106 protein-coding genes, 5 tRNA genes, 3 pseudogenes and 1 riboswitch (1 of these 115 only partly in view) are annotated in these 110,243 nt (G+C 70.9%); of the genes and pseudogenes, 59 read left to right on the top strand and 55 right to left on the bottom strand.

Annotated features, from left to right (window positions below; translation table 11 throughout):
* Positions 1-769 carry the 5' portion of a tetratricopeptide repeat protein gene (locus tag MDN94_RS03390; RefSeq protein ID WP_482724495.1) on the bottom strand. It extends 902 nt beyond the left edge of the window, so the window shows 769 of its 1,671 coding nt (coding positions 1-769); it begins with the start codon at positions 767-769; its stop codon lies beyond the left edge, outside the window.
* Between the two features lie 109 nt (positions 770-878).
* On the opposite strand from MDN94_RS03390, the gene MDN94_RS03385 reads away from it, so the two are divergent.
* The gene (locus MDN94_RS03385) at positions 879-2,246 is read left to right on the top strand and encodes an FAD-binding oxidoreductase (RefSeq protein WP_482724494.1); all 1,368 of its coding nucleotides are present in this window, start codon (positions 879-881) and stop codon (positions 2,244-2,246) included.
* A 10-nt stretch (positions 2,247-2,256) separates the two neighbouring features.
* Here the strand turns inward: MDN94_RS03385 and MDN94_RS03380 are convergent, their stop codons facing one another.
* The gene (locus tag MDN94_RS03380) at positions 2,257-2,727 is read right to left on the bottom strand and encodes an SsgA family sporulation/cell division regulator (RefSeq protein ID WP_482724493.1); all 471 of its coding nucleotides are present in this window, start codon (positions 2,725-2,727) and stop codon (positions 2,257-2,259) included.
* Positions 2,728-2,950: 223 nt separating this feature from the next.
* Between MDN94_RS03380 and MDN94_RS03375 the strand changes: the two genes are divergently transcribed.
* On the top strand, positions 2,951-4,489 hold the full coding sequence (locus tag MDN94_RS03375; RefSeq protein WP_482724492.1) for an RDD family protein: 1,539 nt from the start codon (positions 2,951-2,953) through the stop codon (positions 4,487-4,489).
* 85 nt (positions 4,490-4,574) lie between these two features.
* Positions 4,575-5,312, top strand: coding sequence for an RDD family protein (locus tag MDN94_RS03370; protein WP_482724491.1), 738 nt, complete (start codon positions 4,575-4,577; stop codon positions 5,310-5,312).
* Here the strand turns inward: MDN94_RS03370 and MDN94_RS03365 are convergent.
* Positions 5,298-5,603, bottom strand: coding sequence for a hypothetical protein (locus MDN94_RS03365; protein ID WP_482724490.1), 306 nt, complete (start codon positions 5,601-5,603; stop codon positions 5,298-5,300). The genes MDN94_RS03370 and MDN94_RS03365 overlap by 15 nt on opposite strands.
* 380 nt (positions 5,604-5,983) lie before the next feature.
* Here MDN94_RS03365 and MDN94_RS03360 point away from each other — a divergent pair, with 380 nt between their 5' ends.
* A complete protein-coding gene (locus MDN94_RS03360) occupies positions 5,984-8,401 on the top strand; it encodes an immune inhibitor A domain-containing protein (protein ID WP_482724489.1) in 2,418 nt (805 codons plus the stop codon).
* A gap of 122 nt (positions 8,402-8,523) precedes the next feature.
* Positions 8,524-8,838 carry a hypothetical protein gene (locus MDN94_RS03355; protein ID WP_482724488.1) on the top strand — a complete coding sequence of 105 codons (315 nt, stop codon included), beginning with the start codon at positions 8,524-8,526 and terminating at the stop codon, positions 8,836-8,838.
* Positions 8,839-8,894: 56 nt separating this feature from the next.
* Here MDN94_RS03355 and MDN94_RS03350 read toward each other — a convergent pair whose 3' ends face one another.
* Positions 8,895-9,479, bottom strand: coding sequence for an isochorismatase family protein (locus MDN94_RS03350; protein WP_482724487.1), 585 nt, complete (start codon positions 9,477-9,479; stop codon positions 8,895-8,897).
* Between the two features lie 209 nt (positions 9,480-9,688).
* A complete protein-coding gene (locus MDN94_RS03345; RefSeq protein WP_482724486.1) occupies positions 9,689-11,017 on the bottom strand; it encodes a nicotinate phosphoribosyltransferase in 1,329 nt (442 codons plus the stop codon).
* 110 nt (positions 11,018-11,127) lie between these two features.
* On the opposite strand from MDN94_RS03345, the gene clpS reads away from it, so the two are divergent.
* From clpS to MDN94_RS03305, 8 genes are all read left to right on the top strand, one after another.
* Positions 11,128-11,424, top strand: a complete 297-nt coding sequence (clpS, locus tag MDN94_RS03340) for an ATP-dependent Clp protease adapter ClpS (protein ID WP_482726989.1) — start codon at positions 11,128-11,130, stop codon at positions 11,422-11,424.
* The gene (locus MDN94_RS03335; RefSeq protein ID WP_482724485.1) at positions 11,424-12,017 is read left to right on the top strand and encodes a DUF2017 domain-containing protein; all 594 of its coding nucleotides are present in this window, start codon (positions 11,424-11,426) and stop codon (positions 12,015-12,017) included. The genes clpS and MDN94_RS03335 overlap by 1 nt, the downstream gene beginning before the upstream one ends.
* 309 nt (positions 12,018-12,326) lie before the next feature.
* Positions 12,327-13,778 carry an amino acid permease gene (locus MDN94_RS03330; RefSeq protein ID WP_482724484.1) on the top strand — a complete coding sequence of 484 codons (1,452 nt, stop codon included), beginning with the start codon at positions 12,327-12,329 and terminating at the stop codon, positions 13,776-13,778.
* A gap of 80 nt (positions 13,779-13,858) precedes the next feature.
* Positions 13,859-14,281: a M67 family metallopeptidase gene (locus MDN94_RS03325; protein ID WP_482724483.1), complete on the top strand. Its 423-nt coding sequence runs from the start codon at positions 13,859-13,861 to the stop codon at positions 14,279-14,281.
* Between the two features lie 166 nt (positions 14,282-14,447).
* Entirely contained in the window at positions 14,448-14,579 is a 132-nt protein-coding gene (locus MDN94_RS03320) for a putative leader peptide (RefSeq protein WP_482724482.1), read from the top strand.
* An 87-nt stretch (positions 14,580-14,666) separates the two neighbouring features.
* On the top strand, positions 14,667-14,945 hold the full coding sequence (locus MDN94_RS03315) for a MoaD/ThiS family protein (protein WP_441265506.1): 279 nt from the start codon (positions 14,667-14,669) through the stop codon (positions 14,943-14,945).
* 6 nt (positions 14,946-14,951) lie between these two features.
* Positions 14,952-15,902 carry a PLP-dependent cysteine synthase family protein gene (locus MDN94_RS03310; RefSeq protein WP_482724481.1) on the top strand — a complete coding sequence of 317 codons (951 nt, stop codon included), beginning with the start codon at positions 14,952-14,954 and terminating at the stop codon, positions 15,900-15,902.
* A gap of 228 nt (positions 15,903-16,130) precedes the next feature.
* Positions 16,131-16,883, top strand: a complete 753-nt coding sequence (locus tag MDN94_RS03305) for an MBL fold metallo-hydrolase (RefSeq protein ID WP_482724480.1) — start codon at positions 16,131-16,133, stop codon at positions 16,881-16,883.
* A gap of 94 nt (positions 16,884-16,977) precedes the next feature.
* On the opposite strand, the gene MDN94_RS03300 is transcribed toward MDN94_RS03305, so the two are convergent.
* Together MDN94_RS03300 and MDN94_RS03295 are read right to left on the bottom strand one after the other, a co-directional pair.
* Positions 16,978-18,246, bottom strand: a complete 1,269-nt coding sequence (locus MDN94_RS03300; protein ID WP_482724479.1) for a PTS transporter subunit EIIC — start codon at positions 18,244-18,246, stop codon at positions 16,978-16,980.
* Positions 18,247-18,499: 253 nt separating this feature from the next.
* Positions 18,500-19,759: a PTS transporter subunit EIIC gene (locus MDN94_RS03295; RefSeq protein ID WP_482724478.1), complete on the bottom strand. Its 1,260-nt coding sequence runs from the start codon at positions 19,757-19,759 to the stop codon at positions 18,500-18,502.
* Between the two features lie 183 nt (positions 19,760-19,942).
* Here MDN94_RS03295 and MDN94_RS03290 point away from each other — a divergent pair, with 183 nt between their 5' ends.
* The 4 genes from MDN94_RS03290 (at position 19,943) to rdgB (ending at position 22,209) form a co-directional block, all read left to right on the top strand.
* A complete protein-coding gene (locus MDN94_RS03290; protein ID WP_482724477.1) occupies positions 19,943-20,230 on the top strand; it encodes a PTS sugar transporter subunit IIB in 288 nt (95 codons plus the stop codon).
* An 83-nt stretch (positions 20,231-20,313) separates the two neighbouring features.
* Positions 20,314-21,048: a ribonuclease PH gene (gene rph, locus MDN94_RS03285; RefSeq protein WP_482724476.1), complete on the top strand. Its 735-nt coding sequence runs from the start codon at positions 20,314-20,316 to the stop codon at positions 21,046-21,048.
* Positions 21,049-21,203: 155 nt separating this feature from the next.
* On the top strand, positions 21,204-21,590 hold the full coding sequence (locus MDN94_RS03280) for a hypothetical protein (protein ID WP_441265512.1): 387 nt from the start codon (positions 21,204-21,206) through the stop codon (positions 21,588-21,590).
* Positions 21,591-21,606: 16 nt separating this feature from the next.
* A complete protein-coding gene (gene rdgB, locus MDN94_RS03275) occupies positions 21,607-22,209 on the top strand; it encodes an RdgB/HAM1 family non-canonical purine NTP pyrophosphatase (RefSeq protein ID WP_482724475.1) in 603 nt (200 codons plus the stop codon).
* Between the two features lie 59 nt (positions 22,210-22,268).
* Here rdgB and MDN94_RS03270 read toward each other — a convergent pair.
* The 4 genes from MDN94_RS03270 to bcp form a co-directional block, all read right to left on the bottom strand.
* Positions 22,269-22,341 (bottom strand) — tRNA-Leu (locus tag MDN94_RS03270).
* A gap of 55 nt (positions 22,342-22,396) precedes the next feature.
* Positions 22,397-23,059 (bottom strand): HNH endonuclease, encoded by a 663-nt coding sequence (locus tag MDN94_RS03265; RefSeq protein WP_482724474.1) that lies wholly within the window; start codon positions 23,057-23,059, stop codon positions 22,397-22,399.
* Complete coding sequence (locus MDN94_RS03260; RefSeq protein WP_482724473.1) at positions 23,056-23,724, bottom strand: HNH endonuclease signature motif containing protein; 669 nt, start codon at positions 23,722-23,724, stop codon at positions 23,056-23,058. The genes MDN94_RS03265 and MDN94_RS03260 overlap by 4 nt, the downstream gene beginning before the upstream one ends.
* 353 nt (positions 23,725-24,077) lie before the next feature.
* Entirely contained in the window at positions 24,078-24,545 is a 468-nt protein-coding gene (gene bcp, locus MDN94_RS03255; RefSeq protein ID WP_482724472.1) for a thioredoxin-dependent thiol peroxidase, read from the bottom strand.
* A gap of 126 nt (positions 24,546-24,671) precedes the next feature.
* On the opposite strand from bcp, the gene MDN94_RS03250 reads away from it, so the two are divergent.
* From MDN94_RS03250 to MDN94_RS03240, 3 genes are all read left to right on the top strand, one after another.
* The gene (locus MDN94_RS03250; protein WP_441265516.1) at positions 24,672-24,992 is read left to right on the top strand and encodes a DUF3618 domain-containing protein; all 321 of its coding nucleotides are present in this window, start codon (positions 24,672-24,674) and stop codon (positions 24,990-24,992) included.
* 43 nt (positions 24,993-25,035) lie between these two features.
* The gene (locus tag MDN94_RS03245) at positions 25,036-25,392 is read left to right on the top strand and encodes a GroES family chaperonin (protein WP_005317038.1); all 357 of its coding nucleotides are present in this window, start codon (positions 25,036-25,038) and stop codon (positions 25,390-25,392) included.
* Between the two features lie 80 nt (positions 25,393-25,472).
* A riboswitch (guanidine-III (ykkC-III) riboswitch) is annotated at positions 25,473-25,540 on the top strand.
* Positions 25,541-25,581: 41 nt separating this feature from the next.
* Positions 25,582-25,902: a DMT family transporter gene (locus MDN94_RS03240; protein ID WP_159691667.1), complete on the top strand. Its 321-nt coding sequence runs from the start codon at positions 25,582-25,584 to the stop codon at positions 25,900-25,902.
* Between the two features lie 54 nt (positions 25,903-25,956).
* Here MDN94_RS03240 and MDN94_RS03235 read toward each other — a convergent pair whose 3' ends face one another.
* Entirely contained in the window at positions 25,957-28,560 is a 2,604-nt protein-coding gene (locus tag MDN94_RS03235; RefSeq protein WP_482724471.1) for a transglycosylase domain-containing protein, read from the bottom strand.
* Between the two features lie 142 nt (positions 28,561-28,702).
* Here MDN94_RS03235 and MDN94_RS03230 point away from each other — a divergent pair, with 142 nt between their 5' ends.
* Genes MDN94_RS03230 through MDN94_RS03215 form a run of 4 tightly spaced genes read left to right on the top strand, consistent with a single transcriptional unit; the run spans position 28,703 to position 31,996 of the window.
* On the top strand, positions 28,703-29,503 hold the full coding sequence (locus MDN94_RS03230) for an ABC transporter permease (protein ID WP_482726988.1): 801 nt from the start codon (positions 28,703-28,705) through the stop codon (positions 29,501-29,503).
* Complete coding sequence (locus MDN94_RS03225; protein ID WP_482724470.1) at positions 29,496-30,299, top strand: ABC transporter permease; 804 nt, start codon at positions 29,496-29,498, stop codon at positions 30,297-30,299. Before MDN94_RS03230 ends, MDN94_RS03225 begins: the two co-directional genes overlap by 8 nt.
* A gap of 7 nt (positions 30,300-30,306) precedes the next feature.
* Complete coding sequence (locus MDN94_RS03220; RefSeq protein ID WP_482724469.1) at positions 30,307-31,275, top strand: ABC transporter ATP-binding protein; 969 nt, start codon at positions 30,307-30,309, stop codon at positions 31,273-31,275.
* A gap of 13 nt (positions 31,276-31,288) precedes the next feature.
* Positions 31,289-31,996 (top strand): DUF1707 SHOCT-like domain-containing protein, encoded by a 708-nt coding sequence (locus tag MDN94_RS03215; RefSeq protein WP_482724468.1) that lies wholly within the window; start codon positions 31,289-31,291, stop codon positions 31,994-31,996.
* Between the two features lie 175 nt (positions 31,997-32,171).
* On the opposite strand, the gene MDN94_RS03210 is transcribed toward MDN94_RS03215, so the two are convergent.
* Positions 32,172-33,416 (bottom strand): SGNH/GDSL hydrolase family protein, encoded by a 1,245-nt coding sequence (locus MDN94_RS03210; RefSeq protein WP_482724467.1) that lies wholly within the window; start codon positions 33,414-33,416, stop codon positions 32,172-32,174.
* 112 nt (positions 33,417-33,528) lie between these two features.
* On the opposite strand from MDN94_RS03210, the gene MDN94_RS03205 reads away from it, so the two are divergent.
* A complete protein-coding gene (locus MDN94_RS03205; RefSeq protein ID WP_482724466.1) occupies positions 33,529-34,947 on the top strand; it encodes a DUF445 domain-containing protein in 1,419 nt (472 codons plus the stop codon).
* A 190-nt stretch (positions 34,948-35,137) separates the two neighbouring features.
* Here the strand turns inward: MDN94_RS03205 and MDN94_RS03200 are convergent, their stop codons facing one another.
* Positions 35,138-35,440 (bottom strand): hypothetical protein, encoded by a 303-nt coding sequence (locus MDN94_RS03200; protein ID WP_441265523.1) that lies wholly within the window; start codon positions 35,438-35,440, stop codon positions 35,138-35,140.
* Between the two features lie 153 nt (positions 35,441-35,593).
* Entirely contained in the window at positions 35,594-36,532 is a 939-nt protein-coding gene (locus MDN94_RS03195; protein WP_482724465.1) for a CHRD domain-containing protein, read from the bottom strand.
* Between the two features lie 182 nt (positions 36,533-36,714).
* Here MDN94_RS03195 and MDN94_RS03190 point away from each other — a divergent pair, with 182 nt between their 5' ends.
* A complete protein-coding gene (locus MDN94_RS03190; RefSeq protein ID WP_482724464.1) occupies positions 36,715-37,329 on the top strand; it encodes a COG4315 family predicted lipoprotein in 615 nt (204 codons plus the stop codon).
* 44 nt (positions 37,330-37,373) lie between these two features.
* Here the strand turns inward: MDN94_RS03190 and MDN94_RS03185 are convergent, their stop codons facing one another.
* From MDN94_RS03185 to MDN94_RS03170, 4 genes and pseudogenes are all read right to left on the bottom strand, one after another.
* Complete coding sequence (locus tag MDN94_RS03185) at positions 37,374-38,204, bottom strand: type II toxin-antitoxin system PemK/MazF family toxin (protein WP_482724463.1); 831 nt, start codon at positions 38,202-38,204, stop codon at positions 37,374-37,376.
* Between the two features lie 219 nt (positions 38,205-38,423).
* A complete protein-coding gene (locus MDN94_RS03180; protein WP_482726987.1) occupies positions 38,424-39,152 on the bottom strand; it encodes an alpha/beta fold hydrolase in 729 nt (242 codons plus the stop codon).
* A 174-nt stretch (positions 39,153-39,326) separates the two neighbouring features.
* Positions 39,327-39,695: pseudogene (locus tag MDN94_RS03175) on the bottom strand (YunG family protein); the annotation flags it as partial.
* Between the two features lie 73 nt (positions 39,696-39,768).
* A complete protein-coding gene (locus tag MDN94_RS03170) occupies positions 39,769-41,016 on the bottom strand; it encodes a damage-control phosphatase ARMT1 family protein (protein WP_482724462.1) in 1,248 nt (415 codons plus the stop codon).
* A gap of 202 nt (positions 41,017-41,218) precedes the next feature.
* Here MDN94_RS03170 and MDN94_RS03165 point away from each other — a divergent pair, with 202 nt between their 5' ends.
* Positions 41,219-42,064 carry a hypothetical protein gene (locus MDN94_RS03165; protein WP_482724461.1) on the top strand — a complete coding sequence of 282 codons (846 nt, stop codon included), beginning with the start codon at positions 41,219-41,221 and terminating at the stop codon, positions 42,062-42,064.
* A 75-nt stretch (positions 42,065-42,139) separates the two neighbouring features.
* Here the strand turns inward: MDN94_RS03165 and MDN94_RS03160 are convergent, their stop codons facing one another.
* Both MDN94_RS03160 and MDN94_RS03155 read right to left on the bottom strand, forming a co-directional pair.
* Positions 42,140-42,514 (bottom strand): DUF1304 domain-containing protein, encoded by a 375-nt coding sequence (locus MDN94_RS03160; RefSeq protein ID WP_482724460.1) that lies wholly within the window; start codon positions 42,512-42,514, stop codon positions 42,140-42,142.
* A 286-nt stretch (positions 42,515-42,800) separates the two neighbouring features.
* On the bottom strand, positions 42,801-43,247 hold the full coding sequence (locus tag MDN94_RS03155) for a GNAT family N-acetyltransferase (RefSeq protein ID WP_482724459.1): 447 nt from the start codon (positions 43,245-43,247) through the stop codon (positions 42,801-42,803).
* A 76-nt stretch (positions 43,248-43,323) separates the two neighbouring features.
* Between MDN94_RS03155 and MDN94_RS03150 the strand changes: the two are divergent.
* Positions 43,324-43,577, top strand: a pseudogene (locus MDN94_RS03150) (hypothetical protein); the annotation flags it as partial.
* Between the two features lie 86 nt (positions 43,578-43,663).
* On the opposite strand, the gene MDN94_RS03145 reads toward MDN94_RS03150, so the two are convergent.
* Positions 43,664-44,410, bottom strand: a complete 747-nt coding sequence (locus MDN94_RS03145; RefSeq protein ID WP_482724458.1) for an HNH endonuclease — start codon at positions 44,408-44,410, stop codon at positions 43,664-43,666.
* A 171-nt stretch (positions 44,411-44,581) separates the two neighbouring features.
* Between MDN94_RS03145 and MDN94_RS03140 the strand changes: the two genes are divergently transcribed.
* Both MDN94_RS03140 and MDN94_RS03135 read left to right on the top strand, forming a co-directional pair.
* Entirely contained in the window at positions 44,582-44,992 is a 411-nt protein-coding gene (locus MDN94_RS03140) for a very short patch repair endonuclease (protein WP_482726986.1), read from the top strand.
* Positions 44,993-45,305: 313 nt separating this feature from the next.
* Positions 45,306-46,691 (top strand): phosphodiester glycosidase family protein, encoded by a 1,386-nt coding sequence (locus MDN94_RS03135; RefSeq protein WP_482724457.1) that lies wholly within the window; start codon positions 45,306-45,308, stop codon positions 46,689-46,691.
* A gap of 259 nt (positions 46,692-46,950) precedes the next feature.
* Here the strand turns inward: MDN94_RS03135 and MDN94_RS03130 are convergent, their stop codons facing one another.
* On the bottom strand, positions 46,951-47,967 hold the full coding sequence (locus MDN94_RS03130) for an SEC-C domain-containing protein (RefSeq protein WP_482724456.1): 1,017 nt from the start codon (positions 47,965-47,967) through the stop codon (positions 46,951-46,953).
* Positions 47,968-48,218: 251 nt separating this feature from the next.
* Between MDN94_RS03130 and MDN94_RS03125 the strand changes: the two genes are divergently transcribed.
* Positions 48,219-48,932, top strand: coding sequence for a class E sortase (locus tag MDN94_RS03125; protein ID WP_482724455.1), 714 nt, complete (start codon positions 48,219-48,221; stop codon positions 48,930-48,932).
* A gap of 61 nt (positions 48,933-48,993) precedes the next feature.
* Here MDN94_RS03125 and MDN94_RS03120 read toward each other — a convergent pair whose 3' ends face one another.
* Positions 48,994-50,085, bottom strand: a complete 1,092-nt coding sequence (locus MDN94_RS03120; protein WP_482724454.1) for a sugar ABC transporter substrate-binding protein — start codon at positions 50,083-50,085, stop codon at positions 48,994-48,996.
* 302 nt (positions 50,086-50,387) lie between these two features.
* Between MDN94_RS03120 and MDN94_RS03115 the strand changes: the two genes are divergently transcribed.
* Both MDN94_RS03115 and MDN94_RS03110 read left to right on the top strand, forming a co-directional pair.
* The gene (locus MDN94_RS03115; RefSeq protein WP_482724453.1) at positions 50,388-50,705 is read left to right on the top strand and encodes a DUF6412 domain-containing protein; all 318 of its coding nucleotides are present in this window, start codon (positions 50,388-50,390) and stop codon (positions 50,703-50,705) included.
* Positions 50,706-50,797: 92 nt separating this feature from the next.
* Complete coding sequence (locus MDN94_RS03110) at positions 50,798-51,580, top strand: YidC/Oxa1 family membrane protein insertase (protein ID WP_482724452.1); 783 nt, start codon at positions 50,798-50,800, stop codon at positions 51,578-51,580.
* Here MDN94_RS03110 and MDN94_RS03105 read toward each other — a convergent pair.
* Positions 51,555-51,890, bottom strand: a complete 336-nt coding sequence (locus MDN94_RS03105; protein WP_441265542.1) for a YnfA family protein — start codon at positions 51,888-51,890, stop codon at positions 51,555-51,557. The two genes, MDN94_RS03110 and MDN94_RS03105, sit on opposite strands and share 26 nt — an antisense overlap.
* 389 nt (positions 51,891-52,279) lie before the next feature.
* Here MDN94_RS03105 and MDN94_RS03100 point away from each other — a divergent pair, with 389 nt between their 5' ends.
* Positions 52,280-53,137, top strand: coding sequence for a fumarylacetoacetate hydrolase family protein (locus tag MDN94_RS03100; RefSeq protein ID WP_482724451.1), 858 nt, complete (start codon positions 52,280-52,282; stop codon positions 53,135-53,137).
* Positions 53,138-53,222: 85 nt separating this feature from the next.
* On the opposite strand, the gene MDN94_RS03095 is transcribed toward MDN94_RS03100, so the two are convergent.
* Together MDN94_RS03095 and MDN94_RS03090 are read right to left on the bottom strand one after the other, a co-directional pair.
* Positions 53,223-53,711, bottom strand: coding sequence for a heme-degrading domain-containing protein (locus tag MDN94_RS03095; RefSeq protein ID WP_482724450.1), 489 nt, complete (start codon positions 53,709-53,711; stop codon positions 53,223-53,225).
* Positions 53,708-54,799 (bottom strand): Gfo/Idh/MocA family oxidoreductase, encoded by a 1,092-nt coding sequence (locus MDN94_RS03090; protein WP_482724449.1) that lies wholly within the window; start codon positions 54,797-54,799, stop codon positions 53,708-53,710. Before MDN94_RS03090 ends, MDN94_RS03095 begins: the two co-directional genes overlap by 4 nt.
* 56 nt (positions 54,800-54,855) lie before the next feature.
* Here MDN94_RS03090 and MDN94_RS03085 point away from each other — a divergent pair, with 56 nt between their 5' ends.
* The 6 genes from MDN94_RS03085 (at position 54,856) to MDN94_RS03060 (ending at position 60,609) form a co-directional block, all read left to right on the top strand.
* Positions 54,856-56,004, top strand: coding sequence for an ROK family transcriptional regulator (locus tag MDN94_RS03085; RefSeq protein ID WP_482724448.1), 1,149 nt, complete (start codon positions 54,856-54,858; stop codon positions 56,002-56,004).
* Positions 56,005-56,166: 162 nt separating this feature from the next.
* Positions 56,167-57,042: a hypothetical protein gene (locus tag MDN94_RS03080; protein WP_482724447.1), complete on the top strand. Its 876-nt coding sequence runs from the start codon at positions 56,167-56,169 to the stop codon at positions 57,040-57,042.
* Between the two features lie 151 nt (positions 57,043-57,193).
* Positions 57,194-57,973 (top strand): HAD-IIA family hydrolase, encoded by a 780-nt coding sequence (locus MDN94_RS03075; protein ID WP_482724446.1) that lies wholly within the window; start codon positions 57,194-57,196, stop codon positions 57,971-57,973.
* 93 nt (positions 57,974-58,066) lie between these two features.
* A complete protein-coding gene (locus MDN94_RS03070; protein ID WP_482724445.1) occupies positions 58,067-58,726 on the top strand; it encodes a hypothetical protein in 660 nt (219 codons plus the stop codon).
* A 2-nt stretch (positions 58,727-58,728) separates the two neighbouring features.
* Entirely contained in the window at positions 58,729-59,415 is a 687-nt protein-coding gene (locus tag MDN94_RS03065; RefSeq protein ID WP_482724444.1) for a class F sortase, read from the top strand.
* A gap of 174 nt (positions 59,416-59,589) precedes the next feature.
* Positions 59,590-60,609 carry a glycoside hydrolase family 6 protein gene (locus MDN94_RS03060; protein ID WP_482724443.1) on the top strand — a complete coding sequence of 340 codons (1,020 nt, stop codon included), beginning with the start codon at positions 59,590-59,592 and terminating at the stop codon, positions 60,607-60,609.
* Between the two features lie 61 nt (positions 60,610-60,670).
* Here MDN94_RS03060 and glxA read toward each other — a convergent pair whose 3' ends face one another.
* From glxA to MDN94_RS03045, 3 genes are all read right to left on the bottom strand, one after another.
* The gene (gene glxA, locus MDN94_RS03055) at positions 60,671-62,623 is read right to left on the bottom strand and encodes a radical copper oxidase GlxA (RefSeq protein ID WP_482724442.1); all 1,953 of its coding nucleotides are present in this window, start codon (positions 62,621-62,623) and stop codon (positions 60,671-60,673) included.
* Positions 62,620-64,575 (bottom strand): glycosyltransferase family 2 protein, encoded by a 1,956-nt coding sequence (locus tag MDN94_RS03050; RefSeq protein ID WP_482724441.1) that lies wholly within the window; start codon positions 64,573-64,575, stop codon positions 62,620-62,622. The genes glxA and MDN94_RS03050 overlap by 4 nt, the downstream gene beginning before the upstream one ends.
* A 473-nt stretch (positions 64,576-65,048) precedes the next feature.
* A tRNA-Lys gene (locus MDN94_RS03045) sits at positions 65,049-65,122 on the bottom strand.
* 196 nt (positions 65,123-65,318) lie between these two features.
* On the opposite strand from MDN94_RS03045, the gene MDN94_RS03040 reads away from it, so the two are divergent.
* From MDN94_RS03040 to MDN94_RS03025, 4 genes are all read left to right on the top strand, one after another.
* Positions 65,319-66,632, top strand: coding sequence for a peptidoglycan-binding protein (locus MDN94_RS03040; protein WP_482724440.1), 1,314 nt, complete (start codon positions 65,319-65,321; stop codon positions 66,630-66,632).
* An 80-nt stretch (positions 66,633-66,712) separates the two neighbouring features.
* Positions 66,713-68,140 (top strand): SPFH domain-containing protein, encoded by a 1,428-nt coding sequence (locus MDN94_RS03035; protein ID WP_482724439.1) that lies wholly within the window; start codon positions 66,713-66,715, stop codon positions 68,138-68,140.
* 121 nt (positions 68,141-68,261) lie between these two features.
* Entirely contained in the window at positions 68,262-68,849 is a 588-nt protein-coding gene (locus MDN94_RS03030; protein WP_482724438.1) for a lytic polysaccharide monooxygenase auxiliary activity family 9 protein, read from the top strand.
* 162 nt (positions 68,850-69,011) lie between these two features.
* Entirely contained in the window at positions 69,012-69,407 is a 396-nt protein-coding gene (locus MDN94_RS03025; protein ID WP_482724437.1) for a hypothetical protein, read from the top strand.
* Between the two features lie 110 nt (positions 69,408-69,517).
* Here the strand turns inward: MDN94_RS03025 and MDN94_RS03020 are convergent.
* From MDN94_RS03020 to ehuB, 6 genes are all read right to left on the bottom strand, one after another.
* Positions 69,518-69,591 (bottom strand) — tRNA-Lys (locus MDN94_RS03020).
* A gap of 93 nt (positions 69,592-69,684) precedes the next feature.
* Positions 69,685-70,443: an IclR family transcriptional regulator gene (locus MDN94_RS03015; RefSeq protein ID WP_482724436.1), complete on the bottom strand. Its 759-nt coding sequence runs from the start codon at positions 70,441-70,443 to the stop codon at positions 69,685-69,687.
* Positions 70,444-70,609: 166 nt separating this feature from the next.
* Entirely contained in the window at positions 70,610-71,374 is a 765-nt protein-coding gene (locus tag MDN94_RS03010) for an amino acid ABC transporter ATP-binding protein (protein ID WP_482724435.1), read from the bottom strand.
* A complete protein-coding gene (ehuD, locus tag MDN94_RS03005; protein WP_482724434.1) occupies positions 71,364-72,014 on the bottom strand; it encodes an ectoine/hydroxyectoine ABC transporter permease subunit EhuD in 651 nt (216 codons plus the stop codon). Before ehuD ends, MDN94_RS03010 begins: the two co-directional genes overlap by 11 nt.
* Positions 72,011-72,766 carry an ectoine/hydroxyectoine ABC transporter permease subunit EhuC gene (ehuC, locus tag MDN94_RS03000; RefSeq protein ID WP_482724433.1) on the bottom strand — a complete coding sequence of 252 codons (756 nt, stop codon included), beginning with the start codon at positions 72,764-72,766 and terminating at the stop codon, positions 72,011-72,013. Before ehuC ends, ehuD begins: the two co-directional genes overlap by 4 nt.
* Positions 72,763-73,617, bottom strand: coding sequence for an ectoine/hydroxyectoine ABC transporter substrate-binding protein EhuB (gene ehuB / locus MDN94_RS02995; RefSeq protein WP_482724432.1), 855 nt, complete (start codon positions 73,615-73,617; stop codon positions 72,763-72,765). The genes ehuC and ehuB overlap by 4 nt, the downstream gene beginning before the upstream one ends.
* 69 nt (positions 73,618-73,686) lie before the next feature.
* On the opposite strand from ehuB, the gene MDN94_RS02990 reads away from it, so the two are divergent.
* On the top strand, positions 73,687-74,187 hold the full coding sequence (locus MDN94_RS02990; protein ID WP_482724431.1) for a DUF3830 family protein: 501 nt from the start codon (positions 73,687-73,689) through the stop codon (positions 74,185-74,187).
* Between the two features lie 3 nt (positions 74,188-74,190).
* Here the strand turns inward: MDN94_RS02990 and MDN94_RS02985 are convergent, their stop codons facing one another.
* Together MDN94_RS02985 and MDN94_RS02980 are read right to left on the bottom strand one after the other, a co-directional pair.
* Positions 74,191-75,576: an amidase gene (locus tag MDN94_RS02985; RefSeq protein ID WP_482724430.1), complete on the bottom strand. Its 1,386-nt coding sequence runs from the start codon at positions 75,574-75,576 to the stop codon at positions 74,191-74,193.
* Positions 75,557-76,519 carry a D-2-hydroxyacid dehydrogenase gene (locus MDN94_RS02980; RefSeq protein WP_482724429.1) on the bottom strand — a complete coding sequence of 321 codons (963 nt, stop codon included), beginning with the start codon at positions 76,517-76,519 and terminating at the stop codon, positions 75,557-75,559. The genes MDN94_RS02985 and MDN94_RS02980 overlap by 20 nt, the downstream gene beginning before the upstream one ends.
* 95 nt (positions 76,520-76,614) lie before the next feature.
* On the opposite strand from MDN94_RS02980, the gene MDN94_RS02975 reads away from it, so the two are divergent.
* From MDN94_RS02975 to MDN94_RS02960, 4 genes are all read left to right on the top strand, one after another.
* Positions 76,615-77,412: a maleate cis-trans isomerase family protein gene (locus MDN94_RS02975; RefSeq protein ID WP_482724428.1), complete on the top strand. Its 798-nt coding sequence runs from the start codon at positions 76,615-76,617 to the stop codon at positions 77,410-77,412.
* Positions 77,409-78,128: a maleate cis-trans isomerase family protein gene (locus tag MDN94_RS02970; protein ID WP_482724427.1), complete on the top strand. Its 720-nt coding sequence runs from the start codon at positions 77,409-77,411 to the stop codon at positions 78,126-78,128. The genes MDN94_RS02975 and MDN94_RS02970 overlap by 4 nt, the downstream gene beginning before the upstream one ends.
* Before the next feature lie 199 nt (positions 78,129-78,327).
* Complete coding sequence (locus tag MDN94_RS02965; RefSeq protein WP_482724426.1) at positions 78,328-79,437, top strand: LLM class flavin-dependent oxidoreductase; 1,110 nt, start codon at positions 78,328-78,330, stop codon at positions 79,435-79,437.
* A 210-nt stretch (positions 79,438-79,647) separates the two neighbouring features.
* A complete protein-coding gene (locus MDN94_RS02960; protein ID WP_482724425.1) occupies positions 79,648-81,321 on the top strand; it encodes a glycosyl hydrolase family 18 protein in 1,674 nt (557 codons plus the stop codon).
* A gap of 104 nt (positions 81,322-81,425) precedes the next feature.
* On the opposite strand, the gene MDN94_RS02955 is transcribed toward MDN94_RS02960, so the two are convergent.
* Positions 81,426-83,204 (bottom strand): putative bifunctional diguanylate cyclase/phosphodiesterase, encoded by a 1,779-nt coding sequence (locus MDN94_RS02955; protein WP_482726985.1) that lies wholly within the window; start codon positions 83,202-83,204, stop codon positions 81,426-81,428.
* 484 nt (positions 83,205-83,688) lie between these two features.
* Here MDN94_RS02955 and MDN94_RS02950 point away from each other — a divergent pair, with 484 nt between their 5' ends.
* On the top strand, positions 83,689-84,915 hold the full coding sequence (locus tag MDN94_RS02950; RefSeq protein ID WP_482726984.1) for a M6 family metalloprotease domain-containing protein: 1,227 nt from the start codon (positions 83,689-83,691) through the stop codon (positions 84,913-84,915).
* Positions 84,916-84,975: 60 nt separating this feature from the next.
* Here the strand turns inward: MDN94_RS02950 and MDN94_RS02945 are convergent.
* The 7 genes from MDN94_RS02945 to MDN94_RS02915 all read right to left on the bottom strand — a co-directional run bounded on the left by MDN94_RS02945 (position 84,976) and on the right by MDN94_RS02915 (position 91,190).
* A tRNA-Lys gene (locus MDN94_RS02945) sits at positions 84,976-85,049 on the bottom strand.
* Entirely contained in the window at positions 85,040-85,657 is a 618-nt protein-coding gene (locus MDN94_RS02940) for a bifunctional DNA primase/polymerase (protein WP_482724424.1), read from the bottom strand. Before MDN94_RS02940 ends, MDN94_RS02945 begins: the two co-directional genes overlap by 10 nt.
* A 171-nt stretch (positions 85,658-85,828) precedes the next feature.
* Complete coding sequence (locus tag MDN94_RS02935) at positions 85,829-86,170, bottom strand: hypothetical protein (protein WP_482724423.1); 342 nt, start codon at positions 86,168-86,170, stop codon at positions 85,829-85,831.
* Positions 86,171-86,250: 80 nt separating this feature from the next.
* The gene (locus MDN94_RS02930; protein WP_482724422.1) at positions 86,251-87,618 is read right to left on the bottom strand and encodes an AAA domain-containing protein; all 1,368 of its coding nucleotides are present in this window, start codon (positions 87,616-87,618) and stop codon (positions 86,251-86,253) included.
* The gene (locus tag MDN94_RS02925; RefSeq protein WP_482724421.1) at positions 87,615-89,213 is read right to left on the bottom strand and encodes a hypothetical protein; all 1,599 of its coding nucleotides are present in this window, start codon (positions 89,211-89,213) and stop codon (positions 87,615-87,617) included. Before MDN94_RS02925 ends, MDN94_RS02930 begins: the two co-directional genes overlap by 4 nt.
* A complete protein-coding gene (locus tag MDN94_RS02920; protein WP_482724420.1) occupies positions 89,204-90,370 on the bottom strand; it encodes a hypothetical protein in 1,167 nt (388 codons plus the stop codon). Before MDN94_RS02920 ends, MDN94_RS02925 begins: the two co-directional genes overlap by 10 nt.
* Positions 90,300-91,190 carry a phosphatase PAP2 family protein gene (locus tag MDN94_RS02915; RefSeq protein WP_482724419.1) on the bottom strand — a complete coding sequence of 297 codons (891 nt, stop codon included), beginning with the start codon at positions 91,188-91,190 and terminating at the stop codon, positions 90,300-90,302. Before MDN94_RS02915 ends, MDN94_RS02920 begins: the two co-directional genes overlap by 71 nt.
* A 132-nt stretch (positions 91,191-91,322) precedes the next feature.
* On the opposite strand from MDN94_RS02915, the gene MDN94_RS02910 reads away from it, so the two are divergent.
* The gene (locus MDN94_RS02910) at positions 91,323-91,919 is read left to right on the top strand and encodes a histidine phosphatase family protein (RefSeq protein WP_482724418.1); all 597 of its coding nucleotides are present in this window, start codon (positions 91,323-91,325) and stop codon (positions 91,917-91,919) included.
* Positions 91,920-92,155: 236 nt separating this feature from the next.
* Here MDN94_RS02910 and MDN94_RS02905 read toward each other — a convergent pair whose 3' ends face one another.
* Positions 92,156-93,574 carry an NsdA family TPR-like regulatory protein gene (locus MDN94_RS02905; RefSeq protein WP_482724417.1) on the bottom strand — a complete coding sequence of 473 codons (1,419 nt, stop codon included), beginning with the start codon at positions 93,572-93,574 and terminating at the stop codon, positions 92,156-92,158.
* Between the two features lie 239 nt (positions 93,575-93,813).
* On the opposite strand from MDN94_RS02905, the gene MDN94_RS02900 reads away from it, so the two are divergent.
* Together MDN94_RS02900 and MDN94_RS02895 are read left to right on the top strand one after the other, a co-directional pair.
* A complete protein-coding gene (locus tag MDN94_RS02900; RefSeq protein WP_482724416.1) occupies positions 93,814-94,263 on the top strand; it encodes a hypothetical protein in 450 nt (149 codons plus the stop codon).
* Positions 94,264-94,321: 58 nt separating this feature from the next.
* On the top strand, positions 94,322-95,185 hold the full coding sequence (locus tag MDN94_RS02895) for a spermidine synthase (protein WP_482724415.1): 864 nt from the start codon (positions 94,322-94,324) through the stop codon (positions 95,183-95,185).
* Between the two features lie 20 nt (positions 95,186-95,205).
* On the opposite strand, the gene MDN94_RS02890 is transcribed toward MDN94_RS02895, so the two are convergent.
* Positions 95,206-95,739: a hypothetical protein gene (locus tag MDN94_RS02890; protein ID WP_482724414.1), complete on the bottom strand. Its 534-nt coding sequence runs from the start codon at positions 95,737-95,739 to the stop codon at positions 95,206-95,208.
* Positions 95,740-95,807: 68 nt separating this feature from the next.
* Here MDN94_RS02890 and MDN94_RS02885 point away from each other — a divergent pair, with 68 nt between their 5' ends.
* The 3 genes and pseudogenes from MDN94_RS02885 to MDN94_RS02875 all read left to right on the top strand — a co-directional run bounded on the left by MDN94_RS02885 (position 95,808) and on the right by MDN94_RS02875 (position 99,556).
* Positions 95,808-96,506 (top strand): response regulator transcription factor, encoded by a 699-nt coding sequence (locus MDN94_RS02885; RefSeq protein ID WP_482724413.1) that lies wholly within the window; start codon positions 95,808-95,810, stop codon positions 96,504-96,506.
* Positions 96,503-97,900, top strand: a complete 1,398-nt coding sequence (locus MDN94_RS02880) for a sensor histidine kinase (protein WP_482724412.1) — start codon at positions 96,503-96,505, stop codon at positions 97,898-97,900. The genes MDN94_RS02885 and MDN94_RS02880 overlap by 4 nt, the downstream gene beginning before the upstream one ends.
* A gap of 164 nt (positions 97,901-98,064) precedes the next feature.
* Positions 98,065-99,556 (top strand): annotated as a pseudogene (locus MDN94_RS02875) (glycoside hydrolase family 18 protein).
* 542 nt (positions 99,557-100,098) lie between these two features.
* Here the strand turns inward: MDN94_RS02875 and MDN94_RS02870 are convergent.
* The 3 genes from MDN94_RS02870 to MDN94_RS02860 form a co-directional block, all read right to left on the bottom strand.
* Positions 100,099-100,947 carry a carbohydrate ABC transporter permease gene (locus MDN94_RS02870; protein ID WP_482724411.1) on the bottom strand — a complete coding sequence of 283 codons (849 nt, stop codon included), beginning with the start codon at positions 100,945-100,947 and terminating at the stop codon, positions 100,099-100,101.
* Between the two features lie 18 nt (positions 100,948-100,965).
* Positions 100,966-101,925: a carbohydrate ABC transporter permease gene (locus MDN94_RS02865; RefSeq protein ID WP_482724410.1), complete on the bottom strand. Its 960-nt coding sequence runs from the start codon at positions 101,923-101,925 to the stop codon at positions 100,966-100,968.
* A 67-nt stretch (positions 101,926-101,992) separates the two neighbouring features.
* The gene (locus MDN94_RS02860) at positions 101,993-103,303 is read right to left on the bottom strand and encodes an ABC transporter substrate-binding protein (RefSeq protein ID WP_482724409.1); all 1,311 of its coding nucleotides are present in this window, start codon (positions 103,301-103,303) and stop codon (positions 101,993-101,995) included.
* Positions 103,304-103,565: 262 nt separating this feature from the next.
* Here MDN94_RS02860 and MDN94_RS02855 point away from each other — a divergent pair, with 262 nt between their 5' ends.
* A complete protein-coding gene (locus MDN94_RS02855; RefSeq protein WP_482724408.1) occupies positions 103,566-104,612 on the top strand; it encodes a LacI family DNA-binding transcriptional regulator in 1,047 nt (348 codons plus the stop codon).
* Positions 104,613-104,740: 128 nt separating this feature from the next.
* Here MDN94_RS02855 and MDN94_RS02850 read toward each other — a convergent pair whose 3' ends face one another.
* Complete coding sequence (locus MDN94_RS02850; protein WP_482724407.1) at positions 104,741-105,562, bottom strand: TioE family transcriptional regulator; 822 nt, start codon at positions 105,560-105,562, stop codon at positions 104,741-104,743.
* A gap of 58 nt (positions 105,563-105,620) precedes the next feature.
* On the opposite strand from MDN94_RS02850, the gene MDN94_RS02845 reads away from it, so the two are divergent.
* Positions 105,621-106,838, top strand: a complete 1,218-nt coding sequence (locus MDN94_RS02845) for an erythromycin esterase family protein (protein ID WP_482724406.1) — start codon at positions 105,621-105,623, stop codon at positions 106,836-106,838.
* Between the two features lie 60 nt (positions 106,839-106,898).
* Positions 106,899-107,864, top strand: coding sequence for a DUF3626 domain-containing protein (locus MDN94_RS02840; RefSeq protein WP_482724405.1), 966 nt, complete (start codon positions 106,899-106,901; stop codon positions 107,862-107,864).
* Here MDN94_RS02840 and MDN94_RS02835 read toward each other — a convergent pair.
* From MDN94_RS02835 to MDN94_RS02825, 3 genes are all read right to left on the bottom strand, one after another.
* Positions 107,856-107,928, bottom strand: a tRNA-His gene (locus tag MDN94_RS02835). The genes MDN94_RS02840 and MDN94_RS02835 overlap by 9 nt on opposite strands.
* A gap of 119 nt (positions 107,929-108,047) precedes the next feature.
* Positions 108,048-108,650, bottom strand: coding sequence for an oligoribonuclease (orn, locus tag MDN94_RS02830; protein ID WP_482724404.1), 603 nt, complete (start codon positions 108,648-108,650; stop codon positions 108,048-108,050).
* A gap of 172 nt (positions 108,651-108,822) precedes the next feature.
* Entirely contained in the window at positions 108,823-110,031 is a 1,209-nt protein-coding gene (locus tag MDN94_RS02825) for a helix-turn-helix domain-containing protein (protein ID WP_482724403.1), read from the bottom strand.
* Between the last annotated feature and the right edge of the window lie 212 nt (positions 110,032-110,243).

Raw genomic sequence — 110,243 nt, 5'->3', positions numbered from 1 at the left:
GAACGGTCCTCAGTGCGGCGGTGTAGTGCTCCACGGCCTCCTCTGCCTCACCCCGCTCCCAGGCCAGCTCCCCTTCGCGGTGCAGGGCGACGGCCTTCTCCGCGGGGGTCCGGGAGTTCGCGGTCGCCCCGTACGCCAGGGCTGCGGCGTCCTCGCGCCAGCCCTTGTTCCAGTAGACCCGCGCCTCCCGCCCCAGCACCTGCGGGCCGGTCTGCAGCTCCAGCAGCTTGTCCATGGCCTTGCCGGCGGCCGCGTACCTGCCGAGCCCGTTGTACGCGTCGATCAGCGCCGGATACACCGCCCAGCGCTCCGGCTTCTGCTTCCTGGCGCTCTCCGCGTAACCGCGCGCACCGGCGAAGTCGTGCCGGGCGTTCGCCAGCTCGGCCATCCCGACCAGCGCGCCGACGTTGCCTTCGGCGGCCGGTACCGCCTTCAGCGACCGCTTGAGCGCCTGCTCGGCTCTCGGGTAGTACGCCGTGTCCCCGAGCCGCGTGCCCCGCTCCACGTACGCGGAGCCCAGCACCGCCCAGGATTCCTCGTCACCCGGATGGTCGCGGACGAAACGCTCGCGGTCGCGGATCAGCGCCTCCAGGTCGGAGAGCGAGGCCGGCGCGCCCCACGCTGCCGCAGTCATCGCCCTGGCCACCGGCCCGGACGCGGGCGGCGACGCGTCCTTCCCCCAACCGGGCGCGAGCACGATCACCCCGGTGACCAGTGTCGCGCCGACCAGCGTGCTGACAGCGGCGTTCTTCAGGGTTTCGCTCTTCATGGCGCTCACTGTGCGGCAGCAGACAGCCAATACGAAGAACACACTCTGACGCGCGGAGCGGAACGCAGACGGGTTCACACCGATGGCCCCCGGTGCGAGGCTTGGGATCATGGACGATCTCCTCGAGCGGCTGCGCGCCGGTCTTCCCGTGGAAGCCCTCATCACCGATCCGGACGTCACCGCGTCGTACGGCAACGACATGGCGAGCTTCTGCGCGGCGGGCACCCCCGCCGTCGTGGTCCTGCCGCGCTCCGTGGAACAGGTCCAGCACGTCATGCGCACCGCCACGGAACTGCGCGTGCCGGTCGTGCCGCAGGGTGCCCGCACGGGTCTGTCGGGCGCGGCCAACGCGTCCGACGGCTGCATCGTGCTGTCGCTGACGAAGATGGACCGGATCCTGGAGATCAGCCCGGTCGACCGGATCGCCGTCGTCGAACCGGGCGTCGTCAACGCCGTACTGTCGCGCGCCGTGGGCGAACACGGCCTGTACTACCCGCCGGACCCCTCCAGCTGGGAGATGTGCACCATCGGCGGCAACATCGGCACCGCGTCCGGCGGCCTGTGCTGCGTCAAGTACGGGGTGACGGCCGAGTACGTCCTCGGCCTGACGGTGGTCCTCGCCGACGGGCGGCTGCTGAAGACCGGCCGGCGCACCGCCAAGGGCGTCGCCGGATACGACCTCACCCGGCTGTTCGTCGGGTCCGAGGGCAGCCTCGGCATCGTCGTCGAAGCAGTCCTGGCGCTACGGCCCCGGCCGCCCGTGCAGCTCGTACTGGCCGCCGAGTTCCCCTCCGCTGCCACCGCCTGCGACGCCGTCTGCGCGATCATGGAGCGCGGCCACACCCCCTCGCTCCTCGAGATCATGGACCGCACCACCGTCCGGGCGGTCAACAAACTGGCCAACATGGGCCTCCCGGAGACGACGGAGGCCCTGCTCCTCGCCGCCTTCGACACCCCGGACCCCGCGGCCGACCTGGCCGCCGTCGGGGCCTTGTGCGAGGCCGCGGGCGCGACCGAGGTGGTGCCCGCGGACACGGTCGCCGAGTCCGAACTGCTGCTCCAGGCGCGCCGGATGTCGCTGACCGCGCTGGAGACGGTCAAGTCGGCCACCATGATCGACGACGTCTGCGTACCGCGCTCCAAGCTCGGGGCGATGATCGAGGGCACGGCCGCCGTCGCGGAGAAGTACGACCTCACCATCGGCGTATGCGCCCACGCCGGCGACGGCAACACCCACCCGGTCGTCTGCTTCGACCACCTCGACCCCGACGAGTCGCGGCGGGCCCGGGAGTCCTTCGACGAGATCATGGCGCTCGGTCTGGAACTGGGCGGCACCATCACCGGCGAACACGGCGTCGGCGTGCTCAAGAAGGAATGGCTGGCGCGGGAACTCGGCCCGGTAAGCCTCGAGTTGCAGCGCGGCATCAAGCGGACCTTCGACCCGCTCGGCATCCTCAACCCGGGCAAGCTTTTCTGAACCGCGCCGCTCAGGCATCGCCGTCCTGCGGGTCGCCGGAGGAGCCGTGCGCCCGCAGCTCGTCGGTCCTGGTCGGCGCGAGGAGCGCGGCCAGGGCTTCTTCGATGCCGAGCGCCGCAGCCTCGGTCCCGGGCGGCACGATCCGCAGCGTCCGCTCCAGCCACGCCGACACCGCCGGCGAGGACGCCTCCAGCAGCGCGTCGCCGTTGGGTGAACTCAACGCCATGAGGAGGATGCTGCGGCCGCCGGTCTTCGACGGCCGGACCCGCACGTCGCCGATGCCGCACGGCCGGAGCACCCCTTCCACGAGCAGCTCACGGGCGAACGTCCAGCTGACGGGGTGGCTCGAGCCGACGTGGAAGACGATGTGCACGGCATAGGGGTCGTCCGCGCGGTAGGACAGCCGGGCGGGGACGGGGATGCTGCGCTCGGGCGACAGCACCAGGTTCAACTCGAGTTCGTGTTCCACCGTCGTTTGCATGTCTCTTCCTTCCTGTACGTCTTCCGGGGCGGCCCGTTGAGCGGGCCTCACGGGAAGAGAGCGGCTACCCCCGGTGGCATTACGCGACTTCCGTGCATGACTTTCCGTGACTCACCTGTGACCTGAAAGTGGTCGTTACGGCAGGACCGGCCCAGGGGTGCGCAAGGGTCTGATAGATGTGGTCCCTCGCATTGAGGCATCGAAGAGATACGGGACCACGGTGATGAGCGCCCCAACCCCGGCAACCGGCGACGGCAGCCCCACACCCGGCTACTACCCGGACCCGTCCATTCCCGGATATGTCCGGTACTGGAACGGGGCGGCATGGGTGCCCGGCACGAGCAGGCCCGCCCCGAAGTCGGGCGAGGCGATGCCCGGTCCGCCCGCGTCGGCCGCTGTTTCCGGACCCGCAGTTCCCGCCGCCCCCGCGCCCTCCGTGGAAGAGACCGGCCCCGTCTTCCTCGACGAGGAGCCGTCGGACGAGCCGGCCCGCCCCGAGCCCGCCACCGCCTGGCAGGCCGACACCTCACGCCAGGCCGGCTTCGGCGGCGACCTCGACAACCGCGTCTCATGGGGCGGCGACCCCCGGACGTCCGACCGGCCCGCCGCCGGGACGTCGGAGCCGCCCGCCGACCCGACCGGCGGCAAGCTGCCCGGCATGCGCTCCGCGGCGCCCCAGGCGGGCGCCGCTGCCGACGAGATCCCCGGCGGCGTCCGCCCTCTCGGCCCGTCCGCCACGGGCGAGCCGCCGGCCGACGGTACGGTCGCGATCCGCGCGCTGCGCCCCGGCGGCTCGGCGGGCTCCGCCGACCCCGCCCGCCCGGCGGCGGAGGAGACGCCGGTCCGGCGCACGCCGGGTCCCCAGCAGCCCTCGGAGAACACCGTCACCATCCGGGCCCAGCGGCCGGGGCAGGCCGACGGCACGATGACGATGCGTGCGGCCGGCAGGCCCGCGGAGGCGGACCCGACCCGGCAGGACCCGTCCCGCCCGGCGCAGTCCGCCGCTCCCGCCCCGCCGACGCCCGCACAGGCCCGGCCGCAGACACCGGCGCCCCAGGCCCAGGCACCCGCACAGCCCCAGGCGCCGGCGCAGCCTCAGCCGCAGATGCCCGTGCAGTCCCGGACGCCGGTCACCAGCAGCGCCGGCGGCGGCGCGGCCTCCTGGCCGCAGCAGGTGCACCAGCTGGCGCAGACGTCGGCCTCCGCGGAGGGCGAGCCGGTCCTTCCGTGGAAGCCGCCCGTCAACGACCCTTTCCTCGCCGCCGCACAGGCCCAGGCCGCCGCCAGGCCCGCGGGTCTCGGCAAGCGCCTGGCCGCCCGCCTGATCGACACGGTGGTGCTCGGCGCGCTCGTCGGCGCCGTGGCCGTCCCTGTCGCCGCGCAGGCACGCGCCCACATCGACGAGAAGATCGAGGCGGCGAAGCTGTCCGGCAGGACGGTGACCGTCTGGCTGCTCGACGGCACCACGGCGGGCCACCTCGGCATCGTCCTCGGCGCCCTGCTCGTCCTCGGCGTGCTCTACGAGTCGCTGCCGACCGCCAAGTGGGGCCGGACTCTGGGCAAGAAGCTCTGCGGCCTCCAGGTCCTGGACATCGAGACCCATGAGCCGCCGACGTTCGGCGCCGCGCTGCGCCGCTGGCTCCTCTACAGCGTGCTCGGCGTCCTCGTCGTCGGGGTCCTCAATGTGCTGTGGTGCCTGTTCGACCGCCCGTGGCGGCAGTGCTGGCACGACAAGACGGCGCACACGTTCGTGACCGGCTGACCCGTCCGGCCGTACGGCTCCCAGGAGGTCCCCCGAACGCCTGTGAGCCGTTGCGGGCCCCAGGGGCCCGGGGTGCACTGCCCCCATGAGCAACGACCAGCCGCCGCCCGGACAGTCGCCCGACGACGATCCGTTCCGCAAGAAGCCGCAGGAGCCGCAGGGGCCCCAGGAACCGGGCGGACCGACCCCGCCGCCCGGGGGCGCTCCCGGCTCCGGCGGCAGTTCTCCCTATGACTCTCCCCTCGGCGGGGCAGGCGGGACGGGCGGTCCGTACGGCGGTGAGCGGCCGCCTCCGTACGACGCGGGAGCCTACGGCGGCCCGTACGGAGGCGCGGACCCCCTTGCGGGCATGCCGCCGCTGGCGAGTTTCGGCAAACGGGTGCTGGCCCGGCTCATCGACATGATCATTGTCTTCGTGCCGCTGTTCCTCATCTCGCTGGCCTTCGGCGGCATCGAGATGGCCGCGGGCGGCGAGGACTGGGAGGAGGTCACCGACCGGGTGAATTCGGGGGAGCAGTGGCTGTGGTCGCTGATCTCCCTTGTGGCGTACGTCGGTTACGACACGCTCATGACGGCGAAGTACAACGGGCAGACCGTCGGCAAGAAGATCATGAAGCTGCGGGTCGCGATGCTCAACGACGGCCGTGTGCCGGACGTCGGCTCCTCGCTTCTGCGCGCCCTCGTGCTGTGGGTGCCCGCGCTGGTGTGCTGCTACTGCATCTGGTGGTTCGTCATCGTCATCACGGTGCTCGCCGACAAGCCCTACCGGCAGGGTCTGCACGACAAGGCGGGCAAGACGGTCGTGGTGTCAGCGGCGCAGTGAGTGCTGGCCGACCCTGGTCTCCGCCCCGGCGTGCGCGCGGGCCGCGGACGGGCGGGCGGTGAGTGCGTCGGGGGCGGTGGCGGTGGGCGGCGCGGCGACCGCCCGCGGCCGGGCGGCCCGGTGGACCAGAGGAGGCGTGAGCGCGACCAGAAGTCCCAGTGCCAGCGAGGCGATACCGATCGCGGCGACCGCGACGCCGTCGGTGGCGCGGGTCAGCAGCAGGAGGGCGACGGTCGACAAGACGACGGTGGCCGAACCGTAGGCGAGCTGTGCGGCATTCGGACGCGGCATGACGGTATCCGTCCTGTGGACAGGGGCAGGGCCGGAGCCTTGGGGACAGTTCGCACTGACAGCAGACTCTACGACGGTGGATGCCCCTGTGGAACCGGCAGTAAGCGTGACCTAACCCACGGTGCCGGTGCATGGGGGGCGCACAGGGTCATTCGACCGGCCAAGTGGCGGAAAATGTGCGCCTCTTGTCCTGATTTCCCGTCGTCCGGATACCGGGGCTCCGCACCCGCATAGTGTAGTTGGCCTGTCCAAGTCAAGGACTGTCTTTTCTTCCTCAACTCCGGTCGAATGTCGTCACTTGAGACGCGTATACCGCGCACGCGGACGACCCCACAATCCTGTCCGCAGCAGCGACGGAACGCGGGGGAGGACACCATCAAGTGACCAGCAAGCGACGGACGTTCAGAGCGTCCGCGGTGCTCGTGGCCCTTGCCGCGACGACCGCGACCGCATCGGCGTTCACCAGTGCCCAGGCCGACGGCCAGAAGCCGGCGGACCCGGCGGGCATCGAGCGGCACGACCCGGCACCGCACAAGGGCCATGTCGAGCACGACCTCGAGGGTCCCTTCAGCAAGCAGCAGGAGGAGCAGCGACAGGCCGCTCTCGAGCAGGTCATATCCGGCGACGCCACCGTGCAGCAGCGCGGCGGCTCCAAGGTCGTCAAGCTCGACGACAAGAAGTACGTCGAGCTCGCCCGGGAGAAGACCGAGAAGATCTTCACCATCCTCGTGGAGTTCGGCGACAAGGTCGACGACACGACGATGTACGACCCGGACGGGGCCGACGGCCCCAAGCCGCCGGTCAAGAAGTACGGCGGCACACCCGGCCCGCTGCACAACCGGATCGCGGAGCCGGACCGGTCGAAGGACAACTCGACCGCCTGGCAGGCCGATTACAACCAGGAGCACTTCCAGGACCTGTACTTCGGCACCGGCAAGGACGAGAACGGGCAGCCGAAGCAGTCGCTGAAGACCTACTACGAGAAGACCTCGTCCGGCCGTTACTCGGTCGACGGCGCCGTCTCCGACTGGGTCAAGGTCGACTACAACGAGGCCCGCTACGGCTCGAACTACTGCGGCCAGAGCAACTGCGCCAACGTCTGGGACACGGTCAAGGACGGCGTGACCGCCTGGGCCGCCGACCAGAAGGCCAAGGGCAAGACCGACGCGGAGATCAAGGCGCAGCTGGCCGAGTACGACCAGTGGGACCGCTACGACTTCGACACCGACGGCAACTTCAACGAGGCCGACGGCTACATCGACCACTTCCAGATCGTCCACGCGGGCGAGGACGAGTCGGCCGGCGGCGGCGCCGAGGGCACCAACGCCCTGTGGGCGCACCGCTGGTACGCCTACGGCACCAACGCCGGCAAGACCGGCCCGGAGAACAACAAGTCCGGCGGTACCCAGATCGGCAACACCGGCATCTGGGTCGGCGACTACACCATGCAGCCCGAGAACGGCGGCCTCGGTGTCTTCGCCCACGAGTACGGTCACGACCTCGGTCTGCCGGACCACTACGACACCTCCGGCGGCGGCGAGAACTCGACCGGCTACTGGACCCTGATGTCGGCCGGCTCCTGGCTCGGCACCGGCAAGGACTCCATCGGCGACCTCCCCGGCGACATGACCGCCTGGGACAAGCTCCAGCTGGGCTGGCTCAACTACGAGACGGCCAAGGCCGCCACGAAGTCGACCCACACCCTCGGAGTGTCGGCGTACAACACCGACAAGCCGCAGGCGCTCGTCGTCGAGCTGCCGAAGAAGCCCGTCACCACGACTGTCGTGAAGCCCTCCGAGGGCTCCAAGCAGTGGTGGAGCGACATGGGTGACGACCTCAAGAACACCCTGTCCCGCTCGGTGGACCTCACCGGCAAGTCGTCCGCCTCCCTGGAGCTCGACGGCTGGTGGGACATCGAGGCCGACTACGACTACCTCTACGCGGAGGTCTCGACGGACGGCGGCGCCAACTGGACGCCGGTGGACGGCACGGCCGACGGCAAGGCGATCACCCGTGACGCGGGCGACAAGCCGGCGCTGACCGGCCCGTCCGAGGGCCACAAGAAGCTCGTCTACTCGCTGGACGCCTACGCGGGCAAGAAGGTCGACGTCCGCTTCCGCTACCAGACGGACGGCGGCGTGGCGGGCAAGGGCTTCACGGCCGACGCCATCACGATCAAGGCCGACGGCGCGTCCGTCTTCTCGGACAACGCCGAGGGCGAGGTCGCCGGCTGGACCGCGAAGGGCTTCAACCGCATCGGTGAGTCCTTCACGCTCGAGTACGAGCAGTACTACATCGCCGAGAACCGCCAGTACGTGTCGTACGACAAGACCCTCGAGGTCGGCCCGTACAACTTCGGCTTCAAGGCGCCGCGCGACAACTGGGTCGAGCACTACCCCTACCAGAACGGTCTGATGATCTGGCAGTGGGACACCTCCCAGAAGGACAACAACACCAGCGCCCACCACGGCCAGGGTCTGATCCTTCCGGTGGACGCGCACGCCAAGCCGCTGAAGTGGTCCGACGGCACGGTGCTGCGCAACAAGATCCAGACGTTCGACTCGACGTTCAGCCGGTACCGCACGGACAGCTTCTGGCTGCACAACGCGGACAAGCCGCACTGGATCGCGTCCCAGCGGGGCAACCCGGTCTTCGACGACCGTAAGGGCGTCTACTGGTACCCGGAGAACCCGACGGGCAGCGTCAAGGTAACTGACACCAACACCAAGATCTCGATCGTCAAGGAGCCGCTGAGCGGACGGACGATCACCATCAATGTTGGTCCGTCGACCAAGTAATCCGTAACGCCCCAGGTCAAAGCGTGATCGGCCGTCGCCCTCTAGCGGGCGGCGGCCGATCGTGTTTAGGTGCGTCTGACCGAGGTTCTTATTGACAGTGACTCACGGGGGAGTGGTTCCGCATGCCCGGCGGAGGTTTTTGCAAGTTGCCAGGCGGTAGCGTCGTCGTCGCGATCAGCCTGCCGAGCCCGGCCGGGGGCGGTGCCACGGTCCGCTTCCTGGTCCACGCGGCTAACCGTGCGAGGGCGCTGACGCGGCTGCGGAACCTGGGCTTCAGGGCGGTGTACCTGCGGGGGAACACGGCACCGCCGACGCCGGACGAGATCACGGCGGTGCTCCACCACCCTGACGGTCTGCTGTGGCGTTCCGACCAGACAGCGGGCGCGGAACTCTGGCACCCGGCCCGAGCCCTCCTGCGCCCGGCCCGCCCGGCGTAGGGGCAGGCCCGGCGGCGGAGCCGCACATCGGTACAGAGGAAGCAGGCGGGACCGCGTCACACCACCGGCTTGCCCGACAGGTCGACGCCCGCCTCCCGCATCTCCTCCACCGCCCGCGCCGTCGAGTCCGCCGACACCCCCGCCGTCAGCCCGAGCAGCACATTCGTCCGGAAGCCCTCCCGCGCGGCGTCCAGCGCGGTCGCCCGCACACAGTGGTCGGTCGCGATGCCGACGATGTCCACCTCGGTGACGTCGCGGGCGCGCAGCCACTCCGCCAAGGCCGTGCCGTTCTCGTCAGCCCCCTCGAAGCCGCTGTACGCCGCCGCGTACGCGCCCTTGTCGAAGACCGCGGAGACCGCGCCGGAGGCGACGGCCGGCGCGAAGTTCGGGTGGAATCCGACGCCCTCCGTGCCGGCCACGCAGTGCGGCGGCCACGAGCGGACGAAGTCCGGGTGGTCGGAGAAGTGGTCGCCCGGTTCGACGTGGTGGTCGCGCGTGGCGACCACGTGGCGGTAGCCGGGCTGGGCGTTGCCGATCAGCTCGGTGATGGCGGCCGCGACATCGGCACCTCCCGCCACGGCGAGGCTGCCGCCCTCGCAGAAGTCGTTCTGAACGTCGACGACGATCAAGGCGCGGTGCATGGCGGGTGTCCTTCGGTGGGAGAGGGCGGACTGCGGACTGCGGACGGAAGGGGGGCGGACGGGCCGCACACGACCGCCGGCGCACACGACCGGCGGCGAACAGAACTACTGAGCGTAGACACTCGCCACGCCGTGCGGGAGGGGGTTCCGGCCCGCGCGGCGGGTCGTCGTGCTCCCTGCCCCTTCACGGGTGGTTCATTCCGGCCTGCTCACACGTACTCGGTCGGGATGACCGCCTCACCGCGCGACAGCTGGATCGCCGACATCGGCAGGCCCGCCCGTGCAGCGGCGTGCCGGGCGCGGGCCGCGTCCAGCGGCTCGCGGGCGACGACGTCGCCGCCCTTGACCAGCTCCACCAGCAGCTGCTGCTCCGCGAGCTCCGCGGGCACGTCGCCGACGCCGACGACCTCGGCCTCCGCGATCCCGTCGGCGTCGAGACGGCGCGCGGCCCACTTGCGGCCGCCGACCGACATCTTGCCGCCCAGGGACTTCTTGGCGACGGGCTCGAGCGGCGCGGCGATGTTCGCGGACCGGGCGCGGGCGACGAGCTTGTACACCATCGAGCAGGTGGGGTGGCCGCTGCCGGTGACCAGCTGGGTGCCGACGCCGTAGGCGTCGACCGGTGCGGCGGCCAGGGAGGCGATCGCGTATTCGTCGAGGTCCGAGGTGACCACGATCTTGGTGTCGACGGCCCCGAGTTCGTCCAGCTGCTGGCGCACCCGGTGCGCGACGAGCAACAGGTCACCGGAGTCGATGCGGACGGCGCCGAGTTCGGGACCGGCGATGTCGACGGCCGTGCGGACGGCCTCGGTCACGTCGTAGGTGTCGACGAGCAGCGTCGTACCCCGTCCGAGTGAGTCGATCTGCGCCTGGAACGCGCCGCGCTCGCTGTCGTGCAGCAGGGTGAAGGCGTGCGCGCTGGTGCCCACGGTCGGGATGGCGTAACGGAAGCCGGCCGCGAGGTCCGACGTGGAGTCGAAGCCGCCGACGTAAGCCGCGCGTGCCGCGGCGACCGCCGACAGCTCGTGGGTGCGGCGCGCGCCCATCTCGATGAGCCGGCGTCCGCCCGCGGCGGCCGACATCCGGGAGGCGGCGGCCGCGATCGCGGAGTCGTGGTTGAGGATCGAGAGGATCACCGTCTCCAGCAGCACGCATTCGGCGAAGGTGCCCTCCACCCGGACGATCGGCGAACCGGGGAAGTACACCTCGCCCTCGGGGTAGCCCCAGATGTCGCCGCTGAAGCGGTAGCGGGCGAGCCACTCGAGTGTGGGCTCGTCGACGATGTGCTGTTCGCGCAGGAAGCCGAGGACGCCCGCATCGAAGCGGAAGTTCTCCACGGCGTCCAGGACGCGGCCGGTCCCGGCCACCACGCCGTAGCGGCGGCCCTCCGGCAGGCGTCGGGTGAAGACCTCGAAGACGGAACGCCGCTCGGCCGTGCCGGCCTTCAGCGCCGCCTGCAGCATCGTGAACTCGTACTGATCGGTGAAGAGCGCGGTCGACGGCACGTCCACCGGCAGCCCAAGGTCTGCTGTGTTCATGACGGTGATGCTAGCGCACATCTCGTCAATCTGACGAGATGTCCTTCCGGCGGGGCCGGGGGGCGTTTGTGCGATACGGCCTCCCGGGTGGCAGCATGGGTTGAGTGACGATGCCCGCAGAGATCGAACGAACCGAGTCGGCGGAGGAGGCGCACGCCGTCCCCGAGCCCGATGTGCCCTGGGTGACGCTGGTGCACAACGACCCGGTCAATCTGATGAGCTACGTCACCTACGTCTTCCAGGCCTATTTCGGCTACTCGAAGGACAAGGCGCACAAGCTGATGCTCGACGTCCATCACAAGGGGCGCGCCGTCGTCTCCAGCGGTACCCGCGAGGAGATGGAGCGTGACGTGCAGGCGATGCACGGATACGGACTCTGGGCCACGCTCACCCAGGACCGCGGCTGATGAGCTCTCACTTCGAGCCGCTCGACGGCGGCGGGGCCGCGGTGGCCCTGGACGAGGTGGAGATCGCGATCCTGCGCTCCCTCGCGGTTCAGCTCCTCGAACTCATCGGTCCCGGTGACGAGCCCGCCGAGGGGGCGGACCCGCTGGCGGCCCTTTTCACGGAGGGGCCGAGCGAGCCGCCGTCCGATCCCGCGCTCGCGCGCCTGTTCCCGGAGGCGTACGCCGATCCGGAGGCGGGGACGCCCGACGAGGAGCTGAGGGCCGCCTCCTCCGAGTTCCGGCGATTCACCGAGAACGACCTGCGCAACCGCAAGCGGGAGGACGCCCTCGCTGTCGTGCGCAGCCTCGACGCCCTCACCCCGGCGGGTGACGGTGGCGCCGTCCTGAAGCTGGCGGCCGACGACTGCCTGCACTGGCTCGGCGCCCTCAACGACCTGCGGCTGACCATCGGCACCCGTCTGGACGTAGGTGACGAGGACGACAACGAGGACCTCTACCGCCTCCCGGACTCCGACCCGCGCAAGCCGATGGTCATGGCGTACCTGTGGCTCGGAGCGCTGCAGGAGACGCTCGTCGAGACGCTGATGCCCTGAGCGCTCCGTTCGCTCAACGGACTCTCAAATCCGCATAACGATCCCGTCAAACGGGTCGTCACCGTTCCTCATGGGGCGGGTTGTTTGTCCGTATTTCCCTGTGGCGTGCGCCACTCTCCGGCCAGTGGATCACTGTTGCCGTCGTGATAGACCTTCACGACCGCTCGGGGAACGCCACCCCTGTCCCCCGAGTGCGCCCCGTCCGGCCGATCGCCGGAGGCACTCCATCCACATCCGGGGGGATCAGGACCTGATCCGCGGCCGCTCGACGCAGCGGGAGCGGATCGGCATGGAGAAAGGCGCATCACCATGACCTCGGTGCAGGTCGACAATCACGCCGGCGACGAGGCCGGGGGCAACACCTCTCAAGAGGGCTACGAGCGCGGACTCGGCAGCCGTCAGGTCCAGATGATCGCCATCGGCGGTGCCATCGGCGTGGGCCTCTTCATGGGAGCCGGCGCGAACATCGCCAAGGCCGGACCCAGCATCATCCTGATGTACGCCCTCGCGGGCGTCGTCATCTTCTTCATCATGCGAGCACTCGGTGAGCTGCTCCTGTACCGGCCCGTCTCCGGCTCCTTCGCCGAGTACGCGCGCGAGTTCCTCGGCCCGTTCTTCGGCTATGTCACCGGCTGGACGTACTGGCTGATGTGGATAGTCACGGGCATGGCCGAGCTCACCGCGGCGGCCATCTATGTGCACTTCTGGTTCCCCGAGATCCCTCAATGGGTCAGCGCACTGGTCTTCCTGGTGGTGCTCTTCGGCGTCAACCTGATCTCGGTGAAGATCTTCGGCGAGGTCGAGTTCTGGTTCTCGATGGTCAAGGTCACCGCGATCATCGGCATGATCGTGATCGGTCTCGGCGTCCTCACCCTCGGCTTCTCCGACGCCGGTGACACGGCCTCCGTCTCCAACCTCTGGTCCCACGACGGAATCTTCCCCAACGGCATCGGCTCCAGCCTGATGACCCTGCAGGGCGTCATGTTCGCCTACCTCGCCGTCGAGCTCGTCGGCGTGACGGCCGGAGAGTCGGAGGACCCGGAGAAGACCCTCCCGAAGGCGATCAACACGCTGCCCTGGCGCATCATCATCTTCTACGTCGGCGCCCTGGTCGTGATCCTCTCCGTCGTCAAGTGGACCGAGTTCTCCGCGGGCCAGAGCCCCTTCGTGCACGCCTTCGAGAAGATCGGCATCCCGCTCGCCGCGGGCATCGTCAACTTCGTGGTGCTCACCGCGGCCCTGTCGTCCTGCAACTCGGGCATGTACTCCACCGGCCGGATGCTGCGCGACCTCGCCTCCAACGGCGAAGCCCCCCAGGCGCTCGGGAAGCTCAACCGCCGCCGCACCCCGGCGATCGGCATCGCGGTCTCCGTCACCCTCATGGGCATCGGCGTGGTCCTCAACTACATCGTCCCGGAGAAGGCCTTCGGGTACGTGGTGTCCGTCGCCACCGCGGCCGGCATCTGGACCTGGATGATGATCCTCGTCAGCCACATCCGCTACCGCTCGGCCGTGGACGCCGGACGGCTGAGCGCCTCGTCCTTCCCGGCTCCGGGCGGCGCCCTCTTCAGCTGGGTCGCCCTGCTCTTCCTCATCGGCGTGACCGGCATGGTCGCCTTCGACGAGGCGGGCCGGATCTCCCTGTACGTCGCCGCCGTCTGGGCCCTGGGCCTCGCCGTCGGCTGGCAGGTGCTGAAGCGGAACAACCCGCGTGTCGTCGAGCGAGCGGCGCAGCGGGAGTACGCGGCGAAGTCCGACTGACGGCGGCGCCGTCCACCGCCCGTCTCAACTGATGGCCTCCGGATCTCGGATCCGGAGGCCGTCTGCCTATCCTGTGGCCCATGCTGACCATCACCCAGGCCCTCTTCGACCAGATCGTCGCCCACGCCCGTGAGGACCACCCGGACGAGGCCTGCGGCGTCGTCGCCGGACCGGAGGGCTCCGGCCGTCCCGAGCGCTTCATCCCGATGCTGAACGCGGCCCGTTCGCCCACCTTTTACGAGTTCGACTCGGGCGATCTGCTCAAGCTCTACCGCGAGCTGGACGACCGGGACGAGGAGCCCGTGATCATCTACCACTCGCATACCGCGACCGAGGCGTACCCCTCCCGCACCGACGTCAGCTACGCCAACGAACCCGGCGCCCACTACGTCCTGGTCTCCACGGCGGACACCGACGACGCAGGGCCCTTCCAGTTCCGCTCGTTCCGCATCGTGGACGGCGAGATCGCCGAAGAGGACGTGAAGGTCGTGGAGGCCTACTGAGCCTCCGCCGCGGCGCCCGACGAGCCGGTCCCGCCACGCCGCGCATCCCCGGCGCACAGCGGGACGAACCCCTTCCAAGGCGCCCCGGTCCGCATTCCGAGCGCAAAGCGTCCATCATGCGAGATCACACTCCGGGGGGCGGACCGGGAATCGATACGATGAGCGCATGGTTCCCCATGACGTGAGCGACAAGACGCCGAGCACTCTGCTGCTCGTGGCGCGGCTGCACGTCGATCTGTGCCGCCTCGCCAGCGCGATGTGTACGGCAGCGCCCTGTCGTTCCTACGGCACAGCCTGACGGAACAGCGCAGTCCAGCCACACCCCCTCGCGCGGGGGCCACAGCCGCGCGCCCCTACGCCACCTTCCACCACAGGAGCCCACGTCATGGCCATCGAGGTCCGCATTCCCACCATCCTCCGCACCTACACCGGCGGCGCCAAGGCCGTCGAGGGCAACGGGGACACCCTCGCCGAGCTCCTCGCCGACCTTGAGTCCCGTCACAACGGCATCCAGGAGCGCATCGTCGAGGGCGACCAGCTGCGCCGCTTCGTGAACGTCTACCTGAACGACGAGGACGTCCGCTTCCTCGACGGCATCTCCACCAAGCTCGCCGACGGCGACAGCGTCACGATTCTGCCGGCCGTCGCCGGCGGCATGGTCTGATCGCTGATGCGATACGACTCCCCGCTCGCGGCCGTGGGCAACACGCCGCTGGTCCGGCTCCCGCGGCTGTCGCCGTCCGACGACGTCCGGATCTGGGCCAAGCTCGAGGACCGCAACCCCACCGGCTCGATCAAGGACCGCCCTGCGCTCCACATGGTCGAGCAGGCGGAGAAGGACGGCCGCCTCACCCCGGGCTGCACCATCCTCGAACCCACCAGCGGCAACACCGGCATCTCGCTGGCGATGGCGGCCAAGCTCAAGGGCTACAGCATCGTCTGCGTCATGCCGGAGAACACCTCGCAGGAACGGCGTGACCTCCTGAGGATGTGGGGCGCCGAGATCATCCCGTCCCCCGCGGCCGGCGGCTCCAACACCGCTGTACGCGTCGCCAAGGAGCTCGCCGAGCAGAACCCGTCCTGGGTGATGCTCTACCAGTACGGAAACCCGGACAACGCCGGCGCCCACTACGCCACCACCGGCCCGGAGATTCTCGCCGACCTGCCGTCCGTCACCCACTTCGTCGCGGGCCTCGGCACCACCGGCACCCTCATGGGCGTCGGGCGCTACCTGCGCGAGAACAAGCCCGACGTCAAGATCGTGGCCGCGGAACCGCGCTACGACGACCTCGTGTACGGCCTGCGCAACCTCGACGAGGGCTTCGTCCCCGAGCTGTACGACGCGTCCGTGCTGACCACCCGCTTCTCGGTCGGCTCGGCGGACGCGGTCACCCGCACCCGCGAACTCCTCCAGCAGGAGGGCATTTTCGCGGGCGTCTCCACAGGCGCGGCACTGCACGCCGCCATCGGCGTCGGGAAGAAGGCCGTCAAGGCCGGCGAGTCCGCCGACATCGTGTTCGTGGTCGCCGACGGCGGCTGGAAGTACCTCTCGACGGGCGTCTACACCGCGGAGACGACGGAAGCGGCGATCGAGACACTCCAGGGCCAGCTCTGGGCATGACCCGGTCGAGGTCCGCCGAAGACGCGCAGCGCTGAACACCCGAAGACCGTGAGCGGTCACAACTTCATACGAACCAGGCGATGTCACCCCCCGTCCCCGGCCCGGGACGGGGGGTGACGTTACCCACAACACGGGGCGGCTGAGGAGCGACCGGCCGTTTCGCGCCTTACGCTCGACGCACCGCACGACCTTCCCCCAGCCCTCCCCGTCAACGGAGGTTCCAGCTCCATGAAGCTCACCGTCGTCGGCTGCTCCGGGTCGTTCCCGTCCGCGGAATCGGCCTGCTCGAGCTACCTCGTAGAGGCCGACGGCTTCCGGCTGCTCCTCGACATGGGCAACGGCGCCCTCGGAGAGTTGCAGCGCCACTGTGGTCTCTACGATCTCGACGCCATCTTCCTCAGCCACCTTCACGCGGACCACTGCATCGATATGTGCGGGTACTTCGTCGCCCGCTACTACCGCCACGACGGCGGCCGCTGCGCACCCATCCCGGTCCACGGCCCCGAGGGCACAGAACAGCGTCTGACCACGGCCTACGCCGACACGCCTTCCGCCTCCTCCATGAGCGAGGTGTTCGACTTCCAGACCCTGAAGCCGGGTCACTTCGAGATCGGCCCCTTCTCCGTCTTCACGGAGCGACTCGCGCATCCCGTCGAGGCGTACGGCATCCGGCTGGAGCACGGCGGCAGGACGCTGACGTACTCGGGCGACACCGGTGTGTGCGACGCGCTCGACGACCTCGCCGCGGGCGCGGACCTCTTCCTGTGCGAGGCGTCCTTCACGCACGGCAAGGAGGACATCCCGGACCTGCACCTCAACGGCCGGGAGGCCGGGGCCTACGCCCGGCGCGCCGACGCGGGCCGGCTGGTCCTGACCCACATCCCGCCGTGGACGGACCCCGGGCAGACGCTGCGCGACGCCCGGGCCGTGTACGACGGCCCGACGGAGGTCGCCCGTCCCGGCGCGGTCTACGAGATCTGACGCCCGGCCGGCCCACCGGGCGAGGCCGGAGCAAAGGCGAAGGCCCCTGCCCTCCCGACGGAGGACAGGGGCCTTGGCCTTGGTGACGCGAGGACTACTTCGCCTCGGCCTTCTGCAGCTCGGCGAGCTCCTCGTCGGACTCGCGGCCCGGCGTGGGGAGATTGAACTTGGTGATCGCGAAGCGGAACACCACGTAGTAGACCGCCGCGAAGCAGAGGCCGACCAGGGCCAGGCCCCACGGGTTGGACGCGATACCGAGGTTGAGCAGGAAGTCGATCGCGCCGGCGGAGAAGCCGAAGCCGTCCTTCATCCCGAGCGCCCAGGTCAGCGCCATGGAGACACCCGTCAGCACGGCGTGGATCGCGTACAGCACCGGCGCGATGAACATGAAGGTGAACTCGATCGGCTCGGTCACACCGGTGACGAACGAGGTCAGCGCGAGGGAGAACATCATGCCGCCGACGACCTTGCGGCGCTCCGGGCGGGCGCAGTGCACGATCGCGAGGCAGGCCGCCGGGAGGGCGAACATCATGATCGGGAAGAAGCCGGTCATGAACTGTCCGGCCGTCGGGTCGCCGGCGAGGAAGCGGGCGATGTCGCCGCTCTTGCCCTCGTAGGAGCCGGCCTGGAGCCACGGGAACGAGTTCAGCAGGTGGTGCATGCCGACGGGGATCAGGGCCCGGTTGGCGACACCGAAGATGCCCGCGCCGACCGCGCCGGAGCCGACCAGCCACTCACCGAGGTTGTGCAGACCGGCGCCGAGCCAGGGCCAGATGAGGCCGAAGACGATGCCGATGACCAGACCCGCGAAGGCGGAGAGGATCGGGACCAGGCGCCGGCCGCCGAAGAAGCCCGCCCAGTCGGGCAGCTTGGTGCGGTAGAAGCGCTGGTACAGCAGGGCGACGACGATGCCCATGACGACACCGCCGAGGACACCGGCGTTGACCGGCGCCTCGTTCATGACGATCTTGCCGTCGGCGACGGCGGCGACCTTCGGCAGGTTGCTGTCCGTGAACTGGGCCAGCACGCTCTTGAAGACCAGGTAGCCGGTCACGGCCGCGAGCGCGGTCGAACCGTCGGACTTCTTCGCGAAGCCGATGGCGATGCCGACGGCGAACAGCAGCGGCATGTTGTCGAGCAGAGCGCCACCACCGGCCGCCATGTAACCGGCGATCTTGGTGATGAACCCGGGGAACGACTCCTTGCCGAGCATGTCTGCCTGACCGAAGCGCACCAGGAGCGCGGCGGCGGGCAGCACTGCTACGGGCAGCATCAGGCTGCGGCCGATGCGCTGCATGACAGCCATCACGCCTGCGCCCGTCTTCTTCTTGTCCGCCTCTGGGGCGGCGCTGGCCGTGGACATCAACTTCCTCCAGTGGGCAAGGCGCCGCCGGAGGACAGGACTACGGGGAGGGCGGCGTCTCAGAAAGGGGAATGCGGCCTGTGGTCTGGACCGCATGGTCTACACCACTGAGTGGTGTAGACCTGTTGTAGCACGGTGAGGGTTAGATAAGGAACCTGCGAATTTTTCGGACCCGATAACGATCCGGTCAATGCGTTCAAAAGGTCTCCGGGAGCCCGGCTCCCGGAGACCTTCCCTGCCTGGTCGGCGGCCTCTACCTGGTCGCCTCCCGCTCCATCTCCTGCTGGATCTCCTCCGGCTCGCGCCCAGGTGTAGGAATGTTGAACAAAGTGATCGACAGCCGGAAGACCACGTAGTAGACCACCGCGAACCCCGCGCCGATCGGAAGGATCAGCCACGGCTTCGTATCCAGGTGCCAGTTGACGACGTAGTCGATCAGGCCCGCGGAGAAGCTGAAGCCCGCGTGCACCCCCAGCGCCCAGGTGATCGCCATCGACGCCCCGGTCAGCAGGGCATGCAGCCCGTACAGCAGCGGCGCCACGAACATGAACGAGAACTCGATCGGCTCGGTCACGCCCGTCACGAACGACGTCAGGCCGACCGAGAACATCAGGCCGCCCACCCGCTTGCGGTGCTCCGGCCGGGCGCAGTGGGTGATCGCCAGGGCGGCCGCCGGGAGACCGAACATCATGATCGGGAAGAAGCCGGACATGAACAGACCCGCGTCGGGGTCCCTCGCGAAGAAGCGGGTCAGGTCGCCCTGCACCACCGTGCCGTCCTCGCCCTGGTACTCACCCGCCTGGAACCAGAAGAACGTGTTCAGGAACTGGTGCATACCGACCGGGATCAGCAGACGGTTCGCGACGCCGAAGATGCCCGCGCCCCAGGCCCTGAGGTCGATCAGCCGCTTCGAGAAGGCCGTCAGCGCGTCGCCCACCGGGTCCCACAGCAGACCGAACAGCACACCCAGCACACAGCAGACGAACGCCATGATGATCGGGACGAGCCGGCGCCCGTTGAAGAAGCCCAGCCAGTCCACCAGTCGGGTGCGGTGGTACCGCTGCCAGATGACGGCCGTCAGCAGACCGATCACGATGCCGCCGAGCACCCCCGGGTTCTGCGGGGTGCCGTCCGGCATCGCCTCCGTCACCGTGCCGTCGACCGGGAAGGCCCGCAGGACGTTGTAGTACACGAGGAAGCCCGCCACCGCCGCGAGGGCGGTCGAACCGTCGGCCTTCTTCGCGAAGCCGATCGCGACGCCGATGCAGAACAACAGGGGCAGGCCCAGGCTGCCGTCGAGGATGCCGCCCCCACCCTTGATCAGGACCTCCGCGGTCCGATCCCAGAACGGGCCGTCCAACGAGGCGTCGAACAGGTTGCCGAGGCTGACCAGCAGGCCCGCCGCAGGCAGCACGGCGACCGGGAGCTGCAGGCTGCGGCCGACCTTCTGAAGTCCTTGGAAGAGCCCGTTCCACCATTTCCGCCGCGGCGCTGCCGCGCTCTCGGTGCTCATCGGCTTCCTCCCGGAACAGGCCTGGTTTGGCAGCTGTTGCAGACTGGTGTAGACCAGTCGCGGTACGGTCCTGGGGCCCGGTCGCGAGACAGGGCACCGGTGATCGTCATCTTTGGATACAAGACGGTTACTCGCCCGTGAAGATGGGCCAACCGTGCGTTACCGTGACAACCCGGACCTACGGTGGGCCGAGGCGGTGGGCCCGACGCTCAACGCTCCGAACGCAGGGAGAAAGACATGGCCAGCAAGGCTGAGAAGATCGTCGCCGGGCTCGGCGGAATCAACAACATCGAGGAGATCGAAGGCTGCATCACTCGCCTCCGTACCGAGGTCGCGGACCCCAGCCTTGTCGACGAAGCCGCCCTCAAGGCCGCCGGCGCCCACGGCGTCGTCAAGATGGGCACCGCCGTCCAGGTCGTCATCGGCACCGACGCCGACCCGATCGCCGCCGACATCGAAGACATGATGTGACCTGAGCGGACACCGACGCACGAGGGGCCTGATTCCGACCGAGCGGAACAGGCCCCTCACCCATCTGCCGATAGGCTCGGCCCATGTCTCGCATCGACGGCCGCACCCCCGAACAGCTCCGCCCCGTCACCATCGAACGCGGATGGAGCAAGCACGCCGAGGGCTCCGTCCTCATCTCCTTCGGAGACACCAAGGTCTTCTGCACCGCCTCCTTCACCGAAGGCGTCCCCCGCTGGCGCAAGGGCAGCGGCGAAGGCTGGGTCACCTCCGAGTACTCCATGCTCCCCCGCTCCACCAACACACGCGGCGACCGCGAATCCGTACGCGGCAAGATCGGCGGCCGCACCCACGAGATCAGCCGCCTCATCGGCCGCTCCCTGCGCGCCGTCATCGACTACAAAGCACTCGGCGAGAACACCGTCGTCCTCGACTGCGACGTCCTCCAGGCCGACGGCGGCACCCGCACCGCCGCCATCACCGGCGCCTACGTCGCCCTCGCCGACGCCATCGCCTGGGCCCAGACCAAAAAGATCGTCAAGCCCGGCCGCAAGCCCCTCACCGGCACCGTCGCCGCCGTCAGCGTCGGCATCGTCGACGGCACCCCCCTCCTCGACCTCTGCTACGAGGAGGACGTCCGCGCCGAGACCGACATGAACGTGGTCTGCACCGGCGACGGCCGCTTCGTCGAGGTCCAGGGCACCGCCGAGGCCGAGCCCTTCGACCGCAAGGAGCTCAACGCACTCCTCGACCTCGCCACCGGAGGCTGCGCAGACCTCGCCGCCCTCCAGGCCGAGACCCTCGGACAGAGCGCCCAGTAGCCCTGCCGAAAGACGCGATTCCTGCCCGCCAGGACACCCGCGGACAGAAACCGCCAGGTAAAGAAGCAACCAAGAAGCCCATACGGGGCGTCGTAGTCGATACGGGCGCACGGGCCGAACCGTGCGCCCGTCCGTATCCGGGGAGGACCGTCAGAATGTCTGCGCGCCGCCGCATCGCACTCACCATCGCCGCCGCTGCCCTCATCGTGCCCGCAGCCACCGGCTGCAGCGCCCTCGACAAGGCACTCGACTGCGTCGAGACGGCCGACGCCATCGCCACCAGCGTCAACAAGCTCCAAGAAGCCGTCTCCAGCGCGACCGAGGACCCCACCAAGGCCCGCGAGGCACTCGACGACATAGACCGCGAACTCGACAGCCTCGGCGACAAGACCGACAACGCCGACCTCACCAAGGCCGTCGACGACCTCGGCACCGGCGTCGACAACGTCCGCAAGTCCATAGAGAACGGCGACGCCACCCCCGACATCACCCCCGTCACCGACGCGGCCACCGAGATCGGCAAGGTCTGCACCCCCGGGTGACCCCGATAATCGGGGCATGACCCGACTGATCCTCGCCACACGCAACGCCGGAAAGATCACCGAACTCAGGGCCATCCTCGCCGACGCGGGCCTCACCCACGAACTCGTCGGCGCGGACGCCTACCCGGAGATCCCGGACGTCAAGGAGACCGGCGTCACCTTCGCCGAGAACGCCCTCCTCAAGGCGCACGCCCTCGCCAAGGCCACCGGCCTGCCCGCCGTCGCCGACGACTCCGGCCTCTGCGTCGACGTCCTCGGCGGCGCGCCCGGCATCTTCTCCGCGAGGTGGGCCGGCCGCCACGGCGACGATCAGGCGAACCTCGAACTGCTCCTCGCGCAACTCCTCGACATCGACACCCCCCACCGCGGCGCCCACTTCGCCTGCGCGGCCGCCCTCGCGCTCCCCGACGGCACGGAACGCGTCGTGGAAGGCCGCCTCCGGGGCACCCTCCGCCGCTCCCCGCACGGCACGAACGGCTTCGGCTACGACCCGATCCTCCAGCCGGAGGGCGAAAGCCGTACCTGCGCGGAACTGACCCCGGACGAGAAGAACGCGATCAGCCACCGCGGCAAGGCGTTCCGGGCGCTGGTGCCGGTGGTGAAGGAACTGCTGGGCTGAGCCGGCGCACGACGAGGGCCCGGATCGCGACCTGCGCGAAACCGGGCCCTCGCAACCAGTGCGCCCGGTCGGATTCGAACCGACAAACACGACCACCTAAAGATCGCCGCTCAGCCCTTGGCGTACGGGCGCGTGCACCGCGCCACTACTGTACTGGGCGAGGCCCACGTCGTTGAGCTGAACCTGCCTACCGTGTTCGCTTCTGTCCACCTCGGCACCAAGTGCTGGTAATGGCATGGCAGTTGGGGCACAGTAGCCTCAGGTTTTCCCGTCGGTCGTCGGTGTGGTCGCCGTTGATGTGATCGACCTCCAGCGTCATCGGCCGACCGAGCCACACAGGGCCGGTCCCGCACTCGTCGCACAACTCGGGAACGTCGATCTCGTGCAGGGCGCGACGCAGTAAAGCGGTCTTCGTGCGCCCCACGTGCCGCTTGACCAGTAACTCTTCCGCCGTCTTGGCCGCCTTGCTCGGTCTGGCTCTCCGATGTGCCTGCCCGAGGAAGTGCGAGGTGTCGATTTCGTACTCGTCGACCAACCGACGGAACAGGGCACGCAGCCTTGTGTTGTCGGGGCGTTGCAGGACACGCAGCGCACCAGCGACAGAGGTCGACTCGGCGACGGCGGCCTGCATCTCCTCTGCTCCGGGGGCGTGCAGGGCCCCGTGAGGCCCGCGACGCGGTCGTGGGAAGTGCGACACATCGATGCCGTAGTACGCGAAACGCCTGATCAGATGGCGCTGCAGATTCTTGTACGGCCGGGTGCCGAGAAAGGCGATCACCTCGTCGATGTCGGCGCAGGTTCCGGCGGCCTCGGCGAGCACCTCGCGCGTGTACCGACGAGCCCCGCTCATGTTCCCGCCCCGGCTCGGGGGGCGGTCTTCCGCCGGATCTTTGCCCTGCCACGATACGTGTCGGTCGCCGAGTGGCAGTTCGGGCACAAGAGGCGAAGGTTCTCCAGCCTGTTGTTCCGCCAGTCCCCGTTCACATGATCCACTTCCAGCGACAGAATGCGCCCTCGCCACAGAGGCTCGGTGCCGCAGAGCGCGCAGCGTTCACGGACTCCGAGCGCAACCATCGCCCGTCGCAGACGCTCGCCCGGTACACGGCGTGCGTCGACGGGATCCTGGACCGAGAGCAGTGTCTGTGGCGTCCGGCGCGATCGGCTTTCTCCTGCGCGATCGGGTCGGGTGAAGTGTGACGTGTCAATGCCAAGGGCTCTGACACGGCGGCTGATGTGCGTGTGATGGCCGCCCACCACTTCGAGGCCGAGCCGCCTCAGTACTCCGCACATGGTTGTTGACGCGGCGACAGCGGGCTCCAGAACAACCTTGGTCCACCGGACGCCCTCCCGCTCGAAGTGCGATGTGTCTACGTGCATCCGCCGCATGCGCCCGAGGATGTAGCGCCGCGTCGGGCTCTTCGGATCCACTCCCAGCTTCATCAGCGCCTCGCTCAGTGTCAGTGACGATCTCGCCGCCTCGGTCAGGCGCTCCCGGGTGTACGGACTCTCCGGCATCGTCCCCTCCGTCCCGGCCGCGTGTTCGCGGTCCCGTACGGAGTAACGAACCGTTTATCGGACAGTTACTGCCGATAAACGGAACGTCCCGCCCCGATTGCCGGGGCGGGCCGCTCCTTGTGAACCGGTCAGAACTTCGGCTCCGGGGTCGCCGCCGGAACCATGTCGGCGGCCTCCTTCGTGCTCACCGACGGGGGCGAGCCGTACAGGGGCTTCTGGGCCGTCTCCTTCATGCACGCCACCGCGATCACGCTCCGTCGCGCCCGGCGCAAAGCGAAGCCCCACGCGAATGGGACTTCGGTCACATCGGTGCGCTCGGCCGGAAAGGACGCGGAAGGGGACGAGGCCCCGGCTCAGATGCCGAGGTCCTTGATGATCTTGGCGACATGGCCGGTCGCCTTGACGTTGTACAGGGCGCGCTCGACCTTGCCCTCCTCGTCGACGACGACGGTGGAGCGGATCACGCCGGTCACCGTCTTGCCGTAGAGCTTCTTCTCGCCGAATGCGCCGTATGCCTCAAGTACCTCCTTGGAGGGGTCGCCGACGAGCGTGACCTTGAGGGACTCCTTCTCGCGGAACTTGGCCAGCTTCTCGGGCTTGTCCGGCGACACGCCGATGACGTCGTAGCCGGCGCCGGCCAGCACTTCGAGGTTGTCGGTGAAGTCGCAGGCCTGCTTGGTGCAGCCTGGTGTGAGCGCGGCGGGGTAGAAGTACACGATCACCTTGCGGCCCTTGTGGTCCGCGAGCGAGACCTCGTTGCCGTCGGCGTCGGGAAGGGTGAAGGCGGGGGCGGTGTCGCCGGGCTGGAGTCGCTCGCTCATGGTTCTCCTCGGTGTGCTTCGGGGCGTACGGCGTCGAGCGTAATGGGGGTGCCGTCGGGTGCGGTGGCGAGTGAGCTGACAGACTGTCGACGAAGGATTACCGGACACGACCACGGAGGCAGCGCGGTGTCGGATGCCAGGACCCCTGCGCAGATCGAGGCGGACATCGTCCGCAGGCGCGAGCGGCTCGCCGAGACGCTCGACGAGATCGGTGTGCGTGTGCACCCGAAGACGGTCATCGGTGACGCGAAGGCCAAGGTCGCCTCGACGGTGGACCGGACGGCGGGGCGTGCTTTCGTCGCGGTGAACCGGTCCGTCTCGGACGTTAAGGCGCAGTTCGTGTCCGACGACGGGTCGCCGAGGCTGGAGCGGCTGGTGCCTGTCGCGCTGGTGGCGGTCGGTCTGGTGGGTCTGCTCGCCGTGTCGGCGCGCAGGCGCCGTTTGTGACCCTGGGAGCCCTGGGGGTGTCCGTGGCAGGTAGGTTCGTCGCGTGAGCGCCAAGAGTCATGAGCACAGTCCCCAGCACGACAAGCTCCCCATCCGGATGCTGCACGACCGTGTGCTGGTGAGGACCGACATTCCGGAGGGTGAGCGGCGTTCCACCGGCGGCATCGTCATCCCGGCGACCGCCGCGGTGGGACGGCGTCTGTCCTGGGCCGAGGTGGTCGCGGTCGGGCAGAGCGTGCGGACGGTGGAGCCCGGGGACCGGGTGCTGTACGACCCGGAGGACCGGGCGGAGGTCGAGGTGCGCGGGGTTGCGTACGCGTTGATGCGGGAGCGGGATCTGCACGCGGTGGCGGCCGACCGTTTCCAGGGCTCGGAGGATTCGACGGGGCTGTATCTGTAGCGCGGGTACGCGGGCTGTCCCGGGGGCGGCGGCAGTCAGGGCCGGTGGCGGAGGTCACCGGCCCTTTCGTCTGCCCTGGGGGCGTCTTTGCTACGTTGGAGGGACCCCGACGAGACGCGCCGTACCGGGTAGGAAAAGACGACGCACCCCGTTGTTGTTCGCGTTGTTCCGCGTCTCGGAGGTGCCGTCATGGCCTGGGTCCTGCTTGTTGTCGCCGGTCTGCTCGAGGTGGGCTGGTCGATCGGTATGAAGTTCACCGAGGGTTTCACCAGGTTGTGGCCGAGTGTGTTCACCGGTGCGGGGATCGTCGCGAGCATGCTGTTGCTGTCGTATGCGGCGAAGTCACTGCCGATCGGCACGGCCTACGGGGTGTGGGTGGGGATCGGTGCGGCCGGTGCGGCCGTGGTCGGCATGCTGGTGCTGGACGAGCCGGTGACCGCTGCCCGGATCTTCTTCGTGTGTCTGCTGCTGGTCGCGGTGGTCGGTCTCAAGGCGACCTCGGGGCACTGAGCCGCTGAGGGCTGCCGGGTGCCCCGAGGCCGCGGGTTCGCCTTGCCTGCGGCTTCAGTGGGGTCGGGCGGCCGGTCCGGTGGGGCCGGCCGGCGGTGTCGCCGGGCCGGGTGGGCCGGGTGGGGCAGGCGGGGCCGGTGCGGTGGGTGCTGCCGGTGCGGTGGGCGCTACGGGTGCGGTGGGGCTGCCGGCCCCGTTCGGTGTGCGGGGGGTCCGCCCGGAGGGTCCCGCGGGGCCGGTGCCGGGTCCCTCGCCGACTCCGGGCCGGCTGCCCGCGCCGCCGCCTCCGTAGGGGCCGCCGTCGCGGCCGATGCCGGCCTGCTCGCCGGGGTCGCGGGGCCGGTAGGGGTCTTCGGGGTTGCCGGACTCCGGGCTCCGGGGGTCGCGCTGTCCCGGCGGCGGCTCGTTCGAGCCGGGTGCGAGACGCAGGTCGAAGCCCTGGACGGGGGTGCCTTCGAGGGCTGCTGCCGTGTACTGGCCCCAGATCTGGGCGGGGGCGCCGCCGCCGTTGATGCGGGACATGCCCAGTGCTCCGTACAGCGGTGTCTGGGCGCCGGTCTTCGGGTTCTGTCCCATGACGGCGACGACGGTGGCCAGTTCGGGGGTGTAGCCGGCGAACCAGGCGGCCCGGTCCTCCTCCGCGGTGCCGGTCTTGCCGGCGGCGGGGCGGCCGGCCGACTGGGCGGCGGAGCCGGTGCCGCCGTCGACGACGCCGCGCAGGACGGCGGTGGTGGTGTCGGCGGCCTCGCGGCTGACGGCCTGTTCGCTGCGCGGTTCGGGGAGCGGCACCTCGGCGCCGTTCTTGGTGATGCTCTCGACGAGTGTGTAGTGGGTGTGTTTGCCGTGGTTGGCGAGGGTGGCGTAGGCGCCTGCCATGTCGAGGACGCTCGCGGTGGCGGGGCCGAGGGCGATGGAGGGGGAGGGGCTGAGGTCGGGGGTGGTCCTGGGGATGCCGAGGGCGATGGCGGTGTTCATGACGCGGGAGGGGCCGACGTCGACCGCCATCTGCGCGAAGACGGCGTTGACGGATTCGTCGGCGGCCCTGCGGACGGGGATGGGGCCGTAGGAGACGTCGTCCTCGTTCTCGGGGGCGTAGCGTGCGCCGCTCCAGCCCTGGACGGGGCGTTTGCTGTCGCCGACGTAGACGGTGTTGGGGTTGATGGGGTGGCCGTCCTGGGTGGTGGCGCGGTTCTCCACGGCGGCGGCGATGACGAACGGTTTGAAGGTGGAGCCGACCTGGTAGTCGCGGCGGGTGGCGTTGTTGACGAACTGTTTGGTGTAGTCGATCCCGCCGTACATGGCGACGACCTTGCCTGTGGCCGGTTCGACGGAGACGCCGCCGACGCGGACGTTGCGGTCGGCCTCGCGTTCGCTGTCGAGTGCCGAGTTCACCTGTTCGTCGACGGCGGCGGAGAGCGCTTCCTGCTTTCCGCGCTGGAGTGTGGTGGTGATCCGGTGGCCGCCGGTGGCGAGTGTCTTCTCGTCGATGATGCCGCGTGCCGCGAGGTAGTCCTTCACGGCCTGGACGATGTAGCCGCCCTGCCCGGAGAGTCCGCTGACGGGCTTCGCCCGTTCCGGCATCGGGAAGGTCAGGTCCGTCCGGTGCGCTGCGCTGAGCCACTTCTCCTTCACCATGCCGCCGAGGACGTACTTCCAGCGGGCGAGCGCCGCCTGCTTGTTCTCGGGGTAGGTGGCGACGTCGTAGGCGTTGGGGGCGTTGAGGAGGGAGGCGAGGTAGGCGCCCTGTGCGATGTCGAGGTCCTCGACGTCCTTGCCGTAGTAGGCGTGCGCGGCGGCCTGGATGCCGTAGGCGTTGCGGCCGAAGTAGCTGGTGTTGAGGTAGCCCTCGAGGATCTCGTTCTTGCTCTGGTTGCGGCCGAGCTTGATCGCGATGAAGAACTCCTTCACCTTGCGGGTGATGGTCTGTTCCTGGCCGAGGTAGTAGTTCTTGACGTACTGCTGTGTGATGGTGGAGCCGGACTGTTTGCCCTTGCCGGTGACTGTGTTCCAGGCGGCGCGCACCATGGCCATCGGGTCGATGGCGGGGGCGCTGTAGAAGTCGCGGTCCTCGGCGGCGAGTACGGCGTGCCGGACGGGGAGGGGGATCTTGTCGAGGGAGACGTTCTCGCGGTTGACGTCGCCGTCGCGGGCGATGTGGGTGCCGTCCTCGTAGAGGTAGACGTTGGTCTGGGCGGTGGCCGCGGCGTTGGCGGGCGGGATGTCGACGAGCAGGTAGCCGGTGACGAGGCCGCCGATGACGAGCAGTGAGGCGAAGAGCAGGGCGCCGAGTGTGACGCGCCAGGTGGGGACGGCGCGCCGCCAGCCGGTGCGCTTGGGGCGGGATGCGCGGCCCTTCTTCTTGCGGGCGTTCAAGGCGCCGGTCGCCGTCGCTCCGGCCTGTTCCTTGTGCGGGGAGGAGGCCGGCCCGTCGGGTTCCTCCCCGCTGTCGGGGGCCTCGCCCGCGGGGGCGGCCTTTCCCGTGGCGGGTTCCTCGTCGTCGGCGCGTGCCTCGTCCGCTTCGGGGGTCTCGTCCTCCCCCAGGGCCTGGTCCGGGTCGTCGGGACCGGCCTCCGTGCCGTGCCGCCTGTCCGTGTCGGGCGGGTCGGCTGCCGTCGCGTCCCGGGGTGTCCAGCCCTGCTGCTGCGGCTCGTCGCTCATGGCACACATACTGCACTTTTTGCATCGATAACCCCCGTATCCGGCGCTTCCGGCGTCGTAAATCCCCTCGCGATGGCCAGTCGCCCTGGGCTAGGGTCGTGCGCTTTGGTGCCTGGGGCGGACGTGTGAAGGGGGAGTGGCTGTGCGGCTATACGCGGTCGTCGCAGCAGGTGGATTCCGGCGCCATGCGACGTATCGGGTGGCGACGGCGGCCGGGGTGTTCACCAACACCGTTTTCGGCTTCATCCTGGCGTACACCTATATCGCCCTGTGGGACGAGCGTCCGCAGCTCGGCGGGTATGACCAGTCGCAAGCGCTCACCTATGTGTGGCTGGGACAGGCGCTGCTGATGACCTGCGCCATGATGGGTGGCGGTTTCGAGGACGAGCTGATCGAGCGGATCCGTACGGGCGACATCGCCATCGACCTCTACCGCCCCGCCGACCTCCAACTCTGGTGGCTCGCGGGGGACCTGGGACGGGCCGCCTTCCATCTGCTGGGACGGGGCATCGTGCCGATGGTGCTCGGCGCCCTGGCGTTCGACCTGGCCCTGCCCGGATCGCCATGGATCTGGGCGGCGTTCCTGCTGTCCGTGGCGCTCGGCGTGGTGGTGAGCTTCGCGGTGCGGTTCCTGGTGTCGCTGTCGGCGTTCTGGCTGATGGACGGCGCCGGGGTGATGCAGATGTGCTGGCTGGCGGGACTCTTCTTCTCCGGGATGCTGCTGCCGCTGAGTCTGTTCCCCGGTCTGCTGGGCGAGGTGGCGCGGGCACTGCCCTGGTCGTCGCTGCTCCAGGTGCCCGCGGACGTGTTCCTCGGCAAGCACACAGGCCGGGACCTGCTCCAGGTGTACGCCTTCCAGGGCGGCTGGGCGCTGGCGCTGCTCGCCGCCGGCCGGATGCTGCAGTCCGTGGCGACCCGCAGGGTGGTGGTTCAGGGTGGCTGACGCGCTGAGGGCCTACGGGCTGATCGTGGCGATGTGGGTGCGCTCGACGATGGCCTACCGCGCGTCGTTCGCGATGACGACGGTCGGGAACTTCACGGCCACCGCGTTCGACTTCGTCGCGATCCTGCTCATGTTCTCCCACGTCGACGCGCTGGGTGGCTACTCGCTGCCCGAGATCGCGTTCCTGTACGGGACCACCAGTACCGCCTTCGGCCTCGCCGACCTGGTGATGGGCTCCATGGACCGGCTCGGACGACGGGTGCGCGACGGCACCCTGGACACCCTGCTGGTGCGGCCCGTGCCGGTCCTCGCGCAGGTCGCCGCCGACCGGTTCGCGCTGCGCCGGCTCGGCCGGGTGACACAGGGTCTGATGGTGCTCGCCTACGCGCTGTGGACGCTCGACGTCGAGTGGACGGCGGCCAAGGCCGCGATGGTGCCGCTGATGCTGCTGTGCGGCGGGGCGATCTTCGCGTCGGTGTTCGTGGCGGGCGGCGCGTTCCAGTTCTTCGCGCAGGACGCGGCCGAGGTGCAGAGCTCCTTCACGTACGGCGGGAACACGTTGCTCCAGTACCCGCCGTCGATCTTCGCGAAGGACCTGGTGCGCGGGGTGACGTTCGTCGTGCCGCTGGCCTTCGTCAACTGGATGCCGTCGCTGTACGTGCTGGGCCGTGAGGATCCGCTCGGCCTGCCCGACTGGTTCGCCCTGCTGCCGCCCGTCGTCGCCGCGGGCTGCCTCGGGCTCGCCGGACTGGCCTGGCGGGTCGGGCTCCGTTCGTACCGCAGTACCGGAAGCTGAGGACACAGTGGATTTCATCGAACTCGACGGCGTCGAGAAGGTCTTCGACGTACGGCGCAAGGTCGGGCGGCTGCGCCGGGAGAAGTACCGGGTGCGGGCCGTCGACGGGATCAGTTTCACCGTCCCGCGCGGCGAGATGGTCGGCTACATCGGCCCGAACGGCGCCGGAAAGTCCACCACGATCAAGATGCTCACCGGCATCCTCACGCCCAGCGGCGGCCGGCTCCGGGTCGCGGGCATCGACCCGTCGCGGGAGCGGACACGGCTGGCGCAGCGGATCGGGGTGGTGTTCGGGCAGCGCACCACCCTGTGGTGGGACCTGCCGCTGCGCGACTCGTACCGCCTCATGCACCGCATGTACCGCATCCCCGACGCAACGTTCCGGCAGAACCTGGACCGCTGCGTGGAACTGCTGGACCTGGCGGCGCTGTTGGATGTGCCGGTGCGTCAGCTCTCGCTGGGGCAGCGGATGCGCGGCGACATCGCCGCGGCGCTGCTGCACGACCCGGAAGTGCTGTACCTGGACGAGCCGACCATCGGTCTCGACGTGATCTCCAAGGCCAAGGTGCGGGGGTTCCTGCGTGACCTGAACGCGGAACGCGGCACGACGGTCCTGCTCACCACGCACGATCTGACCGACATCGAGCAGCTGTGCAAGCGGGTCATGGTCATCGACCACGGGCGGCTCATGTACGACGGGCCCCTGGCCGGGCTGCACGAGGTGGGCGAGAGCGAGCGGACCCTGGTCGTGGACCTGGAGCGGGAACTGCCGCCGATCGAGATCGCGTCGGCGCGGACGCTGAAGGTCGAGGGACCGAGGCAGTGGCTGGCCTTCCCGGCGTCGCTCTCCGCCGCGCCGCTGGTCGCGGCGCTGGCCGAACGGTACCCGCTGGTGGATCTGTCGGTGCGGGAGCCGGACATCGAAGCGGTGATCGCGAAGATGTACGCGGAACGTTCTGCCGGGCCGCTTGCTTGACTAGGCTGGCGGTATGACGAGCGAACTCCCTGAGATGCGTGCCTCCGATGCCGAGAGGGAGCGGGTCGCCGAGCGGTTGCGGGACGCCGTGGCCGAGGGCCGCCTCGACATGGAGGAGTTCGACCAGCGCCTGGACGCGGCCTACCGTGCGCGTACGCACGGCGACTTGGAGCCGCTGGTACGGGATCTGCCGGCACCGGGCGCGGCGTCGGGCGCGGCGTCCACCACGACACCGGCACGCGCCTCCTGGGCCGGCCGCGTCGGCGGCCCGGCGACGTCGAGCGGCGCGTTCTCGTTCTGGGGCGGCTTCTCGCGCCGGGGGACATGGACGGTCGGCCGGAGGTTCACGGCGTTCACGCTGATGGGCGGCGGCGAGCTGGACCTGCGGGAGGCCCGGTTCGAGGACCGCGAGACGGTGATCGACTGTGTCGCGATCATGGGCGGCATCCAGGTCGTCGTCCCGCCCGGCCTGAACGTGGAGGTCAGGGGCATCGGCCTGATGGGCGGCTTCGACGAACACGGCAGCGTGGAGGCGGACCCGGACCCGGGCGCACCCCGCGTGATCATCAGGGGCCTGGCGCTGATGGGCGGCGTGGGCGTGGAACGCAAGCTCACGAGGGCGGAGAAGCAGCGGCTCAAGGCGGAGCGGGCGGAACGGGAGCGCGAGCGGAAGCTCGGCAAGGGTGGCGACGGGCGGAAGGAACTGGGCGGCGGGGCGTGACGCCGCCGGGGCCGCTGCGCGGGGCGTGTTCCCTGCCCGCCCCTTCCCGTGACCGTGGGCTCCTTCCCCCTGCGCCTGGCGGCGTGGGGGACCCCCACCGGACCCCGGCGCCTCAAACGCGGGCGAGGCTGTCTTCGCGGAGCGAATCCGGCCGACCGCAGGCGCCGCGCCCCCACTACAGCGTCGACAGATCCACCGCGCGCCCCATCCGCGCATACCCCGCGTCGCTCGGATGCAGATGGTCCCCTGAGTCGTACAGCGGCAGCAGCCTCCCCGGTGCGTACGGATCGCGCAGCGCGCGGTCGAAGTCGACGACCGCGTCGAAGATGCCGCCCGTACGGATCGCCGTGTTGATCTTCAGGCGCTCGGCGTCGGCCGCGGCCGTGCAGCGGTGGTGGCCGCCGCAGGGCGCCAGCGTGGAGCCGATCACGCGCCAGCCGCGGGCGTGGGCGCGGTCGGCCAGCTCGGTCAGGCCCGCGGTCACGTTGACGGCGGTCGGGGCGTGGGGGGCGCGCAGTACGTCGTTGATGCCGATGGCGACGATCACGGTACGGGCGCCGGACCGGCCCAGCACGTCGCGGTCGAAGCGTTCCAGGGTGCTGGGGCCGCGCCCGTACTCGAGGAGCCGGTTGCCGCTGATGCCCTGGTTGAGGACGCCGTAGCGGCCGCCGAGCCGGTCGGCGAGCACGTCGGGCCAGCGGTTGTCGTGGTCCGGGGTCGCGGTGATGCCGTCGGTGATCGAGTCGCCGACGGCGACGATCGCGCCGCGTGCCTGGGCGGTCAGCACATCGACGGCGGTGACGTGGTGCCAGGAGCGGATCCGCGTCGTGAACGCGTCGCCGCTCTCGTCCTGTGTGAGGTCGCCGTCCGCCAGGTACGACGTCTGGACCGCGTGCGGGTGGCTGGTGACCGGGCCGCCGGGCGCCGGGGTGTGAACGGAGATCAGCAGGTCGCCGTCGTAGGGGATCCGCAGCACGACGGGGTCGCTGACGACCTGACCGCCCGGGTCGACGGTCGCCTCGTGCGCCCCGCCGAAGGTGATCCGGCGCAGGGTGCCCGCCTCGGCTGCGGCCCCGTCGCCCGCGCGCACCGCGAGGGACGCGCCGGTGATCAGCAGCGGCTGTGTGCCGTAGAGGTTGGAGAAGGTGACGCGGGCGGCGGTGCCGCCGATGCTGGTGTGGACGACGTTCCGTACGGAGCGGCCCGCGCGGCCGCTGGGCCCGCCGACGGCGGAGGTGGCCGATGCGGCTGAGACGGGGCTCGCGGACCAGGTGCCGATCCACACCGGCGTCGCGGCCGGGGGCGTACGGACGTCGGGCACCTTCTTGACGGTGCCGACACCGAGGTAGATACCACCGCATATGAGGGCGATCGTGGCCATGAGGGCAGCGAGGTTCACATACCCCTGACGCTTGTTCATGGACACATCATCCGGCATCGCACGGGAACTCGATGTGCCGCCCGGGAGTACCTGATGTAGGGACGAGTGGTAGGGACATTGCGTGCGGACGCAGCACGGACGGGTGGAGCGGATGGAACGTACAGAACCGGATGAGCCGGGCGGCCCCGACCGGGCCGTTCGGGGCGGAGCCGTGGCAGGCGGCGGTGGCCCCGGCGGTGGTCCGGACGGTGGCGCCGGCGGGCCCGGCCGGCCGAAGGGCGGGGTCGCGGCGTCGACGGCGCTGCCCGCCTTCGCGTACACCGAGGCCGACGAGGAGAAGCGGCGCGGTGTGCGGCGGATGAAGATGACCGCCACCGGTCTGCTGCTGGGCGTCGCACTCGTCTTCGTCCTCGCCACCTGGGCGAAGAACGCGGGCCTCGGCGGCTGGGCCGGTTACGTCGCGGCCGCCGCGGAGGCCGGCATGGTCGGCGCGCTCGCCGACTGGTTCGCCGTCACGGCCCTCTTCCGCCACCCCCTCGGCATCCCGATCCCGCACACCGCGATCATCCCGAACAAGAAGGACCAGCTCGGCACCTCCCTCGGCTCGTTCGTCGGCGAGAACTTCCTCTCCGCCGACGTCGTACGCGTCCGGCTGCGGGCGGTCGGCATCGGCAGCCGGCTCGGCGCGTGGCTTGCCCAGCCCGCCCATGCCGACCGCGTCACCGCCGAGTTGTCCACCGCCCTGCGCGGCGCGCTGACCGTGCTGCGCGACTCCGACGTGCAGGCGGTCGTCGGCGAGGCGATCACCCGCCGCGCGGAGGCCGTCGAGATCGCGCCCGGCATAGGGAAGACACTCCAGAAGGTCGTCGCCGACGGTGCGCACCACCGTGCCGTCGACCTGATCTGCACTCGCGCTCACGACTGGCTGATCTTCCACTCCGACTCGGTGATGGACGCGGTCGAGGGCGGCGCCCCCGGCTGGACCCCGCGCTTCGTGGACAAGAAGATCGGCGAGCGCGTCTACAAGGAGCTGCTGCGCTTCGTCACCGAGATGCGCGACATGCCCGGCCATCCCGCGCGCGGGGCGATCGACCGGTTCCTCGGGGACTTCGCCGCCGACCTCGAGTCGGACACGGACACCCGGGCGCGCGTCGAGCGCTTGAAGTCGGAGCTGCTGGCCCGCTCGGAGGTCCAGGACGTGATCGCGTCGGTCTGGTCCTCCGTACGCGCGATGATCATCTCGGCGGCCGAGGACGACCGCAGCGAGCTGCGCCTGCGGGCCCGCGCGTCGCTGCTGTCCCTGGGCTCGCGCCTGGCGACGGACAGCCGGCTCCAGGCGAAGGTGGACGGCTGGGTGGAGGACGCCGCGGTGTACGTCGTGACCACCTACCGAGGCGAGATCACGTCGCTCATCTCGGACACCGTCGCCAGCTGGGACGCGGAGCACACCTCCCGGAAGATCGAGGCGCACATCGGTCGCGACCTGCAGTTCATCCGGATCAACGGCACGGTGGTCGGCGCCCTGGCCGGTCTGCTCATCTACACCGTGGCGCATGCGCTGGGCGCGTGACCGGTCCCTGCCCGACGGTCACGCGCCCAGCGCCTCATGGGGAGGTACGGATGAATACGTGCGGGGTGCGGCCGGCGTTCAGTGCGCGCCGCACCTTCTTCGGATCCCGTCCCGTCGCGCGTGCGGGAGCCCGTCCCTTCACCGGTGCGGGAGCTCGGCCGGCCACGGCCGGGCTCGTCCCCGAACCGGGTCAGCCACTGCGCCGGGTGACCGTCCACGAGGCCAGCGCCACCCCGGCGGCCACCGTGAACACCGCGGGCCAGGCGCCGACCTTCTTGGCGAGCGGGTGCGACCCGGCGAACGCGGCGACGTACGCGGCGCTCAGCCCGGCCGCCGCCTTCGGTCCGGCGTCCTGATGCCATTGCCGGGCGGCCACGGCCCCCGCGGCGGCGAGGGCGACGCCGCCGAGGGGACGCTTCCTGGTCCAGCGGGCGACTCCGTACCCGCCGACGAGTCCGCCTGCCGCCACCGCCGCCGCGGGAACTCTGGCCATTGCTGCCGCCTCTCGCGCTTTCGCTGTCGTCGTGCCGACGTGCCGCCTGTGCCGACGGGGGTTGTCCAAAGGCCGTGACATCGCGCCGCTCCGTCGTCGTTCAGGTCGTTCCGTCGTTCGGTCGTGCCGCTTCGAGCCCAGAACGTCGTCGTCCTAGTGGAAGAGCTGGCCCCTGACCGCACCGTCGGGGAACTCCTCCGTGTGGATGTTGGAGTAGAAGCCCCAAGGGTTGTCACGGATCTCCTTGACCACCGCGGCCTGCTGGTCGTGCAGCCGGCCCGAGACGGCGAACAGGCCCTCCGGTACCGGCTTGTCGAAGAAGCCCAGCACCACGTCGCCGTTCTTGCCGAAGTCGCCCTTGTGGATGTGGGCGGCGGCGGGCGCCTTGATGTCCGCCCAGGCGAGCGAGAAGTCGACGGTCGTTCCCTTGGGGTGCAGGAACGTCACCGCCTTGCCGTCCCGGTCGTTGACCTTCGTCGCGTCGTTGTTGGCGACCTCCTGGGCGCCGTTGGCCAGGGCGCGCAGCTTGCCGCCCTTGATGATGTGGAGCGGGTTGATGTTCTCGTGGAGCTGCTTCAGTTGGCCGCGTACGGCCCCGCCGGGGAACTCCTCGCTGTGCAGGTTCATGTAGAACCCGGAGGGATGCTCGGTCAGGCTCTTGGCGAGCGCCGCGTCGGTGAGGGTCGTGTGCCCTGCCGCCGAATGCAGCGACTCGGGCATCGCGGTGCCGAACAGCGGCACCTTCACATCGCCGTTCTGTCCGGCGGCGCCCTCGTGGATGTGGCCCTGGCTGGGGACGAAGCCCTGCCACTGCATCGCGAAGACCACCCGGTCGCCCTTCACCTGCATCAGGGCGACCGCCTTCCCGTCCGGGTCGTTCACGGCCGCCCCGCTCGCGTCGGGCACCTCGTGCGCGCCGGTCATGACGACGGCGAAGGTGACGGCCTTGCCGTGGCTGGGTTTGGTGAACGTGGCAGCGGTGTGTGCGCTGCTTCGTCCGCCTTCGTGGCTGTCGTGCGCGACGGCTGGGACGACACCGGCCACGGCCAGCACGAGGGCGGCGGCCGGCACGGCGAGAGTGCGCTTGTGCATTGCGGATGAACCTCTCATTCTGGGCCGACCGGTCGTGGTCGGTCGGGGTCTTGTACGCGTCGCCCGGGCGGCCCGTTCAAATGAGGAATCCGCTGAATCCGATTGAACAGCCGGTCAGTTGGGGCCGTACCACCCGCCGTACGCACAGCTGTTCACACACTCGGAAGCCGAGGGACACCACCATGCGCAGCACCCGGAACCCTGGCCGCACCAAGGCCCTGATCGCAGCCCCGCTGATGGCGCTGGCGCTGCTCACCGTGACCGCGTGCGAGGATTCAGGCGGCTCGGGCTCGTCGTACGGAGCGGGTGCGGCCGGGAAGCCGGCGGACCAGCAGCAGGGCGAGTCCCCGGCGGGAGCCCCGGCGGAGGCGCCGGCGGAGGAGCAGCCCGCCGCCGACGGGTCCGCGGACGCGGCGGCGCCGAAGCAGCCGCCCGCCCCCTCCATCTCGATCAGGACCGCGGAGACGGACCTCGGCACGATCCTCGTCGACGACCAGGGCCGCACGCTGTACGGATTCACCAAGGACAAGCCGGGCCAGGCCAACTGCGACTCCGACTGCATCGCGGTCTGGCCGGCGCTGATCTCCGCCAAGGACGTGACGGCCGGAGAGGGCACGGACGCGTCGCTGCTGAAGGAGATCAAGCTCGGCGCGGGCGCGGAGCAGGCGGTCTACGGCGACTGGCCGCTGTACTACTACGTGGGCGACGTGACGGCCGGCGACGTGAACGGCCAGGGGCTGGACGGCGAGTGGTTCGTGGTCGCGGCGGACGGGAAGCTCATCAAGTCACAGGCGTGACGGGCAGGCTGCCCGCGCATCGCCTTCCGCTTCCTGAGGTCCGGTCAGGCTTCGCCCCGGGTGAAGCGTGAGAGCAGGGCACGCCCGCGGCCCGCGGTCGCACCCGCGGCTGCCGACGCGCGGAGTTGTCGCCATGTGGCACGGGGGCAGCGGCCCTGAGGGCGGGACTTGAGGAAGTCGGCGTAGGGGACCGGACGCGGGGGGACACCGATCTCCACCCAGTGGTCACGACCGGATACATGGTCCCAGCCCGCGTTGGGGATGCGGATGTGGTCCGTGCGGTCGTCCTTGTTCTTCGAGGTGATCTGGAGAACCTCCGCGTGGCCGGCGCGCGTCCGCAGGACCACGCAGTAGTGCTGCGCCGCCTGGTCCGACTCCCGGTACGGGACCATCGCGAGCCACACCTCGCCGCGGGCGGGGCGGCGGCCCGGCCGGCTGCCGGGGGCACGGTTCGCGTGGGCCGCGTCCCACCAGCGGATGCCGCGGTGGACGAGGAACGCGGCCACGCCCGTCGCGCCGCTCACGGCGAGGCCGCGGATGTTCCAGTACGGCGAGTCGACCTGCGCCTCTGCCCAAAGCATCGCGGACCAGCAGGCGCCCAGATAGAGGGCGGTGCGGCCGAGGACCACCCACCATACGAACCGCCGGCTCCGGCCCGAGAACAGGGCGAGGACGGTGGCCGTGACCACGGAGACGGCGTACACGGAGAGGTACTGGCCCGCCCCGCTCAGCTTCTGGGGCGGCGTCTGGACCGACAAGAGATCGGGCATGAGCACCGGCTGCGCCAGCAGACTGCCGACGACGACGCACACCACCAGTATCAAGAAGCCCGCGCAGCCGATCCCCGCGCAGGACGTGTCATCACGTCGGGCCACAGCCCTCCCCCTGATCCCCGCGTTCCCGCGTCGGCCGCGTTCCCGTCTTCCCCGATCGGAAGGTTAGGGCAAGAGGAGGGCCCGGCGGAGGAGTTCTCGGCAGCCGGACCAGGCCCGGTGCCGGCGTCTTCGGCGGCGGGGACGTCCGTTCCGGAGTTCTTGGCACCTGGGGCGTTCGGTGCCGGGAGCCCTCCGGCCCCGGTCGTGCTGCCCGGGTGCCTACGGCAGCTCCGCCAGGAACTCCCGTACGGCGATGGCGAACTCTGCCGGAGCAGTGTCGTGGACCGTGTGGCCGGTGGGCAGTGACACGAGCCGGGTGTTCTTGCGGCGGGCGGTCATGGCCGCCGCGTGCTCCGCGCCGAGCACATCGCTGTCCGTCCCGTGGACGAGCAGGGCGGGGCAGTCGCTCGCCAGCCAGTCGTCCCAGTGGTCGCCCCGGACATGTCCGTGCGAGGCGACCATGTCCTGCGGGTCGAAGGCGAGGCCCCAGCCGTCCGGGTGCTCCCGTACGGCGTCCGCCAGGTATCGGACGGAGTCCCCGAGAGCCTCGACCAGGGCCGCGCGGGTCGGCGCCCGACGCGGCCAGGACAGGCAGAACGACAGGTCGTCGGCCACGACCGCGCCTACGTCCTCGATGACGAGTGCGCGCACCGACTGCGGGTGGCGGGCCGCGAGCTGGTACGCGTTGAGGCCGCCCAGCGAGTGCCCGAGCACCACGACTCCGTCCAGCCCGAGGTGCTCGAGAAGCGCCGCCGCGTCCCGTACGTAGCCGTCCCGGTCGTACTCGGGTGTCCGGTCCGACCGGCCGTGGCCGCGCTGGTCCAGGGCGATGACCCGCCAGTCGGGGGCGAGCGCGGCAGCCAGAGCGGTGAACGTACGGCCTTCGCAGAAGTGGCCGTGCAGGGCGAGCAGCGGCCGGCCCGGCCCCCCGAAGTCCAGGTACGACAGCCGGTGCCCGCCCGCGTCGAACGCCCGGCGCTCCGGCTCGCCTGTCTCGGGTGCTGCGCGCTCCGGCTTGTCTGCGCCGACTGCTTGGGGCGTGTCCGGCTCGCCCGTCTCGGGTGCCGCGCGCTCCGGCTTGTCCGCCGATGGGTCCGGGAAGAGACCGGGCAGTCGCGCGGCGACCCGGACGCGCAGCAGCTGGTACTCCTTCCACCGCCGCCGTGTCCGGCCCGCGGGCCGCTGGACGGTCCGCGCGGCCGTGACCGTCTGGCCCAGGCGGAACTGCTCGCGTGTGAGGTCCACCTCGAAGCCGCCGGGCAGGCGGTTCCACCAGTGGAAGCCCTGCGGTTCACCCGCCAGGTGAACCTCGCCGACCACGAGCTCCCCTCCGAGAAGGTCGTGCACGACGAGCGCCGTTATGTCGCAGTGCCCCCACGCGGGGTTGTCGGCGCTCCACCCGGCGCGCTCCTCGTCGTCGGGGGAGCAGGTGTCGGCCGCCCAGGAGGCGCGCAGAGCGTTTTCGATACCCGTCAGGGTGTGCGGTGCCATGCGATGCAGGATGCCGCAGGGCACTGACAATGCCCGGGGCGGGCGGTCCACCTGCTGAGCCGACGCGGAACCCTCAACGTCGGGACCGGGTGTCCACCTGCACCAACGCGTGGGTGCCGCTGGTGCGCCATGCCTCCCCTCTCGCCTCGAGAGCGGCCAGGACGTCGCGGTCCAGGCCGGTGATCACGTCCGACTTCAAGGTGCGCAACGCCGCGACCGGGCCCGGGAAGTACGCCGTCCTCTCCGCGAAAGGCGTTGTCGGGGACCACAGTTGGTCCCCGACGAGGCGCCGGTAGTTCAGGTCGCCCTTCAGGACCGTCACGGTGGCGGCCGCGAACTGCTCCCGCAGATCGTCGGGCATCGCGCTGTACGGGAACGGAGCGCAGAAGAACTCGTGCGCGCGGATCGTCAGCCGCCCGGCGGCCGTCGCGGCCCACAGGCGTCGGCCGATCTCTGCGGCGTAGCCGGCCGCGGGCGCGTGCGTGAGCCGGCGCAGGCTGTCGACGACGTCCGACATGGTCGCGTCGGAGATGTAGTACGGGTGCGGCTTCACATGGAGGACCACCTCCGCGGCCCGCTCCGAGTGCAGAAGGTGGTCGATGAGGACGAGGTCGGGGATGAGTTCCCGGCCTGCGTTGTCCGCGACGAGGTGCACGGTCGCCGCGCCGCCGGGCGGCAGGAGGGCCCACAGCCCCGCACTCTCGTCGGCGACCAGACCCGTGTCCGGGCCGGCGGCCGTCGACTCGTGGGCGCCACCGGAGTCGATACGGAAGCCGAGATCGGCGCGGTTGCCCCACAGGGACCCCAGGAGGAGTGCGGGCGCCTGGACGTCGGCGGGCCGCCCGGACAGTTCGTCGAGGGCGGCGAGCTCCTCGTCGACCAGCTTGCCTGCCAGTTCGGCGGCCTTGAAGGGACCGAAGGGATCGATGCCCTGCCAGGGGCCGGGGGTGAAGTAGCCGAGGGCGCCGAGGAGTTTGCGGTAGAAGAAGCTCTCGGCCCACAGGAACGGCACGTCGAACCAGGACCGGCCGAAGTACCCCCGCCCCCACGCGGCCCACCGCTCATGGTCGTGCGCGTCCGCGTCGAGCGGCTCGATCACGCCCTCCGTCGCCTCGGCGAGCAGCGCGTCGAGGGCGGCGTGCTGCGCGGGCGCGAGGGGAAACGCGTCCCGCACCTGCTGGATGAGCACCGGGTGCCGTTCGGCCAGGACGGCCCAGGCGAACGAGCCGGGTTCGCTGCTCACGATCACGGGGCCGGGGGGCGGCGCGGAGGCGCCGGGTGCGCCGGGTACGCGGGGTGTGTCGGCGTCGTTCGCGGGCATCGGGTTCACGTACTCCTCAATCGTCAGGGGCGACCGGGACCGGTGCGGGCGGACCGGGCCTGTGCGGGGCCGCCTGCAGGCCCCTGGCATCGCGCCGTCTCGCGTTTCCGGCACGGGGCGACCGTACCCGCCGTGCGCCGGACCGCGCGCACACCGACCGGCCCGCTGCCGCAGCGTCAGCCGTGACTGGCAGGCTTGGCGCGTGCTGATCGAGGGATACGACGAGGACACCCCGGACCCGCTCGTACCGGGCGAGGAATTGCTGGCGCTGCCCGGCTTCTGGGCGACGCATCTGATGTGGCTGTGCGAGGGGGAGGAGGACGCGCCGCCGGAGTGGTTCGGCACGGACGCGGCCGACGCGGACACGGCGTACGACCGGGTGTCGGACGAGGAGCGGTGGCCCGTCTTCCGCGTCCCGTTCGCATACGGGCACACCGCGGTCATGCTCTACCGCAACTTCGCGGACGACCCCGGAATGGAGTGGTTCGTCACCCACCCCGAGTGGGGCGGACGCCACGGCTTCCTGGCGACCGTCGACGGCCACGACGCCGGACCCGGTCTGGCCTGGCGGGAGTTGATCCACATCGCCGCCACCCCCGACCTCGCGGCGCCCGGCGTCCACGATCCGCACGCCAGGCTGCTGCTCCTGCTGCCCGCTCTCGGTGACGCGGACCTGCCCGCCGGGGCACCGGACGTGGTCGCCGAGGCGCTGACCTCCGTCGGCGCACCGGCCGGCGACGCGCGGCGCGTCGCTTCGGCGTTGCTGGGGGACCATCCCATATGGGGGCCCGCCCAATGGGCACTGCCAAGGGATTCGGCCGCCGTACGCGGTGGCGTGGCCGCCGGCGACCTGCTGGACGGTCCAGGGGGCGGGGCTGTGGGCGGCATGGTGAGTGGCGCTGTGAGCGGCTCCGTCGGGGAGGCGTTCGAGGGCATCCTGTTCTGTGACGGCCCTCAGAGCCCCCGCTTCGGGATGCGCCTCGGCCAGGGCATCACGCGAGAACAGAGCGACCGGCTGGCACGGGCCTTGGGCACGTGGCCGGAGTGAGTCGGCGGTTGCGTCGTCGGGAGGGTTCGATCGCTCCGTCCACCGCCGGCTGCCCGCAGCGCCGCAATCGTCGCGCTAGAGGACGTCGGCCAGCAGCACGACGGCCGGAGGCAGCGCCTGCCCGAGCGAGCCGCGCCACAGCTTGGGGTCGGAGACGAAGAGCATGATTCCGCCGCCGATCATGAAGAACGACACGTAGATGATCAGCGTGCGGCCGACCGTCTCGTGCCCCAGGTGCAGCGCGACGAACCCGGCGATCAGGCCGAGGGCGAGGAACAGGTTGTAGAAGCCGACGTTGAACCGCCACAGCCGCACCTCCGGCGCGTCCGCCGTGCTGCCCGTGAGCAGGACCCGCACCTGCGGGCGACCGTAGAGGAAGCTCTCCAGTGGCCACACGGCGACATGGACGGCCGCGGCGACGAGCACGAAGACCTGGCTGACGACGTTCATACGGCTCATCGTCCGCCGCGCCCCTGCGGCCGGGAAGCCGACACTCTGCCGATTCACCCGGCGTCGGCGCGGCGACCTGGCGGCGCGGCGGTCGGCTTTGCCCGGCGGGTACGCGCGGCGCGCAGCGAGTCGGCGGTCGGCGTTGCCCGGCGGTGTGCTGCGCGCGGCGGCCGGTGAGACGGGTATCGCCTGTCCCGGCGGCCGCGGGCGTGGTGCACGCCGCCGGATCTGCGGGCGTAACGACCGCCGACCCGCGCTTCCTAGGTCCCGCTCCCCGGGTCCCGCTTCACAGAGGCAGCTTGAACCCGTCGTGGCTCCTGACGAATCCCATTGATCTGTAGAAACGGTGGGCCTCGACACGGCGTTTGTCGCTGGTCAGTTGCACCAGCGTGCAGCCGCGGCCACGCGCCCGGTCGATGGCCCGGACGAGCAGCTCACGCCCGAGCCCGCCGCCGCGCCGGTCGGCCCGTACCCGGACCGCCTCGATCAACGCACGCTCCTCGCCATGGCGCCCCAGGCCCGGGATGTACGTGAGTTGGAGGCAGCCGAGGACCGTACCGTCCCCCTCGTCCAGGACCATCATCTCGTTGCGCCCGTCGGAGTCGATGGCCTCGAAGGCGTCGGCGTATGCCTCGTCCACCTTGATCGTGCGGGGGTCGATCACCTTGTCCTCGTCTGTCAGGAGAGCGATGATCGCGGCCAGGTCGGAGCGCGTCGCGGTACGGAAGATCACGCCGGGGAGCATGGCAGGCAGGACAGCGGATCGAACAACCGGGGCACGGTCGCGGTCGCGGCGGTTCTCTCCGCCCGAGTCCGTGCGGCAGGAAGCCGCGCTGATGCGGGCATGGGGCGCGGGCCGCGGCGAGCTGGAGCGGATGCCGTTCGACGAGCGTGCGCGGCTCGCGGAGCGGTAGCGCACCGGCCGTCTCGCACAGTGGGCCGAACTGATCGGCCGCTTCCGGCGGATGGCCGAAGGCGAACGTGCCCACATGGTGGAGAACGCCGCGGGGAACTGGTCGGCGTCACACTCGGCAGCGACCTCTCCCGCGTCGTCCCTTCCGAACCGGAGCGGCGAAGAACCTGCCGGGGGAGGAGTTCAACGGCGCCGCCCGCAGGCGCCCTTGGCTGAATCGGCGAGGTGGTATCACCTCAGTCGACCTCAGCGCAGGCTTTCGTGATCTCCGTCATCAGGGCCGCAGGCGTACGCCAAGATGTGCCGCCAAAGCTGGTGTGGCACATGCGGTGGCAGTTGGCGCAGAGCAGTGCCAAGTCATCGATGCGTGTCTTGCGGGGGCCCGAAATATGCAGAGGAAGGCTGTGATGAACTTCGATGTAGCCCTCGCCGAGTCGACCGTAGTGAAGGCCGAAATCAAAGCGGCACACCTCGCACTCAAGCGGGTCTCCCAGCCGCAATACGTCATCGATCTTTCGCCGCCGCAACTTGGGGCTCCTCTCGCGCGAGAGCGCCCACCGGGCGAGCAGCCTGCCTTCGAGTGCCGTCGTACCGTCCTCGGCCACCTCGTCGGGCTGCGGCTCAACAAGTGCCAGCTGACCAGAGCTGACCCCCTCCTCCACCGCGCGGGCGGCAATGAGCATCTCCTTCTCGTGCTCAATGAACGCGCGGATAACCGCGTGATCCAAGGATCCGCCCTTGGTTGCCTTGCCTCGGTATGCGGGGTGGTTCGTCGCCAGATCAGTGGTCTTGCGGCTCACGCTGCCGACAGACCGGTAAGAGGGCAGCTCCGCAGCCACTCCCTCGTGGAGCGGCAGTGATCGGAGCAGCTCAGAAAGCTCCAGCACAGCCGCGTCTCCGGTTCGGAGCTCGCGCCAGCCGTTCTCCACGACCAGCGCGCAGGCCAACATCAGCTCATCCCAGGTCCACACAGGGCTACGCATAAGGAATATCGTATAAGCGTACGTCTATGCCTGGGATCGGCGGATTCCGGAGAGTGCTGCACACCGATGAGTTCTCGGTGGTCAGAGGGGGTCTGTCGCTCCGCATGCGCCATCCTTGATGGCGTGACCCGTCCACCCATCGTTCCCTCCTCGACCGGCGTCTCGGCCCGTATGAGCCGACAGGCGAGGAAGGACACCGACCCCGAGATGGCCGTGCGGCGCCTGCTGTACGCCGCCGGCCTGCGGTACCGCCTGCAACGACGCGTGCCCGGGATGGCTCGAAGGACCATCGACATCGCCTTTCCCGGGCTCCGTATCGCTGTGTTCATGGACGGCTGCTTCTGGCACGGCTGCCCGCAGCACGCGACGAGCCCGAAGGCGAACGCCTCGTGGTGGCGGACGAAGCTGGACAAGAACATCGCCCGGGACATCGAGACGACCAAGCACCTGGAGGACGCGGGCTGGGTCGTCCTGCGCTTCTGGGAGCACGAGACGCCCGCCCAGGTGGCGGATCGGATCGCCGAGGAGATCGACCGCGCACGGGCCGGTCGCCGGCCGCATCCCAGGACGCTGGGCCGCTGATCCGACGGTTGCCGGCACCACGGGAACCCGGGTGGGCGTCTCCGGGTCGGTGGCAACCGAGTGCCTGGCGCCGCGCGAGGCGTGGCCGCCGGTTGTCCTTCTGAGTCTGAAGCCGCTTTGTTGCAGCGGTAGTTGTGCCCAGCAGCCGTCGACGTAGGCTCCGGCCGCACGCGTGTAGTTGCGTAGCTCGCGCTCGACGGATTGTCGGCCTTCGATCTCGCCATTCCCTGACAGGTGTTCACGCTCGCCACCCACCCTGACGGTTCTCCCGCCTACGACGTGCGGGTCTGCGCCGACCGGGTCGTCACGGCGAGTGCCGGGCCCGTGCAGCCGTTCAAGCTCTCGTCCCCGTACCGGTGGGACTCCGCCCTCGAAGAACGCGGGTACGGCGCTCGGTTCGAAGGCGATCGCAGACCGGGTCGCCGACGCGGTGCGGGACAAGGGCTTCGCCCCGCGGGTGGAGCGGGTCGTGATCCCCGCCTACGCCGACCGGCCCAGCGGGACGCTGGGCTGGACCGTGCGGGTCGGACGGTACGCGGCCGAGGCGGAGGCGGCGGCGGTGCTGAGCCAGGTCCGGGCGGCCGGGTTCGCGGGGGGCACCCGCTACACCCCGCAGGACGGCAACGACATCGGCGCACCGCAGAAGGTGCACGTACTGCGCGTTGACTTCCGCACGTTCGACGGCACCGTGGGCACCGACTTCGGACCGGCGCTGAACGGTACGGAGAAGCTGACCGACCTCATGGCCGCGACCGGAGCGACAGCCGGCGTCAACGGCCAGTGGTTCTACAACAGCGCCCCCGGCGGCCTGTACGTCAAGGACGGCAAGCTGCTCGGCTCCGCGACCCAGGGCCGCGGCGGCGTGAAGATCACCCGCGGGGGCCGTTCGGTCGACGTGGACACTTTCACGGCGCATGTGACGCTGCGGGCCGGTGGCGACACGGTCGAGATCGACGGTGTCAACCGTGTGCCCGGAGACGTCTGGAACTGCGGTGGTGTGGGCGGCGACCTGCCCACCGAGAAGCCCCAGCACGACCTGCGGTGCACGGACAACAGCGAACTGGTCCGGTTCACGCCGGAGTTCGGCAGGCCGCCGACCGGCGCCGGGGCCGAGGTGGTGCTTGACGCGACGGGCAGGGTGACCGCGGTGAACACGTCGCGCGGCGCGGCGGTGCCCGACGGCGGGTCGACCGTCCAGGCCATCGGGGACCGGGCCGGCTGGCTGCTCGAGCACGCCACGGTCGGCACGAGGCTGACGGTCACCGAACGGGTGGAGGACAGCCGGGGCCGCAGGGTCGCGCTCACCCCGGACACGACGATCCTCCAGGTCGGTCCGACCTTGGTACGGGACGGGAGGGTCTCGGTCAACGCCGCGGCGGACGGTCTGATCCGTGAGGGCACGGACCGGACCTTCACCTACAACTGGACCGTGCGCAGCAACCCGCGCTCGATGATCGGCGTCGACTGGCGGGGTCGGATGATGCTCGTGGTCGTCGACGGCCGGCAGGCCGGGTACAGCGAGGGCCTCGGCATCGCGGCGACCGCCCAGCTCATGAGGGCGCTCGGCGCGCGTGAGGCACTGAACCTCGACGGCGGGGGATCCAGCGTCATGGCGACCGCCGACTCCGGCATCGTCAACCGGCCGTCGGACGCCGCCGGTCAGCGTCCGCTCGGGAACGTGCTCCTCGTCCGCCCCTGACCCACCGGCCCGAACCCGGCCCGCCCCCGGTCGCGGACACGACAGGACCCGGTGATGTACCTGGCACTGGCCCCGGCCCCGACGGGACGCGGACCCAGGCCAGGACCGCCCCGTCCCGAACCCGGACCGAGCCCGGGCCGGCACACGAGCGGGCCGTGCCGTCGGTGCGCACGGCCCGCTCGTCGCCGTTCGCCGCTGCTCACTGCGAGAGCGCGCCGCCTCGTCGGCGGCGCGCCACGCCTCCGCGAACCGCTGGGGCCTACAGCTCCGCCACCCCGTGGCACTCCCCGTACGTCCGTCCCGACCCGCACCAGCAGGCCGCCCCCTTCGGCGGCGGCCAGGCGACCGCGCGGCCGCGGGCGGCCAGCGTGGTCGCGTACTGGGGGAGGAGGTCCGCGTTCGCGGGCGAGGACTGCTCGGAGGCGGCGAAGGCCTCGTACGAGGGGACCGTCGCCGTCACGATGCCCAGGTTCTCCGTGCCTGTCGCCGACAGGTCGCGCAGGGAGGCCTCGATGTCCGTGAGGTGGGCCCGGTGGGTCGGGTACTCGGACTCGAGTTGGGGATACGCCTCGACGAGTTCGTCGAGTTCCGCCTCCGGCCAGTGGAGGACCGCCACCGGGAAGGGCCGGGACAGGGCCGAGCGGTAGGAGCCCAGTTCGGAACGGAGACGGGCGATCTCGGCCTTCAGTTCGGCCGGGTTGTCGGAACCGAGCGCCCACAGACGCTTCGGGTCGTGGAGTTCGTCGAGGCTGACGTCGGGGGTGTGACCGGAGTGGACCCGGTCGGCCAGGGAGTCCCACTCGTCGTGCCGGAGGCCCAGCAGGCGGCGGACGCGGTGGCGGCCCGAGAGGAGGGAGCGCGTCGCATAAGGGACCTCCTCACCCTCGGTGAGGAGGATCGACAGTGCTGTCGAGAAGCACTCGTGGGAGGCCTCGAGCTCGTCGTGGTTCTCCAGCGTCTCTGCGACGATCTCCCACGGCGCGGCCTCCGCCGGCGCGGCGGTGCGGATGCCGTTGATCAGGGCGCGGGCCTCGGCCTCGTGACCGTACTCCCAGAGGTTGGCGGCCTGGAGGGCCTTGACGAGCTGCGGGTGCTCGGGATTCTCGGACGCCAGGAGGCGGTCGTAGAGGGTGGAGGCACGGCCGCGTTCGCCGGCGAGTTCCAGGTGGGCCGCGGCTTGGAGGAGCAGCGGTTCGGCGTCCTCCGGATACTGCTCGGCGGTACGCAGCAGGCGCTCGGCTTCGGCAATGTGGTCAGCAGGCGTGTCGGGGCGCATGCAGCACACCGTACTGCTGTACGGGGTACGGCAGGGGGCCGACCCGATTCCGCCCCGGGCACGGCCGGGACCGGACCCCGGTGCCGTCCGCGCCCGGTGCCGAGCGGGCCGGAACGCTGGTGAGTTGAAGGCGTCGGCCCTACCCTGCGCCCGTGCGGAGGCGGTGGGAGCGGCGGCGGTCATGGCCCCGGGCTGCGCGCCGGACGGGGACACGGCAGCGGTCACCGTTACGGGGCCGGCTGCAGGGGCGTGTGCGGCTCGCCCGTCTGCTGTGGGCCGCCGCGGAGGCTGCCGTCACGTTCGGCGTCGTCGTGCTGCTCCTGGTCGTCCACCAGTTGTGGTGGAGCAACCGGCAGGCCGGACAGGGCGCGGAGCGGCAGGTCCAGGCACTGGAGCGGCGCTGGGAGGGCGAGGCTCCGCGTCCCGTGCCGGTGCCGGACGAGACGGGGCAGGAGCCCGGCGCCGCGGAGGGGACGGGCCCGGAGCCGGAGCCCGAGCGGGCCCGACCCCGCCGGGACCAGGCGTACGCCGTCCTGCGCATACCCAGCCTCGGTGTCGTCGCGCCCGTCGCCGAGGGCGTCGCGAAGCGGAGTGTCCTCGACAAGGGGTATGTCGGGCACTACCCGCGGACCGCACAGCCCGGCCGCGCCGGGAACTTCGCCGTCGCCGGGCACCGCAACACCCACGGCGAGCCCTTCCGCCGCATCGACCGGCTCCGCCCCGGCGACACCGTGGAGATCGAGACGCGCGACGCGGTCTACGTGTACGCCGTCGACAAGACGCTCACGAGGACCTTGCCCGGCGACACCGGGGTGATCGAGCCCGTCCCGCGGAGCGCGGTGCGCCCCGCCGTCGGGTACGGCGTGGCGGGGCGCTACCTGACGATGACGACGTGCACGCCCGAGTTCAGCTCGACGTACCGGCTGGTCGTGTGGGGCCGGCTCGCCTGGGTGCGGCCGCGCTGACACGGGTACGGGTGCGGCGGGACGGCCGCGGGCCGCGTGGCGTATCGGCACACGGGGGCGGCTACGAGAGGCCGAGCTCCGCGCAGGCGTCCGCGAAGGCGGGTTCGCAGATCTGCTCCACCGTGTAGAGGCCGTCGGCGACGACCGTCTCCTTGATGTTCTCCTTGGTCAGCGCGATGACCGGGATGCGCACGGTGGGGACGGACTTCTCCGTCGGAGTGTCGATGTCGGTGTGCGCGGCGGCTCCGAGGGACATGTTCCTGGCCAGCAGGATGGCCATCTCGGCGGCGGCCGCGGCCTCGGGCGCGTACTGCTTGTAGACCGTCATGTACTGATCGCCTGCGACGATGCGCTGCACCGCCGCGAGTTCCGCGTCCTGGCCGGTGACCGGCGGGAGGTCGGACAGGCCGGCGGCCTTGAGCGCGGAGATGATGCCGCCAGCCATGCCGTCGTTGGCGGAGTAGACGCCGACGATGGCGTCCTTGCCGAGGGCGGCGATCGCCGCGTCCATGTTGTCCTTGGCGTTCTCCGGCTTCCAGTCCTTGGTGTCGTACTCCATGCCGATCTCCACCTTGCCGTCGAGCTCGGTGTGGGCGCCCTTCTTGAACATGGCGGCGTTCGGGTCGGTGAGGGCGCCGTTCATCATGACGACCTTGCCGGACCGGGCGTCGCCGCCGAGAGCCTGGAGCAGCGCCTTGCCCTGGATGTGGCCGACCTGTTCGTTGTCGAAGGAGACGTAGCCGTCGATCGGCCCCTCGGCGAGACGGTCGAAGGCGACGACGGGGATACCGGCCTCGTCGGCCTTCTCGATCGCGCCGGCGATGGCCTTGGCGTCCACCGCGTCGACGATCAGCACGTCGACCTGTTCCTCGATCATCGATTCGAGCTGCTGCGTCTGCAGACCGGCGTCGTGCTTGGCGTTGGCGTAGAGGACCTTGCCCTTGCTGTTGGTCAGCCGGGCTATGCGTTCCTCGATGACCGGTTTGTCGAACTGCTCGTAGCGAGCGGCCTGGTTCTCCGGAAGCAGCAGACCAACAACGATGTCATCGCTCAGCCTCACACCCGGCTCCTCGGTGGTCCCACAGCCGGAGAGCGGTACGACCATCGCGGCGGTGGCGGCTGCGACGGCGGCACGACGCAGAAGTGCGTTCATTGGTTGAATTCAACCTCCCTGACAGGCTGCATCATTTGCAGCCAAGGTGGCCGAAAGCCAACTCTGTGGGCCGAGAAGCGTCAAGGCCCGCACAGTTAACGTGACCGCAACGTGATTCTGAGTAATCAATCGTTCAAATTCTGAGACCGGCGTTCGAGGGTGGCCGCGGCCTTGGGCCTGCGCATCGCGCGGAGGCCCAACAGGCGCATGGGAGACGGGAACCCGGCGAGGGAGTTGTTCGTCTTCCCGTGTGCGCGAGGCCGGCGCGAGCACCCGGCCGTCACGGGCAGAGGGAGGGGCGCATGGCCGGTCGTACGGCTCGGCTGCTCCGGCCCGCCGCGCTGCTGCTCCTGCTGCTGATCGAGATCGTCCTCGTCGACGGCGGCAGCATCTCCGCCGCGCTCGCGCTCGCCGCGACCGCCACCGCAGCCGCCGGATCCGCCCTCCTTGTCTGCGCCGTCATCAGTGCGCGCTGCGCGCCCGTCGTGCCACGCACCCGCGTCAGGACCGCCCTGCGCGACCGTGAGCAACGAACCGCGTTCCTGCCGCAGCGAGATCCCGATGCCCGGGGGCGTACGCGTCCCAGGGCGCCCGGTCGTCCCCTCCTGACGGCCCCGTAGGCGCCACCACGCCACCACGCAGTCCCCGCGCGGGTCGTCATGCCGTCATGTCCTCGTTCCCGGCACGACGAGACCCTCGGAGGGCTCATCCCATGTCCGTTTTCGCCACCCTGGTCGAGCAGCTCGCGGAGTTGCTCCGGCCGCTGTTCGCCGCGTCCGCCACCGCCGCCGCGATCATCGCCTTCACCGCGCTCGTGCGCCTCGCCGTCCACCCGCTCTCGCGCGCCGCCGCGCGTGGCCAGAAGGCCCGCACCCGCCTCGCGCCGCAGCTCGCCGAACTGCGCACCGAGCACGGCAAGAACCCGGAGCGGCTTCAGAAGGCCACGATGGAGCTGTACGCGCGTGAGAAGGTGTCGCCGCTCTCCGGCTGCCTGCCGAGCCTGCTTCAGCTGCCGGCGTTCTTCCTGATGTACCACCTGTTCTCGAGCGCCGAGATCGGCGGCGAACCGAACGGCCTCCTCGGCCACTCGCTGTTCGACGCGCCCCTCGGCGACCGCTGGACGGACGCCCTCGCGCAGGGTGGGATGTTCGGCGGGGCCGGACTCGTCTACGTCGCCCTCTTCATGATCGTCGCCGCCGTCGCGACCTTCACGTACCGGCGCACCAAGCGGCAGATGGCCGCCGCGCCCACGACCGGCGAGCAGTTGCCGGGCATGGGGGCGATGATCAAGGTCATGCCGCTGCTGTCGTTCGCCACGCTCGCGACCGTCGCCGTCGTACCGCTGGCCGCCGCTCTCTACGTCGTCACCTCCACCACCTGGACGGCGGTGGAGCGGGTCTTCCTCTACCGGGACACGCCGGTGCCGATGGCGCAGCTCTGGACGGGCCGGGTCCGATCGACCGCGGGGGTCAATGGCCGCGCGGCGCGTACATGATGACGGCCATCCCGGCGAGGCAGATCAGCGCGCCGGCGATGTCGTAACGATCGGGCCGGTAGCCGTCCGCGACCATGCCCCAGGCGAGGGAACCGGCGACGAAGACCCCGCCGTACGCGGCGAGGACGCGGCCGAAGTTCGCGTCGCTCTGGAAGGTGGCGACCACGCCGTACAGACCGAGCGCGACCACCCCTCCGCCGATCCAGAGCAGGCCCCGGTGCTCGCGAAGGCCCTGCCATACGAGCCAGGCCCCGCCGATCTCGAGAAAGGCCGCAGCGAGGAAAAGGGCGACCGAGCGTACGACGGACATGGCCCCGACCCTAGCCGGGGCGTGACGGCGGACCCGGCGGGGGCCGGCTCCCGACCGAGACGGGCCGAGACGGGTCGGAAGGGGTGGCGCCCCCCGGCCGTCCCGTCCCGGCCGGCCCGGGCGACGATGCCGGGCGGGGCAGGGTGACGACGCCGGCCGCCAGGCGGCGCTCTCGTGCGTCGCGGCGGGCGCGCGGCGGCGGGGGCGCCCTGGTCCGGGCCTCAGGTCCGAGCCCTTCAGGCACGGCGCCGCTACCCGTCGGTAAGGGTCCAGGTGGTGAACAGGGTCTTGCCGGGTGGTCGGATGTCTTGGAGGATCAGCCAATCCTCCGATCCGCCGATGGCCGCACCTGTCGGGCCGGGCTCGCACTCGACCAGGGGAGACTGACCATGAAGTTGCTGCGTGTCGGCACGGCAGGCGCCGAGCGTCCCGCTCTGCTCGACCAGGACGGGACGCTGCGCGACCTGTCCGGTCTCGTCACGGACATCGACGGGGCGCTGCTCGCCGACGCCGCCACCCTCGACCGGATCAGGGCCGCGGCCCAGGCCGGTGACCTGCCCGTGCTCGACGGGGCCGGGCTCCGCGTCGGGCCGCCGGTGGGCCGGATCGGGAAGGTCGTGTGCATCGGGCTGAACTATCACGACCATGCCGCGGAGACCGGCGCCGAGCCTCCGGCGGAGCCGGTCGTCTTCTTCAAGGCCGCCGACACCGTCGTCGGACCGGACGACACCGTGCTCGTCCCGCGCGGCAGCCGCAAGACAGACTGGGAGGTCGAGCTCGCCGTGGTCATCGGACGTCCGGCCCGCTACATCGAGCCGGACGAGGACCCGCTGTCGTACGTCGCCGGCTACTCCGTCGCCCACGACGTGTCGGAACGCGAGTTCCAGATCGAACGTGGCGGCACCTGGGACAAGGGCAAGAACTGCGAGACGTTCAACCCGCTGGGGCCGTGGCTCGTGACCGCGGACGAGGTGCCGGACCCGCAGGCCCTGGGACTGCGGCTGTGGGTCAACGGCGAGCTCAAGCAGAACGGCACGACCGCCGACCAGATCTTCCCGGTCGCCGACGTCGTCCGGTACGTCAGCCGGTTCATGGCCCTGTACCCGGGCGACGTCATCAACACCGGTACGCCGGCGGGCGTCGCACTCGGGCAGCCCGAGCCCAAGCCGTTCCTGCGCGCCGGTGACGTGGTCGAGCTCGAGATCGACGGCCTCGGCCGCCAGCGCCAGGAGCTCAAGGACGCCTGAGCCCAATCGCCCATGACGGGGTCCGTGCGGTGCGGCGGACGCGGCAACGGACCGCGCCCGTCGCACCGCACGGACCCGAACGGTCTCACCTGGCGATGAAGCGCTCCAGCGCCTCGACCACCATCGCGTGGTCCTCGGCCTGCGGCAGACCCGACACCGTCACCGAGCCGACGACGCCGGCTCCGACGACCGTGATCGGGAACGAACCGCCGTGCGCCGCGTACAGGTCCGGGTCCAGCCGTGAGGACTCCTCGAACGTGGTGCCCTTGGCACGGTGGCGTGCCCCGACCAGGTACGAACTCTCGCCGTACCGCTCCACGACCCGCCGCTTGCGGTCGATCCACGCGTCGTTGTCGGCGCTCGAGCCCGGCAGCGCGGCATGGAACAGCTGCTGCGCCCCGCGGCGGATGTCGATGGCGACCGGAGCCTCGCGCAGGTGCGCCATCTCGACCAGCATGCTGCCGAGCGCCCACGCGTCGGCGTGGGTGAACCGGCGCAGCGTGAGCCGCCGCTCCTGCTGGACGATCTCGTCGACGGTGAGGTGGGGGACCGGCTTCATCGTGTCCGTGTTCATGCGGTGACCTCCACGGTGACGGTGATCCCTTCACGGGCGGAACGGCGGGCGGCCTCCAGTACGTCCAGGGCGGCCGCGGCCTCCTCCGCGGTGACCGGCGCAGCGGCCTTGTCGCGCACCGCGGCGGCGACCGCCGCGTAGTACGCGGGGTAGTCGCCCGGCACGGTCTCCACGGGAGTGCCCCCGCCCGTCAGCGGCGACTCTCCCGCACCGACCCGGCCCCACATCGACTCCGGCTCCACGCCCCACGGCTCGTCGTCGTCCGGACGGCGGCCGGCGCGCAGAGCGTCCTCCTGCGGGTCCAAGCCGTACTTCACGTACCCGCCTGCGGAGCCCAGAACCCGGAATCGAGGGCCGAGCTGCGCGGTCGTGGCGCTGACGTACAGGTGCGAGCGGACGCCGTTCTCGTGCGTGATCGCGATGAAGGTGTCGTCGTCGGCCTGCGCGCCGGCGCGGCGCACGTCGGACTCCGCGTACACCCGCACCGCGGGGCCGAAGAGGGTCAGCGCCTGGTCGACGACATGGCTGCCGAGGTCGTAGAGGAGGCCGCCGATCTCCTGCGGGTCGCCCGACTCGCGCCAGCCGCCCTTGAGCTGCGGGCGCCAGCGCTCGAAGCGGGACTCGAAGCGCTGCACCTCGCCCAGCTCGCCGGCCTCGATGAGCTTCTTCAGGGTCAGGAAGTCGTTGTCCCAGCGGCGGTTCTGGAACACGGAGAGCACGAGACCGCGCTCGGCGGCCAGGGCGGCGAGCGCCCGCGCCTCGGCGGCCGTACCGGCGAGGGGCTTGTCGACGACGACCGCGGTACCCGCTTCGAGGGCGGCGCGGGCGAGCGGGACATGCGTCTTGTTCGGTGTGGCGACGACCATGAGGTCGAGCTCGTCGGCCCGGGCCCACAGGCGGTCCGGCGACGCCTCGACGCGGACACCGGGGAATGCGGTGCGGGCCTGCTCCTGCCGTTCCGGGCTGGAGGTGACGACCGTGTCGAGGACGAGTCCCTCGGTGGCGGCGATCAGCGGGGCGTGGAAGACGGAGCCCGCCAGGCCGTAGCCGATGAGTGCGACGCGGAGGGGAGAGCCGGTACCAGTCATGCCGTCCACTTAAGCAACGGTGTTGCCAAACTGCAAGCGGGGCGGACAATGGAGTGGTGAACAGGAGCATGGCGGGAGTGGGAGCCAATCTGCCCGCGCTGCGCAGCCACAATGCGGCGCTCGTCCTCGACCTGCTGCGATCAGCGGGCGAGGGCGGCATCAGCAGGCTCGAGCTGGCCGACGGCACGGGGCTCACACCCCAGGCCGTCAGCAAGATTGTCGCCCGGCTGCGCGAGGAGGGCACGGTCGAGGAGGCGGGACAGCGCGCGTCGACCGGCGGTAAACCGCGGACGGTGCTGCGCCTGGTGCCCTCCGCGGGGTACGCGCTGGGCGTCCATCTGGACCGGGACGAGCTGACGGTGGTCCTGGTCGACCTCGCGGGCACCCGTGTCGCGGGCCGGAAGGTCCCGCTGGACCTCGGCGCGGGCACCGACGCGGTCGTCACCAGGGCGGTGGCAGAGGTCGGGGTCCTCCTGGCCGACGCGGACCCGGCAGGACCCGCCGGTCTCGTCCTCGGTGTCGCCGGTCTGCGGGTGCTCGGGGTCGGCGTCGCCATGCCGGGACCGCTCGACCACTTCAACGGCGTGACCCAGCGCGTCACGGGTTTCCCGCAGTGGGAGGGCTTTCCGCTGCGGGACGTCCTCGCCGGACGTCTCGGGCTGCCCGTCGTCCTCGACAAGGACACCAACGCCGCGGCCCTCGGCATCGCCCTGCGCGGCCCCGGCGACTCCTTCGCGTACCTCCACCTCGGCACCGGGCTGGGAGCCGGACTCGTCCTCGGCGGCGTGCTCTACCGGGGCGCACACACCGGCGCGGGCGAGTTCGGCCACCAGGTGATCCAGCTCGACGGGCCCCTGTGCACCTGCGGCAGACGCGGCTGTATCGAGGTGCTCTGCCTGGAAGCGGTCGCCCGTGGCGACATCGCGGGCGCCGCCCGTGTCCTCGGCGTCGGCGCCACCAACCTCGTGGAACTCCTCGACATCGAACGGGTCCTCCTGGGCGGCCGTGTCGTCGACGCCCATGCGGGCGAGTTCGTACAGGGAGTGCGGGCCGTGCTCGCCCAGCTCGCCGATGTCCCCGTGACGGCTGCCGCGGGGGACGGGGAGCAGACCGTCGCCGACGGTGCCGCCCAGCTCGTGCTCGCCCCGCTCTTCGGCCGGTCGCAAGCGGTCGCTCCGGCCGCCGCGTCCCCGGAGGGACCGTAGGCCAATCACCCGGCGCCGGAAATACGCTGACAGGAAGGGCGTTCTGCCGCTGATCGGCCGTACCGGGCCCGCGGTGCCCGCGCCGACGGGCACACATGGCACGGTCCCGGGCCGAGCCCGGGCGATCCCGGCAGTACGCGAGCAAGCAAAGGCCTGCCTCTCATGCGAACGCGCAATGCCCTCGCCCTCGGAGCCGTCGCGGCGATGATCACGTCCGCGGTGGTCAGCGGCTCCGCCGCCATCGCTGCCCGCGGCCCCCAGCGGCCCGTCACCGCCACGTTCGCCGCGTCCACCGCGCCGGCCGAGGACAGGTCCGGCGACCGCGCGCCCACCTGCGGCAAGGTCTCCGACCCGGTGTTCCCGATCGGGACCCGGATCGATGGCGGTCCCACAACCGTCCGGGCGGGGTCGGGCTTCCACTCCTGGTCGGTGGAGCTCACGAACAGCACCCGCGAGACCTGCCACCGGATCCACCCCGTGATCGTCCTCACCGCCCAGGACCGCGGACTCACCGAGGACCGCGTCGCGCTCGAGTTCTACGACGGGGACGCGGAACGGTGGCGCCCGGTCGTGCTCGAGGAGACCACCGAGGACGAGATCGTCGGCGTCTTCGACGGCTTCCAGGGCTTCGTCGTACCCGCCGGCGGGACGCTCACCGTACGGACCAGGCTCTCGCTCTCCGCCGACACGCCTTCGAACACGGTCACCGTCAACGCCGCCGTCGTGCAGCGCAAAGGGGACGACGGCGACTGGGTGGGGGCCTCGGGGGACCACCGCTTCACCGTCGTGGCGGGGGAGGGGGACCGGTCGGCCGAGCCCAGCCCCGCCCGGACCACCACGGACCCGTCCCGCAGCGCCTCGCCGGCCCCGGTCACGCCCGCCGGGGTGTCGCCGAGCCGTTCCGGCCAGCTCGCCACCACCGGCTCCGGACCGCTCACCCGTATCGGCGTCGGGATCGGCGGCGCGATCCTGCTCGGCGCCGGCGCCCTGGCGCTCCTCACGCGCCGCCGGCGCGTCGACCGGCTCCGCCGGCGCTGAGCCGCGCCGGCCCTCGGGCCGCGCCGGTGCCCAGACGGGCCGCTGACCGTGCGGGTCAAGATTCCAGACATCCTGATTAGGCTGTGCGGAGTCGCCACAGCGCAGTCGCGGCGCCCCAGCACGCACACATGCACCGGCAGGAGTCCGTCTGATGGCAGAGCGCAAGCCGATCGAATCCTGGCTCACCGACATGGACGGTGTCCTCATCCACGAGGGCGTCCCGATTCCCGGCGCCGACGCCTTCATCAAGAAGCTGCGGGAGACCGGGAAGCCGTTCCTGGTCCTCACCAACAACTCCATCTACACGGCCCGCGACCTGCACGCACGCCTGGCCCGCATGGGTCTCGACGTGCCGGTGGAGAACATCTGGACGTCGGCGCTGGCCACCGCGCAGTTCCTCGACGACCAGCGGCCCGGCGGCACCGCCTACGTCATCGGCGAGGCCGGGCTGACCACGGCGCTCCACGACATCGGCTACATCCTCACCGACCACGAGCCCGACTACGTGGTGCTCGGCGAGACCCGCACCTACAGCTTCGAGTCGCTGACCAAGGCGATTCGGCTGATCAACGGCGGCGCCCGGTTCATCTGCACCAACCCCGACAACACCGGCCCCTCCGCGGAGGGGCCGCTCCCCGCGACGGGCTCCGTCGCCGCGCTGATCACCAAGGCGACCGGCAAGGACCCGTACTTCGCGGGGAAGCCCAACCCACTGATGATGCGGACCGGCCTGAACGCCATCGGCGCGCACTCCGAGACCAGCGCGATGATCGGCGACCGCATGGACACCGACGTGCTCGCCGGGCTCGAGGCGGGCATGGAGACCTTCCTGGTGCTCACCGGGTCCACGACGCCTGCTCTGGTCGACCGCTACCCGTTCCGGCCGTCCAAGGTCGTCGACTCGATCGCGGACCTCGTCGACCGTATCTGAGCAGGTCAGCGACGCCGGCCGGCATCGGCGGCCGGCCCTGCGGATGCGGAAACGACCCAGACGCGTGACTCTGGCGGTATCAGGAGGTTCACGATGCGTACTGGTTCCATAGCATTCCGTGTGGCAGGGGTGGCCGCCGTGCTGGTCATGGCGCCCGCGACCGACGCTTTCGCCGGCGACTCCGTGAAGGCCACGGTGGACCCCGCCGCCACCCGGCCCGGCGGCGAGGTCGAGATCCGCGTCGTGGGTTGCCGGGACAGATCCGGCGCCGCCCGGTCCCACGCCTTCGTCGGCGCCGCCGAACTGTCGGCGAAGGGCGGGCACGGCTGGCTGACCGGCAGGGCGAAGGTCAGAGCCGACGCCGAGCCCGGCACCTACGCCCTGCGGGTCACCTGCGACCTCCGCGACCACCGGGACGCGGGCAGCGTCCAGGTCGAGCGCCACCCGCACCGGCCGTCCCACCCGGCGCGACCGTCGCAGCCGTCGAAGCCGAGACCGTCGCACACCACCGGGTACGAGGAACCACCGGACCGCCCGTCCCCCGGCGCGCCAACGCCCCACGAATCACCCGTCGCCCCCGTACGGGCGGGTGGCGGCGGCGCCGTGCTCGCCGCCCCGGTCTCGACCGTCGACGCGGACGACGCCGGGCCCAGCACCCCGCAGACCGTCATCGGCCTCGCCCTCGCGGGCGTGGCCGCTGTCGCCGTGGCCCTGCGCAGCGCCCGCCGCCGCCGGCGGACGGGCGCGGACTAGTCATGTCCGGCGCCGACCGTCACGCGCCCCCGTCCGCCACTCCCGGCAACGGCCGGCTCGTCACCGGAGTGGCCTGGGCGGTGCTGGTCCTCGGGCTGTGGCTGTGGGGGAGCGAGGCCCCGGGCGCGCACCTCGGCAGCTCCGCGCCGACCACCGGCGACATCGCCGCGGTGGGCCGCCCGCCCGGCATCCCGATGCCCGCCCCGCACCGGCCGATCGACGCCGCCGAGCCCCGACGGGTGTCTGTCCCCGCCGTCGGCATTGCCGCGCCCGTCGTGCCGCGCGGCCTCGACGCCGCCGGAGCGGTCGACCCGCCCCCGTTGGAGACGCCGCACACCGTGGGCTGGTACGGAGACGGCACCGAGCCCGGGGAGCCCGGCGCCGCGCTGCTCGTCGGGCACGTCGACACGGAGACGAAGCCTGCCGTGTTCTACGGGCTGAGCGCCGCCCGGCCGGGCGAGAGGATCGAGGTGACCCGGGCCGACGGTTCCGTCGCGGAGTTCACCATCGAGGACGTCAAGGTCTTCTCCCGCGACCGGTTCGACCCGCAGAAGGTCTACGGCCCGCGCCAGGAGGGCCGTGCCGAACTGCGCCTCATCACCTGCGGCGGCACCTTCGACCGCGCGGCCGGCACCTACACGGCGAACGTCGTCGTGTACTCGTATCTGACGGGCGTCTCGGCGGCCTGACGGACGGCTCGGGCACGCGGCCGCGGCGCTGTGGCAGGCGCTCGTCACGGTATGCCGACGACAGCGGGCGGACCCGAGGAGCGCCGCCCCGCGTGTGCCAGGATGGATCGACCGGTCCTGTCCGGGTGGACCCACGGGACCGGACCGTACGCACTGTGCACCAAGGGGGAGTGGATGTACCGCAGTTTGGTCGGTCTGGGTGCCCGGACGGGCGCGTGCCTGGCCGCCGCTGGAGCGGTGCTGCTGACGGCGGGCTGTTCCTCCGACGGCGACGGCGGCAAGGACGACCGGCCGGTCGTCAGCCAGCAGCCCAAGGGCGACGACCCGTTCTGGGTCAACCCCGACGGCAAGGCGGCCCGGCAGGTCGCCGCCTACCGCGAGGACGGCGAGACGGAGAACGCCGAACTGATCACGAAGATCGCGGCGCAGCCGGCCGGCGAATGGATCGGCCCGGACGATCCGGAGGCGGAGGCCGAGGGAATCACCGAGGCTGCCGCGAAGGCCGACCGGGACGCCGTGCTCGTCCTCTACAACATCCCGCACCGCGACTGCGGCCAGTTCTCCAAGGGCGGCGCCGCCGACGGGAACGCCTACCGGGCATGGGTCGACAGCGTCGCCAAGGGCATCGGCGACCGGCGGGCCACGGTGATCCTCGAGCCGGACGCGGTGCTGCACCTGGTGGACAGCTGCACCCCGCAGGAGTTCCACGAGGAGCGGTACGACCTGCTCAAGGGAGCCGTGGAAAGGCTGAAGCAGCAGCCGGGGGCGAAGGTGTACCTGGACGCCGGCAACGCGGGCTGGTCCAACCCGGACGCGCTGTACGAGCCGCTGAAGCGGGCCGGGGTGGAGCAGGCCGACGGTTTCGCGGTGAACGTCTCCAACTTCTACCCGACCGACGCCAGCAAGCAGTTCGGCAAGAAGCTCTCGGAGAAGTTCGGCGGGAAGCACTTCGTCATCGACACCAGCCGCAACGGCAACGGCCCCTACACAGAGGGCGATCCGGCGGAGAACTGGTGCAACCCGCCCGGCCGTGCGCTGGGTGAGCCGCCGACCACCAAGACCGGTGACCCTCTCGTCGACGCCTATCTGTGGGTCAAGCGGCCCGGCGAGTCCGACGGCGACTGCAAGGGCGGCCCCAAGGCGGGCGACTGGTGGCCCGAGTACGCGCTCGGTCTGGCACGGAACACCAAGTAGGGATACGGGAGGGCCCGGCAGCCGGGGACGCGCTGCCGGGCCCTCCCGCGTCCAGGGGCCGTTACGGGACCTCGACCCACACCGCCTCGGACGGTGTGCCGGCCTCGTCCGTCACGAAGAACATGTAGTAACCGGACGGCACGAGTGCCCTGTTCTTGGGCACGGTGATCTCCACGCCGTCCGCGGTCCTCTTCATCTCCAGCGCGATCGAGCGCTGGTCGACGTCGGTGACGTGGGTGACCGCGCTCGGACGCATCAGCTTCGCCGTCTTCAGCGCCTTCCCGCTCTCGACCTTGAAGGTGCCCTTCTCGCCGCGTTCGATCGTCTTCGGCCCGCCGGTCACCTCGGGCCTGCCGTCCCGGTAGAGGTAAGGCGGGGTGTAGATCTCGATGCGCTGCTCGAAGACGCCCGGCCGGGTGTTGGCCTTGTCGGAGAAGAGGGAGTCCGAGCCGAAGATCATGACCCGCCCGTCGGGCAGCAGCACGGAACCGGAGTGGTAGTTGCGGCCAACGGCAGGGTCGGCGACGCGCTTGTACGTCCCCGTCTTCGGGTCGTACGTGCGGGCCTGGAGCACATCGGATCCGCCGCGCCCCCGGTAGTCCTCGGAGCCGCCGGTGACGAGCACGGAGTCGTCGGGCAGCAGCGAGGCGCTCGGGTAGCGGGTGCCCCTGTCCAGCGAGGGTCCGTCCTTGAAGCGGGGGTTGTCGGCCTTGAGGTCGACCAGCCGGGACTTCTCACTCGACTTCTCCGACTCTCCGACCCCGCCGCCGCCGATGACCATGAACCTCTGGTCCTGGGCGGGCGGCAGCATGACCGTCGCGGAGGTCTCCATCCGGTCGGGGTCGGACAGGCCGGGGATCTTGGTGAACTTGTTGGTGTCCAGGTCCCAGACGCCCGGGTCGCGGCCCACGTCGGCGGGCCCGTAACCGGCGTTGGAGCCGGAGTAGAACAGCTTGCCGTTGTCCATCAGGAAGATCGCCGGGTAGGTGGGGAACTTCCTGATGACCCCGGTGTACTCCCAGGTCTTCGTCTTCGGGTCGTAGATCTCGTCCTTGCCGGGAACGATCTGCCCGATCTCGTCCAGGCCGGAGAGAGAGAGGACCTTGCCGTCCTCGAGGGTGGTCAGCGTGGGATACCAGCGGGCCTCGTTCATGGGGTCGACGGGGACGTACTTCTCCGCGACCGGGTCGAACTCGAAGGCCTCCTTGATGCCCTGGAAGTCCTTCTTGTCGAGGGCGAGTTTCTGGGCGATGCCGTAGACGTTGCGCGCGTCGGATCCCTTGAGGCCCTGCACGCGGTAGTTGTCCTCGGTGCCGGTCTCGTACTGCTTGCCCGACTGCTCGGCCTCGACGTAGATGCGGCCGAGGCCCGCCTCGGTGCGCAGGAAGCGGCCGGTCTTCGGATCGAAGACCTTCTTCGCCTTCTCCACCAGGACCGGGTCCTTGGAGACGAACGTTTTGCCGTTCTTCTTCCCGGTGAACTTGGTACCGGCGGGCAGGGTCTTGGGCGCGTCCGGATCCTCGTTGTGGACGATCATCAGGCCGCCGGCCTTGGTGACGTCACCCTTGAGCTTCTCGTACCGCTTGGTGCCGCCCGCGACCAGCAGCTTGCCGTCGGGCAGCTGGGTGTGCCCGGCGCAGAACATGTCCTTGGGGGTGGGGATCTTCTTGAACTTGTTCGTCTTCGGGTCCCACAGCACCGACTCGAACTTCTTCGCGTCGAAGTTCTTCTGGTTGTTGCCGGAGCCGGCGATGAGCAGCACCTTGCCGGTGTGCAGCAGCGCGGCGTGGATGCTGTTGATCCTGAACTCGGAGGGGACGTCGAGGAAGTCCCAGTGTCCGTTCGCCGCCTTGTACTCCGGCTTGTTGATCTCGTAGTCGTGGTACTGCTCCGAGCCGAAGCGCCAGATGGCGGGTCCGTTGAACCCGGCGACCACCACGATCACCGCCGCGCCGATGGCTATTCGGCGGGCGCGGTTCTTGCGGTGGTTCGGCCGCGCGGGCATCGTGCTCATTTCTTACGTCCCCCAAGGGCTATCTGCATGGTCTGGTCCGTGGCCGCTCCGGGACCTGGTCGGGGATCCGCGAAGCGGGGCCGTTCCTGCGGCACGTGAGGTCCGCCGGAGCCCGGCCCGTCCGGGGGCCCTTCTCCCGTGCGCCCTCTCCTGCGCTTCTTCTTCTCCGCGGCGATGCCGTGCCGCCAGGCGAAGATGGGCGCGGCCGTGATCAGCAGCGCCAGGGACGCCCAGGTGATCATCGCCGGATGGTTGTGCCCGAACCAGAACGACGAGGCGAGCGAGCCCCCGAAGACGGCGATGAAGAACAGGTGGATGCGGAACGTGCCGAAGAGGGTGTCGGGGCTGGACGAGTCGCCCTTAGGCGTCACCACGAACGAACTCTTGCGCCGCAGCACGGCGTCCATCAGTGAACGGGCGTAGATGGGCGCGGAGAGCGCCGACATCACCATGCCGGCCAGGCCGCCGGAGCCCTCCGGCTCGTGCGGCGAAACGTTGTGGCGGCGGTTCCAGATGTACAGGCCGATCTGGAGGGCGGAGGCGTTGCCGTAGAGCATCATCCAGATGGCCGGGTCGATCTGCACACCGGAGGCGCCCATGCCCAGGAACAGCGCGCAGCTCAGCGCCGCGAGGATCCAGTTGAGGGCCGACATCGGATAGAAGATGATCATCATCGTGTAGTTGAAGAGCTTGCCGGGCGGCAGGGTGCCGAAGCCCTTCCAGTACTGCTTGAGGATCGTCTCGTACGTGCCTCGGGACCAGCGCAGCTGCTGGGTGAAGAAGTCGGTCCAGGCCGTGGGGCCCTCGCCGACGGCCAGGACGTCGGGCGTGTAGACCGAGCGCCACTTGTTACCGGTGGCCGGGTTCGTGGCGCGGTGCATCTCGAAGCCGGTGGCCATGTCCTCGGTGATCGAGTCGTACAGGCCGCCGATCTGCTTGATGGCCCTGATGCGCACGGCGTTGGACGTGCCGACGAACATCGGTGCCCCGTAGCGGTTGCCCGCCCGCTGGATCAGGGCGTGGAAGAGGAACTGCTGCGACTCGGCGGCCTTGGTGACGAAGGTGTCGTAGTTGCCGTAGACCTGCGGGCCGATGACGAAGCCGACGTCGGGGTCGCGGAAGTAGCCGAGCATCCGCTCCAGGTAGTTGGGGAGCGGGACGTGGTCGGTGTCGACGGAGGCGAAGAAGTCGTAGTCGCCGCCGTGCGCCTCGAGCCAGGCGTTGTAGTTGCCGTGCTTGGTCTTCGCCCGGTGCGCGCCCTTCTCCTGGTTCCACCTGGCGACGCCCTTGCGGGAGAAGTGATGGACACCGAGACGGGCGCAGACCTCCTTGACGGCCGGGTCGTCGCCCTCGTCGAGGAGCCAGACGTGCATCGGACCCCGGTGCCGGATCTTCACCGCTGCCTCCAGGGTCTTCGTCACCATCTCCAGGGGCTCCTTGCCCGGCACGAAGGAGGTGAGGAAGGCGACGCGGGTGCCGGACTCCGGAACCACCGGCACCGGGTCGCGTGCCACCAGCGTCGCGTGGGCGTTGGACAGTACGTTCATCGTCCGGAACAGCTCGATCAGACCGATCGACACGAGCATGACGATGTCGAGGACGAGCAGCAGGTCGTTCTTGAGGTTCGGGTCGCGGTCGGTCCAGTGCTGCGGCTGCATCAGCCAGGCGAACAGTCCCAGCGACAGCAGCGGCGCCGCCCCGAGCAGCAGCGCGGCACGTATTCGGTGGGGCTCCTGCGAGAGCAGGGAGCGGTACCGGACCTTGTACGGCCGATTCGGGTCGGGCTGCGTGAGGGGGCCCGCCAGCCGGCTGTAGTGCTCGTAGTCGTAGCGCGGCAGCGCCTTCCTGGGGCGCAGCCGCGCGGTGGCGGCACGCAGGTGCGCGGGCACCCGCAACTGCGTGGTCCGCGAAGAGTCTTCCGGCTGCCCGGTGCCGTCCGGCATCGACGTCATTGATCATCCCCCCGCACGCGGGTCCGGCGCGTGCTGTGGTCGGTCGTGTCACCTGGAGCCGCAGGATCCCCTGTACCTGCTGTCCCGGGCGTGTCAGTGGTGGCTGGCCACCGTCCCTACAGACATGAAACGGTCACCCTTCGGTTGCATGATGCCCGCCTCGTGTTCCGACCGTGACGGGGCCCCCGCCCCTTGCTCCGCGCACCGGAAGCGGCCCCCGAAACCGCGCCCAACTGCCCAAACCGGGCGTCCAATTGGGGTGACCGGCTCCACCATAGGTTCTCGGAGCCCCGTCATGATCGCAAGGGTGAAACGGGCCGTTAACCGATCGTATGCGCGATTTGACACCCTCTCGGACGGGAGGTTTCCGACCGGTAGGCATTGGCTGGAAATGATCGTACGCGCGACCCATGTGGGCGTCGGCGGTACGACCGAGGCCCCCTCGCCTGTGGCGAGGGGGCCTCGGTTCCGCGTGCGCCGCCAGGGACTCGAACCCCGGACCCGCTGATTAAGAGTCAGCTGCTCTAACCAACTGAGCTAGCGGCGCCTGCTGACCTGGAGAACTCTACCGGAACTCCGGGGGTGCTCCGTGCGGGCATCAGTCGTCGCGAAGACGCGCCACGGCCTGTCGAATCATCTTTTTTAATCTTTGATCCGTCAAAATGCATTATGTCCATACCGCTGGGACACTGGCGCCCGTGAAACATCGTCAGAAGATCTTGCTGAGTGCGGAGGGGACGGACATGGCTGCCGTACCGGTCTTCGAGGAGTTCGAGCCCGCCGCGGACTGCGACTGCGCGGGCTGCGCGCACCGCCGCCGCGCGCCCGCCGCCGGGGAACACCCCTCGGCGCAGGGCCGCCGCAGGGCGCTGGTCGTGGTCACCGCCGCCGGGGTCGTCCTGGGAGCCACAGGAACGGGGGCGACGGCGAAGAACGCCTCGCCCGCCGCCGTGCGATCCGGGGAGCGGACCGCGGACCCGGGGCCGCCCACCGAGCAGGGCGGCACCGCGCCGCTGCACGGCGCCGCCGGCCTGCCCGCCACCGCGAAGGCGCCGCTGCGCGCCAGCACCCGCGCGGAGATCATCAACCGCGCCAAGAAATGGGTCGACGCCAAGGTGCCGTACAGCATGTCGAAGTACTGGTCCGACGGGTACCGCCAGGACTGCTCCGGCTATGTGTCGATGGCCTGGAACCTGGAGAAGAACGAGTGGACCGGAAGCCTCGCCCAGTTCGGCGACCGGATCATGCGCGACGATCTCCAGGCCGGGGACATCCTGCTCTTCCACAATCCCGCCGACCCGTCGGGCGGCTCGCACGTCACGATCTTCGGCGGCTGGACCGACTACACGCACACCTACTACACGGCGTACGAGCAGACCAAGCCGCACACCCGCAAACGGGCCACGCCGATGGCCTACTGGAACAACTCCGCCTCCTACGTCGCCTACCGCTACAAGGGCCTCGGCACCGGCACCGGCACCGGCACCGGCGCCGACACCGACACCGGCGGGGGGCAGCGGGAGGGCGTTCCCTTCCCGGACGTCTCCCGCTTCGGACCCGGCACGATCAACGCGTCCGTCACGCGCCTCGGCGAGATGCTCGTGGCGCGCGGCGGCAAGCGGTTCTACCGCGAGGGACCCGATCCGCGCTGGACGGAGGCCGACCGGCTGGCGACCCAGGCGTTCCAACGCGCCCAGGGCTGGCGCGGCAAGGAGGCGGACGGCTATCCGGGGCCGCACACCTGGCGGCTGCTGGTGAACAAGCAGGGCAAGCACATCCACGCCGCGAAGCCGGCGACGAACGGCCCGAACGCCGGTAAGCCGGCCTTCCCCGGGCGCGCCCACTTCCGGCCCGGCCGCTCCAGCGCGTACGTCACCCAACTGGGCAAGCGCCTGGTCGAGCGCGGGTACGGCAAGGACTACACGTCCGGACCGGACACGCGGTGGCGCGAGGCGGACCGCCGCAACGTCCAGGCGTTCCAGCGCGCCCAGGGCTGGCGCGGCAAGGAAGCGGACGGCTATCCGGGGCCGGATACCTGGAGGCGTCTCTTCTCCTAGGACCCTCCTACGACCCGGTCCCATGGCGCCGGGCACGAGCACACCCGACGACACAACAGCGACCAGCTAAGGCGGCAGGCATGAACACCACGACGTCGGAGCCGGAGGGCACCGTGCCGTCCGAGAGCCCGCGGCGGAACTTCGTCATCGCGAGCGAGACCACGACCGAGATCCCCGTCCACCTGCTGTTCAGGGACGAAGCGGCCCCGCTGCGGCCCACCGTCGTCTCCCGGCGGCAGGGCACGGGCGAGCAGCCGAGGGTCGGGCACGAGCCGCCCACCACGCTCGAGGGTGCCCGGCCCGACACCGAGCCGGTCACCCTCGACCTGCAGAAGCCGGATCTGCGGAAGCCGGATCTGCGGAAGCCGGATCTGCGGAAGACGGATCCGCGGAAGACGGATCCGCGGAAGCCGGACACCCGGAAGGCCGATACGGACCAGCCCGATCCGTCGAAGCGCCGCCCCCACGAGCACCCGGACGGGCCCGATCCGCGCCGGCCGGGCGAGGGCGGGGCCCGACCCTGGAAGCCGGAATGGCACAAGCCCGGACCGCAGGAGCCAGGATCGCGGAAGGCCGCCGCGGCCCGGCCCGCGCCGTCCGTCGATCCGCAGTTCGCCGAGCGCCCCGGACCCGTACTACCGGGGTGGACGGCGCTCGTCGCGGGAGGCTGCTCGCTGGCCGGGATCGGTGCGGTGATCTGGGGGACCGGGGTGGTGCCGGACGCGCTCGCGACACCGTTCGGGCTGACCCCGCCGCCGTTCGGGGGCATCGGGATCTGGCTGTGGTGCCTGCTCACGCTCGGGGTGATCCTTGCGCTGTTCTCGCTCGGCGGACTCGGGCGGGGCAAGGTCGGCCGGGCGTGGGTGCTCACGCTCTGCGGCGACTACCGCGGCAGCGTGCGGCGTACCGGGCTGGTGTGGGTCAGCCCGCTGGTGCTGCGCCGGCGGATCGACGTACGGCTGCGGCACTGGCGCAGCGAGCCCATGGCCGCCGTCGATGCCGAGGGAACGCCGCTGCGTGCGGTGGTGCTGGTGGTGTGGCGGGTCAAGGACACGGCGCGCGCCGCGCTCGGCGTCGCCGACCACGAGGCGTATCTGCGGGAACAGGTGGAGGCGGCCACCGCACGGGTCATCTCGCAACTGCCCGCCGACGCCTTCCTGCCGGCGGTGCCGACGCTGCGCAACGCGGAGGCGGTCGGTGACAGGCTGACGAAGATGCTGGCGGCGCAGTGCGCGGCGGTGGGGATCGAGGTCTTCTCCGCGCAGCCGGTGGGCATCGACTACGCGCCGGAGGTGGCGGCGGCGATGCAGCGCCGCCGCGTCGCGGCCATCGACGCCAAGCACCGGAACACCGTGCTGACTTCGGTGGTGGACGCGGTCGAGGAGACGGTGGGCCGGCTGACCGCGCGTGGTCTGGTCGACCTGGACGACTACGAACGCAACGCACTGGTCAAGGATCTGACCGTTGCCTTCTACACGGGTCGGGCGGGTGCCGTCGAGGCCCCGTGATTGGTCTGGACAACGCCAACGGGCCTCAATACATTGGAACTTGGTCTAGACCGGAACAAGCGATACCGCACGCGTGCAGCAAGTGCCTCGGAACTCCCCCACGTTCTACCAGGAGCCAAGCATGCGAAAGAAGATAGGCGCGGCCGCGGTCGGCCTCGTCGTGACGGGTGCGACTCTGCTCGCCACCGGCAGCGCGAGCAGCCACGGCTACACCGACTCACCGATCAGCCGGCAGAAGCTCTGCGCCAACAAGACGGTGAGCGACTGCGGCCAGATCCAGTGGGAGCCGCAGAGCGTCGAGGGCCCGAAGGGCTTCCCTGCCGCGGGTCCGGCCGACGGCAAGATCTGTGCGGGCGGCAACGGCCAGTTCGCCGAACTGGACAACCCGCGCGGCGGGGCGTGGCCCACCACCAAGGTCGGTTCGGGCCAGAACTACACCTTCCGCTGGCAGTTCACCGCCAGGCACCGCACCACCGACTTCAAGTACTTCATCACCAAGGCCGGCTGGAACCCGAGCCAGCCGCTGACCAGGGCCGCGTTGGAGTCGCAGCCCTTCCTGACCATCCCCTACGGCGGTCAGCAGCCGCCGGCCACCCTGTCCCACTCCGGCAACCTTCCCCAGCGGTCGGGCCGCCATCTGATCCTGGCGGTATGGACGGTGCACGACACGGCGAACGCCTTCTACGCCTGCTCCGACGTGCAGTTCTGACCGCAGGCCGGTCACGCCGCGGCGACCCCTTCCGCCGGGGGTCGCCGCGGTCGTGTGCCCGTTGTGCCCCAAGATGGTCATGGACAGCGGGTGCACCTGGCAGGATCATCGGATGACCGTGAATCGATCCCTCCTCCGCCGTCCGGAGGGCCGCCCACAGCCATGCTGATCGATCTTGAGAAAACCGAACAGCTCCCCGGCGGACTGTGCCTCGCGCACGCCCGCACCCCCATCGGACCGGTCGTCGCCCGCTGGTGCGGTGACCCCGCCGCGCTGCCCGGCCGGTACGACGCAGAGTGGACCGTCGACGAGGACGTGGCCTGGCTGGCCAACACGCATCCCGCCCCCGAGCAGTCCTACCGGATCGGCGCGCTGCCGGACGGTCTGCTGCTGCGCGGCCGGCTCGACGAGGTCGCCCGTGCCGCCGCCGTCCTGGACCTGGCGGGGACCTTGATCCTCCTGGACCTGGCCGGCCCGCTGCCGGACGGGGCCCTCGGGTCATGGATCGACATCCACGCGGAGCGGGAGAAGGTCGCCCTGTATCCGTACGAGCTGTGAGGAGGGCCACATCGGCGCAACGGGCCGGCGCCGAACGGCCGAGGCGCACCTCGCACGGAAAACCCTGTGGGGCATCCCGGATCACCGGAATGCCCCACAGGGTTTGGTTGTGCGCCGCCAGGGACTCGAACCCCGGACCCGCTGATTAAGAGTCAGCTGCTCTAACCAACTGAGCTAGCGGCGCCTCTTTCGTCTGCCGCTCCGCGGCTGACTCATTAATAGTACCTGGTCCGAAGGGGTGCTCCGGACCAGGTACGAGGCGGCGCCGCGGACGGCTCTAGATCGAGAGCGAGAGCACCACCGGGGCCGCCCGGCGGTTCAGGGTTTCGGCGGCCGAGCGCAGCCGGTGCGCGTGCTCGACCGGCAGGGAGAGCGCCAGGCAGCCCACGGAAGAGCCGGCCGTCAGCGGTACGGCGGCGCAGACGGTGCCCACCGCGTATTCCTGGAGGTCAAGGACGGGGACAGTCGGCGGCTGGCTGTCCAGCTTGGAGAAGAGCAGTCGCTCGCTGGTGATCGTGCGCGACGTGAGACGGGCGATCTTGTGCCGGGAGAGATGGTCGCGGCGGCCGTTCACGTCGAGCTGGGTCAGCAGGCACTTGCCGACCGCGCTGGCGTGGGCGGCGGAGCGGAAGTCCACCCACTCGTTCACCTTGGGCGTGCCCGGGCCGTCGGCGAACTGGGTGATCTTGACCTCGCCGTCGATGTAACGGCTGATGTAGACGGCGGCGCCGACCGAGTCGCGCAGCTCGGTCAGGGTGTCCTGGAGCTTGGCCGCCAGGGCCTCCTTGCGGGTGGCGCCGGAGCCCAGCAGGACCAGTGATTCGCCGATCACATAGGCGCCGTCGGCGACCTGCTCCACATACGCCTCGCGGCGGAGCATGGCCAGCAGCGGGGCGAGGTGGCCGGTCGGCAGGCCGGTCTCCCGTGCGATCTGGACGTCGGTGACTCCGCCACTGTGCTTGGAGATCGTCTCCAGGACGCGCAAGACGTATTGCACCGAGTGGAACGGCGCGGTCGGCTCGGGCTTCAGCGCCACGGTTTCCCCCTAGCAGGTTGTTACCGCAAGGTTCTTTACCACGATAGCGGCCAAGGCCCGTTCGTTGGGCGTCTGTTGGCGTAAATGATGAGGCGCCCCGCGTCACACGCTGGGGCGCATCACCATGGCATATGTCAGAGGCATGCCTGACGGAGGGAGCGAGAGGTCAGAGCACCGCACCGAGGAATTCGCGAGTACGTTCGTGCTCCGGATCCGAGAACATTTTTTCCGGCGGACCGGACTCGATCACCTTCCCGGCGTCGAACATGAGCACGTCGTCGGAGATGTCACGGGCGAAATTCATCTCATGGGTCACACAGAGCATGGTGATGTCGGTGGTGCGCGCGATGTCGCGCAGCAGGTCCAGCACGCCGGCGACCAGCTCGGGGTCGAGCGCCGAGGTGACCTCGTCGAGCAGCAGAACCTGCGGCCGCATGGCCAGCGCCCGGGCGATCGCCACCCGCTGCTGCTGGCCGCCGGAGAGCTGCGTCGGCTTCGCGTCGCAGCGGTCGGCCAGCCCCACCAGGTCGAGGAGCTCCTTGGCGCGGACCTCGGCCTCGTCCTTGGAGAGGCCCAGCACCCGGACCGGGGCCTCCGTCAGGTTCCGCAGCACGGTCATGTTGGGGAACAGGTTGAACTGCTGGAAGACCATGCCGATCTTCTTGCGCGCCTCGCGGCGCTCCTTCTCGGGGGCCGGGTAGAGCCGGTTGCCGTTCACCTGGATCGTGCCCTCGTCGGGCCTCTCCAGAGTCATCAGCAGCCGCAGGATCGTGGTCTTGCCCGAGCCGGACGGACCGATCAGCGTGACGTGCTTGCCCGGGCGGACCGAGAAGCAGAGGTCGTCGAGGACCGTGTTGTCGCCGAATCTCTTGGTGACGTTGTCGAACCGGATCAGGTTCTCGGGCGTGGTGTCGGTGAGGTCAGCGGACAAGGCGGCGCTCCAGGGCTCGTACGAGAAGTGAAGCCGGATAGGCGATGAGGACGAAGGCGATGCCGATCAGGGTCAGCGGCTCGGTGTACTGGAACGTCGACGCGCTCTCCAGTCGCGACTGCTGGAGCAGCTCCAGCACGCCGATGGCGGCGAGCAGCGGAGTGTCCTTGAGCATCGCGATGACGTAGTTGCCGAGCGCGGGCGTGATCCGGCGCACGGCCTGCGGCAGGATGACCGCGATCCAGGTGCGGTGGGCGGGCAGGCTCAGTGCCGTCGCCGCCTCCCACTGCCCGGGCGGCACGGCTTCGATGCCGGCGCGGTAGACCTGCGCGGTGTACGTCGAGTAGTGCAGCCCGATCGCGATCGTGCCCGTGGTCAGGGCGGAGAACTGCACGCCCCACTCCGGCAGCACGAAGTAGAGGAAGAACAACTGCACCAGCAGCGGGGTGGTGCGGATGAACTCGGTGACGAGGTTCACCGGCCACCGGACGAAACGGGTCGGCGCCCTGAACGCGATCGCCCAGACGAGGCCGAGGGTGAACGAGATCAGCGAGCCGAGCACCAGCACCTGCAGCGTGATCAGCACGCCGTCCCAGAAGCGCGGCATGAAGTCCGCGATCGCGGACCAGTCCCAGGTCACTTCGCAGCACCCCCCGCCACCGCGGTACCGGCGAGCTTGTCCTCGGCGCGCTCACGGCCCGGGCCCTTGGCGAACAGGCCGCCGAGCAGACCGGGCGGCGACTCGATGCCGATGTTCCGTTTGGTCCTGCGCTCCAGCGCCTTCATGGAACGCGTCAGGGCGAAGGCGAGCACGAAGTAGATGACCAGGCTGATCGTGTAGATCTGCGCACTCTCCTGTGTGGCCAGCCGCACCAGGTAGGCGGCGAAGGAGACGTCGCCCACACCCAGTAGCGACACCAGGGCCGTGCCCTTGAGCAGCTCGATCAGCAGGTTGCAGAACGACGGCATCATCTCCGGCACCGCCTGCGGCAGCAGGATCAGCCGCAGCCGCTGCCACGGCGTGAAGCTCAGCGCGATGCCGGCCTCGCGCTGCGCGACGGCCACCGAGTTCAGCGCTCCCCGCACGATCTCGGCGCCATATGCGCCGTACGACAGGCCGAGTGCCAGCACGGCGGCCCACATGGGGACGAGCTGCCAACCCATCAGCGGGGGCACCACGAAGAACAGCCAGAACATCAGCACCAGCGCGGAGGTGCCCCGGAAGATCTCGGTGTAGAAGCCCGCCAGGAAGCGGACGGTCCGCGAGCGGTGGGTGCGTGCCGTGCCGACGGCGAAGGCGACGGCGGCCGCCAGCGCCGCGCTGTAGACCAGCAGTTGAACGGTGATCCAGATACCGGGCAGCACCCAGTTCTGCCAGAGTCCGGCTGTCATCGGCACAGCTCCTCGGCAGTGAGCGTGGTCATCTCGTTCTTCGTGAAGCCGAACGGCTTCAGGATGCGGAAGAGCTCGCCGCTCTTCTTCATCTTGTGGATCTCGACGTTGAAGGCGTCACGCAGTTCGGTGTCCGTCGGCCGGAACGCGAACCCGCCGCCGTCGATCTGCTTCTCGCCGTCGACGACGGCCGCGAACGGCTCGGTAGCCTCCGCCTTGGTGCTCTTCTTCACCACCTCGCGGGCGGTCAGTGCCGTGCCCGCGAAGACGTCCACGCGACCGGACTCGACGGCGTTCAGCCCGGCCACCTGGTCCTGGAGGATGACGATGTCCTTCTCCGGAATGCCCGCGGCCACTGCGTAGGCGATCTCGGCGTAGCCCGTTCCGGTGGAGAATTTCGCCTTTGTCCTCACCACGTCCTCGTAGGTGCGCAGGTTCTTCGGGTTGCCCTTGCGCACGATGAACGAGTCGAGCATCTGGTACTCGGGGTCGGCGAAGACGACCTGCGCGCACCGCTCCTTGTTGATGTACATCCCGGCGGAGACCACATCGAACTGCTGAGAGTTCAGCCCGGGTATGAGGGAGGCGAAGTCGGTCGCGACCGGCTGGACATTGTCTATCCCGAGCCGCTGGAAGATGACCCGGGCCAGCTCAGGGGCCTCGCCCGTGAACTCGCCCTGTTCATCGACATAGCCGTAGGGCACCTCGCCCGCGATGCCGAGGCGCACGGTGCCCTGGGACTTCAGCCGGGCCAGCGCGTCGCCGGAAGGCACACGACTGCACCCCGCCGCACCGGCGACGGTCAGCGCGCCGGCGGCCGCCGTGCCGAGCAACAGGGCGCGTCTGCTCATCGATCCTGGTTGTCTTGTACGAGCCATGGGCGCGCGGCTACCCGGGCGCTCCTCGGGTATGCGTACGTAATGGCCGACCGATACCTGACCGTTGCCTTGAGCAAGCGAGGCGTGGAGTGCACCGCCCGCCTGCTCTTCGACAAAGCCCCAATGACCTGCGCGGCGGTGTGGGAGGCACTGCCGCTCGGCGGAGATGTCTACCACGCGAAATATGCGCGCAATGAGATCTATGCGCTGCTGCCGGCCTTCGCCGCACAGGAGCCACCGCTGGAGAACCCGACGGTCACCCCCATCCCGGGTGATCTGTGCTATTTCACCTTCACGGACGTGCAGTTGGGCACCGACTCCTACGGCTACGGGGCCACCGCCGCCCACCGGGGGCGGGCGACGGTCGTGGACCTCGCGCTGTTCTACGAACGCAACAACCTGCTGCTGAACGGGGACACCGGCTGGGTACCGGGCATCGTCTGGGGCGAGGTCGTGGAAGGGCTCGACGTGATGGCCGACGCGTGCCAGGACCTGTGGCGGACGGGGGCGGCGGGGGAGACGCTGTCCTTCCGGCGGGCGTAGTGGTCACATGCCCGGGACGCCCGACTCGTACAGCGCGTGCGCCGCGCGCAGCACCACCGCGTCCGCGTGCCGTGGTCCGACCAGTTGGACGCCGATCGGCAGGCCCGCGTCGTCCGTGCCGCACGGCACCGACGCCGCGGGCTGCTGCGTCAGGTTGAAGGGGTAGGTGAACGGGGTCCACCCCGTCCAGCGGTGGTGCGGTGAGCCCGCGGGGACCTCCGCGCCCGCCTCGAACGCCGTGATCGGCAGCGTCGGTGTGACCAGCAGGTCGTACGACGTGTGGAAGCGGCCCATCCGCCGGCCCAGCGCCATCCGTGTGTCGACCGCCGTCAGATAGTCGAGCGCGCTGTACTCCGCCCCGGCCGCGACGATCTCCCGGAGGCCGGGGTCGAGCAGATCGCGCTGCTTCGTGCCCAGGTGCTGGACCAACCGCGCCGCGCCGCTGAACCACAGGGTGTGGAAGGCCCCGACGGGGTCGGTGAAGTCGGGGTCGGTCTCCTCCACGTACGCCCCGGCCTCCGCCAGCGCGCCCACGGCCCGCCGTACCGCAGCCGCGACGGCGGGCCGCACCGCGACCTGGCCGCCGAACGACGGTGAGTACGCGACCCGCAGGCCTTTGACGCCCTCGGCGAGGCCCGCGGCCACCGAGGAGGAGGGGCCCAGGTGGGACCAGTCCCGCCAGTCCTCGCCGGTGATCACGTCGAGCATCAGCGCCGCGTCCGCCGCGTCCCGTGTCAGCGGCCCGACGTGGGCCAGCGTCCCGAAGGGGCTCGACGGATACATCGGTACCCGCCCGTAGGTCGGTTTGAGCCCGAAGACGCCGCAGAAGGATGCCGGGATCCGGACCGAGCCCCCGCCGTCCGTCCCGAGCGACAGCGCGCCCGCGCCCAGTGCCACGGCCGCCGCGCTCCCGCCGCTGGAGCCGCCCGCGGTGCGCGACGGGTCCGTGGGGTTGCGGGTCACCCCGTGCCGGGGAGAGTCGGTGACGCCCTTCCAGCCGAACTCAGGGGTCGTCGTCTTGCCGAGGAACACCGCGTTGTGGGCGCGCAGCCTGGCGACCGACGGCGCGTCCTCGTCCCAGGGGCCGTCGCCGCCGATGGTCCATGAGCCGCGCAGTGTCGGGCCGCCGCGCTGCAGCAGGATGTCCTTCACCGTGACGGGCACCCCGTCCAGCAGCCCTTCCGGCTCACCGCGGTGCCATCGCCGGGCCGACGCCTCCGCCTCGGCCATGGCCTCCTCCGCATCGACCCGGACGAAGGCGTTGACCCGAGGTTCCGTCTCTTCGATCCGTTCCAGTGCCGCGCGGGTCGCCTCGACGGGGGAGAAGTCGCCCTTTCGGTAGCCGGCCAGTAGTCGACGTGCGGTGAGGTCAGTCAGGCGAGTCGTCATGCATGGGGACGTACCCACGTTTCTTGTCGACCACGTTCGGAAGGGGCTTTCCGGCGGACCACAGCTCGTACATGTCGACGAACTGTTCCCCGAGCCGGTCGCGCCAGCCGACCGTGTCTCCGCTCATGTGCGGCGAGACGATCAGGCCCGGCGTGTCCCACAACGGACTGTCGGGCACGAGCGGCTCGTGCTCGAAGACATCGAGGGCGGCTCCGGCGATCCACCGCTTGTCGAGCGCGGCGACGAGGTCGCTCTCGACCACGAGCGGTCCGCGTCCGACGTTCACGAAGCGTGCGGAGGGCTGCATCAGATCGAAGCGCCGGGCGTCGAACATGCCCCGGGTGTCGTCGGTGAGGGGCGCCGCGCACACCACCCAGTCCGCCCGGGCCAGCAGCGGATCGAGGTCGCGGACGCCGTGGATGCCGTCGCGGGGCGTCCGGCCGACGACGGCGGTGCGGATCCCGAGCGCCCTGAGCGTGCGGGAGATGGCCCGGCCGATGGGTCCCGCTCCGACCACCGCGGCCCGTGTCCCGGCCACCGACAGTCCCTCGCGGTGGCGCCAGCGCCGCTGCCGCTGGAGGTCGAGGGTGCCGGGCAGGTCCTTGGCCATCGCCAGGACCAGGGCGGCCACGTATTCGGCGATGGGCGCCTCGAAGATTCCGCGGGCGTTGGTCACGACGGTGTCGGATTCGGCCAGTTCCGGGCAGAGCAGCCGGTCCACTCCGGCGCTCGGGGTGTGCACCCAGCGCGGTCTCGGGCCCTCGCCCGGCCAGGCCCGGCGGACCGCGTCGGAGGTGAAGTCCCATACCAACAAGGCATCTGCTGAAGGAAGTTGGTCAGCGAGAGTCTCCTCGTCCGCGTAGGCCACACGGACCTTTCCGGTCAGCCGGCCGAGCCGCGGCAGAGGGTCGGCGGCCAGTACGAGAAGTTTCGGTTCGGACATCGGGCGGAAACCGCTTCCTCACGTCTGACATGTACGGATTGACCACGCTCGCACCCGAACCTACCGTCGTCAACAAGACACCAAGGGGGCCTGCGATGGATGTCTCCTTTCTGGGTGGACCGCAGCCGCAGCACGGCGTGGGTGTGGTCGCCCCGTTCGACTTCGCGCTCGACCGTGAGCTGTGGCGCTGGGTCCCCGACGACGTCTCGCTGCGTCTGACGCGCACCCCTTTCGTGCCCGTCGGGGTCTCGCTCGACCTGGCCCGTCTGGTGAGCGAGCACGAGACGCTGCGTGAGGCCGTAAGGGCGCTCGGGGCGTCCGAGCCCGAGGTCATCGCGTACGCCTGCGCCTCGGGCAGTTTTGTGGGGGGCCTCGCCGGGGAACGCGCCATGTGCGAGGTGATGAACTCGGCGGGCGAGGTGCCCTCCCTCACCACCTCCGGGGCGCTGCTCCAAGCGCTGGAGGAGCTCGGAGTCTGCCGGATAGCCCTCGTCACGCCCTATACGGAGTCCGTCACCCGCTCACTGGAGGCCTATCTGGGAGAAGCTGGAGTGACGGTGACGGGCTGCGCCTTTCTGGGCCTGACCCGCCACATCTGGAAGGTGCCGTACCGGGCGGTGGTCGACATGGCGAGAACGGCGGTGGTCGGTGCGGCCGACGCGCTGTTCATCAGCTGCACCAACCTGGCGACGTACGACACGATTCCGCAGCTGGAGGCCGAACTGAGGATGCCGGTGCTGTCTGCCAACCAGGTGACGATGTGGGCCGCGCTGCGTGCCATCGGCTCCCGGGCCGTCGGCCCCTACCAGGCACTTCTCATGGAGCCGGAGGCACTCGCAGGGACGCTGCCGGACGGGCAGCCGGAGCCCGAAGAACAGGAAGGCTGGACATGACGACGGTCGGACTTCTCTACCCGGGACACTCCGCGGAGGACGACTACCCACGGCTCGAGGTCCTGCTGGACAGCGACATCAGGCTGCCCATCATCCACACCGACATCGGCGAGGACGCACACCGCGTCGACGCGCTGCTGAAGATGGGCTCGCCGGAGCGGCTCGTCGCCGGTATGGAGGCGCTGCGGCTGGAGGGGGCCGAGTCGGTGGTGTGGGCGTGCACCAGCGGAAGCTTCGTCCTTGGGTGGGAGGGCGCCCACGAGCAGGTGCGCGAGCTCGCAACGGCGGCGGGGATGCCCGCGTCCAGCACCTCGTTCGGCTTCGTCAACGCCGTGCGGCACCTGGGTGCGCCGCGGGTCGCGATCGCCGCCACCTATCCGGCGGACGTCACCGAGTACTTCGCGGCGTTTCTCGAGAAGTCCGGCGCCGTGGTCGTCTCCGGCCGGGACGCCGGCATCCTGACGGCCGAGGAAGTCGGCACCTGGGACCGTGAGCAGGTCCTCGATCTCGCCCGTTCGGCCGACCACCCCAACGCGGACGTGGTGCTGATGCCCGACACGGCCCTGCACACCGTCGCCCACCTGGCCGACCTGGAGGAGGCGCTGGGCAAGCCGGTGCTCACCGCGAACCAGGTGACCGTGTGGGAAGGGCTGCGGCTGGCGGACCGGCGTGCCTGGGGTGACAAGCTGGGCCGGCTCTTCGCCCGACCCGACTGAGCCGCGCGCCCCTTGCGGGGACGGTCGGCCGGCGTGCCCCCCGGGAACGCCGGCCGACGTGCGTCGTGCGCAGGGCGGTGGTCCGGACGGCCCGAGCGGGTCGCCGCCGGCCCCTGCCTCCGGACGCGCGGGGAATAAGCGGAGTCGCCCTCCTGTTGGCTGTCGAGGCTACGTACGACAGACGCAGGAGGGCCCAGCGGTGAACGCAGACGCAGTGGACGAGATCCGAGGCACGGCGGCCGGGACCGCCCCCGTACCCCTTTCCGTGCTCGACCTCGTCACCGTCGGCAGCGGGCGCACCGCCACCGACGCGCTGCGCACCAGCGTGGACCTGGCACGGCTCGCGGAGAGCCGCGGCTACCACCGGCACTGGGTCGCGGAGCACCACTCCATGCCCGGTGTCGCGTCCTCGTCCCCGGCCGTGATCCTCGCCCACCTCGCCGCCCGCACCGAGCGCATCCGCCTCGGCTCCGGCGGTGTGATGCTGCCCAACCACGCGCCGCTCGTCATCGCCGAGCAGTTCGGCACGCTGGAGGCGCTCGCCCCGGGCCGGATCGACCTCGGTCTCGGCCGGGCCCCCGGCACCGACGGCGCGACGGCGGCGGCCCTGCGCCGCACCGACCGCCTGAACGAAGGGGCGGACGACTTCCCGCAGCAACTCGCGGAGCTGACCCGCTTCCTGGACGACGACTTCCCCGACGGGCACCCGTACGCCCGCATCCACGCCGTCCCCGGCCCCGTGCAGGCGACCGCGCCCGGCGGTGTCCAGTCGTCGGCCCGCCCGCCGCTGTGGCTGCTCGGCTCCTCCGGCTTCAGCGCACGGCTCGCCGGTGTGCTCGGGCTCCCGTTCGCCTTCGCGCACCACTTCTCCGCGCAGAACACCGTCCCGGCGCTGGACCTCTACCGCGAGTCCTTCCGGCCGTCCGCGGTGCTCGACGCCCCGTACGCCCTGATCGGCGTCTCCGCGCTCGCCTCCGACGACGAGAAGGAGGCCCGTCGGCAGGTCCTCACCGGCGCGCTGTCCATGGTGCGGTTGCGTACCGGCCGTCCGGGGCTGATCCCGACGCCGGAGGAGGCGGAAAAGTACGACTTCGGCCCGATGGAGCGCGAAGTCGCGGAGAGCTGGCTGCGCAACGTGGTGCACGGTACGCCGGACGCCGTCCGTGCCGGACTCGACGACCTCCAGAAGCGCACCGGCGCCGATGAGTTGATGATCACGGCCAACGCGCACGGCGGCGAGGCCCGGCTGCGCAGCTACGAACTCATCGCCGACGCGTACGGACTCCCGGCCGCGCCGGTTCCTTCCTGAGCTGTTCGGCAGTGGCTCATTAACGAGGGCTTAAACCGCTCGTCACCCAGGGTGGCGGGCGGTTTTTCGCAACGGGTGCAGGCCTCCGACAAGTGCTTTCCGGCTCAAATTGGTCTAGTCCTGGTTTGGTGCAGACCATTGACGCGGGCTTCGGGCGGCGGCTATCACTGCTCCAACTCCCGTATCACGCACCCCCCTCGGAGGCCGCACGTGCACGTCCGCAGACCCTTGCTCGCAGCGCTCACCAGCGCGGCACTCGCCGCCGGAGCGCTGGCGGCCGTCGTCGGCCCCGGTTCCGCCCAGGCCGCCGACGCTGCCCCGGCGGCCGCTTCGACCGGTGGCGTCAAGATCGCTTACTACGACCAGTGGAGCGTGTACGGCAACGCCTTCTACCCCAAGCACCTCGACACCCGGGGCATAGCGGAGAAGCTCGACGTCATCAACTACTCGTTCGGCAACATCCACCCCACCGAACTGACCTGCTTCGAGGCCAACAAGGCCGCCGGCGACGACGCCAACCCCAACGCCGGTGACGGCGCGGGCGATTCGTACGCCGACTACCAGCGCTCCTTCTCGGCGGCCGACAGCGTGGACGGCGTGGCCGACACCTGGAACCAGCCGATCGTGGGTGTCTTCAACCAGTTCAAGGAGCTGAAGGCCAAGCACCCGCATCTGAAGATCAACATCTCGCTGGGCGGCTGGACCTACTCCAAGTACTTCCACGACGCGGCCAAGACGGATGCGAGCCGCAAGAAGTTCGTCGCCTCGTGCGTCAAGCAGTACATCGCCGGAGACCTGCCCGTCGAGGGCGGCTACGGCGGCCCCGGCACCGCCGCCGGCATCTTCGACGGCATCGACATCGACTGGGAGTACCCGGGCTCGCCGGACGGTCACCTCGGCAACCACTACGGCCCCGAGGACAAGCAGAACTTCACGCTGCTGCTGGCCGAGTTCCGCAAGCAACTCGACGCGTACGGCGCCGCGCACGGCGGCAAGAAGTACCTGCTGACGGCCGCCCTCCCGGCCGGCCAGGACAAGATCAGGCACATCGAGACCGACAAGATCGGCGCGTACCTCGACTACGCGAACATCATGACGTACGACATGCACGGCGCCTGGGACGGCGACGGGCCCGCGTACCACCAGTCGCCGCTGTACTCCCCGGCGTCCGACCCGACCGACCCCGTCAAGCCGGGCACCCAGAAGTACTCGATCGACAACGCCATCGACGCGTGGATCGACGGCAACAGCGCCTACGGCATCGCCGGCGGATTCCCGGCCGGCAAGCTCACGCTCGGGTACGAGTTCTACTACCGTGGCTGGAAGGGCGTCCCGGCGGGCACCCGCAACGGCCTCGGCGGCAGCGCCACCGGCGCGTCGGCCGCCCGGCCCGTCAGCCAGCAGGCGGGCATCGCGCACTACAAGGAACTCGGCGGCATCGTCGACAACCCTGCGACCTCCTTCTGGGACGACGAGGCGAAGGCCGCGTACTTCTACAAGGACGGCGAGTTCTTCACCGGCCTCGACCAGCGGGCCGTCCAGGCACGGGCGGACTACGCGCACGAGCGTGGGCTGGCGGGGGCGATGATGTACTCGCTGCTCGGGCTGGACACCGGGGCGACCCTGTTCCACCAGATCGTGACCGCGGTCGGCTCGTCCCCGACGGACCCGGAGCCCACGCCGACCCCGACCGAGCCGACCCCCACCCCGACGGAGCCGCAGCCTGGTTGCCCGGCGGCCGCCTGGACCCCCACCGCCGTCTACAACAACGGCGGCGAGGCCTCCCACAAGGGCCGTCTCTGGAAGGCCAAGTGGTGGACACAGGGCGAGGAGCCCGGCACCACGGGGGAGTGGGGAGTCTGGCAGGACCTCGGCGCCTGCTGAACCGACCCACCACGTACCTGATCCCTCACGGCCGGCGGCCGTGGGGGATCTCCGTGTCCGGACCGTGGCACCCCCGCCGCCGCGAGCGGCAGGGCGAGGATCTCTCAGCCCGGAGTCGTGGCCGGCTGAGGGCAGGGCCCCGAGCCCAGCATCTCCGCGATGCGCTCAGGACCGACCGCGCGTGAGTAGAGCCATCCCTGGCCCGTGTCGCAGCCGATCCGGCGCAGCCGGGACGCCTGGCCCGACGTCTCCACACACTCGGCGGTGACGGTCAGGCCCAGCCGGTGGGCCAGTTCCACCAGGGCCTGGACGATCGTCTCGTCGGCCGGATTGGCGTGGGCCTCGTCCTGGAAGCCGCGGACAAACGTTCCGTCGAGCTTCAGTACGGATACCGGCAGCCGGCTCAGGTACGCGAGGTTGGAGTAGCCGGTGCCGAAGTCGTCGATGGCGATGTGCACGCCCATGTCGCTCAGCGCCTGGAGCGCCTGGAGCGGCCGCCCCGCCGAACCCATCACAGCGGACTCGGTGAGCTCCAACTGGAGCAGATGTGCGGGCAGACCCGTCTCCGCGAGGATCTCGGCGACGTCGGCGACCAGGTCGGAGTCCCAGACCTGCCGCACGGCGACGTTGACGCTGACGAACAGCGGCGGGACGTCCGGGTGGTCGAGCTGCCACTGTCTGGCCTGCCGGCACGCCGTGCGCAGCACCCACTGCCCGAGCTGCACGATCGAGCCGTCCTCCTCGGCGATCGCGACGAACCGATTCGGCGTGAGCGTGCCGAACTGCGGGTGGTTCCAGCGCACGAGCGCCTCCACACCACGCGTCACTCCGTCGGCCATGCCCACCAGCGGCTGGTACTCGAGGGTGAACTCCCCGCGTTCCACGGCCGGACGCAGCATCGAGGACAGCGCCTGCCGGGTCATCCGGTGCGCGTTCCGCTCGGGGTCGAAGAGCGTCCAGCGGGACTTGCCGTCCTCCTTCGCCCAGTACAGCGTCGTGTCGGCGGCCTGCATGAGGCCGGTCGCGCTCGTCCCCGACACCGCACGCTCCACGACACCGATCGACGCGGACACCGACAGCCGCTGGCCCGCCAGGTCGAACGGCTCCTGGAGGGCGGCCAGTACGGACCTGGCGAGGTCGGCGACCTGCTCCGTGCCGGTGGAGTCCTCGACGAGGATCGCGAACTCGTCACCACCCAGCCTGGCGACCAGATGGCCGCCGCCCCGCCCGGTGCCGCCCGCGTCCGCGCACTCGGCCAGTCGGGTCGCGACGGCGGCGAGCAGCCGGTCGCCGACGCGGTGCCCGAGGGTGTCGTTGACGGCCTTGAACCCGTCGAGATCGAGGTAGCAAAGGCCGATCCGGCCGGTGGAGTCCTGGTCGTAGGGGGAGGACTCCAGCGCGGCTGTCAGCCGCTCGAAGAACAGCGCCCGGTTGGGCAGCCGGGTCACCGGGTCGTGCATCTGCAGGTGCCGCAGCCTGGCCCGCAGTTCGCGCCGGTCGCTGATGTCCGCGACGGACAGCAGCACGGTGCCGCCGTCGGGGACGGGGGAGACGGTCACCTCTGCCCACAGCGCACGCCCGTCCGGGTGCTTGAGACGGCGGGTGCAGCGGAACCGCGAGCGGCGGCCGCGCAGCACCTCGCGGTACGCGTGCCAGGTGCGGGCGTCGGAGGCGAGGTCGATGAGGTCGGCCGCGTGCCGGTCGCGCAGTTCCACTGGCCGGGTGCCCAGCAGCGCGGCGAGCGCCTCGTTGGCGCTGATCACCAGGCCCCGGTGGTCGACGACGGCCATGGCCAGTTGTGCCGCGTTGAAGGCGGCCCGGTAGTCGTGCAGTTCGGACGACGTCCGGCCGAAGTTGTGACGCTCCGTGACCGAGGGTCGGATGCTTCCGGGGACTGCGACGCCCGCGGGCCCTTGTCCTTCGGAGGTTCCGCTCACCGCTCACTCCCGCAGTGCAGTTGTGTCGTACAGGGTCGTACAAATGTGGTCGGGGGACGGCCCGCCAAGGCAGTCGGCGAAGAAATCCAGCAAGAACTCGGGGAAAGTGTGCCGATCATAGAGGCACCGGACGCGGCCCTTCCAGCGTGACCATCATGCGACAGGGCCTCCAGAGGGAACGGTCGATCGTTTCTGCATGGGTCCGGACCGGGCTCTGGCGACCCTTGACCGAATGTGACTTTCTGTGAGCCATCGGAGTGTCGTCGGGTCTCGGAGCGGCATCGGCCCGGTGTCAGGTCGGTCACCCGAGTGGGGCACCGGAACAGGGCGAACCATCAGAAAACACCACAAGGTGGGTGACGCAACCTGCATTCCGCAGCCGGAGGTCCACGTGGAGGGTCAGCAGTCGCACGAGGGAACACCCGGGAGAGTGGAAAGGGTGCGGCTGCGGAGTGCCGCCGCCGGGATCACTTCCCTCTTGGCGTTCGCGGCCACCTCCCTCGTGGCCGGTCCGGCCGTCGCCGACTCCGTGGGCGGCCCCTGCGCACTGCCCCGGACCACGGCCCACCACTCGCTGGGCCTCGACACCTGGAACGCCGCCTACACCCGGCCGGCCACCGGCCTCGACGCGGTGATGATCTTCCTCTCGTTCCCGGACTCCGAGCCGCTGAACGCCCCCCACAAGCTGGCCGCCGACCACTTCCCCGCCACCAGCGACTTCTTCCGGCGCGCCTCGTACGGGAAGTTCTCGCTGCGTGCCGAGCCGCTGACCGAGTGGCTGCCCATGCCCAAGCCCTCCGTCGCCTACGGAATACAGCGCGACTGGGACCCCGAGAAGCGCGCCGCCTATCTCCGCGACGCGATCGACGTGGCCGACCGCGAGGTCGACTTCTCCGAGTACGACATCGTCTACCTGGTCGCCGACCCCGACGCGCCCGGCGTCGACTCGGACGCGACCAAGGTCGTCAACTTCGACCGGCCGCTGAGCGCCGACGGCACCGACATCCGGCGGGTGGTCACCGTATTCGAGCGCCACCCGCCGGACCGCAACGTGCTCGCCCACGAGACCGGTCACGTCTTCGACCTGCCCGACCTCTACCACCGGCCCGTCGACGGCAACGGCGACTGGGACACCCACGTCGGGGACTGGGACGTCATGGGCAGCCAGTTCGGACTCGCACCGGACCTGTTCGCCTGGCACAAATGGAAGCTGGGCTGGCTGAGCCGGCAGGAGGTGCGGTGCGTCTCCGCGGAGCGCGGCAGCGGCATGGTGACCCTCGAGCCCGTGGCCGCCGCGCCCGTGGGCGGCGGGAGCATCGGGACCCGGCTGGCGGTCGTCCGCACCGGACCCGACAGCGCGCTCGCGATCGAGGCCCGCGGAGCCACCGGCAACGACACCTACACCTGTACGGAGGGCGTGCTCCTCTACCGGGTGCGGTCCGAGATGGCATCGGGAGGCGGGCCCGTCGAGGTCGTCGACACCCACCCGGACACGGACGCCTGCTGGGAGGAGTCGGTCTACCCGCCGCTCGCGGACGCGCCACTGCGGGTCGGTGAGACCTTCACCATGCCGGGGCCGCCGGGCGGACGGGCGCGGGTGGAGGTCGCGGAAAGGACGCAGACAGGGGCGTGGACGGTGAAGATCACCACTGCCTAGCGCCGTCCTACCGGACACGAAGAAGGTCCCCCGCTCTCGCGAGGGACCTTCTTCCGTCTGTGCGCCGCCAGGGACTCGAACCCCGGACCCGCTGATTAAGAGTCAGCTGCTCTAACCAACTGAGCTAGCGGCGCCTGCTGACGTCGTAGACCTTAGCATCCTGATCGGCGGGAGGAAAAATCGATACCCGCACCCCTGCGGAGACCTTCGCGCGGACCGCCCGTACGCACGCCCAGAGCAGGACCTCCGGGCCCGGGAGCCAGGGCCGGCGGGTGTCCGGGGCGACCACCCAGCGCGGTTCGGAGGCGGTGTTCGTGGGGATCAGCGGCGGGACGGTGACGGCGTCGCCCGTGCCGTGGCACAGCAGTGGCGGAACGGAGTCGCCCCACTCCTCCCAGTCGAGCAGCGACGGCAGCCGCTGGGCCGTGCCGGGCGCGGCGAACAGCATCATCCGGCCCCGATGCACGGCGACGGGCCCGGACCCCGGACCCTCCTCCCACAGCCGGTCCAGCATCCGGCGGCCGAAGATCGAGGGAACGGTCACCACGTCGAACACCGAGCCGCAGGGCAGCACGGCGGGGGCCGTCGGCCGCGCCTCCCACTGGGCGAGCGCCGACCGCGGGAACGTCTCGGCGGAGGCGAGCCAGCCGGCGCCCGGGGGTGTCACACGGGCCGCGGCGCGGTCCTCCTCGTCGGCGCCCACGTGCGTCAGCAGGGATGGGTCTCGAAGCCATGCGGTCATGGTTCATGCTTACCGGGGGTGACACTGCAATTTCACCGGGTTGCCAGAAACAAGGACAGGGCGGGGCGGAGGGGAGTATCTTGCGCCGCCGGCATATGCGAAGTGATGTTGACGGGAGCCCGGCCCGCACTCCCCGTAGCGGCGGCTGCCCGCCCGGCCCCGCGGAGCGTGCTACGTCACAGCGCCGCGCAGGAGCTCCTCGCCGAAGTCGATCATCTTGCGGGCATAGTCCTCGGTCCAGCCCGCCCGCTCCGCGATGTCCGCGGGCGTCAGCCGGTCGAAGCGGCGGGGATCCGCCAGCTGGGCCGCCGCGACGGCCTGGAACTCCACCGCCCGGTCCGTCGCCGCCCGGAAGGCGAGTGCCAGCTCCGTCGCGCGGGCCAGCAGCTCGAGCGGGTCCTCCATGGACTCAAGGTCGAAGAAGTGCTCAGGGTCGGCGGCGGCCTCCGACGGCTCGAAGAGCAGCGGGCCCGGCCGCATCCTGCGCTCGGTCGTCCGCTCCGGTTCCGCCATGTCCGTACTCCTCCTCGTCACGGCCCGCGCCCCGGACCGCCATCCATTGTCCCGCGCCGCGCAAGAGGGCCTCAGGCCATTCAGGGCCGCCACAGCACCCGGTGCTCGGCCAGATGTGCCAGCACCGCGTGATTCGCCTCCCAGCCGTCCGGGAACTTCACCGTCACGCCCAGCTGGACCGGCTCCGTGGACGGGTGCTCGTCGAGCAGCTCGCCCACACCGGCACGGCACACCACGATGCAGGCGTGCCGGTGCCGGGAGGCGAGGACGCACAGCCGGCCCGTCTCCAGGTGGAACGCCGTCGCGTCGGGCCGGCCGGACAGGGGATGGAGTACGACGGTCACGTCGTACTCACGGCCCTGGAGGCGGTTCGCGGTGTCGACCGTGACGCCGGTGACGCCCAGGTCCGCCAGCGCGGCACGCACCGCGGCGGCCTGGTCGCGGTGGGCCGTGCCGACGGCGATCCGGTCCGAGGTGAGCGGCACCGGCTCCTCGGACCGCTCCGAGACCGCGGCGCCGCCGCGGTCGAGCAGCCGGCGTACCACCAGCGCCACCGCCCGTACCGCCTCCGGGTCGGTCCGCGGCGTGTGGCGCGGGGGAAGCTCCAGCAGCCCCCAGCCGGAGGCGGCCGCCTCGTCGAGAACCCGGTCGGGCCCGGAGCCGTCGGACGGCACACCGAACGAGAGCCGCCGGTCCCCGTCGCCAGTGCCGCTGCGGAACGGTGTGTACGGGTAGAACGCGTCGGACACCAGCGGCGCCGCGGACGCAGGCAGCCGCCAGGAGACCGGCAGCCGGTGCTGCGGCAGCTCCGGGTTGTGCGCGAGGAGCGTCGACACCGCGCTCGCCGACGGGTCGTAGGAAAGGCCCGCCCACTGCTCTGCACCGACCACGGAGAACGGGTCGAGCTGGCCCGGGTCGCCGACGAAGAGCGCACGCTCGAAGAGCCCGGCGACGGCGAGCAGTGCGTCGGAGCGCATCTGGTACGCCTCGTCGACGATGGCGTGTCCCCAGGGCTCGACGCCCTGCACATGCGCCCACTTGGCCGCCGTGGAGATGACGACGTCCAGACCGGCCAGGTCACCGGCCTTCGCCGACTTGCGGACGTTGTCCAGCTCGTCGAGAGCCTTGTCGTACGGGTCGGAGTCGTTCGAGTGCAGCCGGCCGACGGGAAGCCCCGGCTCCTTCTCCGCGAGCCGCAGCACCAGGTCGTCCACCTGCGCGTTGGTCTGCGCGACGACCATCAACGGACGGCCCGCCGCCGCCAGTTCGAGTGCCGCCCGCACCACCAGGGTCGACTTGCCGGCGCCCGGCGGGGAGTCGACGACGACGCCCCTTGCGGAGCCGTGGAGGGTGTCGGCGAGGATGCCGGCCGTGGCACGCGCGGCCTCCGCGGCGGGATCGAACGGCGCCGTGGCCGGAGGGAACGGCGCGGTGGAAGGCGGTGTCACAGAAGGTCCTCCGGGGTGACGAGGTCCGGGATCTCGGCCGTTTCGGTGCGCGGCGGCCCGCCGTGCGTCCACGGCGTCTCCTCCGGATCCGGCAACTTCGGCCCGCCCCGCTGGTCGTGCTCGAACAGGGTCCAGGCGATACGGTCCCCCTTGGCCGGCACCGACCCTTCTGCGGGGTCCTTGGCACGGCCCATCCGGTCCATGACGCGCAGCACCAGCGTGCCCTCGTCCTCGTACCGCACGAACTCTGCCGTTTGAGGCTTTCCCTCGAGCGAGCGGTACACCTTCACCCGCTCGCCGAGGTGGGGGCGGTCGTCCGTGCGGACGGTCACCAGCGGACGGGGACTCGGCCGCTTCGACTCGGACCAGGCCATCTCCACGTCGATCACCTCCGACAGGAACGCCTCACCCGCCAGACGGCGGCCCGCCATCACCAGCGGATCGTCCAGCGCCTCCTGGGCCTCCAGTTGCGCCTGCGCCGTCTCCCGCGCGGCGAGCTTCTGCGCGGCGGTCACCGCGTCGTCGCGGCGCGGCTGGGGCGGCTCACCGGCGCGGACCCGGTCGCGGTGGGCGGTGAACGACCAGCGGTCACGGGTCCAGCGGTCCTCGACGCGGGAGCCCTCCGGCAGCGCGCGCATCAGCTCGACCGTGCGCCACACGGCGGACCAGGTGGGCCGCATCTGGTCCGCGACCAGGCGCCGGATCTCGAGCTCCGCACGGTGCAGCTCGCCCAGACGCTCGTCGGCGCTGCCGCCGTCCTCGGCCGCCGCCAGCAGTTGCCGGGCCCGGTCGTAGCGCTCCATCGCGGGCGCCAGGCGCCGGTTGTCGAAGACCGGGTCGGTCGCCGGTCCCGCCGGCGGGCACAGCAGCATGCCCTCCCGGTCGCGGCCCAGCTCGGCCCGCAGCGCGGCCTCGGCGCCGGACTCGGCGTCCGGCGCGTCGTCCGCCTCGATCCAGGCGAGCAGCGCGCCCAGGTGCTGGTCCTCCAGCGAGGACTGGCCGGTCGCCCAGTGGCGGTTCAGCAGATCCGCCGCCGCGAGCAGCAGGGATGAGCCCGGGACCCGGGCCCGCTCCCCGTAGTGGGTGAGCCAGCGGCCCAGCAACGGCACACGGGGCGGCGCCGGGTAGGGCGTGTCGGGGTCCTGCTCGGCCGTGCGACGGAACCGCATCGAGCGTCCCAGCAGCCGCACGAAATCCACGCCCGCCCGGCTCGGCACGATCAACTGCGGCGCGTCCACGCACAGTTCGACCTCGACGGTGACCTTCTTGCCGGTCTTTGCGTCGGTCTCCTTGCGTTCGACGTGCTCCACCTCGTCCCCGAAGCCGTCGAGATACGGCAGGACCACGTCGGCCAGCTCCGCAAGGAACGCCGAACGCAGGTCGCGGTCGCGCGGCTGGGCCACGACCAGCAGCCGCGGCTCCTCGGGGTCCGTCCCCACCAGCGCGCCCAGCGGCGCCCCGGCCTCACCCGCCGTCGTCAGCGGCACGAACACCAACGGGCGTTCGGCCAACCGCCGGTGGCGGACCGTCGCCAGCGGCTGCGCCCGACCCCTCTCGACCGCCTCCAGCCGGGCGAGGGTGGCGATCAGCGACATGCTCCGGCCTCCTGCTTTGCTGCCGTGCCCCGCTGCGCCGGATCAGCCTCGGCCAGGGCCTCGGCCCGCAGCGCGGCCGCCCGCCGGAGCGCCGCCACCGCCGGGTCGGACGGGTCCCCGGCCTCGCCGCGTGCCGCCGCCAGCACCTCGCCGATGGTCGTCAGCCCGCCCAGCTCACCGCGGACCGACCGGCCCAGGGTCTCCACCGCACCGGCCTGCCTGGCCCGGTCACGGCAGTGGAAGGCCAGCTCGCAGGCGGCGAGGCACTCGGGCGCGTACGCGTGCGGGACGGACTCGACCGCAGCCGTCAGCTCGTCCGGCGAACACCCGTCGAGGTCGAAGGTGAGGCCTTCCGGGAGCCCGGCCGCGATGTCCTCGACACGGGTGAGCCTGGCCAGCTGACGGCGGGTCACCGACAGCTGCTTGCGCACGTCCACGGCGGACGCGGTCGGCAGGTTGGAGAAATCCTTGGGGCAGACCAGCAGGATGCCGTGCGCCACCCGAGCGCCGTCCGTGACGGCGGCGACCCGCTCCAGCGCCAGGACGTACACCGCGGCCTGGCGGGCGGCCGCACCCACCTTCGACGCGTCCGCCGACGCGTCGACCATCGGGAACGACTTGATCTCCACGACCGTCCACCGGCCGTCGGGGTGCACCACGACGGCGTCCGGCTCCAGATACGCGGGCGAGCCCGCCACGTCCAGCGCGAGCAACGGATGGTCGAGCAGCGTCCACGCTCCGGCGGCCGTCGCCTCGCGCAGCGCCAGCGCCGTACGCGCGGCACGCCCCTCGGGGCCGGCCGCCGACAGATCCGGCACCAGGGCGCCCGCCGGGTCGTCGAGCCCCAGCAGGCGCAGCAACTCCTTGCCGCCGTCGGCCTTCACCTTCGCCTCGAAGGCGTTCCCGCGCATGAAGGCGAACTGCGACTGCCCGAACGTCCCCGGAGCACCCAGCGCTGAGGCGAGCGCCGCCTTGTCCACCCCGGCGCCGTCCAGCAGCGCCCGGCGCCGGCACCCCGGATTGGCGGCGAGGGCCGCGAGGGCGCGGGCGTCCAGTGGATGGGGCTGCGCGGCAGGGCCCCGCAGCTCAGCGAGCCGTTGCCGGAGTGCTGTCGTCGGCGCCTGCGGAGGGGGTCCGCTGCCCAGGGATTCGCTCACCCGCGGAAGTCTCGCATCCGCCACCGACAACAGGGGAGACGGAGACCGCCGCGGGGGGGCGGGGCCCGCCCGTGAACCGTTCGCGCGTGCGGTCGGCGAGACGCAGGGCGGGCCTGGTCAGCAGCGCTCCCGCGCACATGACGGCGGCGCCGGCGACCGCGTCGAGGAAGTAGTGGTTGGCCGTGCCCATCACCACGACCGTGGTGAGCAGCGGGTAGGCGACGGCCAGTGCCCGCGCGAGCGGCGTACGGCCGTGCCGCCACAGCATCACCCCGACCCATAAGGCCCAGCCGACGTGCAGGCTCGGCATCGCCGCGTACTGGTTCGTCATGCCGCCGAGCCCTCGCGGCGCGCTCGCCTCCGCGCCCCACCAGCCGTACGAGCTGTACTGCGCCATCGTGTCCACGAACCCGTGGCCGGCGTCCAGCAGCCGCGGGGGGCAGGTCGGCATCAGCGTGAAACCTGCCAGCCCGAGGAGCGTGGAGAGCATCAGCCAGGTGCGGGCCGCGCGGTAGCGGAGGGGGCGGCGGCGGAAGAGCCACACGAGGACGACGGGGGTGGCCAGGTAGTGGAGCGAGGCGTACGCGAAATCCGCGGGTATGCCGAGCGCGGGCATCTCCGTGAAGAGACGGTTCAGCGGATGCTCGGCGTTGAGCAGGAGTGCCTTCTCGGCCCGGAGTATCGCGAGTCCGTTGTCGACGGCCGTGGAGACATCGCCGCGGGCGAGGAGCCGGCCGGCCGAGTACGCCGCGTAGACGACGGCGATCAGCAGCAGCTCGGTCCACCAGCGAAGCCGGTGGCGAGGCGCGGTCTGCGGCATCCGGTCGGTCTCCGTCCCCCGTCGGGATCACTCGTCCGGGGAGGGGGACGCCGAGATCGGCGGGTAGGTTGCCTGAAGTTCAGGTGCGGGATGATGGAGCGACATCGATCGTGAACTTCAGGAGAGCTCCCCATGGCACCGCGGATCCTGCTCGCCCGGCACGGCCAGACCGAATGGTCGCTGCTCGGAAGGCACACCGGCAGGACGGACATCCCCCTGCTCGAGGAGGGCCGGCGCGGCGCCAAGCTGCTGGGCGAGCGGCTCCACCGGGCGCCGTGGTCGGGGCTGGAAGGGGTCGAGGTCCGCACCAGCCCGCTCATCAGGGCGAGCGAGACGTGCGCGCTGGCGGGCTTCGGGGAGCGGGCGCAGGCCTGGGACCCGCTGATGGAATGGGACTACGGCGCGTTCGAGGGCCTCACGCCGGCCGAGATCCAGGACATCCGGCCCGGCTGGCTCCTGTGGAGCGACGGCGCACCCGACGGCGAGACCCTCGCGGACGTGTCCGCCCGCGCGGACGAGGTCGTCGAATGGGCCCGCTCGGCCGACCGCGACGTACTGGTCTTCGCCCACGGCCACATCCTGCGCTCGATCGGGGCCAGGTGGCTGGGCGAGCACATCTCCTTCGGGGCGCGCATCCGGCTGGATCCGACGAGCCTGTCGGTGCTGGGGTGGGCGTACGGGGAGCCGGCGATCGAGCGGTGGAACGACACGGGGCACCAGGAGGGGTGACGGTGGTGGCGGCTGCGCGGGTCCTGTTCCCCTGCACCCCACTTCCCGAAATCGGGGCAGGCCCCCGGGCTCCGTACCGCCTTCGACGGCGCCCTCGAGCGCCGGGCGGGCTGAAGCTGCCCGGCAACTCCAGCCTCGCCGGCGTTTGAGGCGCGGGGGTCCGGGGCCGGAGCCCCGGCTTCGGGAAGGGGCGGGGTGGGGAACGGGCCCCACGCAGCCGCCATGTCGTCGTGGCGTCAGGCGCGGCCCGTTGCCGTCTCGCGGTGGTGGAGGAAGGCGGAGACCGACGGGCTGCGGCGGTGCGGCAGGAGGACCTTAGCCGTATCCGACAGCATCGCGTGGATGCGGGACGACCGGACCTCGCCCAGCAGTTCGAGCACCTGCTCGCCCGCCGCGGCCGCCTCCTCCGGCTCACCCGCCCGGGCCAGGTCCGCGGCCAGCTCGGCCCGGTACAGCGCGAGGTTGCGGGTGAAGCGGTGGTCCTGCAGGGCCGCCGCGCGACGCGCGTGGCGGGCCGCGCGGGCCCATTCGCCGAGGGCCGACCAGCACTGCGCCTGGAGCGCCTCCAGTTCGGGTTCGGCGAAGAAGGACATCCACTCGGGGTCGGCGTCCGAGGCGCCGCGCCCGAAGTGTGCGTGTGCCCTGGCCAGCGACTGCTCGCAGCCGGCGCGGTCGCCGAGCCCCGCCCAGCCGCCCGCCTCCCGCAGCGCGAGCAGCGCCAGCAGCCGTGGGGAGGCGACCAGCCGGGCCGCCTGCTGGCCGGCCTGCGCGGTGCGCACGGCCTCCCGGTGCCGGCCCGCGTCCCTGGCGAGGAAAGACGTGTTGCAGAACGCGTGCGCCTCCAGCGCAGGGTCGCCCGCCACGCGCGCGGTCGCGAGGGCCTCCGCGTAGTGCGATCGCGCGTCCTCGAGACGGCCTGAGTCATGGGCGAGCCAGCCCACCGAAATGGCGAGCTCACCGGCGCCGGTGTGCAGCCGCCGCGCGGTCGACCTGCGGGCCGGCGTGCAGGCGTCGAGCAGCGCGTACGCGGCCCTCAGCGGCTGCGCGGCGCGGCGGTACAGACCGTCGGCGCCGTGCCGGTCGTCGAGCAGCCGGATACGGCGTACCGCCTCCTCGACGGCGCTGACCTCGGCCTCGCCGACTCTCCGCGGGTCGGGCAAGGATCCGGGGCCGAGCCCCAGGGACGCGGCCGCCACCGTGGTGGAGCCGCTCGTCATGAATGCGCGACGCAGCACGTCGCTCTCCTCGTCGCTGTCGCTTTCGCTGCTGCCGAGGGGGAGCCGGCAGCAGGGGTGGTGGTGCGGAACGGCCGCGTCCGCCGCCCGGTCCGGCGGCGGTGACGCGGGCGCGGCCCGGTTCCCCGCGCCGCGCCCGCGCACCTGTTCCCGGGCGGTGAAGCCCAGGTCCGTCAGCGCCAGGCCGGGGAACATGTGCAGGAAAACCCGCTCGTACGCGTAGTTCGGGCAGCGGATCTCCCCGGACTCGACCCGGCCGATGTAGCGCGCGTCGCAGGAGACCTGCTCGCCGATCTCGCGGGCCGCCCGCCGTACTGCCGTCGCGAACTCGCCCGGTGAGCGGTGTCCGCGCAGTCTGCGGAAAGCCAGGTTGGGTACGGGGGCAGGAACCGCCCGTGATGCCTTTGACGATGACGCCATGGCCGAGGCCTCTCTTGGTGCGGCCGTGTTCCGGCGGGGCAAGAACGTACCTGCTGTGACAGGCCCTTCACACAGGGTTTGGCAACAAAAGGGACATCTCGTCGGTGTTCTGCCATGAACTGCCATCCTTTGCGGCGGCGTGCCGCCGTAGCCCTTGACGCGTACGGGCGTTGAACCGTCGGAGGCGCGTTACGTGTCTCCACTCGAGCGAGGAGGGGATCCCCTTGTTGGAGGTCGGCATGGAGACCAGCGCGACGCCCTCGACCACTGCCGGGCACCGGCCCACCCCGGACGGCAGTGCACCACCCTTCTGCGACGTGGCGGTGCCCGGCGGGCCGGCAGAGCCTTGCGATCTGGTGACCGTTCCCGCTCGGCAGGGCCTCGAGGCGGTGGACATCCTTCGCCGCGCCGCCGCTCCCGCGGTCGGGCCGGTGCTCCACGACGGGGCCTGCGACACCCTGGGTTTCCTTGTTCCGCCCGGTACGGCCGACGCCTGGGACATGCCGGGCAGCGCCTGTACGCAGACCTCCGGCCGGGGCCTGCGCATCCCGGCGGAGTTACCGGTCACCGGGTCGGGCTGGCTGCTGCCGCCCGGTGACGACGCGGACACCGTCACGGACCCGGTGGTGCTGCGGGAGGCGTTGGGGGAGGCTGCCCGTCTGATCGAGGCGGCGGACAACTGCCGCTGAGGCCGACCCGGCGGAGGACCCGGACGCGGGGGGTCCGCGGCCGGGCGATAATGGACGCGTGGCGAAAAGCAAGCGGCGTGGGGGCGGTGGACCGGAGTCCGTCGTCGCCGCCGTGGACGGAGGACTCGCGGAGCTGATACCCGACCGGGAACGCCCGCGCGGCTGGACGCTGCTCATCGACGGTGCGCCGCAGTCGCACGTGGATCTCGACGACCCGGCGTATCTCTCCTTCGAGTACCAGCGCCGGCTGGGCCACGCGGTGGACCTCGCCGCACCTCCCGGGCGTCCCCTCCAGGTCGTGCACCTCGGTGGCGGGGCGTTCACCCTCGCCCGGTACGTCGCCGCCACACGCCCCCGTTCCACCCAGCAGATCGTCGAACTGGACGCGGCTCTCGTCCAACTCGTACGCGCGCACCTGCCGCTGAACCCCGGCGCGCGGATACGGGTCAGATCGACCGACGCGCGGGCAGGTCTGGCGAAGGTGCCGGACGGCTGGGCGGACGTGGTGATCGCGGACGTGTTCAGCGGGGCGCGCACCCCCGCACATCTGACCAGCACGGAGTTCCTCGCAGAGGTGCGCAGGGTGATGAGGCCCGGCGGCAGCTACGTCGCCAACATCGCCGACGGGCCGCCGCTCACACATCTGCGGGCCCAGATCGCCACCGCCTCGGCCGTCTTTCCCGAGCTCGCGCTCGCCGCCGATCCGACGGTGCTGCGCGGGCGTCGCTTCGGCAACGCCGTGCTTCTCGCGTCGGACAGGGAACTGCCGATCGCCGAATTCACCCGCCGGGTCGCGAGCGACCCGTTCGCCGGACGCGTCGAACACGGGCGGGCACTGGCCGACTTCACCGGCGGGGCGGCGCCCGTGACGGACGCGAGCGCCAAGCCGTCGCCGGTGCCGCCGCCCGCGGCGTTCCGCTGACCTTCGGGTGACGGGGACTCTCAGCGCTCGTCGAACTGCACCATCGGAGGATGGCCGTTCCAGGTGCAGAACACCGACACCTCGTGACCGTCCTGCGTGAACGTGACACGGATCCACGACGGCTGGGTCCACACCTGCATCTGCCAGCCCGCCGCAGGAGTCGCCGAGACGAGTTCGGCCGCGCTGTCACCGATGTCGAAGACGACCCGGCCGCCCTTGACGTTGTAGCCCTTCACATTTCCGGTATCCGAAGGCGGCGGCGGTGAAGGCGACTTCGGCGGGGGGGCCTTCTTCGTCGGTGAGGCGGGCGGAGGCGTCGTCGGCGGGCGCGTGCCCGGCGAGGCGGACGGGCTCGGCGGCCGCGCCGTCGACGACGCCTGCGGCTTCGCGGCCTGCGCCGTCGAGTTCTGCGCGGTGATGGGAAGAGCGCGCGGCCGGTCGTACGCGGTTCCGGCCATGACCGTGTGAACGCCCCACCAGGACAGCGTCACCGCCGCGCCGGTGGACAGCGACCACGCCATGGCATGTACGAGTCCTCGATGCATCCGGGCCATAGTGCACCACCCGCCCCCGACTTGTCCCGAACGGGACCGGGTACTCCGGATGGCGTACGGTGCCGCCCATGGCAAGTGTGCTCGTGGTCGAGGACGACCAGTTCGTGCGCTCCGCCCTCATCAGGCACTTGACCGAGGCCTCCCACACGGTACGGAGCGTCGGCACGGCCCTCGAGGCGCTGCGCGAGGTGGCCCATTTCCGGTTCGACGTCGTCATTCTCGACCTCGGACTGCCCGATCTGGACGGCGCGGAGGCGCTGAAGATGCTCCGCGGCATCACCGACGTTCCCGTGATCATCGCGACCGCGCGGGACGACGAGGCGGAGATCGTACGGCTGCTCAACGACGGTGCCGACGACTATCTGACCAAGCCGTTCTCCGTGGAGCACCTGTCGGCCAGGATGGCGGCCGTGCTGCGCCGTTCCCGGGCAGCCGGCGAGGCGCCGCCCTCGCGGGTGATCCAGGTCGGCGGGCTGTCCATCGACCCGCTGCGCCGCCAGGCCGAACTGGACGGCGACCGCCTCGACCTCACCCGCCGGGAGTTCGATCTGCTGGCCTTCCTCGCCGGCCGGCCCGGGGTCGTCGTCCCCCGCAGGGAGTTGCTGGCCGAGGTCTGGCAGCAGAGCTACGGCGACGACCAGACCATCGACGTCCATCTGAGCTGGCTGCGCCGCAAACTCGGCGAGACGGCGGCCAAGCCGCGCTATCTGCACACGCTGCGCGGGGTCGGAGTGAAGCTCGAGCCACCGAACGGACACCTGCCATGAGATGGGCGCTCGTCAAGGTCTCCCTGGCCGTCACCGTGATGGTGGTGCTCGCCTTCGCACTGCCCCTGGGCATCGTCATCAAGGAGATGGCCCGTGACCGTGCCTTCTCCAACGCCGAGCGGCAGGCCGCGACGATCGGCCCCACCCTGACCGTCACGACAGAACGCCGCCCGCTGGAACGGGCCGTCGAGTCGACCCCGGCCGGTGCGGTCGGACGGATGGCCGTGCACATCCCCGCGTCCGGCGAACCGGGCAGCCTGCCGCTGGAGATAGGCAAGCGCCGGGCGGCGAAGAAGGACCTGGCGACCGTCGAACGGATCGGCCGTGCCTCGATCACCGAGGTGTCCGGCGGCTCGGCGCTGCTGCAACCGACCGCGATCGGGACCGGTCAGATCGCCGTCGTCGAGATATTCGTGCCCGAGGGGGAGGTCTCCAACGGTGTGGACACCGCCTGGCTGGTCCTCGCCGGAGTCGGCCTCGCGCTGATCGTCGGCTCCGTCGCGGTCGCCGACCGGCTCGGCGTGCGGATGGTGCAGCCGGCGCAGCGGCTCGCGGGCGCCGCCCACGACCTGGGGGAGGGCCGGCTCGGGGCCCGGGTCCCGGAGGAGGGGCCGCCCGAACTGCGTTCCGCTGCTGTCGCGTTCAACTCCATGGCCGACCAGGTCGTCCAGCTCCTGGCCAACGAGCGCGAGCTGGCCGCCGATCTCTCGCACCGGCTCCGGACCCCGCTGACCGTGCTCCGGCTGAACGCCGCGTCGCTGGGTGAGAGCACCGCCGCCGAGCAGACCCGGGCTGCCGTCGCGCAGCTGGAACGCGAGGTCGACACCATCATCCGCACCGCCCGCGAAGCGAAGCCGCAGACCGCGGCGGCCGGCCCCGGCGCGGGCTGCGACGTCTCGGAAGTGGTCCGCGAGCGGATGGGATTCTGGTCGGCGCTGGCGGAGGACGAGGGCCGCAAGGTCCGGCTCGCCGGAGTGGACCGGCCCGTGCGCATCCCGGTCGCGCGCCCAGAACTCGCCGCCGCGCTCGACGCGCTGCTCGGCAACGTCTTCCGCCACACGTCCGAAGGCACGGCCTTCTCGGTCGACGTGCACAACAGCGACGACGCGGTCATCGTGCTGGTCTCCGACGCCGGCCCGGGCATCGCCGACCCGGCGGCCGCCATGGCCCGGGGCAACAGCGGTGCGAGGGACGGCTCGACGGGCCTCGGCCTGGACATCGTGCGCCGGGTCGCGGAGTCCACGGGCGGCGACGTACGGATCGGCAGGTCCGTCCTCGGGGGCACCGAGGTACGGATCTGGATCGGCCTCGACCCCCGCGAGGCCGCCGGCGGCCGGGGCCGCAGCCGGCACCGGGGGAGGGTTCCGCGCCGTCGTAAGGCCGCCCCGCGGTAGCGCCCGACCGCGTCCTCGCGGCACAGCATTAATCGCTTCCGATGCCTCCCTTAAGCGCGCCCTAAGAAGACCGACCGCCGTCACTGATCGGTTATTTGTCCGATTCGGGGTCGCTAGCGTGCAGCGCACCACCCCCCGACTTCGCACGCAGAGGCAGGCATCCGATGGGCAGCAGTACGCACCGGCGCAGGGCGAGCGTCAGGACCAAGGCGGTCGGCGCGGTCGTCGTGACCGCTGTGATCGGCGGCACGGCGGTCGTCCTCACCGGCACCGCCCAGGCCGCGGCGGTCGGCGCCGCCTACACCCGGACCAGTACCTGGGACGGCGGCTACACCGGCCAGTACGTCATCACCAACGAGACCGGCGAGGCCCGGACGGACTGGACCCTCGAGTTCGAGCTGCCCGCCGGGACGAGGATCAGCTCCCTGTGGAACGGCGAGCACACCGTGGACGGGCAGCAGGTCACGGTGAAGCCCGCGAGCTGGAACAAGAGCCTGGCGCCGGGTGCTTCGGTCACCGTCGGCTTCGTCACCTCCGCGAGCGGACAGGCTGCCGACCCGACGGCCTGTCTCATCGACGAGATCAAGTGCTCGGTGGACGACGGTGCCACGCCGCAGCCGAGCGGCCGCCCCACGGAGCAGCCCGCACCGACGCCGACCGCTACCCCCACGCAGAAGCCGACCCCCACCCCCCCCCCCCCCCCCCACCGCCACTGCCACCCCGACGCCGACCCCCACGTCGACCGGGGCCCCGAAGCCGGGCGGCACCGCGCGCTACGCGCCGTACATCGACACCTCCCTGTACCCGGCCTACGACATGCTCGACACGGCGGCGAAGACGGGCGTCAAGGAGTTCAACCTCGCCTTCATCACCTCCGGCGGCGGCTGCGCCCCGCTGTGGGGCGGTGTCACCGACCTGGCGAACGACAAGGTCGCCGCCCAGATCGGGGCCCTCCGGGCCAAGGGCGGCGACGTCCGGGTCTCCTTCGGCGGCGCGGCCGGCCACGAGCTGGCGCTGAACTGCTCCTCCGCCGACGACCTGGCGAAGGCGTACGGCAAGGTCATCGACACCTACAAGCTCACGAAGGTCGACTTCGACGTCGAAGGCGCGGCGCTGCCCGACACGGCCGCCAACTCCCGGCGCTCGCAGGCCATCGCGCAGCTCCAGAAGTCGCATCCCGGCCTGAACGTCTCCTTCACGCTGCCCGTCATGCCCGAGGGCCTCACCCAGCCCGGCGTGGACCTGGTCGCCGACGCCAAGAAGAACGGCGTGCGCGTCGACGCGGTCAACATCATGGCGATGGACTACGGCCCGGCGTACAGCGGCGACATGGGCGAGTACGCGATCCAGGCGGCCACCGCCACCCAGGCGCAGATCAAGGGTGTGCTCGGGCTCTCGGACACGGCCGCGTGGCAGACCGTCGCGGTCACCCCGATGATCGGCGTGAACGACGTGGTGACGGAGATCTTCAAGGTCGACGACGCCACGCAGCTCGTGAAGTTCGCCGAGTCGAAGAACCTGGGCTGGCTGTCGATGTGGTCCTCGACCCGCGACAAGCAGTGCGCCGGCGGGGAGAAGCCGGCGGCGGACGCGACGTGCAGCTCGATCCTGCAGGAGCCGCTGGCCTTCACGAAGGCCTTCTCCGCGTACCAGTAGCCACCCCGTCCCCCCACGGCGAAGCCCCGGGCCGGCCCCCACCCGCCCGGGGCCCCGCCACGCCCTCACCCGACCGGGCTTCGCCCGCTGTCGCCGGGTTCCGGGCCGGGTTTCGCCCACTGCCGCATCCGCCTCACGGCCGGGCGTCGCCCGCTGAAGCCACCGCGCTCCGCTCGGTGTTCTGAGGGCTGTGCCCCGGCCCCGCATCGCCTTCGGCGGTGCTTCGGGGGTCCTCCGCCGTTCGGCGGCCGGGCCTGGCAGGCCCCCTGGCCTTGAACTCCCGTACGGCCTGCCGCCCCGGGCGTGCGCCGAGCGAGGCTGGATTGCCGCCGCCCGCGGCGCAGGCCGGAGCCGCCGCCACAGGCGAGCCCGGCGGCGGGGGCAGGGCTGGATGCCGCTGAGCGGCATTTCCAGCCCGTCCGGCGTTCGAGGACACCGCACGAAGCGTGGTACGGGGTCCCGGGCGGAGCCCGGTTCCGGGAAGGGGCGGGGAGGGGAACAGGCCCCGCGCGCAGCCGCCCGCACGCCCCGCGCCCGCGCCGTCACCCCTTGACGGCCCCCTGCATGATGCCGCCAACGATCTGCTTGCCGAAGGCGACGAACGCGACCAGCAAAGGCAGCGTCCCCAACAGCGCTCCCGCCATGATCACCGACTGGTCGGGGATGTAGCCCTGCCCGAGGCCCGCCAGGGCCACCTGCACCGTCGGGTTGCCGCTCTGCGTCAGCGCGAGGATCGGCCAGAAGAAGTCGTTCCAGGCCATCACGAACGTCAGCATCCCGAGGACGGCCATCGCCGGCCGCGCCGCGGGGAACACGATGTGCCACACCACGCGCAGGCTGCTCGCGCCGTCGACCTTGGCGGCCTCGATCAGTTCACCGGGCAGTGCCTCCATCAGGTACTGACGCATGAAGAACACCCCGAAGGCGCTGACCAGCGTAGGCAGGATGACGGACTGGAGCTGGTCGGTCCAGGACAGTTCGGCGATCAGCATGTACAGCGGCACGACGCCGAGCTGCGGAGGCACCATCATCGTGCCGATGACGAGCAGCAGCAGCGCGTTCTTCATCCTGAACCGAAGCTTGGCGAAGGCGAACCCGGCGAACGTGGAGAAGACCACGGTGCCCGCCGCGACCGATCCGGCGACGACCGTCGTGTTGAGCAGGGCGGTGCCCATGTTCGCGTCGGTCCAGGCGATCTCCAGATTGCGCAAGAGCCGGCTGCCGAACCAGAACGGCGGGGGAGTCTGGGCGAGTCGGGTGTTGGTGCGGGAGGCGGCGACCGCCGTCCACACCAGTGGGAAGAGGGAGCCGGCGGTGAACACGATCAACGCGGCGTAGGCGAACCTCCCACCGTTCAACTGCCGCCCCGCACGCCCCTTGCGCCCTGTCATCGTCGTCTCCGCTCCGCTCTACGCGCTCTTGCTCAAGCGGCGCGCGACCAGCCAGTTCACCGCGCCGACGACCAGCAGCATCAGGAACATCGCCCAGGCGATCGCGGAGGCCCGGCCCAGGTGCAGGTTCACCCACCCCTGCTCGTACAGATAGAGACCGAGCGTCTGGAACTGGTGGTCCGCGCCGCCCGTCGCGCCGGCCCCGCCGCTGAACAGCAGGGGCTCGCCGAACAGCTGGGTCGCGCCGATCGTGGAGACCACGCAGGTGAACAGGATCGTGTGGCGCAGGGACGGCACCGTGACATGGATGAACTGCTGCCACGGCGAGGCGCCGTCGAGCGCGGCCGACTCGTACAGGTCCTTCGGGACGACCTGCATCGCCGCGAGATAGATCAGCGCGTTGTAACCCGTCCAGCGCCAGATCACGATCGTCGAGACCGCGAGCTGCGAGGTCCACTGCCCGTTCTGCCAGTCGACGTCACCGATGCCGACCAGCCCCAGCGCCCAGTTGACCATCCCGTAGTCGCGGCCGAAGAGCAGCACGAAGACGAGCGTCGCGGCGGCGACGGACGTCGCGTACGGGGTGAGGGCGGCGACCCTGAAGAACATCGAGCCGCGAAGCCGGTGGTTGAGCAGATGTGCGATGCCGAGCGCCATGAGCAGCTGCGGCACGGTCGACATCAGTCCGATGGTGACCGTGTTCCTGAGCGCGTTCCAGAAGAACTCGTCCTCGAGGAGGCGCGAGAAGTTGCGCAGCCCGACCCATTCCATGTCGGTGGGCGCGGTGAGCTCCACCCGGTGCAGCGAGGCCCAGCCGGTGTAGAGCAGCGGGAAGAGGCCGAAGGCGAGGAAGAAGACGAAGAACGGTGCGACGAAGGCGTACGGGCTCCATCTGACGTCGCGCCGGTAGCGGCGTGAGCGCTTCGCACGCCGCCGCTGCGTGGCGGCGTCCGTGTCGTCGGAGGCTCCGCGGTCCATCGCGGACCCCGGCTTCCCGGGGGGTTCGACGTGCGCGGCCGGCCTGCCGTGTGCGGTTTCCGGCACGTCACTCGTCCAAGGCGTTGTCGATCGCCTTGACCGCCGCGTCCCAGCCCTCTTGCGGGCTGCGGCCCTTCTGGTCCACCTGGAGCATGCCGATGTCGGCCAGGTTCTGCGCGATGATCAGGTCCTTGGGCCCCACGATCTGCACCGGGACGTCCTGCGCGGCCCTGGAGAAGATCTTCCCGATGGGCGCGCCCCCGAAGTAGGGGTGCGTGGCGTCGGCGACGGCGGGCAGCGAGTAGGCGGCCTCGGCGCTGGGGAAGCTGCCGCGCTCGGTGAACAGCTTCGCCTGCTGCTCGGGCGCGGTCAGCCAGGCGGCGAGCTTCGCCGCCTCGGCGGTGTTGTCGCCCGTCCTCGGCACGACCAGGAACGAGCCGCCCCAGTTGCTCGGCCGTGGCGCGGCGGCGACGTCCCACTTGCCCTTGCCGGCGGCGCCCGCCTTGTCCTGGATGTGGCCGAGCATCCAGGCGGGGCAGGAGAGGGTGGCGAAGGCGCCGTTGGACATGGCCTGGTCCCAGGACGGCGTGAACTGCTGGAGCCTGCCGGTCAGTTTCTCCGTGGCGAACTCGGCGGCGAGGTCCCAGGCCTGCTTCACGGCCGGGCTGGTCTTGTAGACGATCTCGCCTTTCTCGTCGTAGAAACGTTTCTCGTTGCTGCCCGTGACGGCCGCCATCACGCCCGAGGCGGAGTCGACGAAGGCCGTCCCCTCGGGCGCCCGGGCCTTGTACCTCCTGCCCGTCTCCAGGTACTTGTCCCAGTCCCCGGCCCACAGTCTGCCGACCTCCTCGCGGTCGGTCGGCAGGCCGGCCTTCTCGAAGAGGTCCTTGCGGTAGCAGATTCCCTGGGGGCCGATGTCGGTGCCGAGACCGACCGTCTTCCCGTCCTTGGTGGTGGCCTGCGCCCATTTCCAGTCGAGGAACGAGTCCTTGCTGACGCCCTCGGCCTTGCCCAGATCGACGAGCCGGTCCGCCTGGGTCGCGGCGACCTCGGCGATGTTGTTGACCTCGACGGCCTGGATGTCGGCGAGACCGCTGCCGGTGCTGAGGTGGGTGAGCAGCTGCGGGTAGTAGTTCTCGTTCCGCTGGATCGAGGTCTGCTTGATCCTGATGTCCGGGTGGAGCTTCATGTACTCCTCGTACAGCCCCGCCTCCTTGAGACCGAAGGCTCCGAAGACGCCCACCGTGATGATGGTCCTCCCCTTGCCGCCACCGCCGTCGTAGGCGCTGTCGCCCGGCTCTTCGCCGTCCTTGGCGCAGCCTGCGAGGAGCCCGGCGCCCAGCGCGACGACGACCGCGAGGATTGCGGTCCTGCGCATGACGACCTCCTTCGGGGAGTGCCGTCACCCCCGGGTCCTGACGTGCCGCCCGCGGCCGTACTTGTGTTGGGACCCGTACTTTTAGCACGCCGTGGGCGACCGTGGCACGGGCGGTGGCCTGCGGCTTTGCCCACTGGGCGCCGACAGGGGAATGGGAGCGCTCCCAAGCGTGATCGGCCGCGTTCGTCGTCCGAGAGGGGAGGTCCGAAGGTGCCGCGGCACGTTATGTTCTCCGCCTGGGCAGCCTGGGGAGGCGGACACGATGTCTCGGACCATCCGTACGGGGAACGGGGGGCGGGCCACCGGTCTGCCCACACTCGAGGAGGTCGCCGCGCGGGCGGGGGTCGGACGCGGGACGGTCTCCCGGGTCATCAACGGCTCGCCGCGCGTCAGCGAGGAGACCCGCGCGCTGGTCGAGGCGGCCGTCGCGGAACTGGGTTACGTCCCCAACCGGGCGGCCCGGGCGCTCGCGGGCAACCGTACGGACGCCATCGCGCTCGTCGTCCCGGAGCCGGAGGACCGTTTCTTCGCGGAGCCGTACTTCTCCGAGATGGTGCGCGGCGTCGGAGCCGCCCTCGCCGACACCGAGATGCAGCTGCTGCTGACGCTCGCCGGCAACGACCGCGAACGCAAGACGCTCGCCCAGTACCTCGCCGCCCACCGGGTCGACGGCGTGCTGCTGGTCTCGATGCACGCGGGCGACCCGCTGCCGGACCTGTTGGAGCAGCTCTCCATCCCGGTGGTCATCAGCGGCCGCCGAGCGGCTGACGAGACGCTGGCAGCGGTCGACTCCGACAACTTCGAGGGCGCACGGGCGGCCGTCGCCCACCTGGCCGCGCGGGGGCGGCGCGCCGTCGCGACGATCACCGGCCCCCTGGACGTGTACGGCGCCGAGCGCCGCCTCGACGGCTACCGCTCCGGCGTCGCCGACGCCGGCCTGGACGTCGACCCCCGGCTCACGGCCGTGGCCGACTTCACCGAGCAGGGCGGCCGCCTCGCGATGCGCAGGCTCCTCGAGGACCGCCCCGACCTCGACGCGGTCTTCGCCGCCTCCGACGTGATGGCTTCCGGCGCCCGGCACGTGCTGCGCGAGGCGGGCCGCCGCATCCCGGACGATGTGGCCCTCGTCGGCTTCGACGACTCTGCGGTGGCCCGGCACATGGACCCGGCGCTCACCAGCGTGCGCCAGCCGACGGAGGAGATGGGACGCACGATGGCCCGGGTCCTGCTCGAGGAGATCGCGGGCCCGTCACCGGAGCGGCCCCAGATCGTGTTGCCCACGGAACTGGTGGTGCGGGACTCGTCGTGACGGCGGCCGGGCGGCGCTCGGGCGCGGTCTCCGCTGTCGGTGACGTTCCTGGGCCGGTGGCCTTCGGTCGGTGACCTCCTTGCTGGGTGACCTTCTTGCTCGGTGATCTTCGGTCGGCGGCCTGCGTCTCATCCACGCTCGCGGAGGTACGCCTCCAACTCGGCGGCCCCGGTCAGCATCGCCCGCCCGCGGGCGGCCAGCCTGCCGTGCCAGTCGCGCAGCGCGGCCTCCAGTGGCTCCGGCCCGCCGGCCGCCCGCACCTGGGCGATCAGCGGGGCGATCTCCTCCAGCGGATAGCCGCCCCGTCTGAGCTGGTGGGCCAGTCGAGCGTCCCGGGCGTCCGCCTCGTCGTAGACGCGGTACCCGGTCAGCGGGTCGCGGCGCGGGTGCACCAGCCCGGCCTGCTCCCATTTGCGCAGCGTCGCGGGCCGGACGCCGAGCTTTCCCGCCAGCGGTCCGATGAACGTGCCGCCGGCCCCGGACGCCGCACGGGGCCTCGAGACCCCACAGGGCTTTGGGACCCCACCGGGCCCGAAGGCCGGGGCGGGCCCGGCTGCCGCACGACGCCGGGTCCCGGCATCCTGTTGGGACGCCGCGCTGGGCCCCAGGTCGCGCAGGGCGCCCTCCACCGCCTGGAGGGTCCGGCGGTCGTCGAGGAGCACGGCGTGACTCTCGTCGATGAGGCGGAACGCCTCCTCGGCCGCGCCCTCGTTCACCGCCCGCATGATCGCCGTCGCCGTCCGGTGGCCGTGGCCCGGTGCCAGGGTGAGGAACGCGCGAAGGGCGGCCGCGTGCAGCGACGAATAGGTCCGGTAGCCATGGGGCGTGCGACCGGCGGCCGGGAGGATGCCGGCCTCCTCGTAGTTCCTGATCGCCTGCGTCGACAGACCGTGCGGGCGCGCCAGGTCGACCGGCCTGAGCCGATCACCGCTTTGAAAGTTTTGCCTCATGGTCCCGCCGATTCAGCGCCAAAGTCTCAACCGAGAGTTCAACGATAGCGTTCAAGGCATGGCTACTGACATCCAGGACACCGTCCATGCCGTCGAGGCCGCCGCCGTCATGAGGCTGCTCCCGGCCCGGCCGCGGATGCTCGCCCTGGGCGAGCCCACCCACGGGGAGGACACTCTGCTCGAGCTGCGCAACGAGCTCTTCCGCCAGCTCGTCGAGCAGGAGGGCCACCGGGCGATCGCGCTCGAGACCGACTGCATGGCGGGCCTGATCGTGGACGACCACGTCACCTCGGGCACCGGCACCCTCGACGAGGTCATGGAGCGCGGATTCAGTCACGGCTGGGGCGCATTTGCGGCCAACCGGGAGCTCGTCCGCTGGATGCGCGACTACAACATCCGCGTCGACGACGACGGCCGTCCCGCGTCCGAGCGGCTCCGCTTCGCCGGCTTCGACGGCCCGCTGGAGATCACCCACGCCGCGAGCCCGCGTCAGGCCCTCACCGCGCTGCACGACCACCTGGTGGCTCAGGTGGACGCGGACCTGCTTCCCTGTACCGCGGAATCGCTCGACCGCCTGCTCGGCGCCGACGACCGGTGGACCGACCCCGCGGTGATGAGGGACCCGTCCCGGTCCGTGGGGCAATCGGCCGACGCGAGGGAGCTGCGGCTGATCGCCGACGATCTGGTGGCGCTGCTCGACGCGCAGACGCCGCACCTGATCACGGCGACCTCGCCGGACGACCGCTACCGGGCACAGCTCCACGGGCGCACCGCGACCGGTCTGCTGCGCTACCACCACTGGATGGCTGACACTTCGCCCGGCCGCATGAGCCGGCTGGTGGGCGTGCGGGACCAGATGATGGCCCACAACCTCCTCGCGGTCGCCGATCGGGGTCCGGCATTCGTCCACGCCCACAACTCCCATCTCCAGCGGGAGAAGAGCACGATGCGGATGGGCGGGACGCCGCTGGAGTGGTGGAGCGCCGGTGCGCTGGTGAGCGCCCGGCTCGGCGAGGAGTACGCGTTCGTGGCCACGGCCCTCGGCACGATCCGGCACCGGGGAGTGGACACCCCGCCGCCGGACACCGTCGAAGGTCTCCTGTACGCGCTCCCGGAGGACCGCTGCGTGATCGACGCCCCGCGGCTGGCAGCCGCCCTCGCCGAGACGCGGCCCGCACCCCGCGTCTCCCCCTGGTTCGGCTATGCCCCGCTCGACCCTGCGCACCTGGCGGGCAGCGACAGCATCGTGTTCGTCAGAGACCTTCCGCAGCGCTAGTGCCACCGGTCGCCGGTAAACCGGGTGCAACGGCGGATCGGCTCCCGGCACACTGCCCGGATGAGATCGAGCACCGCACGGGAACGGGCCCTTCGGCATGTGGCGGAGCTCTCGTCCGGTCCGCCACTGGATCCGGCGCTGCGGGTGACCCTCAACTTCCACCCGGACCGTGCGGCACAGGGCAAACCCGTCCTGGACGCGTTGTCGGAGTCCGGCGTCTACCTCTCACAGTTCGTCACCGGGACGAGCAACGGGGGCCTGACCGCCTTTCCCGGCGGTGACCGGTGGCGGTGGGAGAGCCGGATCTTCTGTGGCGCGTACGACGAGGCGGCCGCTCATGACCGGCCCGTCTACGGGGCGCTGAACTTCCGCCGCAAGCCGGTCGGTGCGGCGCCGCGGTTCGGCTCCGCCCACTTCCGCCTTGCGGCGCACACATCGGCGCGGACCACGTTCTGCTACCCGGACAGCTTTCTCGAACCTTCGGACTTCGGCGTAGCGGACCGCATGGGGCTCATCGAGCTCGCTCTCGCCGACCGCCAGGACGCTCTGGACGACTACATCGAGGCGCAGGTGCACGGGCCGGTCCGGCTGGACCGCGATGTGGAGGCACTGGTTCTCGACCCTTGCTACCGGGGGACGGACGTCGAGGAGGCCGCCCGGCGCCTTCCGTGCCCGGTGGAGTGGCATCCCGGCTTCCGTCTCACGGCCGGAGAGCTGCGCCGCCATCCGTCCTACCGTGGCCAGGAGTACGTCGACCTGGGCGCGCGTATCGCGGTGGGCGGCCTCCTCGATCCGCGCATCGTCGGAGACGCCGTACGCACCGGCCGTCACGACCCGCAGGCGGTCAAGAAGCTGTGGCACTGCCTCGCCCGCTTCGGGGCGCCGCCGCAGTCCGCCGGCGCATCCGCGCCTTCGTCGCACAGTGAGGAAGCCGTGCTCGACGGCCTGCACCGAGAGCCGGCCGGCCCCGGACACGACAAGGGCCCCGGTCCGAAGACCGGGGCCCTTGTCGATCAGGGTGAGTAACGGGACTCGAACCCGCGACATCCTGGACCACAACCAGGTGCTCTACCAGCTGAGCTATACCCACCACGACCGGTCTTTCTCCCGACCGGCCGAGAAAAAGTGTACAGGGTCCGAGCGGGTGCTCGCGCCAGGGTTTCGCGCCGGTGGGGAGCGCCCGTCGTTCCGGGCGGCGACGGCCCGTCGTTACTGCGCGGGCATCACGTATTTGGCCGCGATGGTCTTCGCCGTCTCCGTGTCCGGGCCGGGCTGCGGGACGAAGACCGCCTCGCGGTAGTAGCGGAGCTCGGCGATGGACTCGCGGATGTCGGCCAGAGCCCGGTGGTTGCCGCTCTTCTCCGGGCTGTTGAAGTACGCCCGCGGGTACCAGCGGCGGGCCAGCTCCTTGATCGAGGAGACGTCGACGATCCGGTAGTGGAGAAATGCCTCCAGCGTCGGCATGTCGCGCAGCAGGAAGCCGCGGTCGGTGCCGACCGAGTTGCCGCACAGCGGCGCCTTGCCGGGTTCCTTGACGTGCCGGCGGATGTAGGAGAGGACCTGCTCCTCCGCGTCCGCGAGGGTCTTTCCGTCCGCCAGGACGTCGAGGAGACCCGAGGCGGTGTGCATCTGGCGCACCACTTCCGGCATCGTCTCGAGCGCCGCGTCCGGCGGGCGGATCACGATGTCCACCCCTTCGCCGAGTACGTTCAGTTCCGAGTCGGTGACCAGTGCGGCCACCTCGATGAGTGCGTCGTCCGTCAGCGAGAGCCCGGTCATCTCGCAGTCGATCCACACCATGCGATCGTTCATGCGCCCTACCTTACGGTGGCGGCTGCGCTGCGTAACCGGCCTGGTGAAGCCGGCTGCCCCGAGGGGACCGCCGTCGGACCCGGTGCCCGGACGGCGTCCGGCCCGGTCGGGACGGCACCCTCGGGGGCGCCGTCCCGACCGGGCCGGTGTCGAACTGTCCGCGGAGGCCGCGCTACGGCACGCTCCGCTGGCCCGGCAGGGTAGGCCTGCCGTGACCCGCCGCATACGCCTCCGGAACCGGTTTGCCCAGCTCGGCTGCGGGCGCCATCGCGGAGGGCCCGCCGGGTCCCGCCTGAGGGCGTCTGGTGCCCGGCCCCGCCTGGGCGGGGACGACGGACTCCAGGATCGACGTCCGGTCAGGGTCGCTCTGCGGACGACGGGCCCGGTAGGCCGCCCGGTAGGCGGCCGGGGAGGACCCCAGCTGCCGCCGGAAGTGGCCGCGCAGCGCCACCGGGGACCGGAAGCCGCATCGGCCGGCGACCTCGTCGACCGAGTAGTCGGAGGTCTCGAGCAGCCGCTGGGCCTGAAGCACCCGCTGGGTGATCAGCCACTGCAGCGGGGCGGACCCCGTCAGCGAGCGGAACCGGCGGTCGAACGTACGCCTGCTCATGTAGGCGCGCGCGGCCAGCGTCTCCACGTCGAACTGCTCGTGGAGGTGCTCCAGCGCCCAGGACACGACCTCGGCCAGTGGGTCCGAGCCGATTTCTTCTGGTAAAGACCTGTCGAGATAGCGCTCCTGACCGCCGGTGCGACGGGGTGGGACGACGAGCCTGCGGGCGAGCGCTCCGGCCGCCTCCGTGCCATGGTCGGTGCGCACTATGTGGAGGCAGAGGTCGATTCCGGCCGCTGTTCCCGCGGACGTCAGCACATCACCGTCGTCGACGAACAGCTCACGCGGATCCACGTGCACGGACGGGTAGCGCTTCGCCAGGGTCGGCGCGTACATCCAGTGGGTGGTGGCGGGGCGCCCGTCGAGCAGGCCGGCCGCGGCCAGGACGAACGCCCCGGTGCACAGGCCGACGATGCGGGCGCCCTCCTCGTGTGCCCGGCGCAGCGCGTCGAGCGCCTCGGGCGGTGGCGGCGAGGTGATCGAGCGCCAGGCCGGCACCACGACCGTGCCCGCTCTGCTGATCGCCTCGAGGCCGTACGGCGTGGTCAGTTCCAGGCCGCCGGTGGTCCTCAGCGGTCCGTCCTCGCCGCCGCACACGAGCAGGCGGTAGCGGGGAACTCCGGCGTCCTGACGGTCAATTCCGAACACCGAGAGCGGGATGGAACTTTCGAATATAGGGCCGCCGCTGAACAGCAGCACGGCGACGACTTCCCGGCGCCGGCGCCCGGACAGCTTCCGTGCCGTCTCCGGCGCGGCGGAGTCCTGACTCATGACGCTAAACCCCCCTCGAAGTACGCGTCTCCCCGTTCGTTTCGGGCCTTTCGCTCCTGCACGTTTCCCCTCGGTTCTGCACGAGTCCCCCGGCCTTCGATACTCATGATCGAATCTACTGCGTCCCGTGGCGCCGGCGTGACAAGTTCGGGATGCCCCGCTATGTCGACATGGCAACTTGGCGCGATGCATTCGATCACGAAGCGTTCCAC

Source organism: Streptomyces sp. WAC00040, assembly GCF_056835925.1.
Note: the sequence above shows the minus strand (reverse complement) of the source record. Positions and strands in the feature narration are given on the sequence as shown.

Excerpts from the sequence above, each read along its gene's own strand:
- MDN94_RS02840 (WP_482724405.1), top strand. The coding sequence starts at position 106,899 with ATGAGATCGAGCACCGCACGGGAACGGGCCCTTCGGCATGTGGCGGAG.
- MDN94_RS03210 (WP_482724467.1), bottom strand. The coding sequence starts at position 33,416 with ATGAACAAGCGTCAGGGGTATGTGAACCTCGCTGCCCTCATGGCCACG.
- MDN94_RS03050 (WP_482724441.1), bottom strand. The coding sequence starts at position 64,575 with ATGACGTCGATGCCGGACGGCACCGGGCAGCCGGAAGACTCTTCGCGG.
- MDN94_RS03310 (WP_482724481.1), top strand. The coding sequence starts at position 14,952 with ATGCGATACGACTCCCCGCTCGCGGCCGTGGGCAACACGCCGCTGGTC.
- MDN94_RS03385 (WP_482724494.1), top strand. The coding sequence starts at position 879 with ATGGACGATCTCCTCGAGCGGCTGCGCGCCGGTCTTCCCGTGGAAGCC.
- MDN94_RS03040 (WP_482724440.1), top strand. The coding sequence starts at position 65,319 with ATGGCTGCCGTACCGGTCTTCGAGGAGTTCGAGCCCGCCGCGGACTGC.
- MDN94_RS02975 (WP_482724428.1), top strand. The coding sequence starts at position 76,615 with ATGGATGTCTCCTTTCTGGGTGGACCGCAGCCGCAGCACGGCGTGGGT.
- MDN94_RS03335 (WP_482724485.1), top strand. The coding sequence starts at position 11,424 with ATGAGCTCTCACTTCGAGCCGCTCGACGGCGGCGGGGCCGCGGTGGCC.
- MDN94_RS03240 (WP_159691667.1), top strand. The coding sequence starts at position 25,582 with ATGGCCTGGGTCCTGCTTGTTGTCGCCGGTCTGCTCGAGGTGGGCTGG.
- MDN94_RS02910 (WP_482724418.1), top strand. The coding sequence starts at position 91,323 with ATGGCACCGCGGATCCTGCTCGCCCGGCACGGCCAGACCGAATGGTCG.
- MDN94_RS03070 (WP_482724445.1), top strand. The coding sequence starts at position 58,067 with ATGCGTACTGGTTCCATAGCATTCCGTGTGGCAGGGGTGGCCGCCGTG.
- MDN94_RS03325 (WP_482724483.1), top strand. The coding sequence starts at position 13,859 with ATGCTGACCATCACCCAGGCCCTCTTCGACCAGATCGTCGCCCACGCC.
- MDN94_RS03350 (WP_482724487.1), bottom strand. The coding sequence starts at position 9,479 with ATGCACCGCGCCTTGATCGTCGTCGACGTTCAGAACGACTTCTGCGAG.
- MDN94_RS03320 (WP_482724482.1), top strand. The coding sequence starts at position 14,448 with ATGGTTCCCCATGACGTGAGCGACAAGACGCCGAGCACTCTGCTGCTC.
- MDN94_RS03355 (WP_482724488.1), top strand. The coding sequence starts at position 8,524 with ATGCCCGGCGGAGGTTTTTGCAAGTTGCCAGGCGGTAGCGTCGTCGTC.
- MDN94_RS02850 (WP_482724407.1), bottom strand. The coding sequence starts at position 105,562 with ATGAGGCAAAACTTTCAAAGCGGTGATCGGCTCAGGCCGGTCGACCTG.
- MDN94_RS02855 (WP_482724408.1), top strand. The coding sequence starts at position 103,566 with ATGTCTCGGACCATCCGTACGGGGAACGGGGGGCGGGCCACCGGTCTG.
- MDN94_RS03095 (WP_482724450.1), bottom strand. The coding sequence starts at position 53,711 with ATGAACACGGACACGATGAAGCCGGTCCCCCACCTCACCGTCGACGAG.
- rdgB (WP_482724475.1), top strand. The coding sequence starts at position 21,607 with ATGACCCGACTGATCCTCGCCACACGCAACGCCGGAAAGATCACCGAA.
- MDN94_RS03235 (WP_482724471.1), bottom strand. The coding sequence starts at position 28,560 with ATGAGCGACGAGCCGCAGCAGCAGGGCTGGACACCCCGGGACGCGACG.
- MDN94_RS02980 (WP_482724429.1), bottom strand. The coding sequence starts at position 76,519 with ATGTCCGAACCGAAACTTCTCGTACTGGCCGCCGACCCTCTGCCGCGG.
- MDN94_RS03375 (WP_482724492.1), top strand. The coding sequence starts at position 2,951 with ATGAGCGCCCCAACCCCGGCAACCGGCGACGGCAGCCCCACACCCGGC.
- MDN94_RS02890 (WP_482724414.1), bottom strand. The coding sequence starts at position 95,739 with ATGGCCCGGATGCATCGAGGACTCGTACATGCCATGGCGTGGTCGCTG.
- MDN94_RS02845 (WP_482724406.1), top strand. The coding sequence starts at position 105,621 with ATGGCTACTGACATCCAGGACACCGTCCATGCCGTCGAGGCCGCCGCC.
- MDN94_RS03105 (WP_441265542.1), bottom strand. The coding sequence starts at position 51,890 with ATGTCCGTCGTACGCTCGGTCGCCCTTTTCCTCGCTGCGGCCTTTCTC.
- MDN94_RS03080 (WP_482724447.1), top strand. The coding sequence starts at position 56,167 with ATGCGAACGCGCAATGCCCTCGCCCTCGGAGCCGTCGCGGCGATGATC.
- MDN94_RS02990 (WP_482724431.1), top strand. The coding sequence starts at position 73,687 with ATGGCCGACCGATACCTGACCGTTGCCTTGAGCAAGCGAGGCGTGGAG.
- MDN94_RS03195 (WP_482724465.1), bottom strand. The coding sequence starts at position 36,532 with ATGCACAAGCGCACTCTCGCCGTGCCGGCCGCCGCCCTCGTGCTGGCC.
- MDN94_RS03265 (WP_482724474.1), bottom strand. The coding sequence starts at position 23,059 with ATGAGCGGGGCTCGTCGGTACACGCGCGAGGTGCTCGCCGAGGCCGCC.
- MDN94_RS03170 (WP_482724462.1), bottom strand. The coding sequence starts at position 41,016 with ATGCCCGCGAACGACGCCGACACACCCCGCGTACCCGGCGCACCCGGC.
- MDN94_RS02905 (WP_482724417.1), bottom strand. The coding sequence starts at position 93,574 with ATGGCGTCATCGTCAAAGGCATCACGGGCGGTTCCTGCCCCCGTACCC.
- MDN94_RS02865 (WP_482724410.1), bottom strand. The coding sequence starts at position 101,925 with ATGGACCGCGGAGCCTCCGACGACACGGACGCCGCCACGCAGCGGCGG.
- MDN94_RS02935 (WP_482724423.1), bottom strand. The coding sequence starts at position 86,170 with ATGGCGGAACCGGAGCGGACGACCGAGCGCAGGATGCGGCCGGGCCCG.
- MDN94_RS02940 (WP_482724424.1), bottom strand. The coding sequence starts at position 85,657 with ATGACCGCATGGCTTCGAGACCCATCCCTGCTGACGCACGTGGGCGCC.
- MDN94_RS03330 (WP_482724484.1), top strand. The coding sequence starts at position 12,327 with ATGACCTCGGTGCAGGTCGACAATCACGCCGGCGACGAGGCCGGGGGC.
- orn (WP_482724404.1), bottom strand. The coding sequence starts at position 108,650 with ATGAACGATCGCATGGTGTGGATCGACTGCGAGATGACCGGGCTCTCG.
- bcp (WP_482724472.1), bottom strand. The coding sequence starts at position 24,545 with ATGAGCGAGCGACTCCAGCCCGGCGACACCGCCCCCGCCTTCACCCTT.
- MDN94_RS03315 (WP_441265506.1), top strand. The coding sequence starts at position 14,667 with ATGGCCATCGAGGTCCGCATTCCCACCATCCTCCGCACCTACACCGGC.
- MDN94_RS03345 (WP_482724486.1), bottom strand. The coding sequence starts at position 11,017 with ATGAACACAGCAGACCTTGGGCTGCCGGTGGACGTGCCGTCGACCGCG.
- MDN94_RS03370 (WP_482724491.1), top strand. The coding sequence starts at position 4,575 with ATGAGCAACGACCAGCCGCCGCCCGGACAGTCGCCCGACGACGATCCG.
- MDN94_RS02915 (WP_482724419.1), bottom strand. The coding sequence starts at position 91,190 with ATGCCGCAGACCGCGCCTCGCCACCGGCTTCGCTGGTGGACCGAGCTG.
- MDN94_RS03120 (WP_482724454.1), bottom strand. The coding sequence starts at position 50,085 with ATGAACGCACTTCTGCGTCGTGCCGCCGTCGCAGCCGCCACCGCCGCG.
- MDN94_RS02970 (WP_482724427.1), top strand. The coding sequence starts at position 77,409 with ATGACGACGGTCGGACTTCTCTACCCGGGACACTCCGCGGAGGACGAC.
- MDN94_RS03035 (WP_482724439.1), top strand. The coding sequence starts at position 66,713 with ATGAACACCACGACGTCGGAGCCGGAGGGCACCGTGCCGTCCGAGAGC.
- MDN94_RS02870 (WP_482724411.1), bottom strand. The coding sequence starts at position 100,947 with ATGACAGGGCGCAAGGGGCGTGCGGGGCGGCAGTTGAACGGTGGGAGG.
- MDN94_RS03115 (WP_482724453.1), top strand. The coding sequence starts at position 50,388 with ATGGCCGGTCGTACGGCTCGGCTGCTCCGGCCCGCCGCGCTGCTGCTC.
- MDN94_RS03130 (WP_482724456.1), bottom strand. The coding sequence starts at position 47,967 with ATGCGCCCCGACACGCCTGCTGACCACATTGCCGAAGCCGAGCGCCTG.
- MDN94_RS03145 (WP_482724458.1), bottom strand. The coding sequence starts at position 44,410 with ATGCGTAGCCCTGTGTGGACCTGGGATGAGCTGATGTTGGCCTGCGCG.
- MDN94_RS03065 (WP_482724444.1), top strand. The coding sequence starts at position 58,729 with ATGTCCGGCGCCGACCGTCACGCGCCCCCGTCCGCCACTCCCGGCAAC.
- MDN94_RS02925 (WP_482724421.1), bottom strand. The coding sequence starts at position 89,213 with ATGTCGCTGATCGCCACCCTCGCCCGGCTGGAGGCGGTCGAGAGGGGT.
- MDN94_RS03140 (WP_482726986.1), top strand. The coding sequence starts at position 44,582 with ATGAGCCGACAGGCGAGGAAGGACACCGACCCCGAGATGGCCGTGCGG.
- rph (WP_482724476.1), top strand. The coding sequence starts at position 20,314 with ATGTCTCGCATCGACGGCCGCACCCCCGAACAGCTCCGCCCCGTCACC.
- MDN94_RS03305 (WP_482724480.1), top strand. The coding sequence starts at position 16,131 with ATGAAGCTCACCGTCGTCGGCTGCTCCGGGTCGTTCCCGTCCGCGGAA.
- MDN94_RS02880 (WP_482724412.1), top strand. The coding sequence starts at position 96,503 with ATGAGATGGGCGCTCGTCAAGGTCTCCCTGGCCGTCACCGTGATGGTG.
- MDN94_RS03075 (WP_482724446.1), top strand. The coding sequence starts at position 57,194 with ATGGCAGAGCGCAAGCCGATCGAATCCTGGCTCACCGACATGGACGGT.
- MDN94_RS03025 (WP_482724437.1), top strand. The coding sequence starts at position 69,012 with ATGCTGATCGATCTTGAGAAAACCGAACAGCTCCCCGGCGGACTGTGC.
- MDN94_RS03060 (WP_482724443.1), top strand. The coding sequence starts at position 59,590 with ATGTACCGCAGTTTGGTCGGTCTGGGTGCCCGGACGGGCGCGTGCCTG.
- MDN94_RS02900 (WP_482724416.1), top strand. The coding sequence starts at position 93,814 with ATGGAGACCAGCGCGACGCCCTCGACCACTGCCGGGCACCGGCCCACC.
- MDN94_RS02860 (WP_482724409.1), bottom strand. The coding sequence starts at position 103,303 with ATGCGCAGGACCGCAATCCTCGCGGTCGTCGTCGCGCTGGGCGCCGGG.
- glxA (WP_482724442.1), bottom strand. The coding sequence starts at position 62,623 with ATGAGCACGATGCCCGCGCGGCCGAACCACCGCAAGAACCGCGCCCGC.
- MDN94_RS03030 (WP_482724438.1), top strand. The coding sequence starts at position 68,262 with ATGCGAAAGAAGATAGGCGCGGCCGCGGTCGGCCTCGTCGTGACGGGT.
- MDN94_RS03380 (WP_482724493.1), bottom strand. The coding sequence starts at position 2,727 with ATGCAAACGACGGTGGAACACGAACTCGAGTTGAACCTGGTGCTGTCG.
- MDN94_RS03200 (WP_441265523.1), bottom strand. The coding sequence starts at position 35,440 with ATGGCCAGAGTTCCCGCGGCGGCGGTGGCGGCAGGCGGACTCGTCGGC.
- MDN94_RS03215 (WP_482724468.1), top strand. The coding sequence starts at position 31,289 with ATGACGAGCGAACTCCCTGAGATGCGTGCCTCCGATGCCGAGAGGGAG.
- MDN94_RS02885 (WP_482724413.1), top strand. The coding sequence starts at position 95,808 with ATGGCAAGTGTGCTCGTGGTCGAGGACGACCAGTTCGTGCGCTCCGCC.
- MDN94_RS03295 (WP_482724478.1), bottom strand. The coding sequence starts at position 19,759 with ATGAGCACCGAGAGCGCGGCAGCGCCGCGGCGGAAATGGTGGAACGGG.
- ehuB (WP_482724432.1), bottom strand. The coding sequence starts at position 73,617 with ATGAGCAGACGCGCCCTGTTGCTCGGCACGGCGGCCGCCGGCGCGCTG.
- MDN94_RS03090 (WP_482724449.1), bottom strand. The coding sequence starts at position 54,799 with ATGACTGGTACCGGCTCTCCCCTCCGCGTCGCACTCATCGGCTACGGC.
- MDN94_RS03110 (WP_482724452.1), top strand. The coding sequence starts at position 50,798 with ATGTCCGTTTTCGCCACCCTGGTCGAGCAGCTCGCGGAGTTGCTCCGG.
- clpS (WP_482726989.1), top strand. The coding sequence starts at position 11,128 with ATGCCCGCAGAGATCGAACGAACCGAGTCGGCGGAGGAGGCGCACGCC.
- MDN94_RS02825 (WP_482724403.1), bottom strand. The coding sequence starts at position 110,031 with ATGAGTCAGGACTCCGCCGCGCCGGAGACGGCACGGAAGCTGTCCGGG.
- MDN94_RS03300 (WP_482724479.1), bottom strand. The coding sequence starts at position 18,246 with ATGTCCACGGCCAGCGCCGCCCCAGAGGCGGACAAGAAGAAGACGGGC.
- MDN94_RS03190 (WP_482724464.1), top strand. The coding sequence starts at position 36,715 with ATGCGCAGCACCCGGAACCCTGGCCGCACCAAGGCCCTGATCGCAGCC.
- MDN94_RS03160 (WP_482724460.1), bottom strand. The coding sequence starts at position 42,514 with ATGAACGTCGTCAGCCAGGTCTTCGTGCTCGTCGCCGCGGCCGTCCAT.
- MDN94_RS02985 (WP_482724430.1), bottom strand. The coding sequence starts at position 75,576 with ATGACGACTCGCCTGACTGACCTCACCGCACGTCGACTACTGGCCGGC.
- MDN94_RS03365 (WP_482724490.1), bottom strand. The coding sequence starts at position 5,603 with ATGCCGCGTCCGAATGCCGCACAGCTCGCCTACGGTTCGGCCACCGTC.
- MDN94_RS03280 (WP_441265512.1), top strand. The coding sequence starts at position 21,204 with ATGTCTGCGCGCCGCCGCATCGCACTCACCATCGCCGCCGCTGCCCTC.
- MDN94_RS03205 (WP_482724466.1), top strand. The coding sequence starts at position 33,529 with ATGGAACGTACAGAACCGGATGAGCCGGGCGGCCCCGACCGGGCCGTT.
- MDN94_RS03100 (WP_482724451.1), top strand. The coding sequence starts at position 52,280 with ATGAAGTTGCTGCGTGTCGGCACGGCAGGCGCCGAGCGTCCCGCTCTG.
- ehuC (WP_482724433.1), bottom strand. The coding sequence starts at position 72,766 with ATGACAGCCGGACTCTGGCAGAACTGGGTGCTGCCCGGTATCTGGATC.
- MDN94_RS03260 (WP_482724473.1), bottom strand. The coding sequence starts at position 23,724 with ATGCCGGAGAGTCCGTACACCCGGGAGCGCCTGACCGAGGCGGCGAGA.